General features: G+C 68.2%; 79 protein-coding genes and 1 pseudogene (1 of these 80 only partly in view). 51 read left to right on the forward strand and 29 right to left on the reverse strand.

The features are described 5' to 3' along the window. The 16 genes from ABZ412_RS03380 to ABZ412_RS03455 form a co-directional block, all read left to right on the forward strand. A protein-coding gene (locus ABZ412_RS03380) for a DUF3180 domain-containing protein (RefSeq protein ID WP_357275695.1) crosses the window boundary here: on the forward strand, positions 1-224 show its end. Its footprint begins 244 nt before the window's first position; only the last 224 of its 468 coding nucleotides appear in the window; the start codon falls outside the window, past its left edge; the stop codon is at positions 222-224. 69 nt (positions 225-293) lie between these two features. Further along, positions 294-1,295: a DUF6779 domain-containing protein gene (locus tag ABZ412_RS03385; RefSeq protein WP_357275697.1), complete on the forward strand. Its 1,002-nt coding sequence runs from the start codon at positions 294-296 to the stop codon at positions 1,293-1,295. 189 nt (positions 1,296-1,484) lie between these two features. After that, positions 1,485-2,489: a DUF2520 domain-containing protein gene (locus ABZ412_RS03390; protein WP_357275699.1), complete on the forward strand. Its 1,005-nt coding sequence runs from the start codon at positions 1,485-1,487 to the stop codon at positions 2,487-2,489. After that, positions 2,489-3,415 (forward strand): pantoate--beta-alanine ligase, encoded by a 927-nt coding sequence (panC, locus tag ABZ412_RS03395; RefSeq protein WP_357275702.1) that lies wholly within the window; start codon positions 2,489-2,491, stop codon positions 3,413-3,415. The genes ABZ412_RS03390 and panC overlap by 1 nt, the downstream gene beginning before the upstream one ends. Before the next feature lie 13 nt (positions 3,416-3,428). After that, positions 3,429-3,848, forward strand: a complete 420-nt coding sequence (panD, locus tag ABZ412_RS03400) for an aspartate 1-decarboxylase (protein WP_357087483.1) — start codon at positions 3,429-3,431, stop codon at positions 3,846-3,848. A 14-nt stretch (positions 3,849-3,862) separates the two neighbouring features. After that, on the forward strand, positions 3,863-4,657 hold the full coding sequence (locus tag ABZ412_RS03405) for a type III pantothenate kinase (RefSeq protein ID WP_357087480.1): 795 nt from the start codon (positions 3,863-3,865) through the stop codon (positions 4,655-4,657). Positions 4,658-4,849: 192 nt separating this feature from the next. Continuing rightward, positions 4,850-5,482 (forward strand): cysteine dioxygenase, encoded by a 633-nt coding sequence (locus tag ABZ412_RS03410; protein WP_357275704.1) that lies wholly within the window; start codon positions 4,850-4,852, stop codon positions 5,480-5,482. Beyond that, positions 5,479-5,910, forward strand: coding sequence for a rhodanese-like domain-containing protein (locus ABZ412_RS03415; RefSeq protein WP_357275706.1), 432 nt, complete (start codon positions 5,479-5,481; stop codon positions 5,908-5,910). Before ABZ412_RS03410 ends, ABZ412_RS03415 begins: the two co-directional genes overlap by 4 nt. A gap of 157 nt (positions 5,911-6,067) precedes the next feature. Continuing rightward, complete coding sequence (gene lysS / locus ABZ412_RS03420; RefSeq protein WP_357275961.1) at positions 6,068-7,534, forward strand: lysine--tRNA ligase; 1,467 nt, start codon at positions 6,068-6,070, stop codon at positions 7,532-7,534. 116 nt (positions 7,535-7,650) lie between these two features. After that, positions 7,651-8,013: an Lsr2 family protein gene (locus ABZ412_RS03425; RefSeq protein WP_357087475.1), complete on the forward strand. Its 363-nt coding sequence runs from the start codon at positions 7,651-7,653 to the stop codon at positions 8,011-8,013. A 250-nt stretch (positions 8,014-8,263) separates the two neighbouring features. Beyond that, a complete protein-coding gene (locus ABZ412_RS03430) occupies positions 8,264-8,824 on the forward strand; it encodes an FHA domain-containing protein (protein WP_357088707.1) in 561 nt (186 codons plus the stop codon). A gap of 121 nt (positions 8,825-8,945) precedes the next feature. Next, the gene (locus ABZ412_RS03435; protein ID WP_357275708.1) at positions 8,946-9,536 is read left to right on the forward strand and encodes an anthrone oxygenase family protein; all 591 of its coding nucleotides are present in this window, start codon (positions 8,946-8,948) and stop codon (positions 9,534-9,536) included. 191 nt (positions 9,537-9,727) lie between these two features. After that, on the forward strand, positions 9,728-10,681 hold the full coding sequence (locus tag ABZ412_RS03440; protein WP_357275710.1) for a lipase: 954 nt from the start codon (positions 9,728-9,730) through the stop codon (positions 10,679-10,681). A 41-nt stretch (positions 10,682-10,722) separates the two neighbouring features. Further along, positions 10,723-11,676, forward strand: coding sequence for a lipase (locus ABZ412_RS03445; RefSeq protein ID WP_357275712.1), 954 nt, complete (start codon positions 10,723-10,725; stop codon positions 11,674-11,676). A gap of 273 nt (positions 11,677-11,949) precedes the next feature. Next, positions 11,950-14,508, forward strand: a complete 2,559-nt coding sequence (locus ABZ412_RS03450; protein WP_357275715.1) for an ATP-dependent Clp protease ATP-binding subunit — start codon at positions 11,950-11,952, stop codon at positions 14,506-14,508. 121 nt (positions 14,509-14,629) lie between these two features. Continuing rightward, a complete protein-coding gene (locus ABZ412_RS03455; protein ID WP_357275717.1) occupies positions 14,630-15,415 on the forward strand; it encodes a phytanoyl-CoA dioxygenase family protein in 786 nt (261 codons plus the stop codon). Between the two features lie 3 nt (positions 15,416-15,418). Here ABZ412_RS03455 and ABZ412_RS03460 read toward each other — a convergent pair whose 3' ends face one another. After that, positions 15,419-16,225: an LLM class flavin-dependent oxidoreductase gene (locus tag ABZ412_RS03460; RefSeq protein ID WP_357275720.1), complete on the reverse strand. Its 807-nt coding sequence runs from the start codon at positions 16,223-16,225 to the stop codon at positions 15,419-15,421. Between the two features lie 125 nt (positions 16,226-16,350). Between ABZ412_RS03460 and ABZ412_RS03465 the strand changes: the two genes are divergently transcribed. Beyond that, positions 16,351-16,863: a hypothetical protein gene (locus tag ABZ412_RS03465; protein WP_357275722.1), complete on the forward strand. Its 513-nt coding sequence runs from the start codon at positions 16,351-16,353 to the stop codon at positions 16,861-16,863. Here the strand turns inward: ABZ412_RS03465 and ABZ412_RS03470 are convergent, their stop codons facing one another. Continuing rightward, complete coding sequence (locus tag ABZ412_RS03470) at positions 16,864-17,526, reverse strand: response regulator transcription factor (protein ID WP_357275724.1); 663 nt, start codon at positions 17,524-17,526, stop codon at positions 16,864-16,866. A gap of 22 nt (positions 17,527-17,548) precedes the next feature. Then, on the reverse strand, positions 17,549-18,772 hold the full coding sequence (locus ABZ412_RS03475; RefSeq protein WP_357275726.1) for a sensor histidine kinase: 1,224 nt from the start codon (positions 18,770-18,772) through the stop codon (positions 17,549-17,551). A 148-nt stretch (positions 18,773-18,920) separates the two neighbouring features. Between ABZ412_RS03475 and ABZ412_RS03480 the strand changes: the two genes are divergently transcribed. Both ABZ412_RS03480 and ABZ412_RS03485 read left to right on the forward strand, forming a co-directional pair. Beyond that, positions 18,921-19,817 (forward strand): ABC transporter ATP-binding protein, encoded by an 897-nt coding sequence (locus ABZ412_RS03480; protein ID WP_357275729.1) that lies wholly within the window; start codon positions 18,921-18,923, stop codon positions 19,815-19,817. Continuing rightward, positions 19,814-20,701, forward strand: coding sequence for an ABC transporter permease (locus tag ABZ412_RS03485; protein ID WP_357275731.1), 888 nt, complete (start codon positions 19,814-19,816; stop codon positions 20,699-20,701). Before ABZ412_RS03480 ends, ABZ412_RS03485 begins: the two co-directional genes overlap by 4 nt. A gap of 63 nt (positions 20,702-20,764) precedes the next feature. Here the strand turns inward: ABZ412_RS03485 and ABZ412_RS03490 are convergent, their stop codons facing one another. Then, positions 20,765-21,370 (reverse strand): helix-turn-helix domain-containing protein, encoded by a 606-nt coding sequence (locus ABZ412_RS03490; protein WP_357275733.1) that lies wholly within the window; start codon positions 21,368-21,370, stop codon positions 20,765-20,767. 105 nt (positions 21,371-21,475) lie between these two features. On the opposite strand from ABZ412_RS03490, the gene ABZ412_RS03495 reads away from it, so the two are divergent. The 5 genes from ABZ412_RS03495 to ABZ412_RS03515 all read left to right on the forward strand — a co-directional run bounded on the left by ABZ412_RS03495 (position 21,476) and on the right by ABZ412_RS03515 (position 24,801). Next, the gene (locus ABZ412_RS03495; protein WP_357275735.1) at positions 21,476-22,123 is read left to right on the forward strand and encodes an NAD(P)H-dependent oxidoreductase; all 648 of its coding nucleotides are present in this window, start codon (positions 21,476-21,478) and stop codon (positions 22,121-22,123) included. A gap of 1 nt (position 22,124) precedes the next feature. Continuing rightward, positions 22,125-22,445: a multidrug efflux SMR transporter gene (locus tag ABZ412_RS03500; RefSeq protein WP_357275737.1), complete on the forward strand. Its 321-nt coding sequence runs from the start codon at positions 22,125-22,127 to the stop codon at positions 22,443-22,445. 30 nt (positions 22,446-22,475) lie between these two features. Beyond that, on the forward strand, positions 22,476-22,916 hold the full coding sequence (locus tag ABZ412_RS03505) for an SRPBCC domain-containing protein (RefSeq protein WP_357275739.1): 441 nt from the start codon (positions 22,476-22,478) through the stop codon (positions 22,914-22,916). 43 nt (positions 22,917-22,959) lie between these two features. Continuing rightward, positions 22,960-23,403: an OsmC family peroxiredoxin gene (locus tag ABZ412_RS03510; RefSeq protein ID WP_357275741.1), complete on the forward strand. Its 444-nt coding sequence runs from the start codon at positions 22,960-22,962 to the stop codon at positions 23,401-23,403. A 177-nt stretch (positions 23,404-23,580) separates the two neighbouring features. Further along, the gene (locus ABZ412_RS03515) at positions 23,581-24,801 is read left to right on the forward strand and encodes a DUF418 domain-containing protein (protein WP_357275743.1); all 1,221 of its coding nucleotides are present in this window, start codon (positions 23,581-23,583) and stop codon (positions 24,799-24,801) included. On the opposite strand, the gene mhuD is transcribed toward ABZ412_RS03515, so the two are convergent. Beyond that, positions 24,802-25,113, reverse strand: coding sequence for a mycobilin-forming heme oxygenase MhuD (gene mhuD / locus ABZ412_RS03520; protein ID WP_357087432.1), 312 nt, complete (start codon positions 25,111-25,113; stop codon positions 24,802-24,804). A gap of 44 nt (positions 25,114-25,157) precedes the next feature. Here mhuD and ABZ412_RS03525 point away from each other — a divergent pair, with 44 nt between their 5' ends. The 3 genes from ABZ412_RS03525 to ABZ412_RS03535 all read left to right on the forward strand — a co-directional run bounded on the left by ABZ412_RS03525 (position 25,158) and on the right by ABZ412_RS03535 (position 28,012). Next, a complete protein-coding gene (locus ABZ412_RS03525; protein ID WP_357275745.1) occupies positions 25,158-25,901 on the forward strand; it encodes an alpha/beta hydrolase in 744 nt (247 codons plus the stop codon). Positions 25,902-25,978: 77 nt separating this feature from the next. Then, the gene (locus tag ABZ412_RS03530) at positions 25,979-27,151 is read left to right on the forward strand and encodes an acyl-CoA dehydrogenase family protein (protein ID WP_357275748.1); all 1,173 of its coding nucleotides are present in this window, start codon (positions 25,979-25,981) and stop codon (positions 27,149-27,151) included. A gap of 48 nt (positions 27,152-27,199) precedes the next feature. Next, entirely contained in the window at positions 27,200-28,012 is an 813-nt protein-coding gene (locus ABZ412_RS03535) for an enoyl-CoA hydratase/isomerase family protein (protein ID WP_357275750.1), read from the forward strand. A 52-nt stretch (positions 28,013-28,064) separates the two neighbouring features. Here ABZ412_RS03535 and ABZ412_RS03540 read toward each other — a convergent pair whose 3' ends face one another. The 6 genes from ABZ412_RS03540 to carD all read right to left on the reverse strand — a co-directional run bounded on the left by ABZ412_RS03540 (position 28,065) and on the right by carD (position 32,999). After that, on the reverse strand, positions 28,065-28,343 hold the full coding sequence (locus tag ABZ412_RS03540) for a DUF4190 domain-containing protein (protein WP_357275752.1): 279 nt from the start codon (positions 28,341-28,343) through the stop codon (positions 28,065-28,067). Between the two features lie 157 nt (positions 28,344-28,500). After that, entirely contained in the window at positions 28,501-29,484 is a 984-nt protein-coding gene (rlmB, locus tag ABZ412_RS03545; RefSeq protein ID WP_357275754.1) for a 23S rRNA (guanosine(2251)-2'-O)-methyltransferase RlmB, read from the reverse strand. A gap of 349 nt (positions 29,485-29,833) precedes the next feature. Then, on the reverse strand, positions 29,834-31,234 hold the full coding sequence (cysS, locus tag ABZ412_RS03550) for a cysteine--tRNA ligase (protein WP_357275756.1): 1,401 nt from the start codon (positions 31,232-31,234) through the stop codon (positions 29,834-29,836). 45 nt (positions 31,235-31,279) lie between these two features. Then, a complete protein-coding gene (gene ispF, locus ABZ412_RS03555; protein WP_357275963.1) occupies positions 31,280-31,747 on the reverse strand; it encodes a 2-C-methyl-D-erythritol 2,4-cyclodiphosphate synthase in 468 nt (155 codons plus the stop codon). A gap of 14 nt (positions 31,748-31,761) precedes the next feature. Then, the gene (gene ispD, locus ABZ412_RS03560; protein ID WP_357275758.1) at positions 31,762-32,508 is read right to left on the reverse strand and encodes a 2-C-methyl-D-erythritol 4-phosphate cytidylyltransferase; all 747 of its coding nucleotides are present in this window, start codon (positions 32,506-32,508) and stop codon (positions 31,762-31,764) included. Between the two features lie 2 nt (positions 32,509-32,510). Continuing rightward, positions 32,511-32,999 carry an RNA polymerase-binding transcription factor CarD gene (carD, locus tag ABZ412_RS03565; RefSeq protein WP_019931623.1) on the reverse strand — a complete coding sequence of 163 codons (489 nt, stop codon included), beginning with the start codon at positions 32,997-32,999 and terminating at the stop codon, positions 32,511-32,513. A 475-nt stretch (positions 33,000-33,474) separates the two neighbouring features. Between carD and ABZ412_RS03570 the strand changes: the two genes are divergently transcribed. Beyond that, positions 33,475-34,125: a hypothetical protein gene (locus ABZ412_RS03570; protein WP_357275762.1), complete on the forward strand. Its 651-nt coding sequence runs from the start codon at positions 33,475-33,477 to the stop codon at positions 34,123-34,125. Between the two features lie 195 nt (positions 34,126-34,320). Further along, the gene (gene radA / locus ABZ412_RS03575) at positions 34,321-35,721 is read left to right on the forward strand and encodes a DNA repair protein RadA (protein ID WP_357275764.1); all 1,401 of its coding nucleotides are present in this window, start codon (positions 34,321-34,323) and stop codon (positions 35,719-35,721) included. Between the two features lie 134 nt (positions 35,722-35,855). Here radA and ABZ412_RS03580 read toward each other — a convergent pair whose 3' ends face one another. Both ABZ412_RS03580 and ABZ412_RS03585 read right to left on the reverse strand, forming a co-directional pair. Then, on the reverse strand, positions 35,856-36,524 hold the full coding sequence (locus ABZ412_RS03580; protein ID WP_357275767.1) for a hypothetical protein: 669 nt from the start codon (positions 36,522-36,524) through the stop codon (positions 35,856-35,858). 104 nt (positions 36,525-36,628) lie between these two features. After that, positions 36,629-37,252, reverse strand: a complete 624-nt coding sequence (locus ABZ412_RS03585; protein WP_357275769.1) for a carbonic anhydrase — start codon at positions 37,250-37,252, stop codon at positions 36,629-36,631. 229 nt (positions 37,253-37,481) lie between these two features. On the opposite strand from ABZ412_RS03585, the gene ABZ412_RS03590 reads away from it, so the two are divergent. Beyond that, the gene (locus tag ABZ412_RS03590) at positions 37,482-38,354 is read left to right on the forward strand and encodes an A/G-specific adenine glycosylase (protein WP_357275771.1); all 873 of its coding nucleotides are present in this window, start codon (positions 37,482-37,484) and stop codon (positions 38,352-38,354) included. A 125-nt stretch (positions 38,355-38,479) separates the two neighbouring features. Here the strand turns inward: ABZ412_RS03590 and ABZ412_RS03595 are convergent, their stop codons facing one another. From ABZ412_RS03595 to kstR, 5 genes are all read right to left on the reverse strand, one after another. Then, on the reverse strand, positions 38,480-39,355 hold the full coding sequence (locus ABZ412_RS03595; RefSeq protein ID WP_357275774.1) for a metal ABC transporter permease: 876 nt from the start codon (positions 39,353-39,355) through the stop codon (positions 38,480-38,482). Beyond that, the gene (locus ABZ412_RS03600) at positions 39,355-40,380 is read right to left on the reverse strand and encodes an ATP-binding cassette domain-containing protein (RefSeq protein ID WP_357275776.1); all 1,026 of its coding nucleotides are present in this window, start codon (positions 40,378-40,380) and stop codon (positions 39,355-39,357) included. The genes ABZ412_RS03595 and ABZ412_RS03600 overlap by 1 nt, the downstream gene beginning before the upstream one ends. Positions 40,381-40,517: 137 nt before the next feature. After that, complete coding sequence (locus tag ABZ412_RS03605; RefSeq protein ID WP_357275778.1) at positions 40,518-41,480, reverse strand: zinc ABC transporter substrate-binding protein; 963 nt, start codon at positions 41,478-41,480, stop codon at positions 40,518-40,520. A 170-nt stretch (positions 41,481-41,650) separates the two neighbouring features. Continuing rightward, entirely contained in the window at positions 41,651-44,227 is a 2,577-nt protein-coding gene (otsB, locus tag ABZ412_RS03610) for a trehalose-phosphatase (RefSeq protein WP_357275781.1), read from the reverse strand. A gap of 270 nt (positions 44,228-44,497) precedes the next feature. Next, positions 44,498-45,148, reverse strand: coding sequence for a cholesterol catabolism transcriptional regulator KstR (gene kstR, locus ABZ412_RS03615; RefSeq protein ID WP_357087396.1), 651 nt, complete (start codon positions 45,146-45,148; stop codon positions 44,498-44,500). A 168-nt stretch (positions 45,149-45,316) separates the two neighbouring features. Here kstR and ABZ412_RS03620 point away from each other — a divergent pair, with 168 nt between their 5' ends. The 7 genes from ABZ412_RS03620 to ABZ412_RS03650 all read left to right on the forward strand — a co-directional run bounded on the left by ABZ412_RS03620 (position 45,317) and on the right by ABZ412_RS03650 (position 52,734). Next, entirely contained in the window at positions 45,317-47,467 is a 2,151-nt protein-coding gene (locus tag ABZ412_RS03620; protein ID WP_357275784.1) for an acyl-CoA dehydrogenase, read from the forward strand. 25 nt (positions 47,468-47,492) lie between these two features. Next, positions 47,493-48,560: an acyl-CoA dehydrogenase family protein gene (locus ABZ412_RS03625; protein WP_357275787.1), complete on the forward strand. Its 1,068-nt coding sequence runs from the start codon at positions 47,493-47,495 to the stop codon at positions 48,558-48,560. Then, positions 48,545-49,714 carry an acyl-CoA dehydrogenase family protein gene (locus tag ABZ412_RS03630; RefSeq protein WP_357275790.1) on the forward strand — a complete coding sequence of 390 codons (1,170 nt, stop codon included), beginning with the start codon at positions 48,545-48,547 and terminating at the stop codon, positions 49,712-49,714. The genes ABZ412_RS03625 and ABZ412_RS03630 overlap by 16 nt, the downstream gene beginning before the upstream one ends. Before the next feature lie 18 nt (positions 49,715-49,732). Further along, on the forward strand, positions 49,733-50,698 hold the full coding sequence (locus ABZ412_RS03635) for a bifunctional MaoC family dehydratase N-terminal/OB-fold nucleic acid binding domain-containing protein (RefSeq protein WP_357275792.1): 966 nt from the start codon (positions 49,733-49,735) through the stop codon (positions 50,696-50,698). Further along, on the forward strand, positions 50,695-51,108 hold the full coding sequence (locus tag ABZ412_RS03640; protein WP_357275795.1) for a MaoC family dehydratase: 414 nt from the start codon (positions 50,695-50,697) through the stop codon (positions 51,106-51,108). Before ABZ412_RS03635 ends, ABZ412_RS03640 begins: the two co-directional genes overlap by 4 nt. Next, on the forward strand, positions 51,105-52,280 hold the full coding sequence (locus tag ABZ412_RS03645; RefSeq protein WP_357275796.1) for a lipid-transfer protein: 1,176 nt from the start codon (positions 51,105-51,107) through the stop codon (positions 52,278-52,280). Before ABZ412_RS03640 ends, ABZ412_RS03645 begins: the two co-directional genes overlap by 4 nt. 145 nt (positions 52,281-52,425) lie before the next feature. Beyond that, on the forward strand, positions 52,426-52,734 hold the full coding sequence (locus tag ABZ412_RS03650; RefSeq protein WP_357275799.1) for a hypothetical protein: 309 nt from the start codon (positions 52,426-52,428) through the stop codon (positions 52,732-52,734). On the opposite strand, the gene ABZ412_RS03655 is transcribed toward ABZ412_RS03650, so the two are convergent. Continuing rightward, a complete protein-coding gene (locus tag ABZ412_RS03655; RefSeq protein ID WP_357275801.1) occupies positions 52,718-53,335 on the reverse strand; it encodes a TetR family transcriptional regulator in 618 nt (205 codons plus the stop codon). The genes ABZ412_RS03650 and ABZ412_RS03655 overlap by 17 nt on opposite strands. 79 nt (positions 53,336-53,414) lie before the next feature. Between ABZ412_RS03655 and zapE the strand changes: the two genes are divergently transcribed. The 9 genes from zapE to ABZ412_RS03700 all read left to right on the forward strand — a co-directional run bounded on the left by zapE (position 53,415) and on the right by ABZ412_RS03700 (position 62,400). Beyond that, positions 53,415-54,383 (forward strand): cell division protein ZapE, encoded by a 969-nt coding sequence (gene zapE / locus ABZ412_RS03660; RefSeq protein ID WP_357275803.1) that lies wholly within the window; start codon positions 53,415-53,417, stop codon positions 54,381-54,383. 221 nt (positions 54,384-54,604) lie between these two features. Next, positions 54,605-55,771, forward strand: a complete 1,167-nt coding sequence (locus ABZ412_RS03665) for a glycosyltransferase family 1 protein (protein ID WP_357275806.1) — start codon at positions 54,605-54,607, stop codon at positions 55,769-55,771. Between the two features lie 2 nt (positions 55,772-55,773). Next, positions 55,774-57,240, forward strand: coding sequence for a UDP-glucose/GDP-mannose dehydrogenase family protein (locus ABZ412_RS03670; RefSeq protein ID WP_357275965.1), 1,467 nt, complete (start codon positions 55,774-55,776; stop codon positions 57,238-57,240). 387 nt (positions 57,241-57,627) lie between these two features. Then, complete coding sequence (locus tag ABZ412_RS03675) at positions 57,628-58,545, forward strand: DUF4129 domain-containing protein (RefSeq protein ID WP_357275808.1); 918 nt, start codon at positions 57,628-57,630, stop codon at positions 58,543-58,545. A 49-nt stretch (positions 58,546-58,594) separates the two neighbouring features. Next, positions 58,595-59,095, forward strand: a complete 501-nt coding sequence (locus ABZ412_RS03680) for a hypothetical protein (protein ID WP_357275810.1) — start codon at positions 58,595-58,597, stop codon at positions 59,093-59,095. Positions 59,096-59,115: 20 nt separating this feature from the next. Continuing rightward, complete coding sequence (locus ABZ412_RS03685) at positions 59,116-60,078, forward strand: MoxR family ATPase (protein WP_357275813.1); 963 nt, start codon at positions 59,116-59,118, stop codon at positions 60,076-60,078. A gap of 7 nt (positions 60,079-60,085) precedes the next feature. Continuing rightward, positions 60,086-61,360 carry a DUF58 domain-containing protein gene (locus ABZ412_RS03690; protein ID WP_357275816.1) on the forward strand — a complete coding sequence of 425 codons (1,275 nt, stop codon included), beginning with the start codon at positions 60,086-60,088 and terminating at the stop codon, positions 61,358-61,360. Continuing rightward, a complete protein-coding gene (locus ABZ412_RS03695; RefSeq protein ID WP_357275818.1) occupies positions 61,357-61,785 on the forward strand; it encodes a hypothetical protein in 429 nt (142 codons plus the stop codon). Before ABZ412_RS03690 ends, ABZ412_RS03695 begins: the two co-directional genes overlap by 4 nt. A 54-nt stretch (positions 61,786-61,839) precedes the next feature. After that, the gene (locus tag ABZ412_RS03700; RefSeq protein WP_357275821.1) at positions 61,840-62,400 is read left to right on the forward strand and encodes an RNA 2'-phosphotransferase; all 561 of its coding nucleotides are present in this window, start codon (positions 61,840-61,842) and stop codon (positions 62,398-62,400) included. 46 nt (positions 62,401-62,446) lie between these two features. Here ABZ412_RS03700 and ABZ412_RS03705 read toward each other — a convergent pair whose 3' ends face one another. Both ABZ412_RS03705 and ABZ412_RS03710 read right to left on the reverse strand, forming a co-directional pair. Then, positions 62,447-62,794, reverse strand: coding sequence for a hypothetical protein (locus ABZ412_RS03705; RefSeq protein ID WP_357275824.1), 348 nt, complete (start codon positions 62,792-62,794; stop codon positions 62,447-62,449). Positions 62,795-63,380: 586 nt separating this feature from the next. Next, positions 63,381-64,727, reverse strand: a complete 1,347-nt coding sequence (locus tag ABZ412_RS03710) for a thioesterase domain-containing protein (protein ID WP_357275968.1) — start codon at positions 64,725-64,727, stop codon at positions 63,381-63,383. Between the two features lie 328 nt (positions 64,728-65,055). Here ABZ412_RS03710 and ABZ412_RS03715 point away from each other — a divergent pair, with 328 nt between their 5' ends. Beyond that, positions 65,056-71,067, forward strand: coding sequence for an SDR family NAD(P)-dependent oxidoreductase (locus ABZ412_RS03715; protein WP_357275826.1), 6,012 nt, complete (start codon positions 65,056-65,058; stop codon positions 71,065-71,067). Between the two features lie 13 nt (positions 71,068-71,080). Beyond that, positions 71,081-72,604, forward strand: coding sequence for an NAD(P)/FAD-dependent oxidoreductase (locus ABZ412_RS03720; protein WP_357275828.1), 1,524 nt, complete (start codon positions 71,081-71,083; stop codon positions 72,602-72,604). Between the two features lie 14 nt (positions 72,605-72,618). Here ABZ412_RS03720 and ABZ412_RS03725 read toward each other — a convergent pair whose 3' ends face one another. Both ABZ412_RS03725 and ABZ412_RS03730 read right to left on the reverse strand, forming a co-directional pair. After that, entirely contained in the window at positions 72,619-74,151 is a 1,533-nt protein-coding gene (locus ABZ412_RS03725; protein WP_357275830.1) for an NAD(P)/FAD-dependent oxidoreductase, read from the reverse strand. Next, complete coding sequence (locus ABZ412_RS03730; RefSeq protein ID WP_357275833.1) at positions 74,148-75,095, reverse strand: methyltransferase domain-containing protein; 948 nt, start codon at positions 75,093-75,095, stop codon at positions 74,148-74,150. Before ABZ412_RS03730 ends, ABZ412_RS03725 begins: the two co-directional genes overlap by 4 nt. Before the next feature lie 563 nt (positions 75,096-75,658). Here ABZ412_RS03730 and ABZ412_RS03735 point away from each other — a divergent pair. Continuing rightward, complete coding sequence (locus ABZ412_RS03735) at positions 75,659-95,662, forward strand: SDR family NAD(P)-dependent oxidoreductase (RefSeq protein WP_357275835.1); 20,004 nt, start codon at positions 75,659-75,661, stop codon at positions 95,660-95,662. A 64-nt stretch (positions 95,663-95,726) separates the two neighbouring features. Here ABZ412_RS03735 and ABZ412_RS03740 read toward each other — a convergent pair whose 3' ends face one another. The 4 genes from ABZ412_RS03740 to ABZ412_RS03755 all read right to left on the reverse strand — a co-directional run bounded on the left by ABZ412_RS03740 (position 95,727) and on the right by ABZ412_RS03755 (position 100,087). Next, positions 95,727-97,109 carry a cytochrome P450 gene (locus ABZ412_RS03740; RefSeq protein ID WP_357275838.1) on the reverse strand — a complete coding sequence of 461 codons (1,383 nt, stop codon included), beginning with the start codon at positions 97,107-97,109 and terminating at the stop codon, positions 95,727-95,729. Positions 97,110-97,270: 161 nt separating this feature from the next. Continuing rightward, positions 97,271-98,335, reverse strand: a complete 1,065-nt coding sequence (gene dmpG, locus ABZ412_RS03745) for a 4-hydroxy-2-oxovalerate aldolase (RefSeq protein ID WP_246598189.1) — start codon at positions 98,333-98,335, stop codon at positions 97,271-97,273. Positions 98,336-98,347: 12 nt separating this feature from the next. Further along, a complete protein-coding gene (locus ABZ412_RS03750; RefSeq protein ID WP_213558314.1) occupies positions 98,348-99,256 on the reverse strand; it encodes an acetaldehyde dehydrogenase (acetylating) in 909 nt (302 codons plus the stop codon). A gap of 45 nt (positions 99,257-99,301) precedes the next feature. Beyond that, positions 99,302-100,087, reverse strand: a complete 786-nt coding sequence (locus ABZ412_RS03755; protein ID WP_357275840.1) for a 2-keto-4-pentenoate hydratase — start codon at positions 100,085-100,087, stop codon at positions 99,302-99,304. Between the two features lie 143 nt (positions 100,088-100,230). Between ABZ412_RS03755 and kstD the strand changes: the two genes are divergently transcribed. Then, positions 100,231-101,946: a 3-oxosteroid 1-dehydrogenase gene (gene kstD, locus ABZ412_RS03760; RefSeq protein ID WP_357275843.1), complete on the forward strand. Its 1,716-nt coding sequence runs from the start codon at positions 100,231-100,233 to the stop codon at positions 101,944-101,946. 346 nt (positions 101,947-102,292) lie between these two features. Beyond that, entirely contained in the window at positions 102,293-103,153 is an 861-nt protein-coding gene (locus tag ABZ412_RS03765) for a MaoC/PaaZ C-terminal domain-containing protein (RefSeq protein ID WP_357275845.1), read from the forward strand. 253 nt (positions 103,154-103,406) lie between these two features. Here the strand turns inward: ABZ412_RS03765 and hsaB are convergent, their stop codons facing one another. Both hsaB and ABZ412_RS03775 read right to left on the reverse strand, forming a co-directional pair. Then, positions 103,407-104,018, reverse strand: coding sequence for a 3-hydroxy-9,10-secoandrosta-1,3,5(10)-triene-9,17-dione monooxygenase reductase subunit (gene hsaB, locus ABZ412_RS03770; protein WP_357275848.1), 612 nt, complete (start codon positions 104,016-104,018; stop codon positions 103,407-103,409). Between the two features lie 29 nt (positions 104,019-104,047). After that, positions 104,048-104,152: pseudogene (locus ABZ412_RS03775) on the reverse strand (2,3-dihydroxybiphenyl 1,2-dioxygenase); the annotation flags it as partial.

A 104,152-nucleotide genomic window follows, 5' to 3' on the forward strand; every position in this document is an offset into this window, starting at 1 on the left:
CGCTGGCCAAGGCGTCGGCGCAGGTGGGCTCGCTGGTGGGCGGGATCTGGCTGGGTTTCCTGGTGTGGCTGGCCATGCATTCGGATCTGCGCGCGGCGACGGCGGATACGCCGGGCACGGTGGTGGGTCTGGTCAGCGGTATCGCGCTGGTCGGGGCGGCGTTGTGGCTGGAGTATTGCTGTCGCGCGCCCATCGAGCCGCCCGACGAGGCGGCTACTTCATAGCTAACGGAATCGCGCTCTTCATCGCCAAGGTCGAGGACGTGCCCGGAAGATCACGCTACGCTGGCGGACATGGTTTCACCCTCCCGTAGCAGTGCTTCCCGTCGCCGCCGGGAGGATGCGGGAAAGTTCTTCACCGGCTTTCTGCTTCTCCTCGGACTGGTTGCCAGCGTTTTCCTGGTCTTCAGTGACAACCTCCACCTGATCCGGGTGGGCTTGGTCGCGGCGCTCTGGGCGGCCGCCATCGGCGCCCTCGCCGCCACCCGTTATCGCAGGGAGGCGGCCGTCGACAAGGCGAAAGTGGGCGACCTCCAGAAGGTCTACCAACTGCAGCTGGAACGCGAGGTTGCTGCCCGCCGCGAATACGAGCTGGGCGTGGAGACCCGGGTCCGCCACGAGGTCGGCGCGGACGCCGCGGAAATGGCCGCGCTGCGCGCCGAACTGACGGTCCTGCGCGAGAGCCTGCAGCGCCTCTTCGACGGCGACCTGCCCTCCGAGCGCCCCGCCCTGCGGGCCGATGCCGTTCGCGTCCAAGAACTTCCGGGTGGCGACACGGTGACGGCTCCGGAAGCGGCGAACGATAACTGGCCGAACGCGGACCCCTGGGACCCGTGGTCGTCGCCCGATCAGGCCGAGGACGAGGACGATCCGCGCGCCCGCATCGCCCCCAAATTCGACCCCTCCCACCCCGAGCCCCCGGCCTTCGCCACCCCCTTCGACGACCCGGTCACCGCCGAAACCTCGATCATCACCGACGCCATGCGCCAGGACTACGAGGCCGAACGTGCCGCCGACCCGGCCCCCGAGCCCCCGGCCGCCGAGCCGGAGGCCCCCGCCGCCACGGCCGAAACTCCGGAGCCCGAACCCGCCACCAACGGCCACGCCACCGGGAACGGCAACGGCGGCACCGCCACCCCGGTCCCGCGCCTGGCCCCCGAGCCCGCCGCCGCCGTCCCCGTCGGCCGAGCCACTTCCCGCCGCCGTCGCCGCGACGACAGCGCCGACCCCGAAGGCACCCAGCGCCTCTCGGTCGCCGAGATCATGGCCAACCTGAAGTCGGAGAGCAGCAACTAGAGCGGTGGTCCGATAGGGGTGTGGGGGCGTGCCCCCGCGAGTCCCGAGGGGGCCGGGGGCGTGCCCCTGAGAGTTGCGAGAGTTGCCTATCCCACACTGGGTAGCTCTGGCGAATCGGCGGCGATATTCTCGCTCTCGTAACGTCCGGTACCCGCATGGCGGGACTGGAACGACTTTCGAGAGGACGAAGTGACCTCGGACAAGGATGTCTGCGGGACCGATCCTGCGCCTGCACGGTTGACGGTGGGAATCGTCTCGGCGGGACGCGTCGGCTCAGCACTGGGTGTGGCACTGGAGCGTGCCGGCCATGTCGTTTTCGGGGTGTCCGCGATTTCGGACGCCTCGGTGCGGCGTGCCACCACGCGCCTGCCGGATTCTCGCATCCTGCCGGCCGAGGAGGTGGCGGCCCGCAGTGAACTGCTGGTTCTCGCCGTTCCGGACAGTGAGTTGCCCGGTCTGGTCGCGGGATTGGCGGCCGCGCACGCGGTGCGCTCGGGCACGATCGTGGTGCACACCTCGGGTGCGAACGGTGTCGGAGTGCTGGCGCCCTTGACCGAGCTGGGCGCGTTGCCGTTGGCGATTCACCCGGCCATGACGTTCACCGGGCACGACGAGGATGTGGCCCGGCTGGCGAACGCCTGCTTCGGCGTGACCGCCGCGGACGACATCGGCTACGCCATCGCGCAGTCGCTGGTGATCGAGATGGGCGGCGAGCCGGTGCGGGTGGCGGAGGAGAACCGCACCCTCTATCACGCGGCTCTGGCGCATGGCAGCAACCATCTGGTGACCCTGATCGTGGACGCGGTGGAGGCGCTGCGCGCGGCCCTGTCCGGTCCGGGTCTGCTGGGTCAGCAGATCGTGGACGATCAGCCGAACGGCCTGGCCGAGCGCGTGCTCGCCCCGCTGGCCTCGGCGGCTCTCGACAATGCCCTGCGGCGCGGCCCGGCCGCGTTGACCGGTCCCGTCGCCCGCGGTGACGTGGCCGCGGTGGCCGCGCACCTGGAGGCTTTCGAGGCGCTGGATCCGCGCCTGGCCGCCGGCTATCGGGCCCAGTCGCTGCGCGCGGCCGAGCGCGCCCGCACCAATCCCGCTCTCATCGATCTGTTGGAAGGACCCGGGCCGGGCGGTCAGGGCCGGAGGCGGCAGCGAAACGTAACCACGGAGGCCCCCGACCGGCCGGAGAAAGGACACTGATGGACCCCAAGCTGATCGGAACGTACAAGCGCGGCGAGCTGACCGTGCACCACGATCCGGCCGTCATGACCAAGGTCGTGAAGGCGTTGCGTTCGGTGGGCCGCCGGGTCGCGCTGGTTCCGACCATGGGCGCGCTGCACGAGGGCCATCTGGAGCTGGTGCGGCTGGCGAAGGTCACCAACACCACCGTGATCGTGTCGATCTTCGTGAATCCGCTGCAGTTCGGCGCGAACGAGGATCTCGACAAGTACCCGCGCACCCTGGACGCGGATGTGGAGCTGCTGCGCGGCGAGGGTGTGGAGCTGGTCTTCGCGCCGAGCGCGCAGGACATGTACCCGTTCGGTCCCCGCACCACCGTGCAGGCCGGTCCGTACGGCGACATCCTCGAGGGCGCTACCCGTCCGGGTCATTTCTCCGGCGTGCTGACCGTGGTGTCGAAGCTGCTCAATATCTGTCAGCCGCACGAGGCGTTCTTCGGTGAGAAGGACTACCAGCAGCTGTCCCTGATCCGCCAGATGGTGGTGGATCTCAATATGGACGTGAAGGTGGTGCCCGCGGCCACCATTCGCGAGGCCGACGGTCTGGCGCTGTCCTCGCGCAACCGCTTCCTGAACCCCGAGGAGCGCGAGCTGGCCACCACCCTGTCGGCCGCGCTGCTGGCCGGCCGGCACGCGGCGGGCCGTGGCCCGGAGGCCGTGCTGGAGACCGCGCAGTCGGTGCTGGATACGGCGCCCGATATCGAGGTCGACTACCTGACCCTGCGCGGCTCAGATTTCTCCGAGGCGTGGCCGACCGGCAATGCCCGGCTGCTGGTCGCGGCCCGGATCGGCAGCACCCGCCTGATCGACAACATGCATGTTCCCGTCGGACAGGCCCTCGACGGCCTGCCCACCGTTCCCGACCAGCCTGCCCAGGCGACCCAGTAGGAAGGCGACGACGATGTTGCGCACCATGATGACGTCGAAGATCCACCGCGCCACGGTGACTCACGCCGATCTGCACTATGTGGGTTCGGTGACCGTGGACCAGGACCTGCTCGATGCCGCCGACCTGCTCGAGGGTGAGAAGGTCAGCATTGTCGACATCACCAACGGGGCCCGCCTCGAGACCTATGTGATCGCCGGTGAGCGCGGTTCCGGCGTGATCGGAATCAACGGCGCGGCAGCGCATCTCGTGCACCCGGGCGACCTGGTGATCCTCATCGCCTACGGCATGATGGACGCGAAGGAGCTCGAGAACTACGCTCCGCACGTGGTTTTCGTCGATGAGCGCAATCGCCCGATCGAGCTGGGCACCGATCCGGCGCACGCCCCGGAGGGCTCGGACCTGATCTCGCCGCGTTCGCTCACGATGGCCTGAGCGGCGGGGCGGGCATGCTGCTCTGTATCGACGTCCGCAACACCAGCATCGAGCTGGGCCTGTTCTCCGGCAGCGGAGAGCACGCGAAGCTGGCCCGGCACTGGCGGATGCACACCAATCCGTTGTTGACCGCGGACGAGTTCGCGCTGCAGGTGCGCGGCCTGATCGGCGCGGACGCCGATCAGGTGGTGGGTGTCGCGGCGCTGTCCACGGTGCCGCCGGTGCTGCGTGAGCTACGCGAGATGCTCTCGCGCTATTGGGGTCATGTGCCGCATGTGCTCGTGGAGCCTGGTGTGCGCACGGGTATTCCATTGCTGGTGGACAATCCCAAAGAGGTCGGCGCGGACCGGATCGTGAATTGTCTTGCGGCATATCACCGTTTCCAATCTCCGGCCATCGTGGTGGACTTCGGGACCGCCATCTGTGTGGACCTGGTGTCGGCGAAGGGCGAATTCCTGGGCGGCAGTATCGCGCCGGGTGTGGAGATTTCCACCGAGGCGCTGATCTCCCGCAGTGCGCTGCGGCGCGCGGAACTTACCCGGCCGCGGTCGGTGGTGGGCAAGAACAGCATGGAGTGCCTGCAGTCGGGCGCCATCTTCGGTTTCGCGGGCCTGGTGGACGGCCTGATCGACCGGATCCGCGATATCGACGCCTTCTCCGGCGACGATGTGGCGGTGGTGGCGACGGGTGCGACGGCGCCGCTGATCGTGCCGGAGTCGGAGACCATCGAGCATCACGAGCCGAACCTGACCCTGGACGGCCTGCGGCTGGTGTACGAGCGCAATCAGGCGCGCCGTACCCGCCCCTGAACCGACCGGGTGGAATAAAAGTGACGCAGTCGTCGCCGGGGGGCCTGGTGATTCCCGGCGATCCGCTGTTAAACTCGCCCTCGTGTCTTTCCGTGTGAGCACCCAGGAGTGTTGTCGAGGCTGATTCGCCTCGACGGTCGTCGAGGCTTCGTATAGCCCCCGGCCACTTTCACACTTCTTGGAGATGCGCTCATGCGTTCCTCTGTTCTTTCCTTACCTGTCGATTCGCGTGCCGCCGCCACGTCGGGCCTGCTGCCCGAGGTGACCGAGCGCGCCACCGCCTCCGCCCTGCCCACCCGGCTGCGTCCGGCCGACCTGCTGCGCCTGACCGATGAGGGCGCCCAGGACGTGCTGGAGGGCCGCTACGATCACCTGCTGCCCGACGGCGGTCTGTGGCCCACCGAGAACCGCTGGGCCGCAAGGCTTGTCGCGGACGACGAGGTCGATGTCTGGCTGATCAGCTGGGTGGAGGGCAAGTACACCGAACTGCACGACCACGCGGGCTCGCTGGGCGCGCTGACCGTGCTGTCCGGCGCGCTCTCGGAATACCGCTGGAACGGCCGGGACCTGCGCCGCCGCACTCTCACCGCCGGCGACCAGGCCTCCTTCCCGCTCGGCTGGGTGCACGACGTGGTGCGGGCCCCCGCTGAATCCATTGATGGAGCATCCGAGGCGGGCATCACCGGTCCACTGAATCCGACCCTGAGCGTGCACGCCTATTCGCCGCCGCTGACGGCCATGTCCTATTACGAGGTCACCGGCCACGGCACCCTGCGGCGCACCCGTACCGTCCTCACCGACCAGCCCGAAGGCGAACTCGAATGACCCACTTGACGATCGACGGCATGCTCGCCCAGGCGCGCCAGCAGCTGCGTCGCCTGCTCCCGATCGAATTGCCGCAGGCCATCGCCCGCGGCGCGATTCTGGTGGATATTCGCCCGCAGGCGCAGCGCCTGCGCGAGGGCACCCTGCCGGGCGCGCTGGTCATCGAGCGGAATGTCCTGGAATGGCGTTTGGATCCGTCCAGTTCCGCGCGTTTGGCAATGGCCGAGCACCACGACGTGGAATGGATCGTCGTTTGCTCGGAGGGCTACACCTCCAGCCTGGCCGCCGCCTCCCTGCAGCAGCTCGGCCTGCGCCGCGCCACCGACCTGGAGGGCGGATATCAGGCGCTCAAGGCCGCCGGCCTGCTGACCGTCGCCGCCTCGGCGCCCCACTTCGAACGCGAGGTCGCCACCCTGGCGTGGCTGTAGCTTTCGACGGAGGCGGGGGAGTGAAAAAGGTTTCCGCCGCAGGATAGGCTGGGTACCCGTGAGCACCCCTCCCTCTTCTTCTTCTGCAAGCACCACCGTTTCCGCTGGGCAAAAGCGTGCCGTGGCGCCCGCGGTGGAGCATGACGTCCCCGAGCAGATGCGGATTCGCCAGGAGAAGCGGGAACGGTTGCTGGGGGAGGGTCGCGAGGCTTATCCGGTGGTGGTGGACCGCACCCACACGCTCGCCGAAATTCGGGCGGCGCACCCGGAGCTGGCGCCCGATACCCAGACCGGTCAGACGGTCGGGATCGCGGGTCGCGTCATTTTCGTCCGCAATACCGGCAAGTTGTGTTTCGCCACCCTGCAGGAGGGCGACGGCACCAAGCTGCAGGCGATGATCAGCCTGAACGGGGTCGGCGCGGAGTCGCTGGCGGCCTGGAAGGCCGATGTCGACCTGGGTGACTTCGTATTCGTGCACGGTGAGGTGATCGCCTCGCGCAGTGGCGAATTGAGCGTCATGGCCGACTCCTGGGAGATGGCGGCGAAGTCGCTGCGCCCGCTGCCGGTGGCGCACAAGGAGATGAACGAGGAGTCCCGGGTCCGGCAGCGCTATGTCGACCTGATCGTGCGCCCGGAGGCGCGTGAGATGGCCCGCACCCGCGTCGCCGCGGTGCGCGCGCTGCGAAACGCGTTGGAGCGCAGGGGATTCCTCGAGGTCGAGACCCCGATGCTGCAGACCATCCACGGCGGCGCGGCGGCCCGTCCGTTCGCCACCCACTCCAACGCGCTCGACATGGAGCTGTTTCTGCGCATCGCGCCGGAGCTGTTCCTGAAGCGTTGCGTGGTGGGCGGCATCGAGAAGGTCTTCGAGATCAACCGGAACTTCCGCAACGAGGGCGCGGACTCCACCCATTCGCCCGAGTTCGCAATGCTGGAAACCTACGAGGCGTACGGCACCTACGACGATTCCGCCGTGATGATGCGCGAATTGATCCAGGAAGTCGCGCAGGAGGTCTACGGCACGCAGGTGGTGACGCTGGCCGACGGCACCGAATACGATCTGTCCGGCGAGTGGGCGACCGTCGAGATGTACCCGTCGCTGTCCGAGCAGATCGGTACCGAGGTCACCCCGGAAACTTCCGTGGAGGAATTGCTGGCGCTCGCGGATCGGGTCGGTCTGGAAATTCCGCAGGGTAAGGGCTACGGTCACGGCAAACTGGTCGAGGAACTGTGGGAGCACGTCTACGGCGACAAGCTCTACGCCCCGACTTTCGTGCGCGACTTCCCGGTGGAGACTTCGCCGCTGACCCGTCAGCATCGGAGCAAGCCCGGGGTTACCGAGAAGTGGGACCTGTACGTGCGCGGCTTCGAACTGGCCACCGGCTATTCGGAACTGGTGGATCCGGTGATCCAGCGGGAACGTTTCATGGATCAGGCGCGTTTGGCGGCGGCCGGTGACGACGAGGCCATGCGCCTGGACGAGGACTTCCTCGCTGCGATGGAGCACGGTATGCCCCCCACTACCGGAACCGGTATGGGTATCGATCGTTTGCTGATGGCCCTGACTGGCCACGGAATCCGGGAAACGATACTCTTTCCAATTGTGCGGCCGGCCGCCCGTTAGTTCTCCGGATTGCATTTCCGGGCCCTGTTCTGGGACTATCGGAATTAGCGGTATTCTGGCGTCGGGTAATCGGCCTGACTATGTGGGTCGCACGATTTCGAGAGGACGTTCATCTCATGGCAAAGAAGGTCACCGTTAGCTTGATCGACGATGTCGACGGTGAGTCCATCGCGGACGAGACCATCGAGTTCGCTATCGATGGCGTCTCGTACGAGATCGACTTGTCGACGGCGAATGCGGCCAAGCTTCGGGAGGGTCTGGAGACTTGGGTTTCGGCCGCTCGGCGTACGAGCGGACGGCGTCGCACCAAGGTGGCCGGCGCTCCGGCCGCGGGACCGAAGAACCGGGTCTCGATCGACCGTGAACAAAGCGCGGCCATTCGTGAATGGGCTCGCCGGAATGGACACAAGGTGTCCGCCCGTGGTCGTATCTCCGCTGACATCACCGAGGCTTACAACAAGGCCGCCGCTAAGAACTAGTGTCCGCTAGTCGCCGATTCGACTGCCGTCCGGGTGTTCGTGCGACCCGGGCGGCAGTGGTTTATTCATACGCTTTGCGTATAACCAGAGGATCAACTGCGATCTTGCTACTGCCCGGGGTGGCCAGGCACCATTGAAACGTGCAGACGACGTCACTGGCTGGGTGTAGAGAAGAGGTATCGGCACAGTGACCGCTTTCCACGGTTCCTTCCTCCGGGTCAAGGACCAAGAGGGACGCCAGCACGAGTTGATGCTGTCCTCCGACCAGCCCCGGATCACCATCGGCCGCTCCCCGCAGGCCGATCTGTCGCTGTTCTGGGACGCCGAGGTGTCGCGCCTGCACGCGACCGCGGAGTACCTGGGCGCGCACTGGACCATCGTGGACGACGGCCTGTCCCGCAACGGCACCTTCGTAAACGGTGACCGCCTGGTCGGGCGGCATCGATTGCAGCCGGGGGATGTCATCCGGATGGGCACCTCGCGGGTCACCTTCCACGACTTCAGCGGTGCCGCAGGCGATGTCACGCAGACCTCGACCGGCGGGCTGCCCACGCTCCGCTCGCTCACCGAGACCCAGCGGTCGGTGCTGATCGCGCTCTGCCGCCCCCTGCGCGGCAACGACGGCTTCGCCTCGCCCGCCTCGAACCAGCAGATCGCGGCCGAACTCTTCCTCAGCGTCGACGCCATCAAGACCCATCTGCGCGCCCTGTTCGCCAAGTTCGGTGTCGAGGATCTGCCGCAGAACCAGAAGCGCGTCCGCCTCGCCAACCTGGCCATGCAGTCGGGCGTCATCTCGGAGCGCGATCTCTGACCCTGGACCCGCGCGCATGGGGGTGAGCTTCTGAGCCATGGGTTTCCGGCGTCGCGGACTGTTGACTGGATGTAGTTGATCGCCCGGGAGTTCGGGTGGCGGATCCAGTCAGGAGAGATCGATGTTCGCACTTCGCACGGCCGCGCTGGTGGCGGCGACGCTGACCACCGGCCTCACCGCCGGTATCTTCTTCGCCTACGCGACCTCGGTGATGACGGCTCTGGGTCAGTCCGACGACCGCACCTTCGTCGACGTCATGCAGAAGATCAACGTGGTCATCATCAACCCGCCGTTCATGCTCGCCTTCATGGGTTCGGTCGGGTTCACCGTGCTGGCCGCGGCCCTGCACCTGGGCAAGGACACCCGCACCACGCTGATCTGGGTCGGCGTCGCGCTGGCGCTCAATGTGATCGCCTTCGCGGTGACCTCCGGCCTGAACGTGCCGCTCAACAACCAGCTGGCCAATGCCGGTGATGTCGATCGGATCCCGGATCTGGCGGCGGTGCGGTCGCAGTTCGAAAGCTCCTGGGTGGCTTGGAACGTCGTGCGCGCGGTGATCCACACCCTGGCCTTCCTGGTGCTGACGGGTGCCCTGTTCGTGGCGGGCATGCAGCACGCCAAGGCGGATCAGAAGTCGGTGTCGGCTCCGGCCGTGGCTCCGATGTATCCGCAGTACGCCCCGCAGCCCGGATTCCCCTCCGCCCGGCAGTAATTCGGCACGCTTTTCCGGCGGTGGCCGGGACCCGATGTGCGGCAACACAAGCCGCCTGTGGGTCCCGGCCATCGCCGTTTTCCTGTAGTGAAACCGGTTTCAGAACTTACTCGTCAGTAATCCATCCTCCGTGCTTGTTTCCTGGCTAGGTTGTCAGAACGCGTTCTAATTTGGGAGGGAACATGCAGAGGATGCCCATGCGTGGAACGCCAGGATCACTGCTGATCATGGCGGTGCTGGCGATATTAGGTATCACCGCGAGCGGTACGGCTCGCGCGGAATATCCGGTCACATTCAGCTTCTTCGCGGGTATCCCGAACGAGCTGCTCAATCCGGGCGGCTCGCTCCCCGGCGCCAATGACTGGTCCTGCAAGCCCACGGCCGCGCACCCCGATCCGGTGGTGCTGATCCACGGCACCGCGGGCGGCGCGCAGACCAACTGGGGCGCCTACGCCCCGCTGCTCGCCAACGAGGGCTACTGCGTGTACGCCCTGACCTACGGCGCCCTCGACGTCCCGTGGCCGTTGAACGCGCTGGGCGGGATGAAGCCGATCCCCGAAAGTGCCGCTCAGCTGGCCGCATTCGTGAACCGGGTGCTGTCGGCGACCGGTGCCGCCCAGGTCGACTTCGTTGCCCACTCGCAGGGCAACACCGTCGGCAACTACTTCATCAAGCGGCTCGGCGGCGCCGGCAAGGTCAACCACTTCGCCGCGATCGCGCCCCCGTGGCTGGGCATCTTCGGCGATCAGATGAACGTGATCCGGGCCTTCGGCGAGCAGCTCGGCGCGACCGCCGACCAGATCGACAACCTGGCCACCATGGGCGTCATCTGCCAGGCCTGCCCGGAGATGCTCGGCAACTCCTCCTTCATGAACGCCCTGAACGCCGACGGCGTGTTCGATCCGTCGGTCACCTACACCAACCTGGCCTCCAATTTCGACGAGGCGGTGTGGCCGTCGATCGCCCTGGTCCCGGGCGCGAACGTCACCAACGACCTGATGCAGGAGGGCTGCGCACTCGACTTCTCCGATCACATGGCCATCGCGGGCAGCCGCCGCGCGGCCATGATGACGCTCAACGCCCTGGATCCGGCGCATCCCCGTCCGGTCCCGTGCGAGTTCGTCCCGCCCTTCACGGGCGCCTGACCGGCCGGTTCACCTGGGGATTCGGGGCATCGGGAGGGACGATGACAAGGGTGCGGGGAACATCGGGTTCGCTGTTGATCCTGGCGGTACTCGCGATGCTGGGGATCGCCGCGAGCGGTGCCGCTCGCGCCGAGTACCCGGTCAGCTTCAACTTCTTCGCGGGTATTCCGTACGAGCTCGCCGATCCCGGTGGTTCGCTGCCGGGCTCGAACGACTGGAACTGCACGCCGTCCGCGGAGCATCCGGATCCGGTGGTGCTGGTGCACGGCACCGCCGGTGGGGCGCAGACCAACTGGGGCGCCTACGCGCCGCTGCTGGCCAATGAGGGCTACTGCGTCTTCGCCCTCACCTACGGCGCGCTGGATGTGCCGTGGCCGTTGTCGGCCATGGGCGGCTTCCGGACCATCGAGGACAGTTCCGCGCAGCTGGCCGCCTTCGTGGCCCGGGTGCGGGTCGCGACGGGTGCCCTGAAGGTGGATCTGATCGCCCATTCGCAGGGCAATATCGTCGGCCAGTACTTCATCAAGCGGCTCGGCGGTTCGGGTCAGGTGGACAAGTTCGTGGCCATCGCCGCGCCGTGGCTCGGCACCTACGGCGACAACATGGCCATGGTCCGGGCCTTCGCCGCGCGGCTGGGGATCGACGCCGCGACCGTGGACGCGGCGGTCAGCATGGGCGTGTGCCCGGCCTGCTCGGAGATGCTGGGCGGGGATCCGTTCATGACGGCCCTGAACGCCGACGGCGTCTACGACCCGACCGTGGCCTACACCAACCTGGACACCCGCTACGACGAGCTGATCGTGCCGTACACGATCGGTCTGGTGCCCGGTCCGAACGTCGCGAACTTCTTCATGCAGGACGGTTGCCCGATCGACTACTCCGACCACCTCGCGATCGCGGGGAGTCGCCGCGGGGCGATGATCGCGCTCAACGCTCTCGATCCGGAGCATCCGCGGCCGGTCCCGTGTGAGTTCGTCCCGCCGCTCACCGGATAGCCGACGCGTTCGATTTCCCGGACTGACCGGCTTGTTCGCTGTGGGCGTAGCGAGTTCGGAAACGAGCCGCGCAACTGCCCCGTTATGACTGAATGAGTCGTACTGTCGCCGGTTCGCAATAGGGTGGACGGACGACGTGCGTGACCCCCGGCAACTAGAGTGGAGTCGGGGGATGCAACCCCAGGGCTTCATGGCAGGCTGGCGACCAGAAGGGCAGCACAGGGTCTGAAGCGCCGGATGCCAGTGATGGCGGAGCAGGAGAGTGAGGGAGCGATGTTCGAGAGGTTCACCGACCGCGCGCGGCGGGTCGTTGTCCTGGCCCAAGAAGAGGCCCGGATGCTCAACCACAACTACATCGGCACCGAGCACATCCTGCTGGGCCTGATCCACGAGGGCGAGGGCGTCGCGGCGAAGTCGCTGGAGTCCCTTGGTATCTCGCTGGAGGGTGTGCGTTCGCAGGTCGAGGAGATCATCGGGCAGGGCCAGCAGGCGCCGTCCGGTCACATCCCCTTCACCCCGCGTGCCAAGAAGGTGCTCGAGCTGTCGTTGCGTGAGGCGCTGCAGCTCGGCCACAACTACATCGGCACCGAGCACATCCTGCTCGGCCTGATCCGCGAGGGTGAGGGCGTCGCGGCGCAGGTGCTGGTGAAGCTGGGCGCGGATCTCAACCGCGTCCGTCAGCAGGTCATCCAGCTGCTGTCCGGGTACCAGGGCAAGGAGCCGGTCGAGGGTTCCGGTTCGCGCGGCGAGCAGGGCACCCCGTCCACCTCGCTGGTGCTGGACCAGTTCGGCCGCAACCTGACCCAGGCCGCCCTCGAGGGCAAGCTAGACCCGGTCATCGGCCGCTCGAAGGAAATCGAGCGTGTCATGCAGGTGCTGAGCCGCCGTACCAAGAACAACCCGGTCCTGATCGGCGAGCCCGGCGTCGGTAAGACCGCCGTCGTGGAGGGTCTCGCCCAGGCCATCGTCAACGGCGAGGTGCCGGAGACGCTGAAGGACAAGCAGCTGTACACCCTCGACCTGGGTTCCCTGGTCGCGGGCAGCCGCTACCGCGGTGATTTCGAGGAGCGCCTGAAGAAGGTGCTCAAGGAGATCAACACCCGCGGCGACATCATCCTGTTCATCGACGAGCTGCACACCCTGGTGGGTGCGGGCGCGGCCGAGGGCGCGATCGACGCGGCCTCGATCCTGAAGCCCAAGCTGGCTCGCGGTGAGCTGCAGACCATCGGTGCCACCACCCTCGACGAGTACCGCAAGTACATCGAGAAGGACGCCGCCCTGGAGCGCCGGTTCCAGCCGGTCCAGGTGGGCGAGCCGACGGTCGAGCACACCATCAACATCCTCAAGGGTCTGCGCGACCGCTACGAGGCGCACCACCGGGTCTCCATCACCGATGGCGCTCTCGTCGCCGCGGCCACGCTGGCCGACCGCTACATCAACGACCGCTTCCTGCCGGACAAGGCGATCGACCTCATCGACGAGGCGGGCGCGCGCATGCGCATCCGCCGGATGACCGCGCCGCCGGACCTGCGCGAGTTCGACGACAAGATCGCCGAGGCGCGCCGGGAGAAGGAGTCCGCGATCGACGCGCAGGACTTCGAGAAGGCCGCGCGTCTGCGCGATAAGGAGAAGCAGCTCGTCGCCAAGCGGGCCGAGCGCGAAAAGCAGTGGCGCTCCGGTGATCTGGACGTCGTGGCCGAGGTCGACGACGAGCAGATCGCCGAAGTCCTGGCGAACTGGACCGGTATCCCGGTGTTCAAGCTCACCGAGGAGGAGACCACCCGTCTGCTCCGCATGGAGGACGAGCTGCACAAGCGGATCATCGGCCAGGAGGACGCGGTCAAGGCCGTGTCCAAGGCCATCCGCCGCACCCGCGCCGGTCTGAAGGACCCGAAGCGTCCGTCGGGCTCGTTCATCTTCGCCGGTCCGTCCGGTGTCGGTAAGACCGAGCTGTCGAAGGCGCTGGCGAACTTCCTGTTCGGCGAGGACGACGCGCTCATCCAGATCGACATGGGCGAGTTCCACGACCGCTTCACCGCCTCGCGTCTGTTCGGTGCCCCTCCGGGCTACGTCGGCTACGAGGAGGGCGGCCAGCTCACCGAGAAGGTGCGGCGCAAGCCGTTCTCGGTGGTGCTGTTCGACGAGATCGAGAAGGCGCACCAGGAGATCTACAACACCCTGTTGCAGGTCCTGGAGGACGGTCGCCTGACCGACGGTCAGGGTCGTACGGTCGACTTCAAGAACACCGTGCTGATCTTCACCTCGAACCTCGGCACCTCGGACATCTCCAAGGCCGTGGGCCTGGGCTTCGCCCAGTCCAACGCCGAGGGCTCGAACTACGAGCGGATGAAGCTGAAGGTCAACGACGAGCTGAAGAAGCACTTCCGCCCGGAGTTCCTGAACCGTATCGACGACGTGATCGTGTTCCACCAGCTGACTCAGGACCAGATCATCCAGATGGTCGACCTGATGATCGGCCGCGTCGCCAACCAGCTGCGGAACAAGGACATGGAGATCGAGCTGTCCGAGAAGGCCAAGAGCCTGCTCGCCAAGCGCGGTTTCGACCCGGTCCTGGGCGCCCGCCCGCTGCGTCGCACCATTCAGCGCGAGATCGAGGACCAGCTGTCGGAGAAGATCCTCTTCGGCGAACTGGGCGCCGGTCAGGTCGTGGTGGTCGACGTCGAGGGCTGGGACGGCGAAGGCCAGGGCGAGAACGCGAAGTTCACCTTCGCCGCCAAGGCCAAGCTGACCAAGAAGGCCGACTCGGCCGCCGAGGACAAGCCGGTCGCCGCCCTCGCGGGTGAGGCCCCGGCCGCCGCCTCCGGCGAGTAGCCGGTAAGGCTCAGCGAGACAACGGAAGCCCCGCTCCTCCTCCGGGAGGGCGGGGCTTCCGCCATGTCCGGGCCGAAATTCGGTGGCGGCGCGACTCCGGTATGGCCGATGCTGGGATGCGATGCTCACCGACGCACAGATCGCCTCCTTCATCGCCGACGGTTTCGTGAAGATCGACGGCGCCTTCTCGGCCGAGACCGCTGCCGCGGGCCGGTCGATTCTGTGGCGCGAAACCGGTTGCGACCCCGACGATCCCGCGACCTGGACGCAGCCGGTGATTCGGCTCTGGGACCATGCCGAGGAGCCGTTCACCCGAGCGGTCACCGCCGCGCCCCTGGTCGAGGCATACGACCAGCTGGCGGGCCCCGGCCGCTGGATCCCGCGCCGGAGCCTGGGCAGCTGGCCGATTCGCTTTCCCAGCCCGGAGCCGCCGGGTGATGACGGCTGGCATGTGGATGTCAGCTTTCCCGGCGACGCCGCGCGCGACGACTATCTGAGCTGGCGGGTGAACGTCTTCTCGCAGGGCCGCTGCCTGCTCATGCTGTTCCTCTTCTCCGATATCGGCGTCGACGACGCACCGACCCGCATCCGTGTGGGCTCGCACCTGCGTCTGGCCCGGGAGCTGGAATCGTTCGGTGAGGCGGGTACCACGATGTTCGACCTGGCCGACTTCTACACCGCCACGGGGGATCTCCCCGAGGCATTGGCCACCGGCGCGGCGGGCGATGTCTACCTGTGCCATCCGTTCCTGATCCACGCCGCCCAGCCCAATCGCACCGGACGCCCAAGATTCCTGGCACAGCCCCCACTGCTGTCCCGCGATCCCTGTGTCCTGGACCGGCCGGACGGCGCGTATTCCCCGGTGGAGCAGGCTATTCGGCTGGGTATCGGCGAGCCGGTGCGCTGAGGTTCAGCGGCTGCGGTCGATCACCGGTGCGAACGCATCGGCGAGGTCGCCGGGCACCAGGATTTCGTCGATGCCGAGCTTCTCGCGGCGACGCTCGAGCAGTTCGGCCGCCGCGCCTGGATCGGCGGGCAGCAGGGCGGCCGCGCCGGCGGCGCGCAGCCGATCCACGCTGAGGCCCCGGAACTTGCTCAGATACGGCGGCAGGATCTCGCCGATGGCGACCAGTTGCAGGCTGAACGGGATCGGGCGGTCGGTGCGGTCGCGGACCTGTGCGACGATGTCGGCCAGGTCGTCCTCGGTGGCGGCCGGATCGACGGCGAGGTGGATGCGGTCCGCGATCTCCGCGCAGGCGCCGAGCATGCGCGCGCCGGACGCGGCGATGACGATGGGCGGCACGGGCGAGACCTCCGCGCGGACTGCCCGCACGACGTCCACCAGGTGGTCGCGCCGCTGAGTCCCGGAACCGAAAGCGACACCGAGCTTTTCGGCCTCGGCAGCCGCATCGGGCCGTCCGGTCCCGAGCCCGAGCTCGAACCGGCCGTCGGAAAGCAGTTGCAGCGCAGCGGTTTCGCGGACGGTGGCGGCTGCCGACCGCATCGGCGCGGCCAGCACGTTGGGCCGGAGCCGCAGGGTGGTGGTGACGGCGGCCGCGGCGGCCAGCGCTGGGAACGGCGAGGGCGTGTAGAGCGTGTCGGGCAGCAGCACGGTGCCGTAACCCTGCCGCTCGGCGGCCTGTACCGCTTGGATCCACGTGGCCCCTGACCGGGGCGCGATGACAATGCCGAAGTTCATGCTCATGCCTTCGAGCATGCGCGGATTCTACTGGCGGGGAATCCGCTTCGAGTCGGCTTCTCGACTACGTCCGGGTGCGTACCCGGCGGCGACCTAATCGCCGACCGATTCGGGGAGGTTCGCGTGATTGCTACCCTGCCCCGATGTTCGTGGTTCGTTCCTGTTTTCCGGTGTTGACCGGGCTCGCGCTCCTGGCGTCGACGGCGGCGTGCTCGGGGAGCGATGCCGCGTCACCGGCGACGTCCACGCCGCCGACGGGGACGACGACGGCCGCGGCGACCCCGTCGATTCCCGCCACCTCCGGCGCCCTGCCGCCCGCCGCGGATGCGCAGGGCTGGCAGGATTCCTTCGCGCGCTGCGGAGATGGTGAACGCCCGGTGCTGCTGATCGGCGCCCTGCTCGGGACCACGCAGCGTCTGGCGGTGTGCGAGGAGCCCGGTGGTCCGCGGGTGCTGCGCGCCGATGTCCCGCAGTTGCGTGCGCAGCCGTTCGAGGCCAAGTTCTTCACCTTCACCGCCAACAGTCAGCAGTTCCTCGCCGCGGACGGCATGAAGCTGGACCTGTCGCGTCAGATGGTGACGATCACCGATGATCCGCAGATGAAACGCGGTGTGGTGCAGAGCTTCACGGTGGGGGAGTACTGGAGCACCTTCTGATCACTGCCAGCCGGGCCGGACCAGGCCGGATTCGTAGGCCAGGACCACCAGTTGGGTGCGGTCGCGGGCACCGAGTTTGACCAGGATGCGGCTGACGTGGGTGCGGGCGGTGGCGGGGCTGAGGTAGAGGCGTTCGGCGATCTCGGCGTTGGTGAGGCCCTCGGCGACGAGGGTCATGACTTCGCGTTCGCGGTCGGTGAGTTCGGAGAAGGCGGCGGCGGGGGCGGGTTTGGCGTGGGTGGCGAATTCCGCGACCAGGCGTTTGGTGACGCTGGGGGAGAGCAGGGCGTCACCGCCCGCGACCACCCGGACGGCCTTGACCAGGTCGGCGGGTTCGGTGTGTTTGACCAGGAAGCCGGTGGCTCCGGCGCGCATCGCCTCGAAGACGTATTCGTCGAGGTCGAAGGTGGTGAGCACGATGACCTTCACCGCCGCGAGGGCCGGGTCGGCCGCGATGGCGCGGGTGGCGGCCAGCCCGTCCAGGACCGGCATGCGGATGTCCATGAGCACGATGTCGGGGACCAGGGTTCGGGCCAGGTCGACGGCCTGGCCGCCGTGGTCGGCCTCGCCCACCACCTCGATGTCGTCCTGGGCGCCGAGCAGGGCGACGAAGCCCGCGCGCACCAGCGCCTGGTCGTCGGCGATCACCACTCGGATCGGCATCGGTCCTCCTCGAATTCCCAGGTTACGCAGCCGGTTCGGGGTGGGCCAGGTGGGTGGGCAGGCGCGCCTTGACCCGGAATCCGCCGTCGGCCTTGGGTTCGGCGGAGAGCTGCCCGCCCAGCGCGTGGGCGCGTTCGGTCATGCCGGTGATGCCGTGGCCGCCGGACGGCGACTGGGGCGCGGGCTGGCGGGTGGGCCGGGTGTTGTCGATGGTGAGCTGCAGCCGTTCGGCCGCATAGTGCACGGTGACAAGCACGCTCGCGCCGGGCGCGTGCCGCACCACATTGGTGAGCGACTCCTGCACGATGCGGGCGGCGGCCACGTCGACCACGGCGGGCAGCCGGCGCGGTCCGCCGGTGACCATGGTGTGCACCTCGAGTCCGGCGGCGCGGGCCGGTCCGGTGAGTTTCTCGAGGTCGGTGATGCCGATGGTGGGCGTGGTGGGGGCGGCGACGGTGGCGGTGCCGCCGCGGATGGATCGCAGCAGGGCGTTGACCTCGCCGAGCGCGTCCTTGCTGGCGGTCTTGATGGCGGCCAGCGCGGTGGCGGCCTGTTCGGGCTTGCGCTCGAACAACTCCAGCGCGACCGAGGACTGCACATTGATCAGCGAGAGGCTGTGCGCCAGCACGTCGTGCAGTTCGCGCGCGATGGCCAGGCGCTCCTCGGTGACCCGCTGTTCCCGCTCCGCCGATTCCAGGGCGTGCTGGGCGCGGGCGCGCTGCCGTTCGGCCTGTTCCTCGCGTGCCGCGGCTTCGGCGCGCTGCCGCCGCGCGATCAGGGCGACGCGCCGCTGCCGCAGCCCCTCGGCCGCGGCCGCCAGCAGGAAAAGCCAAGCGAGCAAACCGAATTCCTGCCAGGCGCTGGTCCGGTACCCGCACCACCCGGGAACCGGCCACACCATGAGCAGATACCCGACGGCGACGAACGGGTAGGTGTACCAACGGGATCCGCGTACGGCGGCGGTCAGGAAGGCGATGACGAGCGATACGAAGATCGGCCCGTATCCATAACCGAACAGTAGGTACGCGACGGTGACGGCCATCGTCCCGTAGAACACCCCCAGCGGGTACCGCCGGCGCAGCAGAAGCAGCACCGGACCCACCGCGAGCAGCACGTATCCGAGCAGGTCGAGGGCGCGCACGTTCTGATGGTGATTGGCCAGCGTGCCCGCGCCGAGCTGTATCGCCCCCACCGCCAGAGCCGGGAGCACGTCGCGCCGACCCAGCCTTCCCCCGCGTGTGTCCATAGCTGCACCGTAGCGCCGTCGGCGGGCAGCGGCACCGTGTCACACCGAAATACGTCCGGATACGACCCCCGAATACGTCTCGATACGTACACCCGATCACGCGCCGGGACGGATTACTTTCCGTCCCCGGAATCGGATCGTGTAAGCCATGAACGAAGCGATCGCCGTCACCGACCGGCTGACCAAGCGCTACGGCTCCCACACCGCCGTGGACGCGGTCAGCATGAGCGTGCGCCGCGGCGAGATCTACGGGTTCCTGGGCCCCAACGGCGCGGGCAAGACCACCACGCTGCGCATGCTGGCCGGTCTCATCCGCCCGGACTCCGGCGCCGCGACCGTGCTCGGCCGCGCGCCCGGCGACCCGGATGCGCTGCGCCGCATGGGCGTTCTCATCGAGGGCCCCGGCTTCTACCCCTATCTCTCGGGCCGCGACAACCTGCGCGTCCTGGCCCGTTATCGGGGGGTCGGCGACGACGCGGTCGCCGACGCCCTGGCCCGGGTGGACCTCTCCGCCCGCGGCAAGGACAGGTTCCGCACCTACTCGCTCGGCATGAAGCAGCGCCTCGGTGTCGCGGCCGCCCTGCTCGGCCACCCCGACCTGCTGATCCTCGACGAACCCACCAATGGCCTGGATCCCGCGGGCATGGCCGACATGCGGGAACTCATCACCGGACTCGCCGCCGACGGGCACACCGTCGTGCTGTCCAGTCACCTGCTCAGCGAAGTGCAGGAGATCTGCGATCGCGTCGGCGTCATCTCCGACGGCCGCCTGCTCACCGAATCGACGGTGCGGGACCTGCGCGGCCAGGCGTCCCTGCTCGTCCGTGCCGAGCCCTTGGAGGTGGCGTTCCAGGCCGTGCGCGCCGCGGTGGGGGAGCGATCCGCGCTGCTGACCGCCGCCGGAATCCGCGTCGACGCGGGATCCGCGCACGCCCCCGCGGTGGCGCGCGCGGTCATCGCGGCGGGCGCGGACCTGGTCGAGCTGCGCAGCGACGAAAAGTCCTTGGAAGAAGTGTTTTTCGAGATGACGGAGACAGCGAAATGACCGACCCCGGCGCACACGGGAACCACGGTGGCGCGTTCACGGATCTGGTGGCCAGCGCTCGAGCCGAACTGCTGCGGCTGCGCAAGTGGCCCGCCTTCTGGATCGTGCTCGGCACCTGGATCCTGCTGAACCTCACCTTCGCCTACCTGTTCAACTACCTGGCCTACACGACCGGCAGCAGCACGCGCATGTCCAATGGTCTGCCCCGCGACGTGCTCCTGCAGCAGATGCTGCCCGCCGCGGTGCCGGAGGTGTTCACGCAGGGCATGGCGCTGTTCGGGGGCGCGCTCATGCTGGTGCTGGGCGCGCTGGCGACGGGTAGCGGGTACGGCTGGGGCAGCTGGAAAACCGCACTCACGCAGGGCCCTTCGCGGGTGGCCGTGATCGGCGCGGTGGTGTCGAGCCTGGCGCTGACGGTGGTCGCGCTGGTGCTGGTCGCCTTCGCGGTCGACACCGGCGTGGCGGCACTCATCGCGAGCACCCAGGGGCAGTCCCTGGCGCTGCCGTCCATGGGACGGATGCTGCTCGGAATCGGTTCGGGCGCGGCGATTCTGGGCATGTGGACGCTGGCGGGCGCACTGATCGGGACCGCTGCCCGGGGTCCCGCGCTGGCGGTCGGTCTCGGCCTGGTGTGGGTGCTGGTGGTGGAGAATCTGCTGCGTGGCGTCGGCGCGATCCTCGCACCGATCGAGGGGGTCACCGATCACCTGCCGGGTACGGCCGCCGGTTCACTCGCGGGCGCGATGCGCACGGTGAGCGGCCCGGCCACGCCGGGGGTGCTGAACATCCTCTCGCGCGGCGAGTCCGTGATCGTGCTGGCCGTCTACGTGCTGCTGTTCGCGGGCGGCACGATCTGGCTGGTCCGCCGTCGCGACATGGTGTGAGGCACAAGGGAATACCGTGTGCCGCGACCGTCCACCCGACCCGTGGACGGTCGCGGCGCCGCGTCATGGCCGGGGTGAGTCCAGCACGCCGTGCGCGAGCCGCGCGAGTCCGGCGGCGATCTGCCCGGTGCTGAGGCCGCGGTCGCGCTGCTGCCGGTACACCTCGGCGGCGAGCGGGGCGAGGAGGGCGTCCACCAGTGCATCCGGTTCGGCCACACCGGCTTCGGTGAGCAGTGTCCGTACGTGTAGCGCCCAGAATCGGTAGGCGCCGGTGCGGAAGCGCGCGCCCCCGGTTTCCGCGCCGAGCACCAAATGGGCGTGGGTGTCGAGCAATTCGAGCATCGCGGCATAGAACGCGGTGAGCCGTTCGGCGGGCGGTGCGCCCGGCCCGAGCGGGGGTTCCCCGCGTAACAGCTGTTCCTGCAGCGCCTTCTCGTGTTCGTCGAGCAGGGCCACCGCGATCGAGCCCACGTCCGGGTAGCGCCGGTACAGCGTCCCGCGGCCGACCCCGGCGGCCTTGGCGATGTCGTCCATGGTGACCGTGCGCGGGTCGCGGTCGGCGAACAGTCGCGCGGCGGCGGCCAGCACCTTGGCCCGGTTGCGAGCCGCGTCAGCGCGTTCGACGGGCGCGGCCTGGTCGTCGATGAGCGGTAGGCCGGGGGGGTTCATGCAGCTCACTGTAGCCGCCGCGGAATAAGTGGACAATATGTCCGGTTCAGGTCTACCGTCGGAGAAATAAACGGACAGCATGTCCACTTGATGGGAGACTCGCTCATGACCACGCTGCTGCACCTCGACGCCAGCGCCCGCCGCAACTCCGTCAGTCGCCTGCTCGGCGGGACCTTCGCCGACGCCTGGCGGGCCGAACACCCCGACGGCGCCTACGTCCACCGCGACCTGGCCGCAGACCCCATCCCGTTCATCGGCGAGGGCTGGACCGAACTGTGCGACCGCGTCCTCGCGCACGGCAGCACCGACCTGGACCGTCTGGCCGACCTGGTGGACTCACCCGCGCAGCAGCGGGCCTGGGAAATCGTCGAACCCCTGCTCGCCGAGGTCCGCGCCGCCGATGTGGTGCTGATCGGCACGCCGATGTACAACTACTCGATCCCGGCGAGCCTCAAGGCCTGGCTGGACCAGGTCACCTTCCCGCGAATGTCGCTGGCCCCCACCCGATTCGTGGTGGTGACCGCCCGCGGCGGCGCGTACTCCCCGGGCGCGCCCAAGGCGATCTACGACTACCAGGAGCGCTATCTGCGCGACTTCTTCGCCGGCCACTTCGCCGTCGAGGACACGGTTTTCGTCAACGCCGAACTGGTGAACGCCCGTCATGATCCGGCGCTGGCCCACCTGCGCGACAAGCACGACGCCTCCTACGCGGCCGCCCTCGACGCGGTCCGCGCGCTCGGAAAGGAGTACTGACATGAACTGGCTCGTCCTGGGTGTGGCCGGCCTGGTGGAGATCGCCTGGTCGCAGTCCATCAAACCGACCCAGAATTTCACCAAGCCGCTCCCGACCCTGGTGTGCTTCCTGCTCGCGGCGGTCGCGGTGTACCTGCTGTCCTACGCCATGCAGTCGCTGCCGGTGGGCACCGCGTACGCGATCTTCACCGGCATCGGGGCGGTCGGCGCGATCGCGCTGGGTGTGCTGGTGCAGAAGGACCCGCTCAGCGTGGGCCGGATGCTGGCGCTGTCCATGATCATCGGCGGCATCGTGCTCGCCCGGGTCACCAATCCCGGGTGAGCGCGGTTCGGGGCGGTATCGTCGCCGCCCATGAACGCTGCGCCTTCGCGGCCACCCGACCTCGCCGCGCGACCGTTCTCGCTGGTCGCCGAACGCATCATGGCCGCCTCCCCGGCCGAGCTGTATCGCATGGCCACCAGACAGTTCGGGACCTGGTTCGCGGACCCGGGTTCGGTGCGCATGCGGCCCGAGGTGAACGAGCCGTTCTACTTCACGGCGGGCGGCGGCCACCCGCACTACGGGCGTTTCCTCCGCCTGGTCCCGGACAACCTGGTGGAGCTCACCTGGATCACCGACGGCACGGCGGGCGCGGAAACCGTGCTCACGGTGGAACTCTCGGCGCACGGCGCGGGCACCGCCCTGCTGCTCACCCACGCCGGATTCCCCGACGAGCCCGCCCGGGACCGGCACCGGCAGTCCTGGCCGCACATCCTCGAACACTGGGACCACAGCGCCGCCGCCACCGGGTAGGTTCGAGCGGAAGTCGAGTTCCCCCATACGAAAGGACGTAACGATGCCTACACGTTCCGCGCGTACCAGCTGGTCCGGTGGTCTGCAGGACGGTTCCGGTCAGGTCGAGCTGGTCAGCTCGGGCGTCGGCAAGTACGACGTCTCGTTCCCCAAGCGCGCCGCCGACGCGGCCGACGGCACCACCAGCCCCGAAGAGCTCATCGCGGCCGCGCACTCCTCCTGCTACGCCATGGCCCTGTCCGGCGAGATCGGCAAGGCGGGCGGCACCGTGCAGAGCCTCGACATCACCGCCGACGTCACCTTGGGCCCGGACCCGGCCGGCGGCTTCCGCATCTCCAAGATCAAGCTGACTCTGGTCGGCAAGGCCTCCGGCATCGACGAGGCCGGGTTCCTGGCCGCCGCCGAGGCCGCCAAGGCGGGCTGCCCGGTGTCCAAGGCGCTGACCGGCGTCGACACCATCGAATTGGACGCCACCTTCGAGGCCTAGTCCTCGAGGCGTAGTGCGCGAAGTCCCGGCTGACTCTTTCGTCTGCCGGGACTAGTTCTTTCGGTCAGACTTGCCCCGGAAGCGGGCGATGAGCTCGAAATTCACGCTGCCGCACCGTTAGCCTCGCTGTCACTGCCGGTCGAGAACTGGAGGTGAGCAGTAGTCATGGGGTCACCGGTGTCGGTTGACACACCACGGGAATCATCGATCGCCGATCCGCTGCCGCGCGTGCTCGCGCTGGACGCGGCCCGCGGGATCGCGGTGCTCGGCATGTTCGCGGTCCATGTCGGGCCGCCGCGGGAGAGTTCCGGCGCGGGCTGGCTGACGGTCTTCGAGGGCCGTTCAGCGGCCTTGTTCGCGGTGCTCGCGGGCGTCTCCCTGGCCCTCATGTCGGCCGGGGCGCAACCGGTCACCGGTCGGGCCGCCCGCCGCGTGGTGGTGCGCGTCGCCGCCCGCGCGATCCTGGTCGCGCTGCTGGGCCTGGCACTGGCGCAACTGCATTCCGGTATCGGAATCGCGCTCATCCTGACCTATTACGGCCTGTTCTTCCTGCTGGCGCTGCCCGCGCTGTGGTTGAGTGCGCGGGGGCTAGCCCTGCTGGCGGCGATCTGGGCGATCGCGGGGCCGATCGAGTCCTATGCGATCCGAAATCAGATGGAGCAGAACGCCTTCGGCGGCCATCCGGACTTCGGCATGCTCACCTCCTGGTCCGGCGTGAAGCAGGCATTCCAGATGCTGGCGCTCACCGGCACCTACCCGGCGCTGACCTGGATGCCGTTCCTCTTCGCTGGTATGGCCCTGGGCCGCTGGGGGATTCGCTCGCTACGTCCGCGGCCGGTGCTCGGCGTTGGCGCGGCGCTCGCGCTGCTCGGCTACGGCGGTTCGTGGCTGGTGCAGCATCCGTTCGGCGGCCGCGCGCACCTGGTCGAGCTGCTCACCCGGACGATGTCGGAGGCGGGCATCACCGATTTCGATCCGGGCCAGGTCATCGACGCGGCCGGATTCGGCGCGGTGTCCACGACCAGCCCGTGGTGGCTGACCGTCGCGACCCCGCACAGCGGCACCCCGTTCGAGGTACTCGGCGCGACCGGCGTCGCCTTCCTGGTGATCGGCGTCCTGATGGCGGTGGTGCCGCGCACCGGAATCGCGTTGCGGCCCTTGACCGCCGCGGGCTCGTGCGCCCTGAGTCTCTACATCCTGCAGGTGATCGCGGTCAGCGTGCTGGTGCCGGTCCCGGATCCGGCGGCGACTTCACTGCCCGGCGGTATCCACGGGCCGGGCTGGCCACTGCTGGCACTGCTGGCGCTCGGCTCGCTGGTGGCGGCGACCCTATGGCGCTACCGCTTCCGCCGCGGTCCGGCGGAATGGTTGCTCCACAAGGCCACCTACCGGGCCTGATCAGGCGTTCTTACCCGCCACATCCAGGACGACCTCGAACTCCAGCAGCGACGCGCCGGTCGAGACGGGCTTGCGTGCCTCGCCCGCGTGCGCCTCGCGCGCCGGGCCGTCCCGCCACGCCGCGAAGGACTCCTCCGAATCCCACTGCGTGACAACGAAGTAGCGATTGTCACCGGCGACCGGGCGGAGCAGCTGGAAGCCCAGGAACCCGGGCGAGTTCTCGACCGCGTGCGCGCGGTGCGCGAAACGCTTCTCCAGTTCGGGGCCGGCGCCCTCGGGGACCTCGATTGCGTTGATCTTGACGACTGCCATGCCTGCGAATGTACTCCGGCACTCCGGACGTATCGTTCGGGGCGATGTTGTATGACGAAGGCGGCACCGGGACTCCGATCCTGCTGCTGCATGGGCTGATGGGCAGTGCCCGGACCTGGCGGGCGCAGCTGCCCTGGGTGCGGGAATTCGGGCACGTGTACACGTTCGACGCGGCCGGGCACGGGCGGCCCGCGCCGCCGCGGCTCACCACCGAGGCCTTCGTGGCCGATCTCGCGGCCGCGACCGCGCACATCGACGAGCCGATGGTGGTGATCGGGCACTCCATGGGCGGCCTGCACGGCTGGATGTTCACCGCCGCCCACCCGGACCGGGTCCGGGCGCTGGTGGTCGAGGACATGGCCCCCGACTTCCAGGGGCGCACCGCGGCGGACTGGGCGGCCATGGTCGAGGCCTGGCCGGTCCCGTTCGCGACCGAGGCGGCCGTGCTGGAGTTCTTCGGCCCGGTGGCCGGACGCTACTTCCTGGACTCCTTCCGGCGCGAGCCCGACGGCTACCACCTGCACGGCGAGGTGCCGACCTTCCGGGACATCTCCGAGGAGTGGGGCACCCGCGACTTCTGGGCGCAATGGAAGTCGGTGACCGTGCCCGCGCTGCTGATCGAGGGCGAGTACACCATCACGCCGCCGGGTCAGATGCGGGAGATGGCCGCGCTGCATCCGGACGCCCGGCACGTGGTCGTCGCGGACGCCGGGCACCTGGTGCACGACGATCAACCGGCCGTCTACCGGGCCGCAGTCGAGGATTTCCTGCGTCGCGTCCTCGTTTGAGGGCGGGTGCCTTCAGTCGGGTGGGGTGGCCGTCGTATGCTCGGCTCGACCGCGACTCCTGACGGATGGTGACCACGATGATCGACTTCTCGATTCCCGCCGACCTCGCTGCCGAACGCGACCGCGTTCGCCAGTTCGTCATCGACAAGATCGTGCCCTTCGAACGCGACCCGCGCCTGACCGCGCACGGCCCCAACGACGAACTGCGCCAGGAAATGGTGGAACTGGCCCGCGCCGAGAAGCTGCTCACCATCCAGGCCCCCGTGGAGCTGGGCGGGCGCGGCCTGACCCACGTCGAGCAGGCCGTGCTGTACGAGGCCGCCGGCTGGTCCACCCTCGGCCCGGTCGCCATGAACTGCGCCGCCCCCGACGAGGGCAACATGTTCATGCTGTCCAAGATCGCGAATCCGGAACAGACGCAACGCTTCCTGCAGCCGGTGATCGACGGCCACCAGCGCTCGGTCTTCGCCATGACCGAGCCGGGCGGCGCGGGCTCCGACCCCAACCAGCTCGCCACCGAGGCCGTCTTCGACGGCGAGAACTTCACCATCAACGGCCGCAAATGGCTGATCACCGGCGCCGACGGCGCCAAGACCTGGATCATCATGGCGCGCCTGGCCGCCAACCCGCACCTGCCCGAGGGCCCCACCCTGTTCCTCTGCGACGGCGACACCGAGGGCATCGTCATCGAGCGGATCATGAACACCATGGACCGCAACTACGTCGGCGGCCACGCGGTGGTGAACTTCGAAAACCTGGTGCTGCCCAGGGAATCCGTGCTCGGCGAGACCGGCCAGGCGCTGCGCTACGCCCAGCTGCGGCTGGCCCCCGCCCGCCTCACCCACTGCATGCGCTGGCTCGGCGCCGCCGAACGCGCCCAGGCCATCGCGGTCGACTACGCCAAGTCCCGCACCGCCTTCGGCAAGCCGATCGGCGAGCACCAGGGCGTGTCGTTCATGCTGGCGGACAATGAGATCGCGCTGCACCAGTGCCGCCTCACCATCTGGCACGCCTGCTGGCTGATGGATCAGGGCCACAAGGCCCGCCACGAGTCCTCGATCGCCAAGTCCTCCGTCTCCGAGGAATTGTTCAAGGTCACCGACCGCTGCGTCCAGGTGCTCGGCGGCATCGGCATCTCCGACGAGACCGTGGTCGAGATGATCTTCCGCGACATGCGCGCCTTCCGCCTCTACGACGGCCCCACCGAGGTGCACAAGTACGCCATCGGCCGGCAGATCCTCCGCGCCTGAGCTGTGGGAACCTGCCCGGAGTCGGACACAGGGCCTAATATGCACCGCATGAGTTCGGAATTGCTTGTGGACGTCTCCGGGGGCGTCGCGGTCCTGACGCTCAACCGGCCCGCCCAGCAAAACGCGCTGACTCCGGCCATGGCGTCGGAACTCGGTGCGTCCCTGCGTCGCTGCGACAACGATGACGCCATCGGCGCGGTCGTCATCACCGGCACCGCGCCCGCGTTCTGCGCGGGCGCGGACCTGTCGCTCAAGGTCGGCGAGGTCAACGGCCTCATCGACCCGGCGCCGTTCCGGATCCGGAAACCGGTCATCGCCGCGGTCAACGGGCACGCCGTCGGCATCGGCCTGGAGATCGCGCTGCAGTGCGACCTGCGCTACCTGGCCCGCGACGCCGTGTACGCCCTCAACCAGGTCCGCCGCGGCGCGCTCGCCGACGGCTTCGCGCACTGGACCCTGCCCCGCCTGATCGGCAGCGCCCGCGCCGCCGACCTGCTGCTCACCGGCCGCACCTTCGACGGCGACGAGGCGTACGCGCTCGGCATCGCCAACTCCTGCCTGCATGCCGCCGAGGTCCTGCCCACCGCCCTCGAGGTGGCCCACGACATCGCCCACGGCTCGGCCCCGCTCCCGGTGGCGCTGTCCAAGCGCCTGCTCTGGGAGGCCCCCACCATGGACCCGGACACCGTGGGTCGCTTGGAAACCGAGCTCAACGACTACGTCGCCAAAAGCACCGACGGCGGCGAAGGCGTCGCGGCATTGAAGGACCGCCGCCCGCCGAAGTGGACCGGCAGTATCGCGGGGGAATGGCCTGCCTGGGACGGCATCACCGGCGGCGAGCAGCGCCCGGGCCTGGACTGACTCCGGGCGAGCCGCGTTCGGAGGTTCGGCGGCCGAGCCCCCGGGGAGTCGCTTACGCGCGTCCGCTGATCACCATCATCAGGAAGATGCTGCCGAACACGACCATCATGAACGTTCCGATGATGCCGAGGACGTAGCCGACCAGGACCTGCACCCGGCCACCGAAGCGCCCCCCGCCCTCCTCGATGTCGTTGAGCGCGCGGCGGCCGAGGGCCCACGCGATCGGTCCCAGCGCGCCGCAGCAGAACACGCTGAGCGCGCCCAGTAGCAGGACGGCGGTTGCGTGCTCGTGCTCGACGGGGGACCCGAGGGGCGGCTGATCGAAGACCACCGCCAAAGTTTACGGGCGGAAGGCGCCACGCGGCAGGTGGACGCGCGGTGTTCGCTTGGGCCACTTGATTATCGAGGCCGTCTGGACAGCGGCCGGTGATGGTCGAGTGACCGATTCGGAACCGGCGCCGTCGGATTCGGCACCGGCTCCACCGGCCTCAGGAGCGGCGCTGCCGCGCCACCTCGGCCAGCACGACGCCCGCCGCCACCGACGCGTTGAGCGACTCCACCGGCCCCGCCATCGGAATGCTCAGGATCGAGTCGCAGTTCTCGCGCACCAGTCGGGAGAGCCCCTTGCCCTCGGAGCCGACCACGATGACCGTCGGTGCGCTGCCGTCGAATTCGTCGAGGGTGGTGTCGCCGCCCGCGTCGAGCCCGACGATCTGATAGCCCTTGTTCGCCCAATCCTTCAGCGTGCGAGTCAGATTCGTGGCGCGCGCGACCGGAAGCCGCGCCGCCGCACCGGCACTCGTGCGCCACGCCACCGCGGTGACGCTGGCGCTGCGCCGCTGCGGGATGAGCACGCCCTGCCCGCCGAAGGCCGCCACGGACCGGATGACCGCGCCCAGGTTGCGCGGGTCGGTGATGTTGTCCAGCGCCACGATCAGCGCGGGCTCGCCGGAGTTGTGCACCCGGTCCACCAGATCGTCGGGGTGCGCGTACTTGTACGGCGGCACCTGCAGCGCCATGCCTTGGTGCATGCCGTTGTGGCTCATCTTGTCCAGGTCGGTGCGCGGCACCTCCAGGATCGAGATACCGATCTCGGCGGCCGTCTTCACCGCCTCGGAGAGCCGGTCGTCGTTCTCGGTGCCATTGGCGACATACAGGGCGGTGGCGGGCACGCCCGCGCGCAGGCACTCCACGACCGGGTTGCGGCCGAGCACCAGCTCGGGCCCCTCATTGTCCTTGCGGCCCGCGATGGGGCGGCTCGCATTGCGCGACCGGGTGGTGGCGGCGGTCGCCTCGGCCTTGGCCTTCGCCTTCGCGCGCTTGGCGGCGACGTGGTAGACGCGGTCCTCGGCCTTGGGGGTCGCCCCCTTGCCCTCGAGCCCACGCCGGCGCTGCCCGCCGGACCCGACGGTCTGCCCCTTCTTGCTGCCGGTCTTGCGGGTAGCCCCGCGTCGCTGGGAATTGCCTGCCATCACTTCGCCTTCCGTGTCTAATTGCCCTCCGCTTCGCTCCGGGCGGGTTCGCGGCCCCCGAGGTCTCGATTCTTCCCTCCTCCGCTCCTCCGCTTCGCTCCCCCGCTCCGTCAGTCCAGAATCGAGACGGGCCGCGAACTGTACGCGGGGCGAACATGGTGAGCGGTCTCGACTGGGCCGTACGGGAGACCTGCTGGTGGTCGGCTTGGCATGATCTTGCGCTGCCGAGGCAGTAACCCCTGCCATGCCGCGCAGGGGACGTAGGAATTGTGCCCCACGCTGGGCCGCGGCCCCGAATTCGGTGCGCTCCGCCACACCGTTGCGGAACCGCAGCTCCCGCTCGGAACCGCTACTTCTTCCCCTTGGACAAGGCCCATTCCGCGCCCTGCGGCGTGTCGGTGACCTCGACGCCCGCGGCCTGCAGCCGGTCGCGGACCGCGTCGGCGGTGGCCCAATCCTTGTCGGCGCGCGCCTGCTGCCGCCGCTCCAGTTCCGCGCCGATCAGCACGTCCAGTGCGGCGATGGCGTTCGAGTTGTCGGCGGGCGCGGCCCAGTGCGCGTCCAGCGGATCCACGCCGAGAATGCCCAGCATGGCCCGGACCTGACCGGCGAGCATGCGCGCGCCCGAGAGGTCACCGGCATCGAGCGCCTTGTTGCCCTCGCTCACCACGCCGTGAAGTGCGGCCAGCGCCTGCGGAACGCCGAGATCGTCGTCGAGTGCCTCGGCGAAGGCCGGGGTCCAGGTGCCGACCGGCACGTCGCCGGTGCGCTCGGCGACCCGCAGCACGAACGCCTCCAGGCGCTGGTATCCGGCGGCGGCCTCGGTCAGCGCCTGATCGGAGTATTCGACCATCGACCGGTAGCCCACGCTGCCGAGGTAGTAGCGCAATTCGACCGCGCGCACCCCGACCCGTTCCAGCACATTCGGAATGGACAGCACATTGCCCAGGGACTTGGACATCTTCTCGCCGCCCATGGTCACCCAGCCGTTGTGCAGCCAGTAGCGCGCGAATCCGTCCCCGGCCGCGCGCGATTGCGCGATCTCGTTCTCGTGGTGCGGGAAAACCAGATCCATTCCACCGCAATGAATATCGAATTCCGCACCGAGATAGAACTCGGCCATGGCGGAGCATTCCAAATGCCAGCCCGGCCGGCCGGGGCCCCACGGCGACGGCCAATTCGGTTCACCGGGTTTCGCGGCCTTCCACAGCGTGAAATCGCGCGGATCCTTCTTACCGGTGCCCGCGCTCTCACCCTGGTGCACGTCATCGAGCTTGTGCCCGGACAACTTTCCGTAATCCGGGAAGCTCAGCACATCGAAATAGACATTGCCCTCGGAGGCATAGGCGTGGCCGCGCTCGATGAGCCGTTCCATCATCCCGACCATCTGGGTGATGTGCCCGGTGGCGCGCGGTTCCGCGGACGGCGGCAGCACGCCGAGCGTCTCGTAGGCGCGGTCGAAGGCGCGCTCGTGCGTGGCCGCCCACTCCCACCAGGGGCGGCCGTGCTCGGCGGCCTTGGTCAGGATCTTGTCGTCGATATCGGTGACATTGCGGATGAAGGCGACGTCGAAACCGTTGGCGGCCAGCCACCGTCGCAGCACGTCGAAGGCGACGCCGCTGCGCACGTGCCCGATGTGGGGTTCCCCCTGAACGGTCGCGCCGCACAGGTACACCGAGGCTTTGCCGGGGACCAGCGGTGTGAAATCACGCAGGGTCCGCGTCTCGGTGTCGAAAAGGCGCAGAGTCACGACAGAGCATCCTAGCTGTTGGGAAATGGGCGGATTACGGGTGCGTCAGGCGCGGCAACACAGCAGGGCGGTGGCCACCGCGGCCACACCCTCGCCGCGGCCGGTAAGGCCCAGACCGTCGGTCGTGGTGCCCGACACCGAGATCGGCGCACCCAGGATCTCACCCAGCACCTGTTGCGCCTCGGCCCGCCGGGGACCGATTTTGGGCCGATTTCCGATGACCTGTACAGCCGCATTGACAATCGAGAATCCGGCCTCGTCGAGCAGTCGCCGGACTTCTTTCAGCATGGCCGCGCCGGACACGCCCTCCCATTCGGGACGGCCGGTGCCGAAGACCGCGCCGACATCGCCGAGTCCGGCGGCCGAGAGCAGGGCGTCGCAGAGCGCGTGGGCGGCGACATCGCCGTCGGAGTGGCCCGCGCAGCCGCTGTCGCCCTCGAACAGCAGGCCCGCCATCCAGCAGGGGCGGCCGGGTTCGATGGGGTGGACATCGCTGCCGATGCCGGTGCGCAGGCTCATCGGATCCATCACGGCGCGATCACCGCCGCGCGTGTCGTGTCCAGCCCGCCTGCGGTGTCGGGCGTATCACGGCGGGCGGCCAGGGTATTGGCCAGGACCAGGTCCAAGGGCGAAGTGATCTTGAAAGCGAGGGCGTCACCGAGCACCGTCTCGACGGTCGCACCCAGCATCTCCACCAACCCCGCGTCATCGGTCGCCTGTGTGCCCACAGCGTAGGCGGAGCGCAGCAGCTCGGCGTCGAAGCCCTGCGGAGTCTGGACGGCGCGCAGCTCGGAGCGGTCCGGCGTGCCGGTCACCGCGCCCGAGGCGTCCACGGATTTGATGGTGTCGGCCACCGGCAGGGCGGGCACCACGGCCCGCGCACCCGCGCGCAGCGCGTCCACGACCCGGGTGATCAGGGCCGGCGGAGTCAGGGCCCGGGCGGCGTCGTGCACTAGCACCAGGGTGGCGTCGGGGGCGGCCGCGAGGCCGGCCCGCACCGAATCGGTGCGCTCGGCGCCGCCGGCGACCACGTGCACAGGGACGTCGGAGTCGGGCAGCAGGGCTCGGGTCTGGGCGACTAGTTCGGCGGGCACCATAACCACAACGTCGTCGACCGACCCGGAATCGATCAGCCCCTGGACCGCGAGAGTGAGCATGGGACTGCCGCCGACGTGGACGAAGGCCTTCGGCTTGTTCTCACCGAGACGCACGCCCATGCCGGCGGCAGGAACCAGGGCGACGACACGAACGCCGTCGCCGGGTGTTGTTTTCACGGTCAGGAGGCCGCTGCGAGAACCTCGTCGAGCAGGGTCTCGGCCTTGACGTCGTCGGTGCCCTCGGCGAGCGCGAGCTCGCCGACGAGGATCTGCCGGGCCTTGGCCAGCATGCGCTTCTCACCGGCGGACAGGCCGCGGTCCTGCTCACGACGCCACAGGTCGCGGACGACCTCGGCCACCTTGTTCACATCGCCGGAGGCGAGCTTCTCGAGGTTGGCCTTGTAGCGACGGGACCAGTTGGTCGGCTCCTCGGTGTGCGGAGCCCGCAACACCTGGAAGACCCGGTCCAGGCCCTCCTGCCCGACGACATCGCGGACGCCGACATACTCGGCATTCTCCGCGGGAACCCGAACGGTCAGGTCGCCCTGTGCGACCTTCAGGACCAGATACTCCTTTTGTACACCCTTGATGGTGCGGGTTTCGATAGCTTCGATCAGCGCCGCTCCGTGGTGGGGGTAAACGACGGTGTCTCCGACCTTAAAAATCATGTGTCCCGTGCCCCTTTCGATGTTCACAGTTTAACATGCGACTCGGTAACGGCGCGATCAACGGCGCAGGTCAGGGCCACAACGGAGCGGCGGCGGGGGTTGACAGATGGCGAATCGTGTGCATCCCGTTGTGGCATAAGGGGATAGCGCATCGCACTGTTCGCGCGCATATGCGAGTGCGTAGTTCGCATACGCGACCGGGCACCCTCGCATAAACGGCAATGCATCTCTCGAGAACTCGTCTCGGAATCTCTGTCAGGCCCCCTGACACATCCCACCCGGTCGCTCCGTGTGATCTGTGACGCGCCCGGCCGAGAACGCACCGCACTCGCACCGATATCGCACGACGCTCGCAACCGATACCGCGTGACGCGCGCACGACACCGCCCGCGTGTAGCACGGGGGAAGCGACGCACTACTCTCATTGACTACTACTCTCCATAGTGGAGTGAGCCCGGTCGACATGGAGGACACCGTGACTGCCCTGAAAGCCACCACTGCGTCGAAGTCGCGGCGGCGTGCCGTGACAGTTGCTGCACTCGCTGCGGGTGCGGTGCTCGCGCTGTCGGGTTGCGGCGCCGGTCAGATCTCGCAGACCGCCACCCAGGTCGCCGCCGTCAACGGCAGCACCGCCAATGTCGGGTCCATCGCGCTGCGTGACGTGCGCTTCCTGCTGCCGCAGGGCGAGGAATCCGGCAACACCAAGGGTGGCAAGGCCGTGCTGGCCTTCACCGCCGTGAACATGAGCGACAGCAAGACCGACGAGCTGGTCAGCATCACCGCCGAGGGCCTGGGCACGGTCAAGCTCGACGGCAAGATCGAGATCAAGCCGTCCAGCGCTGTCGTCGCCGACAAGCCGACCGCCAAGGACGCGGCTCAGGCCTCCGCCGTGCGCGAGCAGAACGCCGGCCAGCCCGCCTCCGACAAGGTCGCGGACCCGAGCGCCAAGCCGATCCTGATCGAGGTCACCGGTCTCGCCAAGGACGTGAACCCGGGCCTGACCTACCCGCTCACCTTCAACTTCAAGGAGGCCGGCACCGTCGTCGTCAACACCCCGGTCGACGCCGGTCCGAACAACCCGCGCCCCGAGCCCGCCAAGGCGGAGAAGAAGGGCGGCGAGCACTGAGCTCGCGCTGAACCTCTGAATTGTGCCCGTCCCGGATCTGGGGCGGGCACAGTTGTTTCCGATCACCCAGAGGTTCGCGGCCCGTCTCGATTCTGGACTGACGGAGCGGGGGAGCGAAGCGGAGGAGCGGAGGAGGGAAGAATCGAGACCTCGGGGCCGCGAACCCCGCCCGGAGCGAAGCGGAGGGCAAAAGATATGGCCAAGGTGAAATCGGTGTATCGGTGTGCGGAGTGCACGTGCGAGGTCGCCAAATGGGTTGGGCGCTGCCCGGATTGCGGGGCGTGGGGGAGCATCGAGGAGGTGGCCGCGTCCTCGGGCGCAATGGCGGTGGGGCGGCGGGCCATGCTGCCGAGCACGGCGGCCACGCCGATCTCGAGCATCGACTCCAACAAGACGCAGTCGCGGTCGACGGGCGTGTCCGAGCTGGACCGGGTGCTGGGCGGCGGGATCATCCCCGGTTCGGTGGTGCTGTTGTCGGGGGAACCGGGCGTCGGCAAGTCGACGCTGCTGCTCGAGGTGGCGCACCGGTGGGCGCGGGCGCGTGACGAGATCGCGCTGTACGTGACCGCGGAGGAGTCGGCGGGTCAGGTGCGGCTGCGGGCGGACCGGACCGACGCGGTGCACGAAAAGGTGTACCTGGCCGCGGAATCCGATCTGGCGACCATCCTGGGCCACGTGGAGCAGGTGAAACCCAGTCTGCTGGTGGTGGACTCGGTGCAGACCATGCTGGCCGCCGACGCGGACGGCGTGATCGGCGGTGTCACCCAGGTGCGGTCGGTGACGGCGGCGCTCACCTCGCTGGCGAAGGCGACCGGGATCGCGGTGCTGCTGGTCGGGCACGTCACCAAGGACGGCGCGGTGGCCGGTCCGCGCACGCTGGAGCACCTGGTGGACGTGGTGCTGCAGTTCGAGGGGGACAAGCATTCGTCGCTGCGCATGGTGCGCGGCATCAAGAACCGTTTCGGCAGCACCGACGAGGTCGGCTGCTTCGAGATGGTGGAGGCGGGAATCCGTTGCGTGGACGACCCTTCCGGGCTGTTCCTGCACCATCGCACCGATGCGGTGCCCGGGACCGCGGTCACGGTCGCCATGGACGGCAAGCGCCCCATGCTGGGTGAGGTGCAGGGCCTCACCGTGGACACCCAGGCGCCCGCCCCGCGGCGCGCGGTGAGCGGGCTGGACTACAACCGCGTTTCCATGGTTCTGGCGGTCCTGCAGAGCCGTGGGGGCGTGTACGTGGGCAAGCAGGACGTCTACGCGGCCACCGTGGGCGGTATGCGGCTCACCGAGCCCGCGGCGGATCTGGCTGTCGCGCTTGCCATCGCGAGCGCCAGCCAGGATCTGGCGCTGCCGACCGGCATGGTGGTGCTGGGTGAGGTCGGGCTGGCGGGCGAGGTGCGCCAGGTGACCGGGCTGACCCGCCGGTTGGCGGAGGCGGAGCGGCTGGGCTTCACCGAGGCCCTGGTCCCGCCGGGCGTGGACCGCACCGGCCGCACCATGACATTGCGCGAGGTGGCCGATATCCGTGCGGCACTGTCGGTTACCGGTCTGCGTCGGCGTCGGCGCGATCAGGAGCCCGTGGAAATGGCGGAGTGAACGCCGGAATCGAATAGCGGGAGCGCGAATTCGATATGGGAGCGGAATTCGATTCGCGAATACCGGAATTCTCCGGAAACGACGAAGGCCGGGATCCGTGCGATCCGATCCCGGCCTTCGGTGTGCTGGCGGCGTCAGGCGATATTGAACGGTTCCGGCTGGCTGCGGACCGAACCGAGCTGGGCCACAACGGTGTACGGCCCGGCCGGAACCTGCAGGCGCTCGCCCGCGCAGCCCGGCTGCGAGCTGGCGCCGGACCAGGTGACGGTGAAGGCGGCCTGCTGGCCGGGGGCCAGGGCGCGCATGTCGGGGGTGCCGTCCGGGTAGCAGTCGGTGCTGGACCACAGCCTGCGCTGGCCGTCGAGGGACTGCACCTGGACCAGCTGCAACCCGGAACCCATGTCGCGTTCGCAGACGCCGCTGGAGATATTGGTGATGACGATGCCGAATTGCGGCTGCTCGCCGACCTTGTAGGTGGCCTGTCCGACGGTGACCTTCACCGCCAGCGACTGATCGGGGCACTGGGCCTTCGCCACCGGGGCCGCGCCGCTCGACGACACGGCGGACGGCTTGGCCGAGCTCGGGTCCGGAGTGCCCGTGGCGCTGCCCGAGGGCTTACCGCTGGCCGCCGCACTGGAGCCGGCGGCGGCCTTGGTGTCGGACTTGTGGTCGTCGCCGCCGCCCTTCAGCAGCGCGAAGCCCACCCAGAGCACCAGGGCGAGCCCGATCACCATCGCGCCGATCGCGACCGCGCGTCGACGCCAGTAGATTTCCGGTGGGAGTGGTCCGTTCGGTTCCAGCACGGTGACAACGGTAAGCGCACCGTCCGGGTCATCCCGAGCAGGGTCTCGGCGTGTCGGTCGCGAAAGCGGCTACGGGGCCGGTAAATTCCGGCCCCCGCGGCGGGTCAGACCACTTCGCCGATATTGCCGATGACGCGGTGCAGCTTGATCTGGCCTTCGCCGAGGTTGTAGGTGACGCAGGCGATGGCGCACTCGCCGGTGGCGACCCGCTGGGAGATGATCATCGACCGCTGCATGAGCAGGCGGGCGGTCTCCTCGACATGGCGGGCCTCGAGTTCGTCGACGCTCGCCAGGCCCTCGCGGCGGCCGATCAGGATGGACGGGGTGACGCGTTCGACGACCGAGCGGATGAAGCCGCCGGGCACATTGCCGTGGTCGAGGGCGTCGATGGTGGCCCGGACCGCGCCGCAGCTGTCGTGGCCGAGGACCACGATGAGCGGCACGTTCAGGACCTGCACGCCGTATTCGATGGAGCCCAGCACGGAGGCGTCGATGACGTGCCCGGCGGTGCGCACCACGAACATATCGCCGAGGCCCTGATCGAAGATGATCTCGGCGGCCACGCGGGAGTCGCCGCAGCCGAACAACACCGCGCCGGGCTGCTGCCCGTCGACGAGCTTGGCCCGCTCGATCGCGCCTTGGCTAGGGTGCCGCAACTGGCCGTTGACGAAGCGTTCATTGCCTTCGCGCAGGGCTTTCCACGCACTGATCGGGTTGTTATGCGGCATGTGACTCATTTTCCATAGCCCCTCGGTTACCGGCGAGTCCATGGCGTTACGGTCCGGCAAAGACGGGCCGACCACGCCGCCGCGAACTCGGTGAGCTGCCGAACACGCCGGGAGACTTCTGTGTGCGGCACGCCGGGCTGGGAAATCCGGCCCCTTCGGTATGGATACCATCGCCCATGGTGGTCTGCAGGATTCCCTGTGCCCCAACCCGGAGCGCAGCGGAGGGCAAATGGATATGGACAGTGATGCGCTGATCGACTGGTATCAGGAGACTGCTCGGGACCTGCCGTGGCGGCGGCCGGGGGTTACCGCGTGGCAGATCTTGATGAGCGAGATCATGCTGCAGCAGACGCCCGTGGTTCGGGTGGAGCCGATCTGGCGGGAGTGGGTGGCGCGCTGGCCGGTGCCGTCGGCGATGGCGGCCGCGCCGCAGGGTGAGGTGCTGCGCGCCTGGGGCAAGCTCGGGTATCCGCGGCGGGCGCTGCGGCTGCACGAGTGCGCGCGGGTATTGGCCGCCGAGCACGGCGACGAGGTGCCCGCCGATGTGGATGTGCTGCTGGGCTTGCCGGGCATCGGGGCGTACACCGCCCGCGCGGTCGCGTGTTTCGCGTACGGGCAGCGAGTTCCGGTGGTGGACACCAATGTTCGCCGGGTGGTGGCGCGGGCCGTGCACGGTCGCGCCGAGGCCGGCAATCCGGCGGCCCGCGATCTGGCCGAGACCGAGGAGCTGTTGCCGGCGCGGGTCGATCGGGCCGCGGTCATGTCCGCGGCGCTGATGGAGCTGGGCGCGCTGGTCTGCACCGCCCGGACCCCGGGCTGCGAGCGCTGCCCGCTGCCCGCGTGTGCGTGGGTGTCGGCGGGCCGTCCGGTCTCGGAGGTGGTGCGCAAGGTGCAGAAGTACGAGGGCACCGATCGTCAGGCGCGCGGACGACTGCTCGATGTGCTGCGGGATTCGTCGGGGCCGGTGGAGCGGGTTCGCCTGGACCTGGCCTGGACTCGGGATCCGGGTCAGCGGGACCGGGCCCTGGATTCGCTGCTGGTCGACGGTCTCATCGAGCAGACCCCCGACGGCTTGTTCGCGCTGGCGGGCGAGGGGAGCTGACGCCGCGTCGCTCGCTCCCGGGCCGATACGTGACGGCCCGGGAGCGAGCGAGTGGGCATGATCTGCCGACCCTCATGCGGCAGATCGGGTGGGGTGTGGCCGGTTTCGCGGGATAGTCGCGAAAATCAGGCGGCGACCAGGGCGGTGCGCCGATTGCGGGTGCGGGACCCGACCACGCGGCAGATCAGGTAGATGGTGAACGAGATGGTGGTGACGAAGGTCGAGATCGGAACGCCGGGGGCCAGCGACAGCAGAATGCCGCCGACCGCGGCGATCTCGGCGAACACGATCGACAGCACCGCTACCCGGGCCGGGCTCGCGGTGAGCTGCGCGGCCGCCGCGGCGGGCGTGATGAGCAGCGACAGCACCAGCAGCGCGCCCACGATCTGCACGCCGAAGGCGGCCGTCACGCCGAGCAGCACCGCGAACACGATCGACAGCGCCCGCACCGGAACCCCGCGTGCGACAGCGACTTCCGGGTCGGAGCTGGCGAACAGCAGCGGCCGGTAGACGGCGGCCAGCACCACCAGCACCGCGGCCGTGCAGGTGGCCAGCAGCCCGAGACCGGAATTGCCGACGCTCACCACCTGGCCGGTGAGCAGCGAGAACTTGGAGCCCGCGCGTTCCGGGCCGAGCCACAGGAACAGCACCGACAGGCCCAGGCCGAAGGACAGCACCACCGCGATCACCGAATCGCGTTCGCGGGCCCGGGAACCGAGCACGCCGAACAGCACGGCGGCCACGACCGACCCGATGATGGCGCCGACGCCCACCCCGATCCCGGCGAGCAGCGCGGCGGCCGCGCCGGTCAGTGACAGTTCGCTGGTGCCGTGCACGGCGAACGACATCTGGCGGCTGATGATGAGCGGTCCGATGGCCCCGGCCAGCAGGCCCAGCAGCGCGGCGGCGATCACGGCCTGCTGCACGAAGTCGTAGGCCAGCAGGTGCGTGGTGGTGGACACGTCGAACAGCTGCGAGAACAGCTTGGACAGTTTCTCCATCAGGCCCGCACCTCCGGCTGGCAGTGGGCCGCGCCGGATTCACCGAGCGCGTCCATGGCGTCGCCGGTGCCGACCACGACGAGGCGGCCGCGCACCCGCAGCACGTCGACCTCGGTGCCGTAGAGCTCGGAGAGCGTCTCGGAGGTCATCACCTCGTCGGGCGTCCCGATCCGGAACTTCCCGTCCACCAGGTAGAGCACCCGATCCACCAGCGGCAGAATGGGATTGATCTCGTGGGTCACGAACAGCACGGCCGTCTCGTGGCTGCGCCGCCGCCGATCGATCAGTTCGGACACCAGCCGCTGATTGGCCAGGTCGAGTGAGAGCAGCGGTTCGTCGCACAGCAGCACCCGAGGATCTCCCGCGAGCGCCTGCGCGACCCGCAGCCGCTGCTGCTCACCGCCCGACAGCGCGTCCAGGGGCGCGTGCGCGAACTGCTCGGCGCCTACCGCCGAGATCGCTTCCGCGACTTTTCGTTTCCGCTCCTTACGCCCTCGGAACCCGATGCCCCAACGATGCCCGTCCACCCCGAGGCCGACGAGGTCGACCCCGCGCAGCTGTGCCCCGCCCTCGATGGTCTTCTGCTGCGGCACGTATCCGATCGCCGGATTCCCGAGCCGCGCCGGCGATCCCGCCACCTCGGCGGTCCCCGCGCTCAACGCCACCTGCCCCAGTAGCATCCGCAGCATCGAGGTCTTCCCGGACCCGTTGGGCCCCAGCACCGCGATGAATTCCCCGGCCTCGACCTCGAGGTCGAGTCCCTCCCACAAGGTCCGGTCCCCGAACGACAGCCGCGCACCCGATAGTCGCACCGCGGGCGCACCGCGACGTTCAGTGGAACGATCGTCCACGCCCGCCGCATCCGCTCGTTGTTCGGCCGCGGCGGTATCGCGGAGTGTCGCCTGGTTGTTGTCGGTGCGGGTGGCGCGGCCGGAGGGGGTGCGGGGCCGCGCGCCGGTGAGGGCACAACCGGGTATCGGGGTGGTGACGCCGGGGGTGGCGGGGGCGTCGGGCTTCGCGGACATGATGGTGCTCCCGGTTGGGGCGGAACGGGTTTCGGAGACGGCGCGGTCACCGGGCGCGGTGCGTGCGCTCGGTGACCGCGGGGTGCTCCGGTCGTTCAGCGGGGTTTCCTAGGTGCGAGGGTCGGGTGCGGCGGCGGTCAGGCCAGGGCTTTGGCCAGGGCCTGGGCGTTCTCGGTCATCCAGGTGACGTAGTCCTTGCCTTCGGGGAGGGATTCGGTTACCTCGACGACGGCGAGACCGGACTTGTCGGCGGCGGCGCGCAGGTCCTTGGTGAGCTTGTCCTCGGTCTGGATGTTGTAGACCAGGGCGCGAACCTGCTTGGCGGTCACCAGGTCCCGGACGGTGGCCACGTCCTGCGGGGCCGGGTCGGTGCCCTGCTCGATGGCCTCCTGGAAGGCGTGCGGGGTCTTGTCGTCGGCCTTGGCGGCGGTGAGCAGGTTGGCGGCGATCGGCTCGGTCTGCAGGACCGGCTGGTTCGGGTGCTCGGCGGCGATCTTGGCGGTCACGGCCTCGATGGGGGCCAGCTTGGCCGCGAAGGCGGCGGCGCGGTCGGCGTAGTCCTGCTTGTGGGCGGGGTCGATCGCGCCGAGGGCGTCGGCGATGTGCTCGGCGACATGGCCGACCTGGTGTACGTCGTACCAGACGTGCTCGTTGGTCTCGTGGTCGTGCGCGGCGGCCTCGGTCTTGGCGGAAGTCGGTGCGGCCGAGGCGCTCTCGTGCGCCTTGTCTGCGTGTGCCGGGTCGCCTTCGGTGGCGATGTCGAAGGCGTTGACCGTCTTGGTGTTCCGTCCGGCGATGGCCTTGTCGATGAATTCGTCGTAGTGGCCGCCGTTGTAGACGACCAGCTTGGCGTCGGTGATCTTGGCGGCGTCGGCGGGCGAGACCTCGAACGAGTGCGGGTCGGCGCTCGGGTCGCTGATGATCGATTCGACCCGCACGTCGGGCCCCGCGACGGCCTTGGTGATGTCGCCCCAGACATTGGTGGAGGCGACGACGGTGAGCTGGTCCGAGGTCTTGGTGCTGCCGCAGGCGGTCAGGGTGGCGACGGTCGCGAGTCCTGCGGCGAACACGGCGAATCCTCGGGCAGAGCTTCTGGTCACGCGGGGCACTCCTGGCACGACGGCTTATCAATAACGAAAACGATTGCCATTTGAATGTAGCGCACATCCCGGGCGAGTCCCTAGCCCCGATCCGCGGATGTGGTCCGCGACACGAAAGGCCCGGAGAGCAACCTGCTCTCCGGGCCTTTCGGAACTATCGAATCCTCAGGTCAGCGGCTGGTGAAGGCCGCGACCGGCTGGCTCAGCAACTGCGCGCAGCGCAGCAGACCGAGGTGGCTGTAGGCCTGCGGGTGGTTGCCGAGCGAGCGTTCGGCGACCGGGTCGTACTCCTCGGAGAGCAGACCGGTCGGTCCCGCCACATCCACCAGTTGCGCGAACAACGCCTCCGCGTCCTCCCGCTTGCCGATCAGCAGGTACGCCTCGACCAGCCACGCGGCGCACAGGTGGAACCCGCCCTCGCCGCCGGGCAGCCCGTCGTCGTGGTGGTACCGGTAGACGGTCGACCCGCTGCGCAGTTCCGCCTCGGTGGCCACCACGGTCGCCGCGAAGCGCGGGTCGGAGGGCTCGATCAGCCCGCTCAACCCGATGTGCAGGGTGGCGGCGTCCAGGTCGGTGCCGTCGTAAGCCGCTGTGTAGGACTGGACTTCGTCGTTCCAGCCCTCGGCCTTGACCTCGTCGGCGATGGTGTCGCGGAGCGGCGCCCACTCCGGGTCGGCCGGGCGGCCGAACTGCTTGGCCAGGGTGAGCGCCCGGTCCACCGTCAGCCAGCCCATGACCTTCGAGTACACGTGGTGGCGCGGATTGCCGCGGATCTCCCAGATGCCGTGGTCGGCTTCGCGCCAGCGCCGCTGCACCGCGGACACCATGGCGTGCACCAATTCCCAGTCCGCGTCCGGCAGCGCCTTGTCGGGATCGTTGATGCCCTGGCGTTCCCGGGTGTGCGCGAGCTGCGAGATGAGGTCCACGATGGGCCCGAACACGTCCAGCTGGACCTGCATGTTCGCCGCGTTGCCGACGCGCACCGGCCGCGAGCCGGCGTAGCCGGGCAGCTGGTCGATGACGGCCTCGGGCGGCAGGGTCTCGCCGTAGAGGGTGTACAGCGGGTGCAGCCGCTCGGGTCCGGGCAGCGTCTCGAGCACCCGATGCACCCAGGCCAGCAGCTCCTCGGCCTCGCCGGTGGAGCCCAGCGAGACCAGCGCGGACGCGGTGAGCGAGGCGTCGCGCAGCCAGCAGTAGCGGTAGTCCCAGTTACGCACGCCGCCGATATCCTCGGGCAGCGAGGTGGTGGCCGCGGCCAGGATGGAGCCGGACGGCGCGTGCACCAGTCCGCGCAGGGTGAGTGCGGAGCGCTTCATCAGGTCGGGCTTGAGCGGCGGCAGTTCGAGGGTGCCGACCCATTCCGCCCAGTAGCCTTCGGCCTCGCGGCGGCGGTCCGCCTCGGGGCGCATGGCGGGCGCGAGATCGGAGGTGCCGCAGCGCAGTTCGAGCACGACCGGACCCTGGGAGGGGTCCACGACGGCGCGGGCGGTGTGGTGGTTGCCCTCGTCGATGATCTCCCATTCGACGCCTGGGGAGCGCAGCACCATCGGATCGTTGGTGCCCTCGAGCTTGAGCCCGCCGGTGGCGTGCATCAGCCGCACGGGCACCTGCCCGAATTCGGGCCGAGGCGCGAAGGTGATGACCGCCTTGGCGTCACCGGTGATGACCCGGGTGAGGTCGGTGCGCTCGGGTACCACGTCGTGCGGCAGGTAATCCACGACCTGCAAACTGGACCAACGGGTTTCGACGGTCATGGTGCCGTCGACGTACCGCTGCGACAGCGGCAGCCCGGCGCGTTCGGGCTGAATGGTGAAGTGCCCCGCGCCCGGTCCGCCCAGCAGGTGGGCGAAGACGGCGGCGGAGTCGGGTTCGGGGTGGCACAGCCAGGTGACCGTGCCGTCCGGTGTGACAAGGGCTTTGGAGCGAGGGCTGGCCAGCATGGTCAGCCGCTCGATTCGAGGGGCCGAGGCACCTGCCAACCATGTGCGGCGCTCCTCGAGTAGGAACGCCAGCGCCTTCGACACCTCCTCGGTGCTGGCCACATGGTATTTCGCGAGGGATTCGCCGTCGCCGACCTTGATGCCGACGTCGGGTCCGGAGAGGCGCTTGAATGCCTTCTCGTCGGTTACGTCGTCGCCGATGAACAGCGCCGCGGAAGCGCCCTGCTGATGCCGGACGATGTCGAGGGCCGCGCCCTTGTCGGTCTCGACTACCGCGAGCTCGATGACTTCCTTGCCCTCGGTGGTCTGCACGCCCACCCAGCTGGCCGGACCCTGTCGCACCTGAACCAGTGCGCGACGGCCGATTTCGGGGCTGGCATTGCGGACGTGCAGGGCCACGCTGGCGGGTTTGATCTCGACCGAGGCGCCCGGGTTGTCCTGAGCGATCTGCGTCAGGGTTGTAGTGACTTCTTGCAGTAGCTGTTTCGCGTCGTTGTCGATGGCGTGCACGAAGCCGACATCGAATTCCGAACCGTGACTACCGATCAGCTGAACCTCGACCGGAAGTCGCGACAGCGCCGCGAGATCTCGCAGGGCGCGGCCCGAGATGACGGCAGCCGTGGTGCCGCTGAGGCCGGCGAGAGCGCGTAAGGCGTTCACCGACTCTCGATGGGGATAGGCCTTGGCCGGGTCGGAGACGATGGGCGCGATGGTCCCGTCGTAGTCCGAAGCGACCAGCAGCCGTGGCACGCGGGCGATAGCCGACAGGGCACGGCGCAGTTCGAGTGACAAATCCTGTGCGCTCACGCATCCAACCTAGTGATCGGAGGAGATTTTTCAGGGCGCGAGTGATGCTACTGGGTCTTGATTGCCCGCTCGTGTGTGCGGTGATACATAGCGTTTACAAGACACTTTCGCGTCCTTCGCACCTTGTGTGAGACACACCCGGGTTGCTCGCTGTTCACCCCGGCTGACCAGCGCTGTTCCAGCAAACCCGGACCCCGGAAATGCCAACGGGCTGCCCGGCTCTCCGGACCGGGCAGCCCGTCTCGCTTCGCGAACGCAGTAATGCGTTCGCTACTCCTTGTCGCCGCCGATGAGCAGATCGACGGTCAGCTCCAGACGCTCGGTGACGTCCGTGGCGGACGCGCGACGGGTCAGCCAGGCGACCAGATTCGACAGCCACACATCGGAGATGACGCGGGCGATGGCGAGCTGGCGGTCGCTGGGGATCTCGTCGGACAGGGCGCGGGCGAAGAACCGGTCCATCACCTTGCCGACCCGATCGACCTCGGCGGCCGCGGACGCGTCGGCGAACATGAAGGCACGGGTCATGGCCTCGGTGAGCAGCGGGTCGCGCTGCATGGCCCGGGTGACCTGGGTAAGCAGCAGGTGCATGCGCTCCTGCGGGGTGGCCCCGGCCAGCGGCTTGCGGCGGCCCTCGAAGGACTCGAACTCCCGGGCCAGGGCGGACACCAGCAGGTGCACCTTGGACGGGAAGTACCGGTAGAGCGTGCCGACGGCGACGTCCGCGCGTTCGGCGACGGCCCGCATCTGGACCGCGTCGTAGCCGCCCTTGGAGGCGAGTGCGAGGGTCGCGTCGAGGATGCGTTTACGCCGGTCGCGCTGGGCCGCCGAGCTCAGATCCTCCTCGCTGAGGGTGGTGACGGGCGCGGTGCGTCCACCGGGCGCCCCGTCGGCGGCCTGCGATCGGGAGGGACTGGCCATCGGTTGAAAGTCCTTTCGCACGAATCGTTCGGTTCATCTCACCCGGCAGACACGCGCGCCGGGCACGAGTTCGTACCGCGTCGTCGGGACGGCGCTTGACTTCCGCCCGGCTCGAACATTAGAACATGTTCTAGGAGTGGAAGTCACGCCGGGAAGAAGGTAGGGGTTGTGACCATAGCCACCACTGACGAGCATAAAGCCGTCCAGGAGTCGATGCGCGGATGGGCGTCGGCAGTGCGACCAATTGCAACAATGCGTTCCGGCGCACCAGATTTCTGGCACGAATACTGGCCGCGCCTGGCCGATCTCGGGGTTTTCCGGGTCGCGGTTCCGGAAGAGGCCGGGGGCGCGGGCGGTACCGTCGGGGACCTGGCCGTCCTGATCGAACAGGCGGCGCACGACCTCGTCGGCGGACCGGTTCTCGCGACGGCGCTGGCAGGTCTCGTCGTCGGCGAGGCGCTCGACGAGACTACGCCATGCGGCGTCGCGCTCGAGGGCGAAATCGCGATCTCGGCGAGCGCTTCGGGCGCCGTGGTCTCCGGTGCGTGGGACTCGGTTCCGGGCGCCGCGCCGGGAACCGCCGTGCTGGTCCCGGTGCGTGACGGCGACCGCCACCTGTGGGCGCTGATCGACGCCGACGCCGCCGGGCTGACCGTCGAGCCGCTGGACGCGATCGACCAGAGCGTGCCGCTGTCCCGCGTGGTCGTCACCGATGTCACCGTGGCCGCGGACCGGCTGTTCGAGCCCGGCTTCTCGGTGCTGGACCTGGCGGCCACCCTGGTCGCCGCCGAGCTGGCGGGCATCGCGGGCTGGGCCCTGGAGACCGCCACCGAATACGCGAAGGTGCGCGAGCAGTTCGGCCGCCGGATCGGCGAGTTCCAGGCCGTCAAGCACATCTGCGCCTGGATGCTGTGCCGGGTCGAGCAGATTCGCGCGGTGGCCGCCGATGCCGCCGCCGCCGCGGACGCCGGGAGCGCCGAGCTCCCGCTGGCCGCCGCGGTCGCGCTGTCGATGTCCCTTGACGCCGCGGTCGAGAACGCCAAGGACTGCATCCAGGTCCTGGGTGGCATCGGCTTCACCTGGGAGCACGACGCCCACCTGTACCTCCGCCGCGCCACCGCACTGCGGCAGCTGCTGGGCGGCACCGCGCGCTGGCGGGCCCGGGTCACCGAGCTCACCCTGGCGGGCGTGCGCCGCACCGTCGGCATCGACCTGGGCGGCGAGGCCGAATCGGACTGGGAGACGGGCGGTTTGGACGCCGCCGAGGCGGCCGTGCTGGAGGCCGACCTGGCCAAGATCGCGGCCCTGCCCGAGGCCGAGCAGCGTCCGGCGCTGGCCGAGGCCGGACTGATCGCCGCGCACTGGCCCGCGCCCTACGGTCGCGGCGCCGGCCCGCTGCTGCGCACCCGCCTCGACGATCAGGTCCGCAAGGCCGGGATCACGCTGCCGGACATCGCGATCGCCAACTGGGCGATCCCGACCCTGCTGCAGTGGGGCACCCCCGAGCAGATCGAGCGCTACGCCATGCCCACGCTGACCGGCGAGGTCATCTGGTGCCAGCTCTTCTCCGAGCCGGGCGCCGGTTCGGACCTGGCGGCGCTGCGCACGGTGGCCGAGCGGGTCGAGGGCGGCTGGAAGCTGCGCGGTCAGAAGGTGTGGACCTCGCTGGCCGATCGCGCTACCTGGGGTATCTGCCTGGCCCGCACCGACGCGTCCGCGCCGAAGCACAAGGGCATCAGCTACTTCCTGGTCGACATGAAGAGCGCCGGGCTGGACATCCGGCCGCTGGTGGAGATCACCGGCGAGGCGCGCTTCAACGAGGTGTTCCTCGACGACGTCTTCGTGCCGGACGACTGCCTGGTCGGCGAGCTCGGCAATGGCTGGAAGATCGCGCGGTCGACGCTGTCGGCGGAGCGGGTGGCCATGGGCGGCAAGGGAATCGGTGACGAGCTGGAGGCGTTGATCGCCGCCGCGCCCGTCTCGGGCCCGGGCGCGGAACTGGTCGCGGATCGGCTCGGCGGACTCGTCGCGGAGTCGGTTGCGGGAACATTGTTGGAGGCCCGTGCGGCCCGGAAACTGCTGACCGGCGGCGACCCCGCCGCGGAGAGCAGTGTGCGCAAACTGGTCGGTGTCAGGCACCGGCAGGCGGTGGCCGAGTTCGCCGTCGAATTGTCCGGTGTCGCGGGCGCTCTGGAAACCCCTGTGGTGAAGGAATTCCTGCTCACACGCTGTTTGTCGATTGCTGGCGGTACCGAACAGATTCTGTTGACCGTCGCCGGTGAACGGATTCTCGGGCTGCCTCGCGAGTCGAGCAGCTAGCCCACACTCAACCGGGAGCTTTGAATTGGACTTCACCAGGGACGAGAGCCAGGACGCTGTCGCCGAGGTTGTCGTAAGTTTGCTGGAGCGTGAAAGCGCACGCGATATCGCGCTCTGGCCCATCATCGCGGAGAGCGGTCTGCTCGCCGTGCCGCTGCCCGAGCAGTTCGGCGGCGACGATATGGGTCTGCTCGAGGTCTCGGCCATGCTCACCGAGCTGGCCACCGATGCCGCGCAGGTGCCCGCCCTGGCCACCCTCGCGTTCGGCGTGCTGCCGCTCAAGGCGATCGGCGTGCCGGATGCCTTGGCGGAGAAGGTGTTCCCGGCCGTGGCCGAGGGCGCGGTGCTGACCGCGGCCCTGCACGAGACCGGCGCGCCGTTCACGGTGAAGCCCGAGACCACCGCGGTGTCCGACGGCGCCACCGTGCGTGTCACCGGCGCCAAGGTGGCGGTGCCCTACGCGGACACCGCGCGCTGGATCCTGGTGCCCACCGACAACGGCCTGGCCGTGGTCAACGGTGACGCCGCCGGCATCACCCGCACCGCGAGCCCGACGTCCGATGGCGTGCCGGAGTTCTCGGTCCGCTTCGACGGCGTCGCGATTCCGGCCGAGCAGCTGCTGCCGGGCGGGCTCACCGAACTGCACCGGTACGCGCTGGCGGGCCTGGGCTCGGTGGCCGACGGCCTGCTGAAGGGCGTCGTCGGGCTGACCGCCGAGCACGTGCGCACTCGTCAGCAGTTCGGCCGCGCGCTGGCCGAATTCCAGGCGGTCGCGCAGCAGATCGCCGATGTGTACGTGGTCTCGCGGACCCTGCACGCGGTCGCGCTGTCGGCGGCCTGGGCGCTCGCCCAGGAAGACCCCAGCGCGGAGCACCTGGAGCGAATCGACGACGATCTCGACGTGCTGGCGTACACGGTGGCCTCGGAACTGCCCGCGGCCATGCAGCAGTGTCACCACCTGCACGGCGGCCTGGGCGTCGACATCACCCACCCGCTGCACCGCTACTACTCACAGGCCAAGGACATCGCCCGCTGGCTCGGCGGCGAATCGTTCCGGCTGGACCGTTTGGGAGCCAGATGTTCATCGAACTGACCGCGGAACAGCGGCAACTGCGCGACGAATTGCGCTCGTACTTCACCGGTCTCGTGACTCCCGAAGAGGAGGCCGAGATGCTGGTGAACCGGCACGGCGACGCCTACCGCGCGGTGGTCAAGCGCATGGGCCGCGACGGCAAGCTCGGCGTCGGCTGGCCCAAGGAGTACGGCGGCCAGGGCTTCGGTCCGCTGGAACAGCAGATCTTCTACAACGAGGCGGTCCGGGCCGATGTGCCCGTGCCCCTGGTGACCCTGCTGACCGTGGGCCCGGCCCTGCAGTCGTTCGGCACCGAGGAGCAGAAGCAGAAGTTCCTGCCCGGAATCCTCACCGGTGACGTGCATTTCGCCATCGGCTACTCCGAGCCCGACGCCGGCACCGACCTGGCGGCCTTGCGCACCTCCGCGGTGCGCGACGCCAACGGCGACTGGATCGTCAACGGCCAGAAGATCTTCACCACCGGCGCGCACGAGGCCGACTACGTCTGGCTGGCCGTCCGCACCGGCACCGTGGAGTCCCGGCACAAGGGCATCACGATCCTGATCGTGGACACCAAGGACCCGGGCTACTCCTGGACGCCGATCATCACCGCCGACGGCGCGCACCACACCAACGCCACCTACTTCGACAATGTCCGCGTCCCCGCGAACATGGTCGTCGGCGAGGTCGACGGCGGCTGGAAGCTGATCACCACCCAGCTCAACCATGAGCGGGTCAGCCTGGGCCCGTCCGGCAAGATCGAGCAGCTCTACGAGCGGGTGCGCGAGTGGGCGCAGAAGCAGGGCGTGCTCGGCCAGGCCGAGGTGCGCCGCTCGCTGGGCCGCCTGCACGCCATGACCCGGCTCAACGAACTGCTGAACTGGCAGGTGGCGTCCAATATGGAACGCCCCGACGCCGATCCGCGCGACGTGATCGCCGACGCCTCGGCGACCAAGGTGTTCTCCACCGAGGCGCTGCAGGAGGCCGGCCGTCTGGCCGAGGAGATCGTGGGCCGCTTCGGTGATCCCGCCGACCCGGCCACCGCCGAACTGCTGGTCTGGCTGGACCGCCGCACCAAGCAGAACCTGGTGGTGACCTTCGGTGGCGGTGTCAACGAGGTCATGCGCGAGCTGATCGCCCAGATGGGCCTGCGGCTGCCGCGGGTGCCGCGCTAGATCGCAGAGGAGCAGAGCGTGACGAAGAGTTTCACGGCCGACGAGATCCGCGACGGCCTGGAGAAGATCAAGGCCGACGGCGAGTCCGCGCCCCGCGCGGGCCGCGACCCGATCAACCAGCCGATGATCAACAACTGGGTCGAGGCCCTCGGCGACGCCAACCCGATCTACGTCGACGAGGCCGCCGCGCGGGCGGCCGGGCACCCCGGCATCGTGGCCCCGCCGGCCATGGCGCAGGTGTGGACCATGCTGGGCCTGGGCGGCGTCCGCGCCGACGACGACCCGATGACCCGCACCAACGAGCTGTTCGACGCGGCCGGTTTCACCTCGGTGGTCGCCACCAACTGCGAGCAGGTCTACCACCGCTACCTGCAGCTCGGCGAGCAGGTGACGGTGCGGTCCAGCATCGGTGACATCGTGGGCCCCAAGAAGACCGGGCTCGGCGACGGCTGGTTCACCACCTACCTCACCAACTGGTACGTGGGCGACGAACTGGTCACCGAGATGAAGTTCCGGATGCTGAAGTTCGCGCCCGGGACCGGAAAGACCGAGGCCCCCAAGGAATCCGAAGACGTCTCGGCCGAGGATCTCGCCAAGCGCGTGCGGCCGACCGTCTCCAAGGACACCGAGTTCTATTGGGAGGGTGTCAAAGCCGGAGAGCTGCGCATCCAGCGGCGGCCCGACGGCTCGCTGCAGCATCCGCCGGTTCCGGCGCTGTGGAAGCACCACTCCGAGCAGACCGACTACGTGGTGGCCTCGGGTCGCGGCACCGTCTTCAGCTTCGTCGTGCACCACGCCCCGCGCGTGCCCGGACGGCAGCTGCCGTACGTGATCGCCCTGGTCGAGCTGGAAGAGGGCGTGCGCATGCTCGGCGAGCTGACCGGGGTCGACCCGGCCGACGTCGAGGTCGGCATGCCGGTCGCGGCCGCGTTCCTGAAGCTCGACGACGACAACACCGTGCCCTACTGGAAGGCCGTCAAATGACAACTGTCGAACTGTCGGCCGTTCAGGTCGGAACCACGTTGCCGGAGTTGGTGATCCACGCCGACACCACGTTCATCGTGTCGACGGCGCTGGCCACCCGCGACTTCCAGGACGTGCACCACGACCGCGACAAGGCGCTGGCGCGCGGCTCCAAGGACATCTTCGTCAATATCCTCACCGACACCGGTCTGGTGCAGCGGTTCGTGACCGACTGGGCGGGGCCCACGGCCATCGTCAAGTCGCTGTCGCTGCGCCTGGGCGTGCCGCTGTACGCGGGTGACACCCTCACCCTGTCCGGCACCGTCTCGGCCGTCGAGGGCTCGACCGTCACCATCGACGTGGTCGGCAAGGATTCGCTCGGCGACCACATCACGGCGAAAGCCGTTATCTCCCTGCAGGAGGCACAGTGACCGGGCTGAGCCGCGAAGCCGCGATCGTCGGCATCGGCGCGACCGACTTCTCCAAGGACTCCGGCCGCAGTGAACTGCGTCTGGCCGCCGAGGCGGTCACCGCCGCTCTCGCCGACGCGGGCCTGACCCCCGCCGACGTGGACGGCCTGACGACCTTCACCATGGACACCAATACCCAGGCCGCCGTCGCGCGCGCCACCGGTATCCCGTCCCTGAAGTTCTTCTCCAACATCCCGTTCGGCGGTGGCGCGGCCGCCGCGACCGTGCAGCACGCCGCCATGGCGGTGGCGACCGGGATCGCGGATGTCGTCGTCGCCTACCGCGCGTTCAACGAGCGCTCCGGAAACCGCTTCGGCCAGTTCGCCACTCACCTGGCGACCGGCAACCCGAGCTCCTCGGGCGTGGACAACGGCTTCTCCTACACCCACGGCCTGGGCACCCCGGCCGCGCAGGTGGCCATGGTGGCCCGCCGCTACATGCACGTGTACGGCGCGCGCAGTGAGGATTTCGGCCGCATCGCGGTGGCCGACCGCAAGCACGCGGCGGTGAACCCGGCGGCCCACTTCTACGGCAAGCCGATCACCCTCGAGGAGCACCAGGCCTCGCGCTACATCGCGGAGCCGCTGCACCTGCTGGACTGCTGCCAGGAGACCGACGGCGGCGTGGCCATCGTCATCACCTCCGCGGAGCGGGCCAAGGATCTGCCCAACAAGCCCGCGCTGATCGCGGGCGCCGCCCAGGGTTCGGGTGCGGATCAGTACGTCATGACCAGCTACTACCGCGACGGTATGACGGGTCTGCCGGAGATGGGTCTGGTCGGCGACCAGCTGTGGGCGCAGAGCGGTCTGCGCCCGGAGGACATGCAGGCGGGCATCCTCTACGACCACTTCACCCCCTTCGTGCTGATGCAGCTCGAGGAGCTGGGCTTCTGTGGTCGTGGCGAGGCCAAGGACTTCATCGCCGACGGCGCCATCGAGATCGGCGGCCGGTTGCCGCTGAACACCCACGGCGGCCAGCTCGGTGAGGCGTACATCCACGGCATGAACGGCATCGCCGAGGGCGTGCGCCAGATCCGCGGCACCTCGGTCAACCAGGTCCAGGGCCTGGAGAACATCGTGGTGACCGCCGGTACCGGCGTCCCGACCTCGGGCCTGGTGCTCACCGCCAACTGACCTCGATCGAACCCGACCTCGATTCGAGGGGTGACCTCGCGAAGAGGGGACCGGAAGTCCACCGGCGCTGATGCGCCGGTGGACTTCCGCATTTCGGTGGGCGGCGTACATTGGGACGGGATTCGCCTGTGGGGAAGGGTATGTCATGACCTTGCGAGACCGTCTGAACGAGCTGTCGCCGCTGGGTGGCACGCCGGTATTCGGGGAGCCGCACGAGACACCGGACGGGACCACGGTCATCACCGTGACCGAGCCCGGGCTTTTCGGGCCGCGGGCGCGCGGCGTGTTCGTGGTCAGCGGCGGGAACGTCGAGTGGGTGTGCACCACCAACGGTGAGCGGGTCGCGCTGCTCGGCGTGCTCACCGGGCTGATCGCGGCGGCGTTCGCGACCGCGGCCGCGATCAAGCGGCCGCCGTGGCCGGACACCCGGATCACGATTACCAAGAACCTCTGAGCTGAACGGCGAGTACGCCTTTCAGTTGCGCGACGCTCGCCGCGGTGCCCGGCGTGAGTTCGGTGCGGGCGCCGGCGAAGCGGTCGAAGACCAGGCCCTCGATGACCGCGATGAAATCGGCTGCGGCGGTGGCGGGTTCGGCCGCGCCCAAGGTTTCGAACAGGCCGGTGGCGTGCTGGTGGGAGAAGAGGCTGCGCACCAGTCGCGGCCGCAGTTCGGTGTCGCCGAGCAGTTCGAGGATGAGCGCCTGCCGAGCGATCAGATGGTTGCGGCGATGTGCCAGTAGGTGATCCAGCCAGCCCGCGATGTCGGTCGCGAGCGCGTCCAGGTCGATGTCCTCGCGCGTGCCCGGCAGCGTCGCGGGGGTGATCAGACCGCCCTGTCCGGCCGTGAAATCGGTGCGGGAGCGGGTGGTGATGCGGTCCACGACAGCCTCGATGAGCGCGCGTTTGGTGCGGAAGTAGTACGACGTCGAGCCCGCGGGGAGTTCCAGCGCGGTGTCCAGGGCCCGATGGGTGAGGGCCCGGAGTCCTTGGGCGGCAATGAGATCTATGGCGCTGTCCACGATGAGACTGCGTCGATCGGGTGTGGGAGTGGTCACCTTCGCTCCTCTGCGGCTTCGCGATCCTCTACAACTATAGAGGAAGCTCTACAGCGGTAGAGGATGCAGGGAGGTCGCAATGGAAACCCCGGAGATCGTGCTCGATGCCGACCAGCGGCAGGCCGCCGAACGGCTGGACGCCATCGCCGCCCGGGTGGGCAAGCGGTGGCGGTTCCATGTCGGGCAGCACGGGTCGCGCGGGCTCTACCTGTACGGCGGGCCCGGCCGCGGCAAGACCATGCTGATGAACCGCTTCTTCGAGTCCGTGCGAACGACGCGCAAGCGGCGCTACCACTTCCACGCCTTCTTCGCCCGGCTGAACGCGGGCATCCACGAGTACGGCAGCATCGACGCCTCGGCCGCCGCGCTGCTGGGCGACGCCGAGCTGATCTGCTTCGACGAATTCCACGTCCACGACTCGGGCGACGCCCGCCTGGTGGCCCGGCTGCTGGACACCCTGTTCGCCCGGCACATCACGCTGGTGGTGACCTCGAACTACCCGCCGCACGACCTGATGCCCAATCCCTATATGCACCCCCTGTTCGTGCCCACCATCGACCGCATCCTCGAGCACCTCGACGTGGTGTCGGTGAACGGGCCGACGGACTACCGCACGCTCGGCGGGCGGCACACCGGATTCGCGGCCGGGCACTACGTGGTCGGCGCCTGCCCCGCGACCGGGGCCGTGGACCTTCCGGTCGCCCACCGGCGGCTGCACGCCCGCACGATCGAAAACGGCGTGATCACCGTCGATTTCGCGGAACTGTGCGGTATCCCGGTGTCGGCGGCCGACTTCCTCGAACTCACCGCCGAACTCCACACCTGGGTGGTGTGCGACGTCCCGCCGCTGGGCACGGTCCCGCCGGACTGGGTGATGCGCTTCGTGAACCTGGTCGACGTGCTCTACGACGCCGACCTCGAACTGTCGGTCTTCGCGGAGGTCCCGCTGGCCGAACTCGGCGGTGAGGTGCGGCGGGTCCCCGACCTCTACCGCACCCTCAGCCGCCTCGGCGAGCTGCGGGAACCGGCCAATCTCGAGGCTCGATAGCCGTTCGGCGAAGCCCCGGTGAACTGGCCGGGGAGATCGACGCGCACGGTTCACGTCCCGGCCATGCGGAGGGGGGCTCGGGTTTCGGGCCGCTTCCTACCGTGGCGTCAGGAGCTGCACCGAACCGGAGGGGACCGATGCGAATCCGCGAGCAGGCAAGGGATTCCGCGCCGCGGAACCCGAGCAGACCGAGTAGCCCCCATATCCGGAACAGCGCCCGCTTGCGGGTGTTGGTTGTCGCCGAGTCCTTTCTTCCCCAGGTCAACGGCGTGACCAACTCCGTGCGGCGGGTGCTGGATCACCTGGCCGCCAAGGGTCACGAAGCCACACTGGTGGCCCCGACCGGACCGGCGAAATACGCCGGGTTCCGCGTGCACGTGGTGCGCGGAGCCCGGCTGCCGTTCTATCGGGACTTCCGGATCGGGCTCGAGACCCGCCGGCGGCTGCGCAAGATCATGCGCGAATTCCGGCCCGACGTAGTGCACATCGCCTCCCCGGCCACACTGGGTTATCAGGCGGCCAAGGTCGCGGGGGAACTCGGAATTCCGACGGTCGCCATCTATCAGACCGATCTGGTGGGTTTCGCGCTGCGCTACGACCTGCCCGGCGGCGTGCGCGCGATGACCGCGCTGACCCGCCGCATCCACCTTCGGGTGGACCGCACCCTCGCGCCCTCCACCGCCAGCCTGCGCCAGCTGGAGTTGATGGGCATCCCGGGCCTGGGTCGCTGGCCGCGCGGTGTGGACCTGCAGCAGTTCGGGCCCTTCCGCCGCTCGGAGGAGCTGCGAAAGCGCCTGGCCCCCAATGGTGAAGCGCTGGTCGGCTACATCGGGCGGCTCGCGCCGGAGAAGGAACTCGAGCTGCTGGCCGCGCTGCGCCCGCTGGCCGGCGTGCGGCTGGTCATCGTGGGCGGCGGCCCGGAGGAGAAGCGGCTGCGCAAGCTGCTGCCGGACGCGGAGTTCCTCGGCGTCCTGCACGGTGAGGAGCTCGCCGCCGCGTACGCCTCGCTGGACGTCTTCGTGCACACCGGCCGTCACGAAACCTATTGCCAGGCAGCGCAGGAGGCGCTGGCCTCCGGGGTGCCGGTGGTCGCGCCCAAGTCCGGCGGCCCGATCGACGTGATCACGCCCGGCGCCGGATTCCTCTATTCGCCCGGCGACGCCGATGCCATGACCGCGCTGGTGCGCCGCCTGGTCGAGGACGACCGGCTGCGCGAGCAGACCGCGGCCACCGCGGTGCGCAGCGTGCGCGACCGCTCCTGGGCCGCGGTCAACGACCTGCTCATCCGCCACTACCGCGAGGTGATCGCGGAACGCGCGCAGCCCGATTCGGCGCTGCGGTCCGACCCGGTGCCGGGCGAGGTCCCGGCTGCCAAGGAGGCATCCTGATGCTGCGCATCTCCGTCATCGGCACCGGCTACCTGGGCGCCACCCACGCCGCGGGCATGGCCGAACTCGGATTCGACGTGCTCGGGGTGGACAATGACCCGGCCAAGGCCGCGGCGCTGTCGGCCGGGCGGGTGCCCTTCCACGAACCCGGCCTGCCGGACCTGCTGGCCGGGCACGTGGCTCACGGCCGCCTGCGCTTCGGCACCTCGCTGGTCGCGGCCGCCGAGTTCGCCGACGTCCACTTCCTCTGTGTGGGAACGCCGCCCGGCGTGAACGGGGCCGCGGACCTGTCGCAGCTCTACAGCGCGCTGGACGGCCTGGTGCCGCACCTGACCCGCAACTGCCTGATCGTCGGCAAGTCCACGGTGCCGGTGGGCACGGCCGAGGCGCTCACCGCGCGCATCGCCGAGCTGGCCCCCGAGGGCATCTCGGTGGATCTGGCCTGGAACCCGGAGTTCCTGCGCGAGGGGCATGCCGTCCACGACACCCTGCACCCGAACCGGCTGGTGTTCGGTGTGACCACCCCGGACGCCGAATGGGCGCTGCGGCAGGTCTACGCCACACCCATCGCCGGCGGATCGCCGGTGGTGATCACCAACCTGCCGACCGCGGAACTGATCAAGGTGTCCGCGAACGCCTTTCTGGCGACCAAGATCTCGTTCATCAACGCCATGGCCGAGCTGTGCGATCTGACCGGCGCGGATGTGACCCTGCTGGCCGACGCGCTGGGTCACGACGACCGGATCGGCCGCAAGTTCCTCGGCGCCGGTCTCGGCTACGGCGGCGGCTGCCTGCCGAAGGACGTGCGCGCCCTGATCGCCCGCGCCACCGAGCTCGGCGCCGGGGAGTCGGTGGCGTTCCTGCGCGACGTCGACGCGGTGAACCTGCGCCGCCGCGAGCGAGTGGTGCGCGAGACCCTCGAACTGCTCGGCGGCGAGCACCGGACGACCGGCCGGGTGGGCATCCTGGGCGCGGCCTTCAAGCCGCTCTCCGACGACGTGCGCGACTCCCCGGCCCTGGACGTGGCGCGGCGGCTGCACGCGGCGGGCGTCGAGGTGACCGTCTTCGACCCGGCCGCGACGGCTCCGGCGCGCGCGGTGGCCCCGCAGCTGGTGTTCGCGGCCACCCCGGCCGCCGCCCTGCACGAGGCGGACGTGGTGCTGCACCTGACCGAGTGGCGGGAATTCCGGGAGCTGGACCCCGGTTTCCTGCGCACGGTCGCGCGCGGGCGCGTGATCATCGACGCCCGCAACACCCTGGACCCTGAACCATGGCTGGCCGCGGGCTGGGACTTCCGCGCCCTGGGTCGCCTGGTGGAGCCGCGGACGGCCGCCGGTGCGGTCGGCGCTCCGGCCGGGAGCTCCTACCCGGGTCCGACGGCGGTGCGGGACGTGGCCGAACCGGCCCGCGCCCTGCCGCAGCCGTCGCCGCTGACGCGCCTGCGCGCCCGGGTGCGCCGCACAGCCTGACCGTCATCGCTACGGCCTGACCGTCATCGCTACGGCCTGACCGTCGTCGCTACGGCCTGGCTGCTGTCGGTACGTCGCGACCGCTGTCGATTCCGGCACTCCCGGTCCCGCTCCGGCACCATCCGTTCGATCTTGACGGGCGGTCCGTCGCGCCCGCGATCCACCACCGATGGTGATAAGTGGGGTTGCGCGTCGGCTGCCCGGTGCGGGCGGGATGACCTGGGTTTTCGGGGCTGGCGACGCTTGCCGCGCAGGTGGGGGATTTATGCGCGGCGGGTATGTGATTCCAGCTTCCCGATTTTGGTCCTGACGAACCGCTTGGCATGTAACTATGTGCCTGTTTCTGCTGGACTCTGGTTAGGAGTGGTCGTGACTGGGGTGGGGACGGTGGCAACGCGGACGATCGCACTGATCGGTCTCGTCGTGCTGGCTGTCGTCGCACTGCGCGGGTACGTTCCGGGAACCGGAGGACCCGCGGCGCCGCATCCGTCGTCGGCGGTGTCCCTGGCATTGATGCCGGTGCTGCTGCTGGTCTCGATGGTGATCCTGGTGGCGGGTGTGATCAACAGCCGGCACCGGCTGCCGCTCGCCATGCCCGAACCCGATCGCGAGAACCTGGTGCGCGTCCCGGGACTGCGGCGGCTCGGGCTGCTCGTGGTGGTCGGCGTCGCGGCGCTGACGCTGATCGTGACCGCGGTGCTGTCGATCTACCTGGTGACCCCCGCACGGCACGACGAGAGCGGAACCCAGCCCACCGCGACGCCCGGCGCCACGGAACCGCTGGAAACCACTGCGCCGCCCACGGACTCCGTGCCGGAGCCGTCGCTGAGCGGCACCGCGCTGCTGCTGGTCGGCATCACCGCCACCGTACTGGTGCTGATCGCCATGACCGGCCTGGTCGTGGTGGCGGTCAACACGAACCGCCGGCCCGCCCTGACCCGCACCCCGCTGCCGCAGCCCAGCCCCACCGAGGCGGTCTCGCTGGCCAAGGTGGCCGAGATGGGCCTGGCCGCGATGATCGCGCCCGGACAGGATCCGCGCACCGCCATCATCGCCTGCTACGTGGCCATGGAAAGCGGTCTGGCGCAGGCGCGGGAGGTCGCGCCGCTGGCCTCCGACACCCCCTCCGAGGTGCTGGCGCGAGCCTTCGACCGCGGCTTCCTGCACGACGCCTCGGCGCGGGAACTGGTGTCGCTGTTCGAGGAGGCGCGGTTCAGTCCGCACTCCATGCTGGAGTGGCAGCGGATGCGGGCCGAGCAGCTGCTGCGTATCGTATTGGCAGATCTCCAGGGGCTGGCCGCATGAAAGCTGTTGTGGCGGGGGAGATCTGGTGGGACCGAACGGGGGATCGGCCATGAATCGGGGCGCGATCGTGACCGGCGCGGTGGTGCTGGTGGTGTTGTTCGAGTTCGTCGCGCTCGGCAATCAGCGCGAACTGCTGCCGCTGCTCACCGGCATTCCGGTGGCGGGCGCACTCGGACTGCTGGTGTGGACGCTGGTCGAGCGGTCGCGGCGGCTCGCCCCCGTCGAGGAGGACAACGACATCGACAACGGCCCCGTCGAGATGCTGCGCCGCTGGCAGGCGCGCGCCACGATGCTGGCCGACCGGTCCGAGGGCACCCGCGCCGACTGGGACCGGCACCTGCGGCCGTTGCTGGCCAAGGAATTCGAGCTGACCAGCGGGCATCGGATGAACAAGAACCGCCGGGCCCTCGAGGTGGCGGGACAGCTGCAGTTCGGCCCCGAACTGTGGCGGTGGGTGGACCCGGCCAACTCGGCGCTGCGCGACGAGGTCAATCGCGCACCCGGCCGTGAAGCCCTCGACGAGATCCTGCGTCGGCTACAAGACATGTGAGATGAGATGCGAGAGTTGCCATGACATCACCGATGGACGTGACCATCAAGCGCACCGACGCCGTTCTGCGCGAAGTATCCCGGGTCGTGGTCGGCAAGCGGGACGAGCTGCAGCTGATCATGATCGCGGTGCTGTCCGGCGGCCACATCCTGATCGAGGATCTGCCCGGCCTGGGCAAGACCCTGATCGCGCGCTCCTTCGCGACCGCGCTCGGGCTGAACTTCACCCGCGTGCAGTTCACCCCGGACCTGCTGCCCGCCGACCTGATCGGCTCCACCATCTACGACATGCATTCGGGCCGGTTCAGTTTCCGGCGCGGCCCGGTGTTCACCAATATGCTGCTGGCCGACGAGGTCAACCGCACCCCGCCCAAGACCCAGGCCGCCCTGCTGGAGGCCATGGCCGAGGGCCAGGTCTCGATCGACGGTGAGACCTTCCCGCTGCCACAGCCGTTCATCGTCTTCGCCACCGACAACCCGATCGAGTACGAGGGCACCTACCCGCTGCCCGAGGCCCAGCTCGACCGCTTCGCCATGCAGCTGCGGCTCGGGTACCTGTCGGAGAACGACGAGATGAACATGATCCGCCGCCGCCTGGAACGCGGCGCGCAGCCCGCCCAGATCGGGCAGGTGGTGGACGCCGAGGGCCTGCTCGAGATGCGGCAGTCCGTCGAATTCGTCACCGTGCACCCCGATGTGGTCGGCTACGTGGTCTCGCTCGCCTCCGCCACCCGCGGCCACCCGCAGGTGGAGGTCGGCGCCAGCCCGCGCGCCGAACTCGACCTGGTGCAGATGGCCCGCGCCCGCGCCCTGCTGAACGGTCGCGACTACGTGGTCCCCGAGGACGTGAAGGCGCTGGCCATTCCCGCCATGGCGCACCGCATCACGCTGCGCCCCGAGATGTGGGTGCGCCGTATCCGCGGCGAGGACGTCATCTCCGAACTGCTGCGCCGCCTGCCCGTCCCGCGCGCCACCACCGCTTGAGGCGCGCATGAAGCATCGCGACACCACCGCCTCCGTCGAGGCCGAACTGCGCTGGCGGCCCGCGCCGTTGGTGTTCATGCTCGCCGCGGTGTCGGCCCTCGCGCTGGTGCTGGCGGTGATCCTGGGCAAATGGCAGCTGGTGGTGTTCGCCGCGCCCATGCTCGGAGTACTGGCCTCCGCGCCTTTGCAGCAGTCGCGCACCCGCATCCAGATCGACGGGTCCGGGGTGTTGCGCTGCTTCGAGACCGAGGAGGTGGTGCTGACCGCCGCCGCCTTCGTGGAGAGCGGTCACGCGCTGCTGCGGCTGCACCCGGAACCCCTGCCGGACATGGAGATCCACGTCGAGGAGACGGTCGACTCCGGCGTCTCCCCGGCCGGGCTGCGGCTGGCGCTGTCGGCCGCGCGCTGGGGCCGGTACCCGGTGCCGATGCGGATCACCGCGCTCAGCCCCGCCGGACTGGCGGTGGCCTCGGTGCGGCTGCCCGCGGGGGAGCTGTACATCTACCCGATCACCGACCCGCAGCGGATGCGGTTGCCGCGCACCGAACTTCCCGAACGCATGGGCTCGCATCTGACCCGGCGGCACGGGCCCGGCGTGGAGTACGCCGATATCCGGGCCTATACCCCGGGCGACCAGCTGCGCACCGTCAACTGGCCGGTGAGCGCGCGGCGCGGGCAGCTGTTCGTGACCGAACGCTTCACCAACCGGGCCGCGGACGTGGTGGTGTTGGTGGACACCTCGATGCAGGCCCCCGGCCCGGCCTCGGAGTCACTGGAGCTGTCGGTGCGCGGCGCCGCCCAGGTGGCGCAGTCAGCGCTGCAGGCCGGTGACCGCACCGCGGTGGTGTGCCTGGGCCGCAACCCGCGCTGGCTGCGACCCGATATCGGCCGCCGCCAGTTCTATCGCATCGTGGACGCCGTCCTCGATGTCGGCGACGAGCACATCGGCATGCAGGGCTCGCTGGCCCCGCACTCGGCGGTCCCGATCGGCGCGGTCATCGTCGCCTTCTCGACCCTGCTCGACACCCAATTCGCCCTGGCCCTGATCGATCTGCGCAAACGCGGCCACGTCGTGGTGGTGATCGACGTGCTGCGCGGGCCGCCGTTCGGCGAGGGCCTGGACAATACGCTCGCCCGCATGTGGCAGCTGGAACGCACCTCCATGTACCGCGACATGGGCACCGTCGGCGTCGACATCGTGCCCTGGCCCGAGGACACCCGGCTCGACCAGGTGATGCGGCTGCTGCCCGAACACCGCCGCACCGTGAGGGTCCGCCGATGACGAAGTTCCTGGCCGTACTGTCCGGCGTCCTGCTCGCGGGCGCGGTGGCCGTCGTCCTGCCCTGGGCCGCACTGCCGGTGGCGGTGCTGGCCGCGGCGGGCTGGCGCTGGCGGGTCTGCGCGGTGCTGGCCGTGCTGGCCGCCATGGCGGCGCTGGCCTGGGTCGGCACCGGGGCGATGGTCGCGGGCGGCATCGGGCTGGTCGCCACCACCTACCTGCTGAACATCGCCACCGTGTCGGCCCCGGCGGGCGTGGTGCCCACGACGATTCCGTCGGTCGCGGGCGCGCTCCTGTTCACCGTGGCGGCCGGGGCGGCGACCGTGCTGCCCGCCGGACTGACCTGGGTGCCGATCCTCGCGCCGTTCGCCGTGATCGCGTTGTACGCCATGCTGGTGCGCGGGCTGTCGAGCGACCCGGCGGCCTAGCGTCCCGGCGAAAATCGCTTCGAATTCGCGTGCGGGACTGTTTCACTCGCGAACATGAACGAATATCGCATGAACGAGCAACAGCTCGTCCGGACCTCCAAGCGGCTGTCCCGGCATCTGCGGCACGCACCCGAGGCGATCGGGCTCACCCTGGACTCGGCCGGCTGGGTGGACGTCACCGCGCTGCTGGCGGGACTGGCCCGGCACGGCCGCACCGTCACGCGGCCCGAGCTCGACGAGGTGGTGGCACGGAACAACAAGCGCCGCTTCGAATTCGACGCGACGGGTACCCGGATCCGCGCGAGTCAGGGGCACAGCGTCGACGTTGACCTGGAGTACCGGGCGACCACGCCGCCCGAACTGCTCTACCACGGCACCGTCGCCGCTGCGCTGCCCGGAATTCGCGCCGAGGGCCTGCGGCCCATGCGCCGCCACGACGTCCATCTGTCGGCGGATATCGAGACCGCCGTCAAGGTCGGTTCACGTCGAGGCCGACCCATCGTGCTGACCGTGGACGCCGCCGCGATGCACCGCGACGGACACGAGTTCCGGGTCAGCGCCAATGGGGTCTGGCTGGTGGCCGCCGTCCCGCCCGGTTACCTCACCGGTCTCTGAGCTCCAGACAGGACTCGAGCAGGACGGAATCCACTGTGGACGAGAACTATTGGAGCGCGGGCGGCATCCGGGTCGGCTTGATCCGGCCGGCGTCGATGAGCGCCCGGAATGCCGCGGCTTTGCGTTGACATTCGGCGACCGGGCAGCGGCGGTGCTGCTGCATGGTGCGGTGGGCTTCCTGGACGCCCAGGGGGTGATCGGGGGCGAGGTGCGACCAGGCTGATGGTGCGGTGGTAGCCAACGGCAAGGCGTTGTGCTCCTTGGTGATTCGATCGCGGATCCGATCCACTGAGAGCCGATCCGGATCCTGGTGGGGGTGGTGCAGGCTCATGATGGCGATTGCCGTGACCACGAGCGTTGCGAGGGTGGCCGTGAACACTTGCCAGGCGGCCATTCGTTCACCTTCTCCATGTCTATCGGATGTAGTCAGCGAGATATTCAGTTGGTTAGCTAGATATTCACCGTATGCCCTGAAACGTTACGCCTCCAGCGTGTCGTGGGTCAGGAACAATCGAATTTCGGCCGCTTTCAGCAACTTCCCCGGTCGTTCCGTCGCGCCACGGCAGCCTCGGTATCTGCAACTACCGCAACCGAATGCGCAATAGCGGCCAACTCGCGCCTAGCGACCGAATCGGGCATAGGCGTCAAAACTCAACCGAAACGGTCGGTTTGCTGACGGCGGACTTGCTAGGCGGGCATCGAGCAGCCACCCGCTCCACCGAGTCGAAGATTCACTTGGACAGTGATTTTCGGACGAGGCCCGACCCGTCCGCGCATTGTGGCCTTCCAGCACAGGCGGGCGCGCTGCGTAACGGTGTGGACCACGAACATCATCCCGGGCACCCGCACCAGCCGGGTGTCGTCGCCGCGCCCGGCCTCGAGCAGGACGACACCGGCGCCGCGTTCGGCGAGGCCGCCCGCGACCGCGGCGCCGCCCGCTCCGACGACGATGTAGTCCTACTCGGCCGCGCGGGTTCGGGTCACGTTCGGGGAATGCTCAACTGCCCCAGCCAGTGGTCGACCAGCTGCGCGGTCGTCGGCGCCTCCGTGCTGCACAGTTCGACGTGCTGAGCGTCCACGGTACGCACAGTCTGTGCGGTGGACCAGGTTTCGACGGGCCACTCGTTGAGGTTGTGCGTCGGTGAGGGCCTTGTGCATTTGAGCACGAGCGTCTCGCAGTCGAGGGGCTGATGCTCGTGCTGCATCAGCAGATCGAGCCAGCACGCCAGCGCGGTCAGTCGTTCGGTGGTGAAGCCGGCCAGGTCGGGGATCATCGCGTCGGTATCGGCCACGGCGTCTTTCGCGGTGCCCATTTGGCGCTCGTGCGCCTCCGGAGCGATGAAGGAATCGAAGATGATCAATCCCCGTAGCCGGGTATCGCCCTTTTCCAGCAGGCGAGCCGCGGTGGCGTGGGCGAGGTTGCCGCCGCCCGACATACCGCCCACGACGTAATCATCGTCCCCGACGGTCTCGCGGACGGACTCGGCGATGCTGTCTATGGCGGCGTCGAGCGAAGCGGGCAGCGGCTCACCCGGCTCGTATCCGGACAGCGGAATGACGGAGAGGCGGCGATGGCCGCCCAGGTGGGCCGCGAGCAGAATGTACTGAATGTATCCGCCGAGAAACGCCGGGGTGCAGATCAATACAACGTGGGGCAGGACGTCTCCGCCACTATTGTGGGGCGTGCCACCGCTGAGTGCGATGCCCTTCGGGAGTTCTGCCGAATAGTGGTCGAACGTCTCACGCAGCTGCGCGGCTGCGAGCAGGAACTCCAGGCCGTCGGCGAATCTATCGTCAGCGATCGCCTGTCTGAACATGCGGACGATGGACGAATCAGCGGACTCGGCCACCGCGGTTGCCCGGTCGGGGGTGTATGCGATCCCGTCGCCGCGAGGTACGAGCAAGGTATTTCCGCGTAGGGCGAGTTGCGGTTCGGCGCTCGCGACCGCGAGGACGGTCATATTCCGGATGGCCATGAGTCCGGACAATTCTCCGAGGCCCGCATCGGGAGAGTCGGTGTCCACGAGGATGATCCGCCCCGGGTGCTCGGATTGAGCCGACCGCACCAGCTCCCATACCGCCGCTGCCACCGGGTGCGCGACCTCGTCGGCCGCAACCGCGATCGCGCCGCGCGTGAGCACCAGGAATGTGCTGGAATCGAAGCGTTGTTGTCCGGACCAGGTCCGCAATGCGGTCGACACCCGCTGTGTCATGGCGTGCGCATCCGTTGGCAGCGCACCGGATTCATCCCTGCGGCAGTCCAGAACTATTACCTGGGCATTGTCGGCGTCGCCGTTGAGCGCTTCTGTCCAGTCGCAGGGCGCCACCGCGGGCAAGGACGTGGGAGTGGGAATTGCGGACCACTCGCCGACGTGATGCGTATTCATGAATTCCCCCGGATGTCTCGACCAGCCCTCGTCGCCAGCATGCCATGGCTACCTGGCGTCGTCCATCACTTGACTAGAACGTGTTCTTGCGAAAGGCTGGCAGCCACTGCGAGTCAGTTCGAGTGGGGTGGGTGGATGGTGAAGGCTCGAATTGTGCTGTACACCAAGCCATTGCGCGATGTATCGATGGCAGGCTTCGGCAGCGAGTTCGGTATACCCACGTCTTCAACTGGATCGGGTTCTAGTTGTCTGGATTAGGGGTTCCGCAATGGTTGACCAGCAGAAGCTGCAACATCTCCTGCGACGCGTCACCGCCGAGCTCCAGGAAACCAGGGCCAAGCTGCGGGAGCTGACGGAGCTGAACTCGGAGCCCGTAGCGATCGTGGGCATGGGGTGTCGTTATCCGGGCGGGGTGGGTTCGCCGGATGACCTGTGGCGCCTGCTGGTCGAGGGCCGGGATGCGGTGTCGGCGTGGCCGTCCGATCGTGGGTGGGATCAGTCGGGTCTGTACTCCCCGGAGCCGGGTGTCGCGGGCAAGTCGTACGTGCGGGAGGGCGGGTTCCTCGACGACGCGGGCGAGTTCGACGCCGGGTTCTTCGGGATCAGTCCGCGCGAGGCACTGGAGATGGACCCGCAACAGCGCTTGATGCTGGAAACCGTGTGGGAGGCCCTCGAGCATGCCGGGATCCGGCCGGAGACGTTGCGGGGCAGCGATACCGGTGTCTATGTCGGTGTGATCGACCAGGGCTACGGCGCCGGCGCCGATACCGGCGACGGCGGCTACGGGTTGACGGGTGTGGCGTCGAGCGTGGTGTCGGGTCGGGTGTCGTATGTGCTGGGGCTGGAAGGGCCTGCGGTGTCGGTGGATACGGCGTGTTCGTCGAGTCTGGTGGCGTTGCATCAGGCGGTGACTGCGTTGCGTACGGGGGAGTGTTCGCTGGCGCTGGCCGGTGGGGTGGCGGTGATGGCGACACCGGAGTCGTTCGTGGAATTCTCGCGGCAGCGGGGTTTGGCGGCGGATGGCCGGTGTAAACCGTTCGCGGAGGCGGCCGATGGGACGGGGTGGGGTGAGGGCGTCGGTGTGCTTGTGCTGGAACGCTTGTCGGACGCGCGCCGCAACCGGCATCGGGTGCTGGCGGTGGTGCGGGGTAGCGCGGTCAATCAGGACGGCGCCTCGAACGGGTTGACCGCGCCGAACGGGCCTTCCCAGCAGCGGGTGATCCGGCGGGCGTTGGCGAATGCCGGGTTGTCGGTCGGCGGGGTGGATGTGGTGGAGGCGCACGGCACCGGCACCACGCTGGGTGATCCGATCGAGGCGCAGGCGTTGCTGGCGACTTACGGTCAGCGTGATCGTGGTCAGGAGCCGTTGTGGCTGGGTTCGGTGAAGTCCAATATCGGGCACACCCAGGCGGCGGCGGGCATGGCCGGGCTGATCAAGATGGTGCAGGCGTTGCGTTTCGGGGTGTTGCCCGCGACGTTGCACGTGGATGAGCCGTCTACGCACGTGGATTGGTCATCGGGGCATGTGGATCTGCTGACCGCGGAGCGGGATTGGCCGGTGGTGGATCGGCCGCGCCGGGCGGCGGTGTCGGCGTTCGGCGTCAGTGGCACGAATGCGCATGTGATCCTCGAGCAGGCGCCGGAACCGGAATCGGCGACCGAACCGGTGGCCGGTGCCGGCGGGGACGGGTCGGCGGCGTGGGTGGTGTCGGGCCGGACACCGCAGGCACTGGCGGGACAGGCGCGGCGGCTGCGGGATCTCGTGGCCGGTGACCCGTCGCTGAACGTGCGTGACGTGGCGCGGTCGCTGGTGTCCCAGCGGTCGCGGTTCGACCACCGCGCGGTGGTGGTCGGTGTGGATCGTGACCAGCTGCTCGCGGGGCTGACCGCGCTGTCGGAGCAGACGCCGAGGCCCGGTGTGGTGACGGGTGTCGTTGGAGCGCGACGCAAGACGGTGCTGGTGTTCCCCGGCCAGGGAGCTCAATGGCTGGGCATGGGAAAACAGCTGGTGGACTGTTCGCCGGTGTTCGCTCGAAAAATGGCCGAGTGTGATGCCGCGTTCTCGCCGCTGGTGGATTGGTCGTTGTCCGACGTGCTCGCGGGTGCGGACGGAGCGCCGTCGCTGGAGCGCGTCGACGTGATTCAACCGGTGCTCTTCGCGGTGATGGTGTCGCTGGCCGAGCTGTGGCGCTCGGCCGGTGTCGTTCCGGATGCCGTCGTGGGTCATTCACAAGGCGAGATAGCCGCGGCGTACGTCGCCGGGGCCCTGTCCCTCGAGGATGCCGCTCGGGTAGTGGTGCTGCGGTCGGCCGCGCTGAATGCCGTGGCCGGGCAGGGTGGAATGGTCTCGGTGTCCCTGCCGGTCGACCGGGTCACCTCGCTGCTGGCCGGATACGGCGAATTGTCGGTGGCCGCGGTCAACGGCCCGCGGGCAACGGTGGTGTCCGGTGTGGCGGCGCAGCTCGAGACCTTTCTGGAAGCCTGTGCGCGCGACGACATTCATGCCCGCCGGATCCCGGTGGACTACGCCTCGCATTCGCCGCAGGTCGACATGCTCCGCGAACCGCTGCTGAAGGCGCTGGCCGAACTTCGGCCCGGATCGTCGCACCTGGCGTTCTGGTCCAGCGTGACCGGCGGCGTACTGGACGGCGCCGAGTTGGACGCGGACTACTGGTTCCGGAATCTGCGGGAACCGGTGCGTTTCCAACCAGCGGTTCAAGCCCTGCTGGAGGACGGGTACGACGTCTTCGTCGAGGCCAGTCCGCATCCGCTGCTGACGGTCGGTATCGAGCAGACGTGTGACCTGCCGGCGGGTGCGAATCCCGTGACCGTGGTGGGTTCGCTGCGACGTGACGACGGGGGCCTGGACGGTTTCCTGCGGTCGGCGGCGCAGTTGGAAGTGTCCGGCGTGGCGGTTGATTGGGAGGCGTTGCTGGGACCTGCGCATGGGGCAGGGGTGTCGTTGCCGACGTACGCGTTTCAGCGGCGCAGGTATTGGCTGGACGGAGCCTCGACTCGTGGCGATGCGTCGTCGTTGGGGCTGTCGGCAACAGGTCATCCGTTACTGGGGGCGGTGGTGCAGTCCCCGGACGGTGACGGTGTCGTGCTGACGGGTCGAGTCGGCCTGGCGACCCATCCGTGGCTGGCCGAGCGTGCCGTGGACGGGGTTGCGCTGTTCCCGGAGACCGCTTACCTGGAGTTGGTGCTGCGTGCGGCCGAGGAAGTCGGATGTGCGCTGGTGCGGGATCTGACGTTGCTGAATCCGCTTGTGCTGCACGACGAGGTCGGGACGCAAGTGCAGGTAGTGGTGGAAGGCGCCGACGAACTCGGCTACCGGTCGGTGTCGGTGTATTCCCGTGCCGAGACCGCCGACGGCAGGTGGGTTCCGCACGCACAGGGTGTGCTGGGTATCGAGGGTGAGCCGGACGCGGCCGCGGGGTGGGCGGTGTGGCCGCCCGCCGGCGCGGTCGCCGTGCCCGGGGGAGGTCCGCGGTCGGTATGGCGGTGCGGTGCGGACCTTTTCGTAGAGGTCGAGGCGCCCCCGACGCTCACCGATGTGTCGCGGTTCGGGGTGCATCCCGCTCTGCTGGAGTCGATGCTGCACGGACAGTTCGTCGATGCCGAACCCGTTGCGGGGCAGATGAAGTCGCCAGTCCGCTGGCAGGGAGTGACGCTGCACGCGACCGGAGCCACACTGCTGCGGGCGCGCATCACTCCGGTCTCGGGGCAGGTGGATACGGTGTCGATCCGGGTCGCCGATGCGGCAGGACGGTTGGTGCTCTCCGCGCGATCCTTGACCGTGCGGGAAGCGGCTTCCGCGCAGCCGGAGGCCTTCTCGGTCCGCGACGGGTTGCACGGCGTGCGGTGGACACCTCTGGCGACACCGGACACCCCGCCTGTCGATGCCGAAACCATCAGCAATGCCGAGGTTTTCGGTAGCCGAGTGCAGAACGCGGCGGTGCCCGTTCCCTCGGTGGTCGTATTCGATCGCGGCGTGGACGAAGCCGGTGCCGACGACGATGTACCGAGCCGTGTCCGCCCTGCGACGCACGAGACGTTGAGTGTGTTGCAGGCCTGGCTGGGTGAGTCGCGGTGTGCGGCGAGCACGCTGGTCGTGGTCACTCGCGGAGCAGTCGGCCCCGCTGGGCACGATGTCACCGATTTGGCGGGTACGGCGGTCTGGGGTCTGGTGGGTTCGGCGCGGTCGGAGGCTCCGGGTCGTGTGGTCCTCGTCGACACCGACACCGACGAGCTGACCGCCGAAGCGCTTGCGGCGGTGCTCGTTTCAGGCGAGCCCCAGGCCGTGATCCGGGCCGGGGTCGTGCACGGAGCCCGATTGGCCCGACTGCCTGTCGGGCGACGGTCGGTATCGGACACCTTTGGCGTGGTGTCGGCGGGGACGGTGCTGGTCACCGGTGGCACCGGCGGTTTGGGTGCGGCGTTGGCCCGGCATCTGGTGACGAACCATGGTGTGCGGTCGCTGGTATTGGCGAGTCGTCGTGGCACGGCCGCGCCGGGAGCGGCGCTGTTGGCGACGGGGCTGGGTGAGCTGGGCGCTCAGGTGCGGATCGTGGCCTGTGATGTCGCGACTCGCGATGGGGTGGCCGAGTTGCTGGCGGCGGTGCCCGAGCAGTTCCCGCTGACGGGTGTGGTGCATGCGGCGGGTGTGCTCGATGACGGTGTGATCACGTCACTGACACCGGACCGGATGGACACGGTGTTGGCGGCGAAGGCCGACGCCGCCTGGTATCTGCACAAGGCCACGAGCCATATGGATTTGCCGATGTTCGTGTTCTATTCGTCGGTGGCGGGCGTACTGGGACTGGCGGGGCAGGGCAACTACGCGGCCGCGAATGTGTTCCTGGACGGTTTGGCCGAGCATCGGCGTGCGAATGGCTCGGTCGCGACGTCGATCGCGTGGGGCTGGTGGGCTTCCGCCACCGGGATGACCGGACATCTCGCCGATACCGACACCGCTCGATTGGGTCGTGGCGGGTTGTCACCCATGTCGACCGAGCAGGGATTGGCACTATTCGACGCCGCGATCGTTCAGGACCGTGCCGCGGTGGTCGCGTCGCCGCTGGATCGCGCGGTGCTGGATGCGCAGGTCAGGGCTGGGACATTGATCCCGCTGCTGCGGGGATCGGTATCGAGCGCGCGACGTCGTTCGGTGGTGGAGCCGTCGCGGGAGCCGGGAGCTGTTCTGCGGGAGCGGGTGTCGGCGATGGCGGATGCCGAGCGATTGCCGACGCTGTTGGGCGTGGTGCGAGAGCAGATGGCGGTCGTGCTGGGCCATGACGGTCTCGACGCGATCGATCCGGACCGCAACTTCCGGGAGTTGGGTTTCGATTCGCTGGCCGCGGTCGAGGCGCGGAACCGGCTCAATGCGCTCACGGGACTGCGACTGCCCGCGACCCTGATCTTCGACCATCCGACACCGGCCGCCGTCGCCCGGCACATACTGCGCGAACTGTTCGGGGCGGATGCGGAGACCGTGGCGGAAGAATCCGCCTCGGAGACCGTTGTCGGTGTCATCCGGCAGGCCGTCGCAGGCAACAAGTTCAAGCGCGGTCTGGCGTTCTTGCGAGCAGCCGCGAAACTCCGTCCGGTGTTCGACCGAGTCGCCGAGGGAATGCCGAGCGGAATCGGAATCAGTGGCGGGCATGTCCTGCCGCACTTGGTATTCGTCAATTCCCCCGAATTCCTCGGCGGGTCCGTTCAGTACGCGCAGTACGCCGCCGATCTGGGCGGTAGCCACCGTGTCTCGGCTATCCCGCTGTCCGGATACGACCCGGATGAGCCGCTTCCCGCATCGCTCGATGCCGCTGTCGACAGCATCGTCCAGGCGATCCTCGACACGGTGGGCCAGGACGAGTTCGTCCTCGGCGGTTACTCGGTAGGCGGAAACATCGCCCACGCGGCGGCGACTCGGCTGGTGGAGCAAGGAAATACCCGGCTGCACGGCCTGGTCATCCTCGACGGCTTCATCGACCGAGAATTGGATGAAGGCCGGCTGAACGCGCGCGGGCACCACATGCTCGAGCTGGCCGCCACGATCCCCGACCGCGCCGGCCTGACCACCGCACGGTTGACCGCGTTCGGCTGGTGGTTCGACTTGGCGATGCGGCTCGAACACAAGCCCGTTGACCTTCCGACGCTTGTCGTCGACACCGCGGATGCCGATCACGCCGCGCTGAGCGGTGCCAAGGCCCGAGAAGCGGCGCAGCTGACAGCTCAATGGCTCACGCAGCTGACCGCCGACACCCGACCTATTCAGTAAGGGACATGCACACATGGGTACTACGACAACGCAACCCGATCACGAGATCGTGGTGATCGGTGCCGGACCCGGCGGTATCGCGGCGGGCGCGCTGCTCACACGCGCGGGAATCGAAGAGTTCACCATCCTGGAACGCGCCGGCGAGGTCGGCGGCAGTTGGCGCGACAATACCTACCCCGGGATCAGTGTCGATGTACCCGCGCTCACCTACCAGTATTCGTTCGCGCGCAAGGCCGATTGGCCGACGCTGTTCCCGGCGGGCGCCGAGGTGCAGGAGTATCACCGGGACGTCGCTCGCCGCTACGGTCTCTATCGGCACCTGCGGTTCCACACCGAGATCGTCCGCGAAGTCTGGGACGAGACACACCGCCGCTGGGAGTTGCACACCGCTGACGACCAGATCATTACGGCCAGGTTCGTGATCAGCGCGGTCGGCGCCTTTCTGCGGCCCAAAGTCGATTGTGGCATCGAGGGTTTCGCTGACTTCGCCGGCAAGGTCCAATGCCCGGACGCCTGGGACCATGATTTCGACATGGCGGGCAAGCGCGTGGCCGTGGTCGGCACCGGCGCGAGTTCCGTGCAGATCACGCCCGCGATCGCGCCCGAAGTAGCTCATCTCGATGTCCACCAGCGGACGCCGGTGTGGTGCGTACCCAAACCCAATTACGCGGTCCCGCAATGGTTCCAGAACGCCTTGCGCGTGCCGGGCGTGGCAGCGGCCCAGCAGGGGATGATCTTGCTCGCGATGGAACCCATCGCCAGACTGGCCACCTATCTGCCCTTGAGACTGGTGAAACCGTTGATGGCCGCATTCGACGCCTTCGCCAAGCGGGTATACGGAGCCTATCTCCGTCGGGTCATCGACGATCCCGACACGGCCGCCGCACTGACACCCGACTACGGCCCCATGACCAAGCGGCTCACCCTGTCGACCGGATACCCGGCGGTGTTCAATCGCGACAATGTCCGCCTGGTCACCGACGGCATCGAGCGGTTCACCGAGCACGGCCTCCGGACCAGCGATGGCACCGAGCACAAATATGACGTCATCGTGCTGGCAACCGGCTATCAGATGCACACCGATCCGGAGAGTTACGCCGAAGGCGCCATCGTCGGGCGGGATGGATTCGATCTCGGTCGGTTCTTCCGCGCCAATGGCGTACAGGCCTATGAGGGCGTGGCCCTCCCCGGCCTGCCGAACCGCTGGATGCTGGTCGGGCCGTACTCGCTGGCCGATATCGGATGGCACGGGATGGTCGAAACGACCGCGTCACACGCTATTCGAGCGATCCGGGAGGCGAGACGCCGCGGAGCCTCGGTTGTCGAGGTGAGCGAACGTGCGCACGCCGCTCACCATGCCGAGATCCGCAAGCGCGGCCAGGTGCTTCGCTACTACATCAGCACGCTGAACAAGGGCATTCCGACCTACTACAGCAACTCACACGGTGACACTCCGTACTTCCGGCCCTCCGGTCTCCTCGAAACACGGTGGCGTGGACGCCATTTCCCGTTCACCGACTACCACTTCGGTCGGTGAACGGTGGGCTACGCCTACCGGCCCGCGAAGATGTAGTCGCCGAGGGGGAACGACTGTGCATCGGCTCGAGCTCGGCGTGTGCGTACCGGGCGGTAGAACACCGATTGTCCGTGATGGTTGATGTACTGCGTATTGGTCGAATCGCACGTGCCGCCCTCGAAGAGTGAGTTCGGAGTCAGGGCAGCGGTTTTGGCGGTCCACTCCTCGGCCGCTGCCTGTCGCACTTCGACGTCGATGGCATCGCGACGTTCGGCTTCGGCGAGGACGCGGCCTATATGGGTCGCGGCAACCTCCGCCGCGATATGGTAGGTACCGCCCGTCCAGCCATAGTCTCCGAACATGGTGAAGCTGTTCGGCATCCCGGGTACGGAGTAACCGTGGTAGGTCGATGTTCGCTGCTTCTCCAGGAATTCAGCCATATCGAACCCGTCGCGACCGGTCACCGGCCGGTCGCGATATATCTGCGGATCGTAGTAGAGCCGGAACCCGGTGGCGAGTACGAGTACATCGATTTCTCGCTCCGTTCCGTCGACCGTGCGGATACCGTTCTCGGTGATTCTCTCGATGGAGTCCGTGGTCAGATCGACGTTGTCTCGCAGGAAGGTCTGCAGATACGCGTTCGTCGGTGAGACCGGCTTGCATGGGAAGGTGTAAGTGGGCAGAAGCTTCGCGCGCAGTTCATCGTTCGGAATTTCGCGTCGATAGAATTCGTCGAGCCACTGTGTGACCATGCGCCCGATGCGTGGGGTGCGTTGGTAGTGCAGCACCCACATGACCGTCAGTGAGTACATCGAGTCGAGACTTTCGTGCAGCAGGCGTTGAACGCGAGGCACACGGCGGAACAACTCGTTGAGCCAGGGCGGCATTGCCGGATCCCATTTGGGCGTGACCCATATCGGCGTGCGCTGGTACACGGTGAGTTGGCCGGCCGCCGGCGCGATCTCCGGGATGATCTGGACCGCACTGGCTCCTGTTCCGATCACCGCGACGCGTTTGCCGGTCAGATCCACGCTGGTGTCCCAAGACGCCGGCTGCAGCACCGTTCCGCGGTAGTCGTCCAGTCCCTCGAGGTCCGGTGGCTTGATCTCGGGCAGCGGGCCGATGGCCGAGATCACGAAACGCGCTGTGACCCAGCGATCGTCGATTCGCAGTTTCCACAGCTTGTGTTCATCGTCCCAGCTGCGCGACTGTACCTCGCAATTCGGCCGCACGTGGGGCAGGAGGTTGTTCTCCTGATAGACCCGCTCGATGTAGGCCAGTACTTCGGGCCCCTTCGGAAAAAGCCGACTCCAGTTCGGATTCATATGATCCCGGTACTGGTACAGCTGAGCGGGTGTATCGACGCCGACTCCAGGGTACACATTACTCCGCCACGTCCCGCCCACACCGTCCAGGCGGTCGTAGATGACGAAGTCCTCGATGCCGAGGCGGCGAAGCTCCAGTGCCATGGTCAAACCACCGAATCCGGCCCCGATGATCGCCACCGAATGATCCGGTGCCACGGGGTTGTCCGGCGTCTCGGATGATGTCGCTTCTGGTGCCGTCACCGCGACAACCCTTCAATGTGTGGCTTGTCTGCGACAGCGACGATGTAGTCCAGCCAAGGGGCCCAGAACGAGGCGCCTTTTCGGCCGAAGAACCGCCGGATCAGCGGATTGATTCGCCTCATCTCCGGAAGCTCGAACCTGCGGCTGACATACTCGGTATATTGGGGGTATACGTGGTCGCGGATCGAATAGACTCGCACATTTTCGAAGCCGGCTGTCGCGAGCGCTTGGCGATATTCCTCCGCATTGGTGTTGTTCTTGCGGGCAGTCGTGAATATGCGGTGCACCAGAATGCGCTTGGTACGCGACCGCTTGACCTCGCTCGGAACGTGCTCATCTGCGAGCGGCACGACGTCCGCGGTCACCAACCGGCCGCCAGGTTCCAGGACTCGGAATGCTTCGTCGAAAAATCGTGGACGCGACGGGAAGTGGAGTGCTGATTCGAGCGCAGTCACTTTCGTTGCGGACGCATCGGATTGCGGTAGATCGTTTGCCGACCCGTGCATATACGTCACGACATCGCTGAGTCCCAATTCGGCGGCCCGCGCGGTCGAGATCTCGATCTGTTTCGCGGAGATGTTCACGCCTGTAATTTGTTTCGGGCCAAACTCTTTCGCCCAGAGAAAGTCTTGGTCGCCGAGTCCGCAACCGACGTCGACCACGACGTCATCGGACCCGATGCGGGCTTCGGTCGCTACCAGCCGAGCCAACGCCGCGCCCGCTTGATCGAAGTCTTGCGTACCGTCCTCCCAGTAGCCCAGGTTCAGAAACAGCGATTCCTCACCGAGCGAGTTGGGTGCAGTGACAATTCTGTCGTACACCAGACTGAATCGATTGGGAACCCTGGGCACGAAAAGCAAGGCCGCAAACCACCCCCATTCGCGAATCCACCGCACAGTGCGTCGGGCCGAGCTCTCGGAATCGCGAAATTCCATGACTGCCATCAATATTTCCCCTCCAGCCGCTGGCTCTCCCCGCCGCCAGGCGGGGCCGGTCGCCGATGCTAGCAGCCGGTCCACCCGGCCGTCGGATTATGGCGGCGGACCTCCTGGTCCGGAGAGAGTGGTCGCCTCCGCTGCGAAGTCCCTTGTCCGCCAAGCAACCTCGGGCCTATCGAAGGGCTGGACAAGGCCTCGCGCGTGGGGAGCGGCGGTGCGGTGACTGCTTGCATCGGACTGGAACGTGTTCTAGGTTGATGATGCGGTTCTGGGCCTGTCGGCCCTGCCCGGGCAGGACTGCTTCGGGAGTCATATGAGGGGAGTCATATGTCGGCGATCGCGGCGTTTCAGAAACTTGATGCCTGCGCCCATAATTTCGACAGCAGTGTCGATCTTTGGTGACGACTGCGGGGCGCGAAGTGTGGACAGTTCGTCAGTTGGTCTAGCGCGCAACACGTCAGAGCATCGTGTTGCTGACGCGCGTCACGATGATTTCGCGGGTTATTCCGACGGATCCGTACGACAACTCATCGCAACACAACTTCATCCGAGTTGCATAGGGGATTGGTATGACTCAACCGTATAAAGGGCACGCTGGGATTCTCGGCAATGAGACTGAGCCGACACAGCCGATCGCGATTGTGGGTATAGGTTGCCGGTTCCCGGGCGGGGTGGAGTCATCCGAAGACCTGTGGCAGCTGGTCATCGACGGTCGTGACGGGCTATCGGATTTTCCGTCCGACCGTGGCTGGGATCTGGACCATCTGTACAACCCGGAGCCGGGTGTGCCGGGCAAGTCCTATGTGCGGGTGGGTGGATTCCTCCATCGCTCGTCCGAGTTCGACGCCGAGTTCTTCGGGATCAGTCCGCGCGAGGCGCTGGCGATGGACCCTCAGCAGCGGGTACTGCTGGAAACAGCCTGGGACGCATTGGAATCCGCGGGGTTCGACCCGTCGGCCCTGCGCGGCAGCGACACCGGGGTGTTCTGCGGGGTGATGCACAACGACTACGGGGTCGGGGCGGGCGGGCAGGTTCCGGTCGACGTCGAGGGCTATCAATTGACGGGCGGCTCGACCAGTGTGGTGTCAGGTCGGGTGTCGTACGTGCTGGGGTTGGAGGGCCCGGCGATTTCGGTGGACACGTCTGCCTCGTCCTCGTTGGTGGCGCTGCATCTGGCGGTCCAGGCGTTGCGGTCGGGGGAGTGTTCGCTGGCGCTGGCCGGTGGGGTGACCGTGATGTCGACACCCGCGACGTTCGTCGAGTTCTCCCGGCAGCGAGGGCTCGCGGTCGATGGCCGGGCCAAGCCGTTCGCCGACGCGGCCGACGGGACGGCATGGGGCGAGGGCTCGGGTGTCCTTGTGCTGGAACGGTTGTCCGACGCCCAGCGCAACGGGCATCGGGTGCTGGCGGTGGTGCGGGGTAGCGCGGTCAATCAGGACGGGGCGTCGACCGGGTTGACCGCGCCGAATGGTCGCTCCCAGCAGCGGGTGATCCGGCGGGCATTGGCCAATGCCGGGGTGTCCGCGGCCGAGGTCGACGTGGTCGAGGCCCACGGCACCGGCACCAGGGTGGGCGATCCGATCGAGGCGCACGCGTTGCTGGCCACCTACGGGCAGGACCGGCCGGCGGATCTGCCGGTGTGGCTGGGTTCGGTCAAATCGAACATCGGGCACACGCAGGCGGCTGCCGGCGTGGCCGGCGTGATCAAGATGGTGCAGGCGTTGCGCCGCGGAATCCTGCCCAAGACGCTGAACGTGGATATGCCGTCCACGCGGGTGGACTGGACTGCCGGGCGGGTGGAGCTGCTCACCGAGCAACGCGACTGGCCGACGGTCGATCGGCCGCGTCGTGCCGCGGTGTCGGGGTTCGGTGTCAGTGGCACCAATGCCCACGTCATCCTCGAGCAGGCTCCGGAATCGGTGACCGAACCGGTGGCCGATGGCGGTGTGGACGGGCCGGTGGCGTGGGTGTTGTCGGGCCGGACACCGGAAGCGCTTGCGGGGCAGGCGGATCGGTTGTCGTGGCACCTGCGCGAGCGTCCGGATGTGGATCCGGTGGATGTGGCGGCGACGCTGGCGCGTCGGTCGCGGTTCGAGCAGCGTGCGGTGGTCACGGGCGCGGACCGGGCGGCGCTGCTGGCGGGCTTGGCGGCGGTGACCCAAGGGCTACCCGCCGAAGGTGTGGTGTCGGGGACCGCACGCGCACAAGGTAAGACAGTGTTGGTGTTTCCGGGTCAGGGGGCGCAGTGGCTGGGGATGGGCCGGGAGCTGTTGGTGTCGTCGCCGGTGTTCGCGCAGGCTATGGCCGAGTGTGATCGGGTGTTTTCCTCGTTGGTGGAGTGGTCGCTGTTGGATGTGGTCGCTTCCGATGATGCGGGGTGGCTCGAGCAGGTCGAGATCGTGCAGCCGGTGTTGTTCGCGGTGATGGTGTCGCTTGCGGCGTTGTGGCGTTCGGTTGGTGTGGAACCTGATGCGGTGGTGGGTCATTCGCAGGGTGAGATCGCGGCGGCTTATGTGGCTGGTGTGTTGTCGCTCGAGGATGCCGCTCGGGTCGTGATCCTGCGTTCGGCGGCGTTGACGGCGCTCGCGGGTCAAGGCGCGATGGTGTCGGTGTTCGCGCCTCGGGATCGGGTCGAGGAGCTGCTCGGCGGGTTCGCCGGTTTGGCGGTGGCTGTGGTCAACGGCCCGGGATCGACCGTGGTGTCCGGTGATGTCGGGCAGATCGAGTTGTTCCTGACCGAGTGTGAGCGACTCGAGGTGCGTGCCCGCCGGATCGCGGTGGATTATGCCTCGCATTCTCCCCAGGTCGACCAGGTCCGCGAGCACTTGATGCAGGCGCTCACCACAGACCGGACTGCTTCACTCGAGAAGGCTTCGCCGCGGGTGGCGTTCTATTCGACTGTCACCGGCACGGTCCTGGACCCGAGCGAATTGGATGCCGAGTACTGGTTCCGCAATCTGCGGGAGACGGTGCGTTTCGAGCAGGCGGTGCGGGCATTGCACCGCGACGGATACAGCGTGTTCGTCGAGGCGAGCCCGCACCCCTTGCTGACCGTCGATGTCGAACAGATCTGTGCGGCAGCTGATCCCGACAGCCATGACCCGGTGATCGTGGGATCGCTGCAGCGCGACCAGGACAGTGCTCTCACTTTCACCCGCTCGGTGGCCCGCTTGGAAGTGTCGGGTGTGGGTGTGGTGTGGGATGCGGTGTTCGGGGGTCGCGGGCGGCGTGTGGAGTTGCCGGGTTACGCGTTCCAGCGTCGCCGATATTGGTTGAGCTCTTCGGGGGCCGCTGTTGCGGGGCCGGCGGAGGCCGGGCATTCGGTGGTCCGTCCCGTCCCGGACGTTGTGGTGAGTTTGCGACAGCGGTTGGCGGGATTGACGTCCGCCGAGCGGGAGGCATTGGTCCGGGACACTGTTCGCGGCCAGGTCGCGGCCGTGCTGGGCCACGACGGTGGCACGGCTATCGATGGCGGCCGCAACTTCCGGGATCTGGGCTTCGATTCGTTGACCGGGGTCGAGGCACGGGAGCGGTTGAACACGGTCACCGGGTTGCGGTTGCCCGCGTCCCTCGTCTTCGATCATCCGACGCCGGATGCGGTGGCCGCCCACATCCTTTCCCAGCTCACCGGCGCCGATATCGCCGCGGCTTCGGAATCGGCATCGGTGGTGTCGTGGTCGTCGTCGGATCCGGTGGCGATTGTGGGGGTGGGCTGTCGTTTTCCGGGTGGGGTGTCTTCCGCGGAAGAGCTGTGGCGGTTGGTGGTCGACGGGCGTGATGTGATTTCGGGATTCCCGACCGACCGCGGCTGGGACGGGGTGTTCGATCCGGTGCCGGGTGCGGCGGGTAAGTCGTACACGAATGAGGGCGGATTCCTGTACGAAGCAGCGGAGTTCGACGCCGGGTTCTTCGGGATCAGTCCGCGTGAGGCGGTCGGGATGGACCCGCAGCAGCGGATCATGCTGGAGACGGCGTGGGAGGCGCTCGAGCATGCCGCGATCCGGCCGGAGACGTTGCGGGGCAGCGACACCGGCGTGTACATCGGGGTGATCGACCAGGGCTACGGGGACGGGGTCGGCGATGGCGACTTCACCGGCGGTACGGCGAGCGTGGTGTCGGGCCGGGTGTCGTACGTGCTGGGGTTGGAAGGGCCTGCGGTATCCGTGGATACGGCGTGCTCGGGGGGCCTGGTGGCGTTGCATCAGGCGGTGGCGGCATTGCGCGCGGGGGAGTGTTCGCTGGCGCTGGCCGGTGCGGTGACGGTGATGTCCACTCCGTCGATGTTCGTGGAGTTCTCTCGGCAGCGGGGGTTGGCTGCGGATGGCCGGTGTAAACCGTTCGCGGAGGCCGCGGATGGGACGGCGTGGGGTGAGGGTTCGGGTGTGCTGGTACTGGAGCGGCTGTCGGATGCGCGGCGCAACGGGCATCAGGTGCTGGCGGTGGTGCGTGGCAGCGCGGTCAATCAGGACGGTGCGTCCAATGGGTTGACCGCGCCGAACGGGCCTTCGCAGCAGCGAGTGATCCGGCGCGCGTTGGCCGATGCCGGGTTGTCGGCGGCCGAGGTCGATGTGGTGGAGGCGCACGGTACGGGGACCAGGTTGGGTGATCCGATCGAGGCGCAGGCGTTGCTGGCGACTTACGGTCAGCGTGATCGCGATCTGGAGCCGGTGTGGTTGGGTTCGGTCAAGTCGAATATCGGGCACACGCAGGCGGCTGCCGGTGTGGCCGGGGTGATCAAGATGGTGCAGGCCTTGCGCTATGGGGTGCTGCCCAGGACCCTGCACGTGGACGCGCCATCCTCACAGGTGGATTGGACGGCGGGCCACGCCGAGCTGCTGAGCCGGGCACAGGACTGGCCGGAGACCGAGCGTCCGCGGCGAGCGGCGGTGTCGGCTTTCGGCATCAGTGGCACCAATGCTCACGTCATCCTAGAAGAAGCTCCGGTGAGCGAGTCGGCGCCGCAGCCACCGACACCGACCGACGGGTCGGCACCGGTGGCGTGGGTGTTGTCGGCACGGACCCGGGATGGATTGGCGGAGCAGGCGGCTCGGCTGTCGACCCATCTGGGCCAGTGCCCGGACGTGGACGCGGTGGATGTGGCCGCGACCCTGTCGGGCCGTTCGCGGTTCGATCATCGAGCGGTGATCGTGGGCCTGGATCGGGCGCAGCTGCTGGGCGGGCTGGACGCGGTGGCGCAAGGGCTGCCCGCGGGCGCTGGTGCGGTGGTGTCGGGGACCGCACGCGCACAAGCCAAGACGGTGTTGGTGTTCCCGGGTCAGGGCGCGCAGTGGCTGGGGATGGGCCGGGAGCTGCTGGCGTCCTCACCGGTGTTCGCGCAGTCCATGACCGAGTGTGATCGCGTGTTCTCCACGTTGGTGGACTGGTCGCTGCTCGAGGTGCTCGACGGTGGTGACGGCGCGCCCTCGCTGGAGTGCGTCGACGTGGTACAGCCGGTGTTGTTCGCGGTGATGGTGTCGTTGGCGCAGCTGTGGCGTTCGGTTGGTGTGGAACCTGATGCGGTGGTGGGTCATTCGCAGGGAGAGATCGCGGCGGCTTATGTGGCGGGTGTGTTGTCGCTCGAGGATGCGGCTCGGGTCGTGATTCTGAGGTCGGCGGCGTTGACGGTGTTGGCGGGTCAGGGCGCGATGGCGGCGGTCGGGCTCGCGGTCGAGCAGGTCGAGCGGCTGCTCGAGCGGTTCGACCGTTTGGCGGTGGCTGTGGTCAATGGCCCGGGATCGACCGTGGTGTCCGGTGATGTCGGGCAGATGGGGTCGTTCCTGGCCGAGTGTGAGCGACTCGAGGTGCGTGCCCGCCGGATCGCGGTGGATTATGCCTCGCATTCTCCTCAGGTCGAACAGCTTCGCGAGCAGCTGCTCGGCGCGCTCACCGAAATCCAGCCGCGTACATCAGGTTCCACGCGTTCGAGGGGTGCGTCGGAGGTGGCGTTCTATTCGACCGTCACCGGCACGGTCCTGGACCCGAGCGAATTGGATGCCGAGTACTGGTTCCGCAATCTGCGGGAGACGGTGCGTTTCGAGCAGGCGGTGCGGGCATTGCACCGCGACGGATACAGCGTGTTCGTCGAGGCGAGCCCGCACCCCTTGCTGACCGTCGATATCGAACAGATCTGTGCCGCAGCCGATCCCGGCAGCACCATGCTCCCGAACGTCCATGACCCGGTGATCGTGGGTTCGTTGCTGCGTGGCGAGGATTGCGCGGTCGCGTTCACGCGCTCCATGGCCCGCCTGGAGGTGGCAGGTGTGGATGTGGAGTGGAATGCACTGCGTCAGGATCGTGGTCGTCGAATCGACTTGCCCACGTACGCGTTCCAGCGTCGACACTACTGGAAGACCCCGACCGGTAACGGTGACGCGGCGTCGCTGGGGTTGACCGGGGCCGGGCACCCGCTGCTGGGTGCGGTGATGATGTCCGCGGACACAGGTGCGGTGGTGCTGACGGGTCGACTGTCGTTGTCGTCGCAGCCATGGCTTTCCGATCACGCGGTCGGTGGCGTGGTGTTGTTCCCCGGCACCGGGTTCGTGGAGTTGGCGATGCGGGCGGGGGCGGAAGCCGGATGCCCGGTGCTGCGGGACCTGACACTGACGACTCCGTTGGTGTTGGCCGCCGAGACCGCGGTGCAGCTTCAGGTCGTGGTCGACCGGCCCGACGGGCAGGGGCAGGGAGTGCGGCGGGTGGTGATGTACTCCCGTGACGCCGAGGACCCGCAGGCCGCGTGGGTCACGCATGCCGAGGGAGTACTCCAGCGGCGGGACGCTGATGTCGCGAATTCGGTTGCCGCCGGAGCGGTGTCGGAGGGCTTGGCGGTGTGGCCGCCGAGTGGCGCAGTGCCGGTGGACGATGTGTATCCGGTGCTGGCTGATCTCGGATATGACTACGGTCCGACCTTCCAGGGGTTGCGGTCGTTGTGGCGTCGTGGTGAGGAGTTGTTCGTCGAAGCCGCACTGCCGGATTCGGTGAGTGATGCGTCGGGGTACGGACTGCATCCGGCGCTGTTGGATTCTGTGCTGCATGGCGTGGTGATGCCTTCCGATTCCCATTCCGGTGGCGTGATGTTGCCGTTCGCGTGGTCGGAGGTGTCGCCGCATACGGGCGGCGCGTCGGTGGTGCGGGCCCGGATCCACCCGATCGAATCCGGTACGGGTGCGGTCGCGATCGAGGTCGCCGACACCGCCGGGCAGCCGGTGCTGACAGTCGGGTCGTTGACTTTGCGGCCGGTGTTGCCGGGGCAATTGCGTGCGTCGAGCACGCGGGAGCGGTTGTGTGTGGTGCAGTGGACACCGACGGAGACTTCGATTCTGGGGTCGGAGCCGGAGTCTCGGGTGTTCACCACGATCGAGGAATTCTTGGCGTGGACGCGCGACGAGGGTGTGTCGGTGCCGCCGGTTGTGGTGCTGGACCGGCGCGAGATCGACGCTGCCGGGGATGTGCCGTGGCGTGTGCGTCGGGCGACCGGTGAGGTGCTGGCCGGGTTGCAGGCCTGGCTGGGTGAGTCGCGGTTCGCCGCGAGCACATTGGTGGTGTTGACCTGTGGGGCGGTCGCATCTGCGGGTGAGCCGGTCGATGATCTGGCTGGTGCGGCGGTGTGGGGTCTGGTGCGTTCGGCGCAAACGGAGGATCCGGGCCGGATCGTCCTGCTCGACACCGACACTGCCGCAACGGCAGTGGACTTGGCCGGGGTGTTGGCGTGTGGTGAGCCTCAGGTCATGATCCGTTCCGGGGTGTCGCATACCGCTCGATTGGTCCGGCTCCCGGTGCAAGACACTGGCGTGGATTCGGGTGTGGTGTCGGAGGGCACGGTGCTGATCACCGGGGGCACCGGTGGGCTGGGATCGATGTTGGCGCGGCATCTGGTGACCGAGTACGGGGTGCGGTCGTTGGTGTTGGCCAGTCGGCGCGGCCCGGCAGCGCCGGGTGCAGCGGAGTTGGTCGCGGAGTTGACCGGGTTGGGTGCCCGGGTGCGGATCGTGGCGTGCGATGTGTCCCAGCGCGATGAGGTCGTGAAGTTGCTGGCCGCGGTTCCTCAGGACGCACCGTTGAGCGGTGTGGTGCACACCGCAGGCGTGCTCGACGACGGTGTCGTGGTGTCGTTGCGCCCCGAACAAGTAGACGCGGTGTTGGCGGCCAAGACGGATGCGGCGTGGCATCTGCACGAGTTGACCCGTGAGCTGGATCTGGGGTTGTTCGTGTTGTATTCGTCGGTCGCGGGTGTGCTGGGCACCGCGGGGCAGGGCAATTACGCGGCCGCGAACGCATTCCTCGACGGGTTGGCCGAGCATCGCCGTGTGAGCGGGCTGGTCGCGACATCGATCGCGTGGGGGTTGTGGGCTTCCGATACCGGTATGACCGGTCACCTCGGCGACACCGACACCACACGGCTGGGCCGCGTCGGGGTGGCGGCGATGTCGGACGAGCAGGGCTTGGCGTTGTTCGACGCCGCACTCGTCCAACCTCGTTCGGGTGTAGTGGCGGCGCGCATCGATTCGGCCGCATTGGCGGCCCGTTCCCGTGCCGGTGTCCTTGCTCCGATGCTGGAGGGCATGCTGCCGACAATTCGCCGCAGCCCATCGGGTGCGGCAGGTGCGGTGGGTCTGCGGCAGCGGCTGGTCGGGCTGACACCGACCGAGCGAAAGGCGCTGGTGCTGGACACTGTTCGCGGTCAGGTCGCGGCTGTGCTGGGTCACGATAGTGGTGCGGCCGTAGCCGCTGACCGTAGTTTCCGGGACCTGGGTTTCGATTCTCTGACCGCGGTCGAGGCGCGCAATCGGTTGAACGCGGTCACCGGGTTGCGGTTGCCCGTGACCCTGGTTTTCGATTATCCGACGCCCGACAGTGTCGCTACACACATCCTTGGCCGGCTCACCGGCGCCGATATCGCTGAGGTCCCGGAATCCGCCTCGGTGGTGTCGTCGTCGGAGCCGGTAGCGATTGTGGGGGTGGGCTGCCGTTTCCCTGGTGGGGTGTCCTCGCCGGAGGAGTTGTGGCGCTTGGTGGTCGACGGGCGTGATGTGATCTCGACGTTCCCGACCGATCGTGGCTGGGACGGGGTGTTCGATCCGGTGCTCGGTACCGCGGGTAAGTCGTACACGAACCAGGGCGGGTTCCTTTACGACGCGGGCGAGTTCGATGCCGGGTTCTTCGGAATCAGTCCGCGCGAGGCGATCACGATGGACCCGCAGCAGCGAGTACTGCTGGAAACTTCCTGGGAGGCACTGGAATCAGCGGGCATCGACCCGTTGACGTTGCGGGGCAGCGACACCGGCGTGTATGTCGGTGCGATGTATCACGATTACCCGCACAGCGAAGTAGCCGGTGCTGTCCTGTCGGGTCGGGTGTCGTATGTGCTGGGTCTGGAAGGTCCTGCGGTGTCGGTGGATACGGCGTGTTCGTCGAGTCTGGTGGCCCTGCATCAGGCGGTGGCGGCTTTGCGCGCGGGAGAATGCTCGCTGGCGCTGGCCGGTGGGGTGACGGTGATGGCCACGCCCGCGACGTTCGTCGAGTTCTCTCGGCAGCGGGGGTTGGCTGCGGATGGTCGGTGTAAGCCGTTTTCGGAGGCCGCTGACGGGACCGCGTTCGGTGAGGGTTCGGGTGTGCTGGTACTGGAGCGGCTGTCGGATGCCCAGCGCAACGGACATCAGGTGCTGGCGGTGGTGCGTGGCAGCGCGGTCAATCAGGATGGCGCCTCCAACGGTTTCAGTGCCCCGAACGGACCTTCCCAGCAGCGGGTGATCCGGCGGGCGTTGGCCGATGCGGGGGTGCCGGCGGCCGAGGTCGACGTGGTCGAAGCCCATGGCACCGGCACCAGGTTGGGTGATCCGATCGAGGCGCAGGCGCTGCTGGCGACCTACGGTCAGGGCCGTCCGGCGGACCGGCCGGTGTGGTTGGGTTCGGTCAAGTCGAATATCGGGCACACGCAGGCGGCGGCGGGTGTGGCCGGGGTGATCAAGATGGTGCAGGCCTTGCGCTATGGGGTGCTGCCCAGGACTCTTCACGTGGATGCGCCGTCCTCACAGGTGGATTGGACGGCGGGTCACGCCGAGCTGCTGAGTCGGGCACAGAACTGGCCGGCGGCCGATCGGCCGCGGCGAGCGGCGGTGTCGGCTTTCGGCATCAGTGGCACCAATGCTCACGTCATCCTCGAAGAAGCTCCGGTGAGCGAGCCGGCACCGCAGCCACCGACACCGTCGGACGGGTCAGCGCCGGTGGCGTGGGTGTTGTCCGGTCCGGCACCGGAAGCGCTTGCGGGGCAGGCGGATCGGTTGTCGCGGCACCTGCTCGAGCGTCCGGATACTGATGCGGTGGATGTGGCGGCGACCCTGTCGCGACGTTCGCGGTTCGATCATCGTGCGGTGGTCACGGGCAGGGGCCATGCGGCGTTGCTGGCGGGCTTGGACGCGGTGGCTCGCGGGCTGCCAGACGATGGTGTGGTGTCGGGGACCGCACGCGCACAAGCCAAGACGGTGTTGGTGTTTCCGGGTCAGGGGGCGCAGTGGCTGGGGATGGGCCGGGAGTTGCTGGCGTCGTCGCCGGTGTTCGCGCAGGCTATGGCCGAGTGTGATCGGGTGTTTTCCTCGTTGGTGGAGTGGTCGCTGTTGGCTGTGGTCGCTTCCGATGATGCGGGGTGGCTCGAGCAGGTCGAGATTGTGCAGCCGGTGTTGTTCGCGGTGATGGTGTCGTTGGCGCAGCTGTGGCGTTCGGTCGGTGTGGAACCTGATGCGGTGGTGGGTCATTCGCAGGGCGAGATCGCCGCGGCCTATGTGGCTGGTGTGTTGTCGCTCGAGGATGCGGCCCGGGTCGTGATCCTGAGGTCGGCGGCGTTGACGGCGCTCGCGGGTCAAGGCGCGATGGTGGCGGTGTACGCGCCTCGGGATCGGGTCGAGGAGCTGCTCAGCGGGTTCGACTGTTTGGCGGTCGCCGTGGTCAACGGCCCGGGATCGACAGTGGTGTCCGGTGATGTCGGGCAGATGGGGTCGTTCCTGGCCGAGTGTGAGCGACTCGAGGTGCGTGCCCGCCGGATCGCGGTGGATTATGCCTCGCATTCTCCTCAGGTCGAACAGCTTCGCGAGCAGCTGCTCGGCGCGCTCGCCGAAATCCGTCCGCGCTCACAAGGTTCCACGAGCCCGACGGGGGTGGTGTTCTATTCGACTGTCACCGGCACGGTCCTGGATCCTGCCGGGCTGGACGCGGACTACTGGTTCCGCAATCTGCGGGCGACGGTGAGCTTCGAGCAGGCCGTGCGGGCATTGCGCCGCGACGGATACGGCGTGTTCATCGAGGCGAGCCCGCACCCGCTGTTGACCGTCGATGTCGAACAGATCTGTGCCGCAGCCGATCCCGGCAACGGCACACCCTCGAACGCCCATGATCCGGTGATCGTGGGTTCGTTGCTGCGTGGCGAGGATTGCGCGGTCGCGTTCACGCGCTCGATGGCCCGGTTGGAGGTGTCGGGTGTCGATGTGGCATGGGATGCTTTGCTTCAGGCTCGTGGTCGTCGAATCGAGTTGCCCACGTACGCGTTCCAGCGTCGACGCTACTGGTTGAACTCGACCGGGAACAGTGACGCGGCGTCGCTGGGATTGGCTGGTGCCGGGCACCCGCTGCTGGGTGCGGTGATGATGTCCGCGGACTCGGGTGCGGTGGTGCTGACGGGTCGACTGTCGTTGTCGTCGCAGCCATGGCTTTCCGATCACGCGGTCGGTGGAACGGTATTGCTCCCGGGCACCGGTTTCGTGGAGTTGGCCATGCGGGCGGGCGAAGAGATCGGGTGTCCGGTCCTGCGGGACCTGACGCTGATGACGCCGTTGGTGTTGACTGCCGAGACCGCGGTGCAGCTTCAGGTCGTGGTCGACGGACCCGACGGGCAGGGGTTGGGTGCGCGACGCGTGGTGGTGTACTCCCGTGACGCCGAGGACCCGCAGGCCGGCTGGGTTACCCATGCCGAGGGGGTGCTCGAGCGGCAGGACGCTGATGTCGCGAATTCGGTTGCCGCCGGAGCGGTGTCGGAGGGCTTGGCGGTGTGGCCGCCTGCGGGCGCGGTGCGTGTGGGCGTGGAGGACCTCTACGGCAGGCTCGGCGATCTCGGGTACGGCTACGGTCCGGCGTTCCAGGGGTTGCGGTCGTTGTGGCGGCGTGGTGAGGAGTTGTTCGTCGAAGCCGCACTGCCGGATTCGGTGAGTGATGCGTCGGGGTACGGACTGCATCCGGCGCTGTTGGATTCTGTGCTGCATGCCACGGTGATGGCTGTGGTGGCAATCGATTCCGGTGCTGGTGTCGAGGTGGTGTTGCCGTTCGCATGGTCGGAGACGGCCTTGTATGCGGTCGGTGCGTCTGCGGTGCGGGCGCGGATCTCACCGACCGGTGTCGGTGCGGTCGCGGTCGAGGTCGCCGACCTTTCCGGGCATCTGGTGTTGGCGGTCGGGTCGTTGACTTTGCGGCCGGTGTCGCCGGGACAGCTGGGCGCGTCGAGCACGCGGGAGCGGTTGTGCGTGGTGCAGTGGACACCGGCGGAGATTCCGATCCCGGGTGCGGGGTCGGAGCCGGAGTCTCGGGTGTTCACCGCGATCGAGGAATTCTTGGCGTGGACGCGCGACGATACTGCGTCGGTGCCGCCGGTGGTGGTGCTGGACCGACGCGAGATCGGCGACACCTCCGAGGATGTGCCGTGGCGTGTGCGTCGGGCGACCGGTGAGGTGCTGGCCGGGTTGCAGGCCTGGCTGGGTGAGTCGCGATTCGCGGAAAGCACATTGGTGGTGTTGACCAGTGGGGCGGTCGCGTGTGCGGGTGAGCCGGTCGCTGATCTGGCTGGTGCCGCGGTGTGGGGTCTGGTGCGTTCGGCGCAAACGGAGGATCCGGGCCGGGTCGTGCTTGTGGACACCGATCTCCCAGACGGTGTTTCCGTGGGCGTCGTGTCCGGGAGCGCGACCGCCGCAACGGCAGTGGACTTGGCCGGGGTGTTGGCGTGTGGTGAACCTCAGGTCATGATCCGTTCCGGGGTATCGCATACCGCTCGACTGGTCCGGCTGCCGGCGGAGGAGCCCGGTGTGGATGCGGGTGTGGCGTCTGCGGGCACGGTGGTGGTCACCGGTGGCACCGGTGGGCTGGGTTCGATGTTGGCGCGGCATCTTGTTACCGAGTACGGGGTGCGGTCGTTGGTGTTGGCCAGTCGCCGTGGCCTTGCGGCTTCGGGGGCAGCGGAGTTGGTCGCGGAGTTGACCGGGTTGGGTGCCCGGGTGCGGATCGTGGCGTGCGATGTGTCCGATCGCGATGAGGTCGTGAAGTTGCTGGCCGCGGTTCCTGAGGACGCGCCGTTGAGCGGTGTGGTGCACACCGCGGGTGTGCTCGATGACGGTGTGGTGGTGTCGTTGAACCCGGATCGGATGGACGCGGTGTTGGCGGCCAAGGCTGATGCGGCATGGCACCTGCACGAGTTGACCCGTGAGCTGGATCTTCGGTTGTTCGTGTTGTACTCCTCGGTTGCGGGCGTGCTGGGCACCGCGGGGCAGGGCAACTACGCGGCCGCGAATACGTTCCTCGATGGGTTGGCCGAGCATCGGCGTGCGAGTGGGCTGGTCGCGACATCGATCGCGTGGGGGTTGTGGGCTTCCGATACCGGGATGACCGGGCATCTCGGTGATGTCGACACCATGCGTTTGAATCGTGATGGGGTGGCGGTGATGTCGGACGAGCAGGGTTTGGCGTTGTTCGACGCCGCTGTGGCGCAACCTCGTTCGGGTGTAGTGGCGGCGCGCATCGATTCGGCCGCATTGGCGGCCCGTTCCCGTGCCGGTGTCCTTGCTCCGATGCTGGAGGGCATGCTGCCGACAATTCGCCGCAGCCCATCGGGTGCGGCAGGTGCGGTGGGTCTGCGGCAGCGGCTGGTCGGGCTGACACCGACCGAACAACAAGCGCTGGTCCTGGACATTGTTCGTGGCGAGGTCGCGGCTGTGCTGGGTCACGATAGTGGTGCGGCCGTGAATGCCGACCGTAGTTTCCGGGATCTGGGTTTCGATTCGCTGACCGCGGTCGAGGCCCGCAATCGGTTGAACGCGGTCACCGGGTTACGGTTGTCGGCGACCCTGGTTTTCGACCACCCGACGCCCGACCGTGCCGCCGCGCACATCCTTGGCCGGCTCACCGGCGCCGATATCGCTGCGGTCTCGGAATCGGCATCGGTGGTGTCGTGGTCGTCGTCGGATCCGGTGGCGATTGTGGGGGTGGGCTGCCGTTTCCCGGGTGGGGTGTCCTCGCCGGAGGAGTTGTGGCGCTTGGTGGTCGACGGTCGCGATGTGATCTCGACATTCCCGACCGATCGTGGTTGGGAAGGGGTGTTCGATCCCGCGCCGGGTGTCGAGGGTAAGTCGTACGCGAATGAGGGCGGATTCCTTGACGACGCAGCGGAGTTCGACGCGGAATTCTTCGGGATCAGTCCGCGTGAGGCGGTCGGTATGGACCCGCAACAGCGGCTGATATTGGAGACGGCGTGGGAGGCGCTCGAGCATGCCGGGATCCGGCCGGAGACGTTGCGGGGCAGCGACACCGGCGTGTATGTCGGTGCGATGTACCACGATTACCCGCAGACCGAATCAGCCGGCGCTGTCCTGTCGGGTCGGGTGTCGTACGTGCTGGGTCTGGAAGGTCCTGCGGTGTCGGTGGATACGGCGTGTTCGTCGAGTCTGGTGGCCCTGCATCAGGCGGTGACTGCGTTGCGTACGGGGGAGTGTTCGCTGGCGTTGGCCGGTGGGGTGACGGTGATGTCGACACCCGCGACATTCGTCGAGTTCTCCCGGCAGCGGGCATTGGCGGCGGATGGTCGGTGTAAGCCTTTCGCGGAGGCGGCCGACGGGACCGCGTTCGGTGAGGGCTCGGGTGTCCTTGTGCTGGAACGGCTGTCCGATGCCGAGCGCAACGGGCATCAGGTGTTGGCGGTGGTGCGTGGCAGCGCGGTCAACCAGGACGGTGCGTCCAATGGCTTCAGTGCGCCGAACGGGCCTTCCCAGCAGCGGGTGATCCGGCGGGCATTGGCCAATGCCGGGGTGTCTGCCGCTGAGGTCGACGTGGTCGAGGCCCACGGCACGGGGACCAGGTTGGGTGATCCGATTGAGGCGCAGGCATTGCTGGCGACCTATGGTCAGCGTGAAACCGATTCGGAACCGGTGCGGTTGGGTTCGATCAAGTCGAATATCGGCCACACGCAGGCGGCTGCCGGTGTGGCCGGGGTGATCAAGATGGTGCAGGCCCTGCGCCACGGGGTGCTGCCCAGAACCCTGCACGTGGATGCGCCATCCTCGCACGTGGATTGGACGGCGGGTCACGCCGAGCTGCTGAGTCGGGCACAGGACTGGCCGGAGGCCGATCGGCCGCGGCGGGCCGCGGTGTCGGCTTTCGGTGTCAGTGGCACCAATGCTCACGTCATCCTCGAACAAGCTCCGGTGAGCGAGCCGGTACCGCAACCCCGGACACCGATCGATGAATCGGTGCCGCTGGTGTGGGTGGTGTCGGCACGGACCCGGGACGGGTTGGCAGGGCAGGCATCTCGGTTGTCGGCGTATCTGGGGCAGCGTCCGGATGCGGATGCGGCGGATGTGGCCGCGACCCTCTCGGGCCGTTCGCGGTTCGATCATCGAGCGGTGATCGTGGGCCTGGATCGGACGCAGCTGCTGGGCGGGCTCGACACGGTCGCACGCGGGCTGCCAGGCGATGGTGTGGTGTCGGGGGTCGCCGGCAAACCCGGTAAGACGGTGCTGATCTTCCCGGGTCAGGGCGCGCAGTGGCTGGGGATGGGCCGGGAGCTGTTGGTGTCGTCGCCGGTGTTCGCGCAGGCTATGGCCGAGTGTGATCGGGTGTTTTCCTCGTTGGTGGAGTGGTCGCTGTTGGATGTGCTCGGTTCCGATGATGCGGGGTGGCTCGAGCAGGTCGAGATTGTGCAGCCGGTGTTGTTCGCGGTGATGGTGTCGCTTGCGGCGTTGTGGCGTTCGGTTGGTGTGGAACCTGATGCGGTGGTGGGTCATTCGCAGGGAGAGATCGCCGCGGCTTATGTGGCTGGTGTGTTGTCGCTCGAGGATGCGGCCCGGGTCGTGATCCTGAGGTCGGCGGCGTTGACGGTGCTGGCCGGTCGGGGCGCGATGGTGGCGGTCGGGCTCGTGGTCGAGCGGGTCGAGGAGTTGCTCAGCGGGTTCGACGGGTTGGCGGTCGCCGTGGTCAACGGCCCGGGATCGACCGTGGTGTCCGGTGATGTCGGGCAGATGGGGTCGTTCCTGACCGAGTGTGAGCGACTCGAGGTGCGTGCCCGCCGGATCGCGGTGGATTATGCCTCGCATTCTCCTCAGGTCGAACAGGTCCGCGATCGCCTCCTCGGCGCACTCGCCGAAATCCGTCCGCGCTCACAAGGTTCCACGAGCCCGACAGGGGTCGTGTTCTATTCGACCGTCACCGGCACGGTCCTGGACCCCGCCGAATTGGATGCCCGGTACTGGTTCCGCAATCTGCGGGAGACGGTGCGTTTCGAGCAGGCGGTGCGGGCATTGCAGCGGGATGGATACGGGGTGTTCGTCGAGGCGAGCCCGCACCCCTTGCTGACCGTCGATGTCGAACAGATTTGTGCGGCAGCCGATCCCGACAGCCATGACCCGGTGATCGTGGGTTCGCTGCTGCGTGGCGAGGATTGCGCGGTCGCGTTCACGCGCTCGATGGCCCGCCTGGAGGTGTCGGGTGTCGATGTGGCGTGGGATGCGGTACGTCAGGGTGGCGGTCGCCGGGTCGAGTTGCCCGCGTACGCGTTCCAGCGTCGCCGCTACTGGTTGCCGCCGGCCGGGAGTGCTGACGTGGCGTCGCTGGGGTTGACCGGGGCCGGGCACCCGCTGCTGGGTGCGGTGATGATGTCCGCGGACACAGGTGCGGTGGTGCTGACGGGCCGGTTGTCGTTGTCGTCGCGGCCGTGGCTTGCTGATCACGCGGTCGGTGGGGTGGTGTTGTTCCCCGGTACCGGGTTCGTGGAATTGGCGATGCGGGCGGGGGCGGAAGCCGGGTGCCCGGTGCTGCGGGACCTGACGCTGATGACTCCGTTGGTGTTGACTGCCGAGACCGCGGTGCAGCTTCAGGTCGTGGTCGACGGACCCGACGGGCAGGGGTCGGGTGCGCGACGCGTGGCGGTGTACTCCCGTGACGCCGAGGGCCCGCAGGCCGGCTGGGTTACCCATGCCGAGGGGGTGCTCGAGCAGCGGGACGCTGATGTCGCGAATTCGGTTGCCGCCGGTGCGGTGTCGGAGGCGTTGGCGGTGTGGCCGCCTGCGGGCGCGGTGGCTGAGGCGACCGACGATGTGTATCCGGTGTTGGCTGATCTCGGATATGACTACGGTCCGACCTTCCAGGGGTTGCGGTCGTTGTGGCGTCGTGGTGAGGAGTTGTTCGTCGAAGCCGCACTGCCGGATTCGGTGAGTGATGCGTCGGGGTTCGGACTGCATCCGGCGTTGTTGGATTCTGTACTGCATGCCGCGGTGATGGCCGGTGCCGGTGGCGAGGTGATGTTGCCGTTCGCGTGGTCGGAGGTGTCGCTGCACGCGGTCGGCGCGTCAGTAGTTCGGGCGCGGATCTCGCCGACTGATTCCGGTACCGGCGCGTTGGCGATCGAGGTCGCAGACACCGCTGGGCAGCCGGTGCTGACGGCTGGGTCATTGACCTCGCGGCCGGTGTCGCCGGGACAGCTGGGCGCGTCGAGCACGCGGGAGCGGTTGTGCGTGGTGCAGTGGACACCGGCGGAGACTCCGATCCCGGGTGCGGGGCAGACGCCGGAGTCTCGGGTGTTCACCGCGATCGAGGAATTCTTGGCGTGGACGCGCGACGATACTGCGTCGGTGCCGCCGGTGGTGGTGCTGGACCGACGCGAGATCGGCGACACCTCCGAGGATGTGCCGTGGCGTGTGCGTCGGGCGACCGGTGAGGTGCTGGCCGGGTTGCAGGCCTGGCTGGGTGAGTCTCGATTCGCGGAAAGCACATTGGTGGTGTTGACCAGTGGGGCGGTCGCGCGTGCCGGTGAGCAGATCGCTGATCTGGCTGGTGCCGCGGTGTGGGGGCTGGTGCGTTCGGCGCAGTCGGAGGACCCGGGCAGGATCGTGCTCGTCGACTCCGATCACCCCGTGGATATGCCGATGGCGATGCTGACCGAGGCGCTGGCCTGCGGTGAACCTCAAGTCATGATCCGTTCCGGGTCGCCGCATACCGCTCGACTGGTCCGGCTCACCGATTCGCCGGGTCTGGTTGTGCCGGACTCGATGTCGTGGCGCCTCGAAGCCGGTAATGACACCATCGACGGGCTCGAGCTGAAGCGATGCGGTGCCGCTGATCAACCTCTGGCGCCGGGGCAGGTCCGTATCGCGGTGCGGGCCGGTGGCCTGAACTTCCGAGACATTCTCATCTGCCTGGGTGAAGTGGCTTCGAAGAACACCCTGATGGGCATGGAAGCGGCGGGCGTCGTCGTCGAGGTCGGCCCGGGGGTGGACGGCTTCGCGCCCGGCGACCGGGTGATGGGATTGATCGAAGGCGGTCTGGGTCCATTCGAGGTGACGGATCAGAGACTGATCATCCATATGCCCGAGGGGTGGTCGTTCATCGAGGCGGCCACCGTTCCGATCGTCTTCCTGACCGCCTATTACGGGCTTCGCGATCTGGGTCGCGTCCGGCCAGGCGAGACTCTGCTGGTGCATGCGGCGGCCGGCGGGGTGGGCATGGCGGCTACCCAGTTGGCCCGGCACTGGGGAATCGAGGTGTACGGGACCGCGAGCCAGGGCAAGTGGGACACCTTGCGTTCCCTGGGGTACGACGAGCAGCACATCGGGGATTCCCGGTCGCTTCACTTCGAAGAACAGTTCATGGCGGCTACCGGTGGCCGCGGTGTGGATGTCGTTCTGGACTCGCTGGCAGGGGAATTCGTCGATACGTCGCTACGGCTGCTACCGCGCGGCGGTCGTTTCCTGGAGATGGGCAAGACCGACATCCGTGACAGCGGAGAGATCGCCGCTCGTTATCCGGGAGTGCACTATCGTGCGTTCGATCTGGTGCATGCCGGGCCGGATCGGATCGCGGAGATGCTGGTCGATCTCAAAGCGATGTTCGACAGCGAAGTGATCACTCCGCTGCCCGTCAAGACCTTCGACATTCGGCGTGCGCGCGACGCGTTCCGTTACTTCAGTCAGGCGCGCCACATCGGCAAGATCGTCCTTACCCTCCCGGCGGGTCCGGATGGTGTGGATTCCGGTGTGGTGTCGGCGGTTTCGGCGGGCACGGTGTTGGTGACCGGTGGCACCGGAGGGTTGGGAGCGATGCTCGCCCGGCACCTGGTGGCCCAGTACGGGGTGCGGTCGCTGGTGCTGGCCAGCCGGCGCGGTCCGGAAGCGCCGGGAGCGGCGGAGCTGGTCACGGAACTGTCCGAGCTGGGCGCGCGGGTGCGGGTGCTGGCCTGTGATGTGTCCGATCGGGCGGCGGTGGCGCGGTTGCTGACCGCGGTTCCGGAGGACGCGCCGCTGACCGGTGTGGTGCACGCGGCCGGTGTGCTCGACGACGGTGTAGTGGTGTCGTTGCGCCCCGAACAGGTGGATGCGGTGCTGGCGGCCAAGGCGGATGCGGCGTGGCATCTGCACGAGTCGACCCGCGAGCTGGATCTCCCGCTGTTCGTGTTGTACTCCTCGGTCGCCGGTGTGCTGGGCGCTGCGGGGCAGGGCAACTACGCGGCCGCGAACGCGTTCCTCGACGGGTTGGCCGAGCATCGCCGCGGCGACGGTCGAGCGGCGGTGTCGATCGCGTGGGGCCTGTGGGCCGAGGGCACCGGGATGACCGGACACCTCGGCGACACCGACACCACACGGCTGGGCCGCGTCGGGATGGCGGCGATGTCGGACGAGCAGGGCTTGGCGTTGTTCGACGCCGCTGTGGCGGAACACCGTTCGGGTGTGGTCGCTGCCCGCGTGGACATGGCCGCACTGGTCGCCGGCGCGCGTGCCGGGACGCTCGCCCCGATGCTGGAGGGCTTGCTCCCGGAGGTACGCCGGGCCGCCGAAGTCACGGTGGATCTGCGGCAGCGGTTGGCGGGACTGCCGGACGCCGACCGAAAGACCCTGGTCCTGGCCACTGTGCGTAGCCAGGCCGCGGCCGTGCTGGGGCACGATAGCGATGTGGTCATCGATGCCGACCGCAATTTCCGGGATCTGGGCTTCGATTCGCTGACCGCCGTCGAGGCGCGCAATCGATTGAACGCCGTCACCGGGCTGCGGCTGCCCGCGACGCTCGTTTTCGACTATCCGACACCCGATGCGGTCACCGCGTACATTCTCGCCCAACTCGCCGACACCGATACCTCGGACTCTTTGTCGCGCCTGGAAAAAGAGGTCATGGATATGGTCGACGGCAACCGGATGACCGACGAGTTCTACTCGAGACTGGTGAATCTGACACGAATCGCCGGTCGGGCGAACGAAGATCCGGATGCGTCCCCCTCGGAGGACATCATGGCCATGAGCGACGAAAATCTGATGGACCTGCTGGAAGACGAATTCGGCATCTCGTAGCAACGACGCTGGGCAGCAACCGAATTCGGTTGCGGCCCAGCATCGGGAGGGCGGGACGCCCGCCTCAGCGGTCGGCTCGGGGTACGACCTTCAGCTGATATGGCTCGGGGCGCAGCGTCCCACGTTCCCGCATGGCCAGTGGTGTGCCGTCGGTGCTCAATTCGAAGGCGGACAGAATGCGGGCGACCAGCAGCGTGGCTTCGTGTAGCGCGAACTGGCGGCCGATGCAGCTGCGGGGTCCGGTGCCCCACGGTTCGAAGAACCGGTCGGGATGGCTGCGCAAACGGTCGGGTTCGAAGCGATACGGGTCGAAGGCGTCGGCGTCAGCGCCCCAGACGTCTTTGTCGCGGTGCGCGGCGAGCGCGATGACGAAAACCATGTGCCCGGCGGGGATTCGATACCCGCCGAGATCCTGGTCGGTGCGGGCTCTCCGGAAGTATCCGGGCGCCGGCGGCCATAATCTCAGACACTCGTTGAGAACATGCCGGATCAGGCGCATCCCGGTTACTGCCTTGTAATCGAACCCGCCGCGTTCCGAAATTTCCGTGCGGATCTGTTCTTGGAGCTTTTGGTCGGCTGCGATGTAGTGCAGTACCGACTCGAGCAGTGCGGCTGTGGTTTCGTATCCGCCCGCCATGAAGGTCAGCACTTGCTCGCGGACGTTGTCCAACGGCAACCGGTGGCCGGTTTCCGGGTCGGTGGCCGTGAGCATGAGGTTGAGCAGATCCTCGTCATCGGTCGGATGAGCTTGTCGTTCAGTGATGATCCTGTCGGAAAAGCGATGGAGCGCCGCGCTGTTGCGGCGCACCCTGGCTGCGAGTAGCCGCCGCCGGATCGGGCCGACGACAGGCAATGCCAAGCCGGCGTCCGACGCCATGCGCAGTAGGTCCGAGAGAGAATCGATGAACGCGTGCGAATCGGCGCTGTCGGGAGCATCGCGGAAAAGCCCGAGCTCCCTGGAGAACCCGGCACGCCCGATGACTTCCCCCGCGGCCCGCGTCATGGCCGAGTGCGTGTCGATCACGCCGTCACCGGCGGACCACTCCGCGACGAGATCATCGGCGACCGACTGCATCGCCTGGTGATAGCTGCGCATTGCCTTCTGCGCGAAGGCCGGAGTGAAGATGCGGCGCGCCTGGCCCCACAGCGGATTGTCGTTGTCCACCACGAACAGACTGTCCGGCATGAACCGTTGGAACTCGAGCACCGGCCCGTACAGTGCGCGCTCCCAATGCTGTTCATCCGAGCACTGGGCCGCGAGGCGAGCACCTGTCACGTAGGTGAAGTGCAGGCCGAGCGCTCTCCGCTCGAAAATGGGACCGAGCGATGCGGCCAGGGCCATTTCGTTCTGAATGGGGCGATAGCGGTCGACATGGGTGATATCGCCCAAGAGGGGCACCCGTCCCGGGGGATGCGGGAGGTCTCGGCGAACCAGGGGCGGTGTCATGCGCTCAGGCAGTCGTCGCGGGATTCGATAATCGTCATGGTTTCGCCACCCTCCCCAGTGGTCGACATCTCAACGGAACGGTAGCGTCAACACGTTCCACTGTCCAAAACGACGCTGGGCCGCAACCGGATTCGGTTGCGGCCCAGCGTCGAGCGGGTGGGTCAGGCGTTGGCGGCCGACTTCTCCTTTTCGCGCTGGAGTTCCAGGGCGATGTCGATGAGCTGGTCTTCCTGGCCACCGACGAGCTTGCGCTGGCCGGCGCGGACGAGCATCTCGGCGGCGGAGACGCCGTAGCGTTCGGCCTGGCGCTCGGCGTGACGCAGGAACGACGAGTAGACGCCCGCGTAGCCCATCATCAGGGCCTGGCGGTCGAGGAGGCATTCGCTCGGCATGGCCGGGCGGACGACGTCCTCGGCGGCGTCGGTGATGGCGAAGAAGTCGACGCCGGTCTTGATGCCGAGCTTGTCGCAGACGCCGATGAAGGCCTCGACGGGCAGGTTGCCCGCGCCCGCGCCGAAACGACGTGCGCTGCCGTCGATCTGGGTGGCGCCCGCGCGCACGGCGTACACCGAGTTCGCGACCGCGAGGCCCAGGTTCTCGTGGCCGTGGAAGCCGACCTGCGCGTCGTTGCCGAGCTCGGCGACCAGGGCGGAGACACGGTCGGAGACCTGCTCCAGCACCAGCGCGCCGGCGGAGTCGACGACGTAGATGCACTGGCAGCCGGCGTCGGCCATGATGCGGGCCTGCTTGGCGAGGTTCTCCGGGGTGGTGGAGTGCGCCATCATCAGGAAGCCGACGGTCTCGAGGCCGAGGTCGCGCGCCATGTTGAAGTGCTGGATCGAGACGTCGGCCTCGGTGCAGTGGGTGGCGATGCGGCAGATGCTCGCGCCATTGTCCTGCGAGATCTTGATGTCTTCCTTGACGCCGACGCCCGGCAGCATGAGGAAGGCGATCTTGGCCTGCTTGGCGGTCTCGGCCGCGACCTTGATCAGTTCTTGCTCAGGGGTCTTCGAGAAACCGTAGTTGAACGAGGAACCGCCGAGGCCGTCACCGTGGGTGACCTCGATGACCGGCACGCCGGAGTTGTCGAGGGCGGCGACGATGTCACGGACCTCTTCCACCACGAACTGGTGGCGCTTGTGGTGCGAGCCGTCGCGCAGCGACGTGTCGGTCACCCGGACGTCGAGGTCCGCGGAGAACGGCTTGAGAATGTTCGAATTGCTCACTGTCGGTACTCCTTACACCCGAGCCGAGATGATCTGGTCGGCCAGCACATTGCCCACCTGGGTGGCGGCCGCGGTCATGATGTCGAGGTTGCCCGAGTACGGCGGCAGGAAGTCGCCCGCGCCCTCGACCTCGACGAAGATCGACACCTTCGCCATGCCACCGGAAACCAGCGACGGCTCGTCGAACTGCGGCTCGTTGAGCAGGCGGTAACCGGGCACGTACTCCTGGATGGCCTTCTCCATGCGGTGCACCGACTCGGTGATCGCGTCGCGGTCGGCATCCTCGGGGATCGAGCAGAAGATGGTGTCGCGCATGATCATCGGCGGCTCGGCCGGGTTCAGGATGATGATGGCCTTGCCGCGCTTGGCGCCACCGATGTTCATGACACCCGCGGAGGTGGTCTTGGTGAACTCGTCGATGTTGGCGCGGGTACCCGGGCCGGCGGACACCGAGGACACCGACGCCACGATCTCGGCGTAGTCGACCGGCACGACGCGGGACACCGCGTGCACCATCGGAATCGTGGCCTGGCCACCGCAGGTGATCATGTTGACGTTCATCTCGTCACGCAGGGTGTCGAGGTTGACCGGCGGGATCACGGCGGGGCCGACGGCGGCCGGGGTGAGGTCGATGGCACGGATGCCGGCCTCGGCGTACTTCGGCGCGTAGGCGCGGTGCACGTACGCGGAGGTCGCCTCGAACAGCAGGTCCGGCTTCTCCGGCAGCGCGAGCAGCCAGTCCGCGCCCTCGGCGGAGGTCTCCAGGCCCAGGCCGCGGGCGCGCTTGAGGCCCTCGGAATCGGGGTCGATACCGATCATCCAGCGCGGCTCGATCTTGTCCGAACGCAGCAGCTTGTACAGCAGGTCGGTGCTGATGTTGCCGGACCCGACGATCGCGGCGGTGACTTTGCTTGCAGTCACGGCTTTCTCCTACTCAGGTGAGGTCTGTGTCAGTCGGGGCGGCGCTTACGCGAAACCCAGGTGGACGGAACCGAGTCCGGCGAACTCGGCGATGAACTCGTCGCCCGGTCGGGCGTCGATGGCGCGGGTGCAGGAGCCGGGCAGCACGATGTCGCCCGCCTTCAACCGCACGCCGAACGAGGCGACCTTGCGGGCCAGCCACGCCACGGCGATGGTGGGGTCGCCGAGCACGGCGTCGGACCGGCCCTCGGCGATGACCTCGCCATTGCGGGTCAGCACGGCGTCGATGGCCTTGATGTCCAGCAGTTCCGGCGCGACGCGGGCCTTGCCGAGCACGTAGCCGGCCGAGGAGGCGTTGTCGGCGATGGTGTCGCAGAGGCCGATCTTCCACTCCTTGATGCGGGTGTCGATCAGCTCGATGGAGGGCGCGTAGGCGACGGTGGCCTTGCGGACGTCCTCCTCGGTGCAGTCCTCGCCGGGCAGATCGGCGCCGAGGATGAACCCGACCTCGACCTCGACGCGGGGGTACAGGTACTTGGAGGTGTCGACCGGAACGTCTTCGTAGACTTCCATTTCCGCGAGCAGGTGCCCGTAGTCGGGCTCGTCGACGCCCATCATCTGCTGCATGGCCAGCGAGGACAGGCCGACCTTGTGGCCCACCACCTTCGCGCCACCGGCGAACCGCTGCCGCATGTTGATCAGCTGGATCTCGTACGCGTCGACCACGTCGATCTCGGGGTGCCGCGCGACCAGCGGGTCGATCGGGGTGCGATCCCGTTCGGCCGTCGCGAGCTCGTCAGCCAGTTCCTTGCGAAGCGCGTCGGTCAGCACGCTGTGTTCCTTCCATCGGGGGTACCGGCCGGTGGCCCTACGGTAACGAGACTAGAAATTGAAACGAGTTTTTGTGAAGAACATCGCTTCAGCAGTCCCATCTGCCAGACCAACATAGACCAAACCAGGATTGATTCTATAACGTGTTCTACATGACTGATCGGGATTACGACGTGGTGGTGGTCGGCAGCGGTGCCGCCGGTATGTCCGCCGCCCTCACCGCTGCGCACCACGGTCTGCGCACGGTGCTCATCGAAAAGGCCGCTCATTACGGCGGTTCTACCGCGCGTTCGGGCGGTGGCGTCTGGATTCCCGGAAACAAGGTGCTCAAGGCCGCCGGCAAGGGCGACGACCTGGACGAGGCGCGGACCTACCTCTACAGCATCATCGGCGACGTGGTGCCCAAGGAGAAGATCGATACCTACATCGATCGCGGCGCCGAGGCGTTCGACTACGTCCTGGACCACTCCGCGCTGAAGATGACCTGGGTGCCGGGCTACTCCGACTACTACCCGGAGGCACCGGGCGGCAAGGCGGACGGCCGCTCCTGCGAGCCCAAGCCCTTCAACCTGAAGGTACTGGGCGCAGAGCGCTTCAATCTGGAGCCGCCCTACAGCAAGGCGCCGCTGAACGTGGTCGTTATGCAGGCCGACTACAAGAAGCTCAACCTGATCCGCCGCCACCCGAGCGGCATCCTGCGCGTGCTGCGCGTCGGCACCCGCTGGGCGTGGGGCAAGGCCACCGGCAAGGCGCTGGTCGGCATGGGTCAGGCGATCATCGCGGGTCTGCGCAAGGGCCTGCTGGACGCGAACGTGCCGGTCCTGCTGAACACCCCGCTGACCGGTCTGGTCATCGAGAACGGCGTGGTCACCGGCGTCGAGGCCACCCAGAACGGCGAGACCGTGCGGTTCAACGCCAAGTACGGCGTGATCCTGGGCAGCGGCGGCTTCGAGCGCAACGCCGACATGCGGCACAAGTACCAGCGTGAGCCCATCACCACCGAGTGGACCACCGGCGCCGAGGCCAACACCGGCGACGGCATCCGCGCGGGCATCGAAGCGGGCGGCGCGATCGACTTCATGGACGACTCGTGGTGGGGTCCGACCACCTTCCGCGGCGAGGGCAAGCCCTGGTTCTGCCTCGCCGAGCGGAACCTGCCCGGATCCATCATGATCAACACGCAAGGTCAGCGATTCGGTAATGAGTCCGCTCCTTACGTCGAGGCAGTGCACACCATGTACGGCGGCGAATACGGGCAGGGTGAGGGTCCGGGCGAGAACGTGCCGTGCTGGCTCGTGTTCGATCAGCGCTACCGGTCTCGCTACATCTTCGCCGGATTGCAGCCTGGCCAGCCGATTCCGTCCCGCTGGATGGAAAACGACCTCATTGTCAAGGCCTCTTCGGTAGAAGCTCTCGCGGAGAAGATCGGCGTCCCCGCCGACAACCTGGCCGCCACCATCGAGCGCTTCAACGGCTTCGCCGAGACCGGCAAGGACCTCGACTACAAGCGCGGCGACTCCGCCTACGACCGCTACTACGGCGACGAGACCATCAAGCCGAACCCGTGCCTCAACAAGCTCGAGGTCGGCCCGTTCTACGCGGTCAAGATGGTCCCCGGCGACCTGGGCACCAAGGGTGGTCTGGTCACCGACAACGACGCCCGCGTGCTGCGCGAGGACGGCACCGTGATCGACGGCCTCTACGCCGCCGGCAACACCTCGTCGCCGGTCATGGGCCACACCTACGCCGGTCCCGGCGCGACCATCGGACCCGCGATCACCTTCGGCTACCTGGCCGCCCTCGATATCGCCGCCAAGGCGAAGAACGGCGCGCCGGTGAAGGCCGACAAGGCGTCCTGAACCGTCCCAACCCGGTTCAGGATCGGGTTGGGCGCGAGTCGGGTCACGTCGAGTCCGCGCCCAACCCACCCACACATCCCGTCGTACCGCTCTATCCCGGCGGGATGTGTGACGACAACTGAAGAACCCGGATCCGCCATCGCGAACGCTCTTTCCGATGGCGGGTCCGGCGTATATCCCGAGCATCAGGAGCCGAGCGCGGCGACGCGCTACCCGGTCAGCGGGCACAAGCTTGCGGACTCGGCGGCCGCGTTGAACCATCGGACCCAACGAACGGGGCTCGCGGGTTCGGCACTACGACGTCAACTCGGACCCGAGTGGGGTCGCGATCACGAGGAGAACTTTCATGCCCATCGACTTGAGCGTCGCGCTCGGCGCGCAGATCCCGGCGCGCGACTTCAGCTGGTCGGCCAGCGACGTGCAGACCTACAACCTGGCGCTGGGCGCGGGCAACCGCTGGACCGACCCGGCCGAGCTGCGCTACCTCGACGACCGCGAGCCGGCCGTGCTGCCGTCCTTCGGCACCGTCGCGCCCTCGTTCCACGAGACCGAGGCGCCGAAGGTCAAGTTCGACGGCATCGACATCGACCTGGCGAAGGTCGTGCACGGCAGCCAGGAGATCATCGTGCACCGCCCGATCCCGGCGTCGGGCAAGGGCACCATCGCGGGCAAGATCAGCGAGATCTGGGACAAGGGCTCCAACGCCGTCATCTGGCGTGAGGACACCGCGGTCGGCTCCGACGGCGAACCCCTGTGGACCTCCCGCTCCTCCATCTTCGCGAAGGGCGAGGGCGGCTTCGGCGGCGACCGCGGCCCGTCCGCCAAGACCGAACTCCCCGACCGCGCACCGGATTTCGAGGTGCTCACCCCCACCTTGCCGCAGCAGGCCCTGCTCTACCGCATGTGCGGTGACCGCAACCCGCTGCACTCGGACCCCGAGTTCGCCCGCAACGCCGGCTTCCCGAACCCCATCCTGCACGGCCTGTGCACCTACGGCCTGGTCCTCAAGACCGCCACGGACACCGCCCTGGCCTCGGATGTCTCCCGCGTCAAGGGTTTCCGTGCCCGCTTCGCCGGCGTCATGTACCCCGGCGAGACCCTGCGCTCGCGTATCTGGCAGCAGGACGGCGAACTCGTCATCGCGGTGACCGTCGTCGAACGCGACGACGCCCCCGTCCTCGCCGACGTGGTCCTCACCCACTCCTGACCCCGGTCTCCACTGGGCCGCAACCGACTCCGGTTGCGGCCCAGCGTCGTTCAACGGCGACGTCGATCGTTCACGCTTGCGCGGTTGCGGAATGCGGTGGTTGATGGAGCTGTCGATCCGGAGGTCTTCCAGTCCACGGGGAACCATCGCCGTCGAGGCCAGGTTTTTCCCAACCCTCCCCAATGCGAAAGGCCCCTGTGGATGAAATCCACAGGGGCCTTTCGCTATCGCCAGGGTTCTGGAGGAACCCGCCTCACAGCCAGGTGTCGAGCGTGGTGGTGGTGAGGAAGTGTTCGAGGTCGGCGCGCCAAGGGGCGGGGGTGGTCTTCTCCGGTTCGATGGCCGTGTACTGGCCGCGGTAGAAGAGCAGCGGCCTGCCGGAGTCGGTGGACTCCGACAGGGCCTGTACCCGGCCGATCACGATGTAGTGATCGCCGCCGTCGAGCACGTTGTCCACAGTGCACTGGATCGTGGCCAACGCGCCGTCCAAAACCGGGAGGTCCAGTTCCGAGGTGTGCCAGTCGATTCCGGCGAACTTGTCGGGTTCGCGGGAACCGAAGCGGGCGCACACCGGCTGTTGCTCCTCGGCCAGCATGTTCACGGCGAAGTTGCCGTTGCGTTCGATCGCCTTCCAGGAGCGGGACTCCTTGGTGGGGCAGAACAGCACCAGCGGCGGATCGAGGGACAGCGCGGCGAACGACTGGCACGCGAAGCCGATCGGCGCCCGCTCACCGCCCTCGTCGTCGAAGGTGGTGATGACGGTGATGCCGGTGCAGAACTGCCCCAGCACATTCCGGAACTGACGCCCATCGATGACGGGGTGCCCGTCGGTGGTCGCTTCCTTGGTCAATTCGGCCTCGGTCATGTTCTGCCGCCCCTCGTAGTCCGTGCTCGCTACTTGAATCCGACGGTGAAGTCGTGGCCCCACAGGCTGACCGCGGTGGATTCCCGCGCGATCCACGAGTGGTCGTCGACTTCGAGTCCCTCACAGCCGAATTC

The sequence above is a fragment of the Nocardia sp. NPDC005746 genome (genome assembly GCF_040630785.1).
Lineage (GTDB): Bacteria > Actinomycetota > Actinomycetes > Mycobacteriales > Mycobacteriaceae > Nocardia.

Bases quoted from the DNA above. Each gene is read 5' to 3' on its own strand.
- panD (WP_357087483.1), top strand. From the start codon at position 3,429: ATGTTGCGCACCATGATGACGTCGAAGATCCACCGCGCCACGGTGACT.
- ABZ412_RS03465 (WP_357275722.1), top strand. From the start codon at position 16,351: ATGTTCGTGGTTCGTTCCTGTTTTCCGGTGTTGACCGGGCTCGCGCTC.
- ABZ412_RS03455 (WP_357275717.1), top strand. From the start codon at position 14,630: ATGCTCACCGACGCACAGATCGCCTCCTTCATCGCCGACGGTTTCGTG.
- ABZ412_RS03495 (WP_357275735.1), top strand. From the start codon at position 21,476: ATGACCACGCTGCTGCACCTCGACGCCAGCGCCCGCCGCAACTCCGTC.
- ABZ412_RS03730 (WP_357275833.1), bottom strand. From the start codon at position 75,095: ATGGCAGTCATGGAATTTCGCGATTCCGAGAGCTCGGCCCGACGCACT.
- ABZ412_RS03600 (WP_357275776.1), bottom strand. From the start codon at position 40,380: ATGTCCGCGAAGCCCGACGCCCCCGCCACCCCCGGCGTCACCACCCCG.
- mhuD (WP_357087432.1), bottom strand. From the start codon at position 25,113: ATGGCAGTCGTCAAGATCAACGCAATCGAGGTCCCCGAGGGCGCCGGC.
- ABZ412_RS03460 (WP_357275720.1), bottom strand. From the start codon at position 16,225: ATGCTCGAAGGCATGAGCATGAACTTCGGCATTGTCATCGCGCCCCGG.
- ABZ412_RS03700 (WP_357275821.1), top strand. From the start codon at position 61,840: ATGAACGAATATCGCATGAACGAGCAACAGCTCGTCCGGACCTCCAAG.
- ABZ412_RS03530 (WP_357275748.1), top strand. From the start codon at position 25,979: ATGATCGACTTCTCGATTCCCGCCGACCTCGCTGCCGAACGCGACCGC.
- ABZ412_RS03410 (WP_357275704.1), top strand. From the start codon at position 4,850: ATGCGTTCCTCTGTTCTTTCCTTACCTGTCGATTCGCGTGCCGCCGCC.
- ABZ412_RS03680 (WP_357275810.1), top strand. From the start codon at position 58,595: ATGAATCGGGGCGCGATCGTGACCGGCGCGGTGGTGCTGGTGGTGTTG.
- carD (WP_019931623.1), bottom strand. From the start codon at position 32,999: ATGATTTTTAAGGTCGGAGACACCGTCGTTTACCCCCACCACGGAGCG.
- ABZ412_RS03435 (WP_357275708.1), top strand. From the start codon at position 8,946: ATGTTCGCACTTCGCACGGCCGCGCTGGTGGCGGCGACGCTGACCACC.
- ABZ412_RS03590 (WP_357275771.1), top strand. From the start codon at position 37,482: ATGGATATGGACAGTGATGCGCTGATCGACTGGTATCAGGAGACTGCT.
- hsaB (WP_357275848.1), bottom strand. From the start codon at position 104,018: ATGACCGAGGCCGAATTGACCAAGGAAGCGACCACCGACGGGCACCCC.
- ABZ412_RS03585 (WP_357275769.1), bottom strand. From the start codon at position 37,252: ATGCCGCATAACAACCCGATCAGTGCGTGGAAAGCCCTGCGCGAAGGC.
- rlmB (WP_357275754.1), bottom strand. From the start codon at position 29,484: ATGGCAGGCAATTCCCAGCGACGCGGGGCTACCCGCAAGACCGGCAGC.
- ABZ412_RS03490 (WP_357275733.1), bottom strand. From the start codon at position 21,370: ATGAACCCCCCCGGCCTACCGCTCATCGACGACCAGGCCGCGCCCGTC.
- ABZ412_RS03715 (WP_357275826.1), top strand. From the start codon at position 65,056: ATGGTTGACCAGCAGAAGCTGCAACATCTCCTGCGACGCGTCACCGCC.
- ABZ412_RS03690 (WP_357275816.1), top strand. From the start codon at position 60,086: ATGAAGCATCGCGACACCACCGCCTCCGTCGAGGCCGAACTGCGCTGG.
- ABZ412_RS03595 (WP_357275774.1), bottom strand. From the start codon at position 39,355: ATGGAGAAACTGTCCAAGCTGTTCTCGCAGCTGTTCGACGTGTCCACC.
- ABZ412_RS03450 (WP_357275715.1), top strand. From the start codon at position 11,950: ATGTTCGAGAGGTTCACCGACCGCGCGCGGCGGGTCGTTGTCCTGGCC.
- ABZ412_RS03650 (WP_357275799.1), top strand. From the start codon at position 52,426: ATGACCTTGCGAGACCGTCTGAACGAGCTGTCGCCGCTGGGTGGCACG.
- zapE (WP_357275803.1), top strand. From the start codon at position 53,415: ATGGAAACCCCGGAGATCGTGCTCGATGCCGACCAGCGGCAGGCCGCC.
- ABZ412_RS03705 (WP_357275824.1), bottom strand. From the start codon at position 62,794: ATGGCCGCCTGGCAAGTGTTCACGGCCACCCTCGCAACGCTCGTGGTC.
- ABZ412_RS03765 (WP_357275845.1), top strand. From the start codon at position 102,293: ATGCCCATCGACTTGAGCGTCGCGCTCGGCGCGCAGATCCCGGCGCGC.
- ABZ412_RS03740 (WP_357275838.1), bottom strand. From the start codon at position 97,109: ATGACACCGCCCCTGGTTCGCCGAGACCTCCCGCATCCCCCGGGACGG.
- ABZ412_RS03430 (WP_357088707.1), top strand. From the start codon at position 8,264: ATGCTGTCCTCCGACCAGCCCCGGATCACCATCGGCCGCTCCCCGCAG.
- ABZ412_RS03470 (WP_357275724.1), bottom strand. From the start codon at position 17,526: ATGCCGATCCGAGTGGTGATCGCCGACGACCAGGCGCTGGTGCGCGCG.
- ABZ412_RS03685 (WP_357275813.1), top strand. From the start codon at position 59,116: ATGACATCACCGATGGACGTGACCATCAAGCGCACCGACGCCGTTCTG.
- ABZ412_RS03500 (WP_357275737.1), top strand. From the start codon at position 22,125: ATGAACTGGCTCGTCCTGGGTGTGGCCGGCCTGGTGGAGATCGCCTGG.
- ABZ412_RS03640 (WP_357275795.1), top strand. From the start codon at position 50,695: ATGACAACTGTCGAACTGTCGGCCGTTCAGGTCGGAACCACGTTGCCG.
- ABZ412_RS03405 (WP_357087480.1), top strand. From the start codon at position 3,863: ATGCTGCTCTGTATCGACGTCCGCAACACCAGCATCGAGCTGGGCCTG.
- ABZ412_RS03440 (WP_357275710.1), top strand. From the start codon at position 9,728: ATGCCCATGCGTGGAACGCCAGGATCACTGCTGATCATGGCGGTGCTG.
- ABZ412_RS03735 (WP_357275835.1), top strand. From the start codon at position 75,659: ATGACTCAACCGTATAAAGGGCACGCTGGGATTCTCGGCAATGAGACT.
- kstR (WP_357087396.1), bottom strand. From the start codon at position 45,148: ATGGCCAGTCCCTCCCGATCGCAGGCCGCCGACGGGGCGCCCGGTGGA.
- ABZ412_RS03480 (WP_357275729.1), top strand. From the start codon at position 18,921: ATGAACGAAGCGATCGCCGTCACCGACCGGCTGACCAAGCGCTACGGC.
- ABZ412_RS03510 (WP_357275741.1), top strand. From the start codon at position 22,960: ATGCCTACACGTTCCGCGCGTACCAGCTGGTCCGGTGGTCTGCAGGAC.
- ABZ412_RS03485 (WP_357275731.1), top strand. From the start codon at position 19,814: ATGACCGACCCCGGCGCACACGGGAACCACGGTGGCGCGTTCACGGAT.
- ABZ412_RS03385 (WP_357275697.1), top strand. From the start codon at position 294: ATGGTTTCACCCTCCCGTAGCAGTGCTTCCCGTCGCCGCCGGGAGGAT.
- ABZ412_RS03630 (WP_357275790.1), top strand. From the start codon at position 48,545: ATGTTCATCGAACTGACCGCGGAACAGCGGCAACTGCGCGACGAATTG.
- panC (WP_357275702.1), top strand. From the start codon at position 2,489: ATGGACCCCAAGCTGATCGGAACGTACAAGCGCGGCGAGCTGACCGTG.
- ABZ412_RS03505 (WP_357275739.1), top strand. From the start codon at position 22,476: ATGAACGCTGCGCCTTCGCGGCCACCCGACCTCGCCGCGCGACCGTTC.
- ABZ412_RS03695 (WP_357275818.1), top strand. From the start codon at position 61,357: ATGACGAAGTTCCTGGCCGTACTGTCCGGCGTCCTGCTCGCGGGCGCG.
- ABZ412_RS03445 (WP_357275712.1), top strand. From the start codon at position 10,723: ATGACAAGGGTGCGGGGAACATCGGGTTCGCTGTTGATCCTGGCGGTA.
- ABZ412_RS03535 (WP_357275750.1), top strand. From the start codon at position 27,200: ATGAGTTCGGAATTGCTTGTGGACGTCTCCGGGGGCGTCGCGGTCCTG.
- lysS (WP_357275961.1), top strand. From the start codon at position 6,068: ATGCGGATTCGCCAGGAGAAGCGGGAACGGTTGCTGGGGGAGGGTCGC.
- radA (WP_357275764.1), top strand. From the start codon at position 34,321: ATGGCCAAGGTGAAATCGGTGTATCGGTGTGCGGAGTGCACGTGCGAG.
- ABZ412_RS03415 (WP_357275706.1), top strand. From the start codon at position 5,479: ATGACCCACTTGACGATCGACGGCATGCTCGCCCAGGCGCGCCAGCAG.
- ABZ412_RS03525 (WP_357275745.1), top strand. From the start codon at position 25,158: ATGTTGTATGACGAAGGCGGCACCGGGACTCCGATCCTGCTGCTGCAT.
- ABZ412_RS03475 (WP_357275726.1), bottom strand. From the start codon at position 18,772: ATGGACACACGCGGGGGAAGGCTGGGTCGGCGCGACGTGCTCCCGGCT.
- ABZ412_RS03425 (WP_357087475.1), top strand. From the start codon at position 7,651: ATGGCAAAGAAGGTCACCGTTAGCTTGATCGACGATGTCGACGGTGAG.
- ABZ412_RS03720 (WP_357275828.1), top strand. From the start codon at position 71,081: ATGGGTACTACGACAACGCAACCCGATCACGAGATCGTGGTGATCGGT.